The following is an 85133-nucleotide window of genomic DNA, read 5'->3' on the forward strand; positions in this document are numbered from 1 at the left end:
CCTGGAACCCCCGCCCGGACGCCGCGTCCGCTGGGCGCCCGGCGAACGCGAGCAGTGGCTCGCGCCTCCCGGCACCGAGGACGAGAACTACTGGCGGGCGGAGATCGACCGGCATTTCGGCCAGTACGGGGGCGCGGCCTTCAACCAGGCCGACGTGCTCGTCCGCGCGCCCGAGCACCTGGCCCGCCCCCTGCTCGCGACGTTCTCGCCCCGCGACGACGCGAGCTTCGGGCACTGGCTGCGGCCCCTCCTCGCCCGCTACGAGACGGACGTGTGGGACCTCGTGGTCCAGATGGCCGAATCGCGCCCGGCCCGCAACGGCTGGGCGGCCGTCCCCCTGCTCGGCGCCGACACGGCCCGCCTGGCCGCCTACTGGCTCTACAAGCTGAAGACGGCGCGGCACCTCGCCGAGGACTGGTTCGAGCGGCACGGCCCGCTCGCCGCCGGGTACTACCTGGTGCCGGACGCCCTCGGCGGCGCGGCCGCGCCCCGCCGGTACGCGGTCCACGCGCTCCGGCACGTCGCCGCCATGGACGCCGGCCTCGTCGTGCGCGCCGCCCGCGCCTACGGCGACGAGGCGGCCGGCGCCGTCGAGCGGATGCTGGCCGACGCGCCGTCCGGCGTCGTCCCGGCGCAGCGCCCCGCCGCGCCGCCGAAGCCGCCCGCCTGGGCGGACATCGCCGCGCTGCCCCGCCCGGTGCTGCGGGACGGCGGCGGCGCGTTCCCCGCCGACGCCACCCGCAACCTCGTGCTGCTCCTCGCCATGGCGGGCCGCCCGCACGAGTTCCCCGGCGTGGACGACGCCCTCGCCGAGATTCCGGAGATCTGCGAGCCCGCGTCCCTCGCCGCGTTCGCGTGGGGGCTGTTCGAGGCGTGGCGGGACGGGGGGCATCCGGCCCGCGACGGGTTCGCGATGCGCGCCCTCGGCCGGTTCGGCGACGCCGGGACCGTCCACCGCCTCGCCCCGCTGGTCGCCGGCTGGACGAAACCGGACACCGCCGACCTGATGGGCGGCGCGCTGCGCGCGCTCGCGGAGATCGGCGGGGACGCGGCGGCGGAGCACCTGAACGACATCGCGATGCGGGCGCGCACCAAGACTGTCCGCGGCGTCGCCTGGTACCGCCTCGGCGATGTCGCCGGGGCGCGGGGCCTCACCGCCGAGCGGCTCGCCGACCGGCTCGTCCCCGACCTCGGCCTGGACGACGAGGGCACGCTCACCCTCGACTACGGCCCGCGCCGCTTCACGGCCGCCCTCGACGACCGGCTCGTCCCGTTCGTCGTCGACGAGCACGGCCGGGTCCGCAAGAGCCTCCCGAAACCGGGCGTGCAGGACGATCCCGCCCTCGCGGCGGCGGCCCGGGAACGGTTCGCGCGGCTCAAGACCGACGTCCGCGTCGTCAGCGCCGACCGGATCGCCCACCTGGAGCGCGCCATGATCGACGGGCGGGGCTGGACGCCCGACGAGTTCGGCGCGTACATCGCCGGGCACCCGCTCGTGCGGCACATCGCCCGCCGCCTCGTGTGGCGGGCGGCGAACGGGGTGTCGTTCCGCATCGCCGAGGACGGCACCCACGCCGACGCCGCCGACGAGACCGTCGTCCTCCCGCCCGGCGCCGAGATCACCGTCGCGCACCCCGTCCACCTCGGCGAGGACGAGCTGAAGGCGTGGTCGGGCCTGTTCGCCGACTACGAGATCCTGCAGCCGTTCCCGCAGCTCGGGCGCCCCTGCCACCCCCTGACCGAGGACGAGCGGCGCGCGGACCGCCTCGCCCGGTTCGAGGGCGCCGTGCTCCCGGCCGCGGGCGTGCGGGCGCTGCTGCGCGGGGGCTGGCGGCAGGCTTCGGCGGACGGGGGCCGCCGGGCGTGGATCGCGGTCCGCGTCGGGGAGCGCGGCATCGCCGCGGACCTCGACCCCGGTCTGCCCGAGTACGAGTCGTACGGCATCGACGACCAGACGGTCCGGGGGGTGCGGCTCGTCGACAGCCCCTACCGTGCCTGGACCCCGGACGAACCGCCGCGGCGCTTCGGCGAGCTGCCCGCGGGCCCCCTCTCCGAGGCCGTCGCCGCCCTGGACGCCGCCGTCCGGACCCCGCGCTGACCGGGCCCGGCGCCGACCGGAGCGGCCGGCGCCGGGGCCGTCAGGCGAATCGCGAGCTGCGCACGGGCCCGGGCGAACCGACCCGTTCCCTGGGCCCGGCCGGCCACTGCGGCCGCACCGCCGCGACCAGCGCGGCCAGGGCGCCGTCCGGGTCCGGCGGGGTCTCGCCGTCGCCCTCGTCCACGTCCGGCGCCGCCCGGACGATCTCGGCGGCGACCTCCTCGGCGGGACGCCCGTCCGGCTCCGCCCGCTCCACCGCCCCGCCCGGCGTCGCCCGCAGCCCCGCGCCCCACGGCGGGACGACCACCTGGTGCAGCAGCCCGCTCACGTCCGCGGTGATCGGCGGCGGGTCCGTCCAGCAGGTGGCGTGCTCGAACAGCACCTGCCCCTCCGCCCGCTCCCACAGGCCGCCGAACACGTCGCCGTCCGTCTCGTTCAGGTCGTAGGCGACGACGAGCGACCCCGGCCGCCCCGGCGCGAACGGCTCCGCGGGCAGCCCCAGGAGCTCCGCGGCCGCCAGCCCGAGGACGGTGCTGGACCGGTCCGGCAGCGGCATCACCCGGTCCGGGGCCGGCCCGGCCGCGTCGAGCACCAGCCGCAGCCGCTCCACGCTGCGGCGGCACTGCGCGTACGCGTCCCCGAGGTAGGCGAACCGGCCGGTCATCCCGGCGGCGAACCCGTGCGGCGACAGCGTCAGCAGCACCGCCCCGGCCACCGCGAACTGCCAGCCCCGCAGGTCGCGGTCGTCCAGCGGCGACACCGCCCCGACCGCCCGCGCCCGGGCCAGCATGCGGTGCAGCCGCTCCGCGGCGGGCGCCCACGTCCCGTCCGGCTCCGGCAGCCCCCGCGCCGCCTCCTCCGCGCGGGCGACGTCCCCGGCCATGAACGCGTTGTAGGCGAGGAGGTACCGGTCCGGCCACGGCTCCAGCAGCGCCGCGCGGGCGTCCAGCTCCGCGACCGCCTCCGCGTGCCGGTGCTCCCGCTCCAGCGCGGCGGCCAGCTCCCGCACCAGCCCGATCTCCCCGGGCAGCCGCACCAGCGCCGCCCGCAGCGCCGGGACGGCGAGGGCCGCCGCCCCGCGCTCGACGCACGCGTACCCGAAGTCGTACAGCTCCTGCGGGCCCGGCTCCCCGCCCCGGCCGCCGCGGCCGAACCGGCCGCGCCGTCCGCCCGTCCCGGCGACGGCCGCCGCGGCCTCCCGCAGATCGTCGAACCCGGACGCCGCGGCGGCGCCCTCGGTGAGCCGCGCCAGCTCCCGGAGGTCCATGTCGTCGGCGTTCGCCCGCAGATGCCGCAGCAGCCCGGGGATGTCGCCGTTGTCGAGAAGCGCCTGCGGATCGTCCATGAGCGCGCACACTACTGTCCGGCCCGCCCCGGGATCACCCGTATTTTCCGGTGCGGCCGTCGGCGAGGCCGAAGGCGGCGCGGGTGTGGAACGCCGTCCCCAGGACCTCCTCCCAGCGGTGCGCGTGGACGCCGAGGTAGTCGCGGCACGCGGCGGCCAGCCGGGCGAAGCTCCAGCCGTCCTCCGGCTCGCAGCACGCGTCGGCGGGCCACGTCCACGGCTCGTCGAGCCCGGCGGCGACCAGCCCCTCGCTCACCCGGATCGCGCCCGCGTACGCGCGCAGCAGGTCGAACTCCCAGTCCTCGTCGTCGGTGACGTGGTACAGGTCGAGGACGCGCAGGAGCATCTCCCGCCCGTGCTCCAGCGCCCCCGTCTCCGCGCAGTACAGCAGGTGCGCGGCGACCTCCGCCGCACCGGACGCCGTCCGGTGCGCGCGCTCGTGCACCTCCCGCGCCCGCTCCGCCCGTCCCGCCCGCAGGAGGGCGGGCAGCAGCAGATCCGCGCGCTCGTCGCCCGCCGGGAGCGCCGCCGCCGCGGCGAACGCCTCCCCGTCGCATCCCAGGTCGAGCCACCACCGGACGCTCCGCAGGACGGGCCCGCGCGCGGCGTACCGCGCGGCGGGCGGCAGCGCGCGGAACTCCGCCCACGCCGCCCGCGCCGCGTCCCGGTCGCCGCGCCGCGCCGCCTCCTGCGTCCGGAACCAGCGGACGTGGTGGAGGTCGTCGGTGCCCGGGCGGCACCGCGGCTCCAGCCGGTCGAGCAGGTCGCGGACCTGCCGCAGGTGCGGACCGGTGCGCGCGAGAACCCGGTCCAGCGTCACCGGCACCGCCCGCCACAGCGCGTCCAGCCGTTCCGCGCCGAACAGGTCCGGACGGTCGCCGTGCAGCCGCAGCAGCTCCTCCACCGTCGAGAACAGGTCCCGCCGCCACCGTTCCCGGCGTTCCGCCAGCAGGTCGTCCAGCAGCGCGAACCGGGCGTCCGCGAGGACGTCCGCGGCGCCCGCCGCGGTCGCGTTCTGCACCACCTGCTGCGTCCGGCCGATGCGCAGCCGCGCCCCCTCGACGGCCCGCGCCCGGCCGAGCTCGCGCCGCAGCCCGCCGGGGTCGGTGACGTCCAGGTGCGCGGCGAGCCGGGGAGCGGCGTCCCGCGCGGGCGGCGCGGACGGCGCGGGCAGCTCCAGCCGGTCGACGACCGGTTCGGCGAGGATCAGCGCCTCGACCCGCTCCGGAAGGTCCATCGTCCCGTCCATCTCGCCGATCCGGCGCGCCAGGTTCACCGCGCGCCAGCGCAGCTGCGCGCCCAGCTTGGCGTACGTGATCAGCGGCAGGTAGTCGCAGTCGGAGGGATCGTCGCACTCGCACGGCCAGAACCATTCGCGGTCGAGCCCCAGCGCGCAGACGCGGCGGCACAGCAGCGCCGCCGCGGCCGCCGTCCACAGGTGCACCTCGAACCGGCAGTCGAACCCGATCCGGTCGAGGTTGCGGTGCAGGACGTCCAGGCCGCGCTCCTCGTTGCCGGTGCGGGCGCAGAACTCCAGGTGCGCGGCGACGTCCTCGTACGTCAGCCCGGGCAGCGCGTACGTGCGCTGGTGCGCCGCCACCGCCTCGTCGAGCCGCCCGGTGTGCAGGTACGGCATCAGCAGGGCGGTCTCGTACGCGTTGTCCTCCCGCACCGGGATCCGGCCGGACACCACCGGCGCCAGCGCCTCGATCGCGAGGTCGTACCGCTCCAGCCGCGCCCACATGCGCGCGTTGCCGCCCGCGTGCCCGTCGGGGACGAAGTGCTCCTCCGGCGTGCCCTGCACCCGCAGCTTCCGCCACAGCCGCTCCACCTCGGCGACGTTCCCGCGGCGCGCCTCGAGGTCCATGCGGGCGTCGTCCAGCGCGTACCGCGACCAGCGCCGCTCCGGCGGGCAGTACCGCTCCAGCTCGTCGATCAGCCGGTGGACGCGGTCCGCCGGCTGGACGTCCATCCGGATGTACCAGTCGAGGACGTTGTAGAGCTGCGTCCACATGGCCGTGACGTGCGCGGGACTGTAGCGGTGCGGTTCGGCGTGCCACATCAGCAGCGCCTTGCGGAGGACGCCGAGCGCCTCCCCGATGACCTCCTGGGAGCGCTCCTTCCAGCTCTTCGAGCGCAGCGCGTACCCGTAGTCGATGCGGACCCGGAACAGCGTCTCCGGGTCGCCGAGCGCCTCCGCGTCGGCCAGCACCGCCTCCATCGCGGCCACGAACTGCTCTTTGCCGCCGCCCGGCTTGCCCGGTTCGAGGCGCCACGCCGCCTTGTGCCGCCGCCGCAGCTCCTCGCCGTCGAGCGCGGCCATCAGCCCTCCCGGACGGCGTGCTCGACCAGCCCGAGGAACGCGCGGTTCACCCCGGCCACGTCGTCCGGCCGCAGCGGCCGGTTCCCGGTCAGCAGCGCGTACCCGTACAGCGCCTCGACCGACAGCTCCACGACCCGGACGTTCGGGGTGCTCGTCAGCCGCGCCACGATCGGGTTGCGGTGATTGAACACCAGCCGCGGCCCGGCCCGCTCCGGCTCCCCGGTGTCGATGAACTCCGCCCAGACGCCGTCGGCGTCGTCGTCGGCGCCGTGCCCGCCCGGGTCGCCCTCCAGGTACACCACGGGCAGCGACGCGGGGGAGAACGACCGCAGCAGCGGTTCGCAGCCCAGCCCCGCGAGGGTCCGCCGCGCGGCCTCCAGGAAATCGCGGGCCGAAAACTCCACGCCCGGCCCCACCGGGGCGAACCGCGTCGCCAGCTCCGACGTCTCCAGCCTGCGGACGTCCAGGTCCGGGTCCAGCCGCCGCAGCCGGTTCAGGATCTCGACGTGGTAGACGTAGCCGCCGTTGACGAGCGCGATGCCCTGCGCGGCGGCGATGCCCGACAGCTGCCGGAACTCCTCGACGCGCGGCGTGTACCGGATCGAGCGGTGCCGCGCCCGCAGCTCCGCGAGCGTGACGTTCCCCTCGCTCGTCTCGAACGGGACCTGCTCGTCCACGATCCGCAGCATCTCGGTGTCGTGCACCGCCAGCGCCATCACCCCGCGGTAGTGCACCTTCAGGAAGTCCCGCATCCGGGCGGGGTCGGTCGCCGCCAGCCGCACCAGCCACGACCGCAGCGCGTCGCCGAGCCGTTCCCGCGTCACCGCCAGCAGCTCGTCGTCGTACAGCTGCTCCCGGCTCGCCGTCGGCCGCAGCTCCCCGGCGTCCACGACGCACCGGACGAAGAACGCCCACTCCGGCAGCACGCCCTCGACCCGGTCGCCCAGCAGCATCCGCTTCAGGTACACCCGGTGGGTCGCCCGCTCGCTCGGGTTGCTCTCGTACGGCAGGACGAACGCCGCGCCCCGCAGCCCCGCCTCCGGCACCTCCAGCTCGACGGCGTCGAACGGCACCGCGCCCAGCACCCGCGTCCCGTACCCGAGCAGCTCGTCGCGGCCCCGCTCCCACGGCGCCGCCGGCTCGGTGACCCGCTCCCCGTCCACCCGCACGTCGCAGGGCAGCATCGCGCCGTAGTGCCGCACCAGCTCCCGGACCGTGGACGCCTCCAGCCAGTGCCCGAAGTCCCGGCGGGCCCGCAGGACGACGGTCGTCCCGGGCTCCTCCCGGTGCCCCGGCTCCACGGTGTAGTGCCCGTCCGCGTGCCCCCGCCACACGACCGCCGGGGCGTCCGGGACGGCCGCGCTGCGCGTCACCACCTCGATCTCGTCGGCGACGAGGAAGCACGACAGCAGCCCGATCCCGAACTGCCCCAGGAAGTCGTGCCGCGCCAGCCCCAGCTCGTCCCGCTTCGACGAGTTCCCGATCGTCGCGAGCAGCTCGTGCACCTGCGCCTCGGTCAGCCCGATGCCCGCGTCATGGACGCGCAGCTCCCCGTTCCCGGTCTCGAACCGGATCGGCGCGCCCGCCCCGTCCGTCCCGTCCGCCCCGTCCGGCCCGGCGCCCCGCGCCGTCATCGCGTCCACCGCGTTCTGCAGCAGCTCCCGCACGTACACGCGGGGGCTGCTGTAGAGGTGCCGGCTCAGCAGGTCGACGATCCCGCGCAGATCGACGTTGAAGCTCCGCGCCCCCGTTGGTTCCCGACTCGTCATCACCCCACTGAGATGATCGCCTTCCCCGCACGGTTCCCGCGGGTTCACCCGGCGACCGCCCGGGTGTGGAAGGACGTGCCGAGGACCTCCTCCCAGCGGCGCGCCTCCTCGGCGGCGGACGCGCGGCACTCGCGCGCCAGCCGCGCGTACGTCCAGTCGTCCTGGGGCTCGCAGCACGCGTCCGCGGGCCACGTCCAGGCCCCGTCGTGCCCGGCCTCCGCCAGCAGCTCGCACACCCGGGCCCCCGCCGCGTACAGCCGCATGTCCGCGAACGCGAAGTCGTCGTCCTCGCCCGAACCGTGGAACAGGTCGAGCGTCCGGTGCAGGATCTCCCGGCCGCGGTCGAGCAGCCCGGCGTCCGCGCAGTACCGCAGGTGCGCGGTGACCTCCGGGGCGTTCCGCGCCGTCCGGTGGGTGCGCTCGTGCAGCTCGCGGGCCTCGGCCGTCCGTCCCGCCCGGAGGCGGACCGCGAGCAGGAGGTCTTCGCGGTCGTCGCCCGCGAGCGGCGCCATCGCCTCGGCCGCCTCCTCGTCGCGGCCGAGGTCGAGCCACCATCCCGCGCTCCGCAGGACGTTCTCGCGCGCGGAGTACCGCTCCACCGGCGGCAGCTCACGGAACCGCGCCCACGCCGCCCGGGCCGCGGCGGCGTCCCCCGCCCGGGCGGCGGCCTCGGTGCGGAACCAGCGGACGTGGTGCAGGTCCTCCGTCCCGGGACGGTGGTGCCGCTCCGCGGAGTCGAGGAGGTCGCGGACCTGCCGCAGATGCGGCCCCGGCCGCGTCAGCGACTCGTCCAGCACGGCCGGGACGGCCCGCCACAGCGCGTCGAGACGATCCGGCTCCGCCGGGACCGCCCGCTCGTCGAGCATGCGGAACAGCTCCCGCAGCGCCGAGAACCGGTGCCCGGTCCAGCCGCGCCACCCGAGCCCCCGCAGGTCGTCCAGCAGCCGTAGTCGCGCGTCGGCGAGCACGCCCGGCTCGCCCGCCGCCATCGCGTTCTGCATCACCCGCTGGGTCAGCACGATGCGCGGCATGGGCTCCTCCACCCCGCGCGCCCGCTCCAGCACCTCCCGCAGGCTCGCGGCGTCGGCGGCGTCCAGGTGGGCGGACGGCGGCGGGACGGCCAGGTGCGACGGCGGCTCGGCGTCCGGCGGCAGTTCGAGCCCGTCGACCAGCGGTTCGGCGTGGACGAGCGCGTCGATCCGCTCCCCGAAGAAGGACGTCCCGTTCAGTTCGTCCACTCGGCGCGCGAACCTGCCCGCCCGCCACCGCAGGTGGGCGCCGAGTTCGGACCAGCTCCAGATCGCCAGATCGGTGCAGCCGGGGTCGGCGCACCCGCACGGCCAGACCCACTCGCGGTCGAGCCCCTTGCCCGCGGCCCGCCGGCACAGCAGCGCCGCCGCGGCCGCCGTCCACGCCTCCACGACGTACCGGCAGCCGTACCCCATCCGGCCGAGGTTGCGGTGCAGGACGTCCAGCCCGCGTTCCTCGTTGCCGGTGCGGGCGCAGAACTCCAGGTGCGCGGCGACGTCCTCCAGCTTCATCCCGGACCGGGTGTACGTGCGCTGGTGCAGCGCCACCGCCTCCGCCGCCCGGCCGGTGTGCAGGTACGGCATGAGGAGGACGGCCGCGTCCCCCGCCCGCGCGGGGATCTGCCCGGCCAGCACGGGCGCCATCGCCTCGATCGCGAGTTCGTGGCGGCCGAGCTGAGTCCACATGGTCGCGTCGCCCCGGGCCGGGCCGTCCGGGAGGAAATGCTCCGCCGGCACGTCCTGCATTCGCAGCCGCCGCCAGAGCCGCTCGACCTCGCCGACGTCGCCGCGCCGCGCCTCCAGCCGCATGCGCGCGGTGTCGAGCGCGTACCGCGCCGCGGTCCGCGTGGGCGGGCAGTACCGTTCCAGCTCGTCGATCAGCCGGTGCGTCCGGTCGGCCGGCTCCGGATCGAACCGGGTGTACCAGTCGAGCAGCCGGTAGAACTGCGTCCACATCGCCTCGACGCACGACCGGTCGTACCGGTGCGGCGCCTCGTGCCACATCAGGAGGCTCTTGCGGAGCACCCGGAGCCGCGGCGCGACGGCCTCCCGGGAGTGCTCCGTCCAGCCCTTGAATCCCAGCGAGTACGCGTACTCGATCCGGATCTCGAAGAGGATCTCCGGCTCGCCGTGCGCCTCCGCGTCCGCGTGCAGCGCCTCCATCTCGGCCAGGTACCGCGCCTTGTCGCCGCCCGGTTCGTCCGGGCAGAGCCCCCGCGCCGCCCGGTACCGCCGCCGCAGCTCCTCCGCGCCCGCTCCCGTCCGCCCGTCCCCATCGCTCACCACGGGACTGAGATGATCGCCCCCGGCCCCCGGTTCCCCGGCCGCGTTGATCGGCGCGGCGGAACCTGCTGGACTGCCCGGCATGGACCACGCCCGCTTCCTCGACCACCTTGAGGACGACTTCTCCCGGTTCCGCGCGATCGCGGCGTCCGGCCTCTCCGCTCCCGTTCCCACGTGCCCCGGCTGGACCGTCGCCGACCTGGCCCGCCACGTCGGCGAGGTGTACCTCCACAAGACGCGCACCGTCCGCGAAGGGGCCGAGCCCGAACCGTGGCCCCCGCCGGACCTCGCCGCCGAGGACCCGCTCGTCCTGCTCGACCGCACCTACGCCGACCTGCGCGCCGAGCTCACCGCCCACGAGCCCGGCGACCCGGCCGTCACCTGGTACGCCCCCGACCAGACCGTCGGCTTCTGGATGCGCCGCATGGCGCACGAGACGCTGATCCACCGCATCGACGCCGAACTCGCCCTCGGGCGCCCGCCCGCACCCGTCCCGCCCGACCTCGCCGCCGACGGCGTCGACGAACTGCTCAAGGTCTGCGTGGCGTACGGCCTGGCCACGTGGGGCGAGTACTTCACCGGCGTCCTCGGCGGCACCCCCGAACGGACGTACGCGCTGCGGACGGACGGCGCGGAGTGGCGCGTCCGGACGGGCCCGGACCTGTTCGACGTCCACGACGGCCCCGGCGACGGCCCGTCCGACGTCACCCTCACCGGCCCGCCGGAGGCCCTGCTGCGCTGGGTCTGGAACCGCGGCGGCGACGTCCGGATCGACGGCGCCCCCGAGGCCGTCGAGGTCCTGCGCCAGTGCATCACCCTCGCGACCCAGTGACCGCTTCAGGCGGGGTGGGCGCAGGCGCGGTGGAGGGCGGTGCGGAGGGCGGCCGGGTCGAAGGCGGGGAGGGCGGCGGCGATGTGGCCGTCCGGGCGGACGACGATCGCGCCGTGCGGCGGCAGTGCGGCCTCCGCGCCCACGTCCTCCAGCGCGATGACCCGGTGGGGGACGTCCGCCGTCACGGCGGTCGCGTGGCGGGAGGGGACGAGGACGACCATGCTCGTGCCGAACAGGCGGCGGAGCCGTGACCGTTCGCCGTCGAGGAGGCATGGGGCGTCCGGGCAGAGGGTTCCCGGGAGGGACGTGCCGGACGGCGTGGTCAGCGGCGAGTCGGTGTAGCGGAACGGTTCGGCGAGCTTCCCGGAGTCGATGGCCGCGCGGGCGTCCGGGTCGTGCAGGGCGCGCTCCAGGGTGCGGATGCGGTGTTCGCGCTGCTCGGGCGTCCGGGGGACCAGGAACTCCATCGTGCGGGTCGTCACCCGCAGGTTCTCCAGCGCCGCCGCGCGGCGTTCGGCGTCGTAGGTGCCGAGCAGGGCGTCGGGCGCGCCGTGGCGGTGCGCGAAGGCGAGCTTCCAGGCGAGGTTCTCGGCGTCCTGGACGCCCGAGTTGAGGCCGCGCGCGCCGAACGGGGCGAAGACGTGCGCCGCGTCGCCCGCGAGGAAGGCGCGGCCCGCGCGGAACGTCGCGGCGCACCGCTGGTGGAACCGGTAGGCGGTCGTCCAGACGAGCTCGTACGGGGCGTCGCCGACGATCCGGCGGATCCGGGCGTCGAGCGCGCCCGACGCCCGTTCGGCGTCCAGGTCGAAGTCCTCGGGGACCTGCCAGTCGATGCGCCACACGGAGTCGGGGCACTGGTGGACGAGCACCTGGCGGCCCGGGTTCCACACCGGGTCGAAGTGGAAGCGGCGCTCGTTCGGGAACGGCAGGTCGGCGCGGACGTCGCAGATGAGGAAGCGGTCGGCGAACGAGCGGCCGGGCCATCCGATGCCGAGGAGGCGGCGCACGGTGCTGTGCGCGCCGTCGGCGCCGACGGCGTGGGCGCCGCGGACGCGGGCCCCGTTCGCCGTCGTCAGTTCGACGCCCGCGTCGTCCTGCTCCAGCGCGACGACCCGGTGCCCGTAGCGGAGGTCGATCAGCGGTTCGGCCGCGACGAGGTCGCACAGGCGCCGTTCGACCTCGGACTGCGAGATGTTGATCCACGGCGGGGTGACCCCCTCGCCCGGGTCGGGGAACGTCACCGCGAACAGTTCGGTGTCGCGGTAGTACGTGCGCCCCGTCGTCCAGGTGACGCCGCGGGCGACGAGGTCGTCGCCGCAGCCGGCGCGGGCGAGCACGTCCAGGACGTCCCGCTGGAAGCAGATGGCGCGGGACCCGGTCGTCTCGCGGCGGTCCGCGGCCTCCAGCAGGACGCTCGGCACGCCGGACCGGGCCAGCAGCAGCGCGGTCACGAGGCCGACCGGCCCGGCGCCCGCGATGACGACGTCAGCCCTGGAGCTCATCCCAGACCGCCCGGTCGCGCTCCGCCGTCCAGACGCGCGGGCGCTCCACGCCCGACAGCTCGTCCCACAGGCGGGCCACGTCGAACGGCAGGCAGTGCTCGAAGATCGGCCAGCGGCCGTAGCGGGGTTCGAGCGCCGCGTGCACCGCCCGGAACGCGTCCTTGAGCGTGCCGCCGTCCCGCCGGACGGCCGACGTCTCGCGGATCATCACCCGCAGGAACTCGCGGGTCTGCGCGACGGCCGCGGCGGCCTCCTCCCGGCCGCGCGCGACGGCGCCGCGCCCGCCGACGAGCGTCTCGGCGCCGAGCGCGGCGACCCGGTCGAGGGTCGCGCCCGCCCAGTCGCGGTGGAAGGCGTCGCCGGTGTAGAGCGCGGCCCGCGCCTCGACGAGGTCGCCCGCGAACAGGATCCGGTGCTTCGGCAGCCACGCCACGATGTCGCCCTCGGTGTGCCCCCGGCCGCAGTACCGCAGGACGAGCTCGCCGCGGTCGCCCCCGAGATGGACGGTGAACGACGCGTCGAACGTCGCGGTCGGCCACGTCAGCCCGGGGATCGAGTCCGGCTCGACGAACAGCCGCGGCATCCGGCGGTGCTCGGACTCCCGGTCCTGCGCCCCGCGCTCGGCGATGAGCGCGCGCGTCCGGTGGTGCGCCACGACCACGTCGGCGTCGAACGCGCTCGCGCCCAGCGTCCGCACCGCGTGGTAGTGCGACAGGACCAGGTACCGGACGGGCTTGTCGGTGTGCTCGCGCAGCCGTGCGAGCCACCGCCGCGCCGCGACCGGCGTCGCCAGGGCCTCGAAGCACACGACGAAGTCCTCGCCCTCGACGGCGCCCACGTTGGGGTCGCCCTCGGCCGTCAGCGCGTACACGCCGTCGGCGAGGACCTCGAACGTCTGCTCCTTCTCGTCCAGGTCGGCGGACGAGGCGAACGGTTTCGTCACGCCCGTCTACCTACCCGCCCCGCCGCCGGATCAGCCCCGCGGCGGCCGGTCAGGTCCGGGCGGCGTCGAGGGCGCGCAGGGCGTCGGCGACGAGGTCGGCGGTGTCCTCGACGCCGACCGAGAACCGGACGAACCCCGGTTCGACCGCGTCGCCGCCCCAGCGGCCGCGCCGCTCCGCCGAGCTGTGCACGCCGCCGAAGCTCGTCGCCTGCGTCACCAGGGTGAGGGCGCCGAGGAACCGTTCGGCGAACGCCTCGTCGGGCAGCGTGAACGACACGATGCAGCCGAACCGCTTCATCTGGCGGGACGCGAGGGCGTGCGACGGGTCGTCCGGGAGCCCCGGGTAGCGCAGCCCGGACACCTCGGGACGGCCGCGCAGCGCCTCGGCGAGCGCGAGCGCGTTCGCCGACTGCCGGTCCAGCCGCAGCTGCAGGGTCGCGAGCGACCGGTGCGCCAGCCACGCCTCCATCGGCCCGGGGATCGCGCCGACCGTCTTGCGCCACCACCGGACGCTCTCGGCGAGCCCGGGGTCCCGGGTGGCGACGTGGCCGAGCAGGAGGTCGCCGTGGCCCGTCATCGCCTTGGTGTCGCTGGCGACGGAGAAGTCGGCGCCGAGGTCGAGGGGGCGCTGCCCGAGCGGCGTGGCGAGGGTGTTGTCGACGGCGACGAGGGTGCCGCCCGCGTGCGCCGCCTCGACGATGCGGGCGACGTCGCACACGTCCAGGTTCGGGTTCGAGGGGGTCTCCAGCCAGATGAGGCGGGCCCCGTCGAGCAGTTCGAGCTGGGCGTCGCGGGCCGTCGGGCCCATCCGGACCTCGACGCCGTAGGACTCCAGCCGCTCCCGGAGGGACCGCGTCGTCTGGTAGCAGTCCGTCGGCAGGACGACCGCGTCGCCCGCCTTCGCCTGGGAGAGCAGCACCGCCGCGATCGCCGCCATCCCGGACGAGAACACCGACACCTCGGCGCCGCCCTCCAGTTCGCCGATGGCGCGCTCCAGCAGCGTCCACGTCGGGTTGGCGTCGCGGCCGTAGGTGTAGGGCCCGGCCGGTTCGCCGGGCAGATGGTAGTGCGCGGCGAACGCCGGTCCCGGCAGCGTCGGCGCGAACTTCTCCGCGGCCGGGCGTCCCGCGCCCACCGCCAGGGTCCCGTCCCCGATCTCCACTCTGACCTCCTCGTATGCGGGACCGCCATCGTCCCGCATCGCCCGAGCGCCGCTGTCGGCGGGCGCCGCTACGGTGATCCGGCCAGCGCGATCTTCCGACGGAGGGGACACCGTGGACCGTGTACCGGACGTGCTCGTACGACCGCCGTGGCTGACCGGGTGGCGGGAGCCCGAGCGGACCGTCGTCAAGGGGCTCGCGGCGCCGCCCGCCCGGGCGGAGTGGGCGCCCGGCGAGCGCGACGGCTGGACGTCCCGCGCCGGAGGCCCGGCGGGCGCGGGGCCGGCGGGGGAGGACTGGGAAGAGGACGCGCGCGGGTTCGCCGTCGGGTATCTCTGGCCGGCGCACGCCCAGTTCACGCTGCTCGGGCACGGGCCCGACGAGCTCGTCCGGCCGCTCCTCGCGCGCTGGAAGCCCACGGCCCTCGACCACGGCGACGCCGCGGAGCGCCTCGGCGGGGTCGCCGCCCGGTTCGGCGCCGACGCCGTCAAGCCCGTCGTCGCCGCCGCCCGCAGTTCGGCGGCCCTGTTCGGCTACGCGATCGGCCCGTTCCTGGACGGCGCGGTGGCGACGCTCGTCGCGAACTGGCTCACCGCGGCGAACCGGGACGCGCGCGACACCGCCCGCGCGTGGCTCGACCGGCACGGCGTCGACGCCGTGCCCTACCTCCTCCCCGCCGCCCTCGGCGCCCGCGCGACCGCCCGCGCGACCGCGCGGGCGAACGCGTGGCTCGCCCTGCGCGCCCTCGCGGCCCGGCATTCGGCGGACGCGGTGATCCGCGCCGCCGGGGAGCACGGCGTGGCCGTCGCGCCGATCGTCGCCGACCTCCCTCCCACCGAGCCCGGCGACCGGTGGCTGTTCGCCCATCTCGCGCCGCCGCGCCCGGGGGAGTGGGCGACCGCGGGGCTGGAGGTCCCGCTCCGGGACGGCTCCGCGCTGCCGCCCGCCGCCGTCGAGGCGTTCGTCACCCTGCTCGCCCTGTCGGCGGAAGCCGGCGAACCGCACCCCGGACTCGCCGGCGTCCGCGCCGCCTGCGCCCCCGGGGCCCTCGCCGACGTCGCCTGGCGGCTGTTCGAGCGCTGGGAGGCGGCGGGCGCCCCCGGGGCGGACGCCTGGACGATCGACGCGCTCGGCCTCCTCGGCGACGACTCGACCGCCGCGCGGCTCGCCCCGATCGTCCGCGACTGGCCCGGCCGGAACCTGCACCACCGGGCCGTCCAGGCACTGGACGTCTTCGCCGCGATCGGCACCGAGGCGGCGCTGCGCGCCCTCGACGGCATCGCCCGCGGGACGAAGTTCGGCGGGCTCCGGGGCGAGGCGGAGGGCAAGCTGGCGGAGGTCGCGGAGGGGCTCGGACTGACCGGCGACCAGCTCGCCGACCGGCTCGTCCCGCGCTTCGGGCTCGACGGTGACGGCGTCCTCGTCCTGGACTACGGGCCCCGCCGGTTCACCGTGGGGTTCGACGAGCAGCTCAAGCCGTTCGTGGTCGACGAGTCCGGCAAGCTCCGCAAGACCCTCCCGAAGCCGGGCGTGAAGGACGATCCCGAGTCGGCGCCCGCCGCGCACCAGGCGTTCGCCGCGCTGAAGAAGGACGTGCGCGCCACCGCCGCGGCGCAGCTCGGACGGCTCGAACGCGCGATGCTCGACGGCCGCGTCTGGCGCGCCGCCGAGTTCCGCGAGCATCTCGCCGGGCACCCGCTGATGCGGCACGTCGTGCGCCGCCTGGTCTGGACGTCCGGCGGCGCGGGCTTCCGCCTGGCGGAGGACGGCACGTTCGCCGACGTCCGCGACGACGCGTTCGTCCCGCCCGAGGAGGCCGAGGTCCGGCTCCCGCACCCGCTGCACCTCGGCGACGGGCTCGCCGCGTGGAGCGAGGTGTTCGCCGACTACGAGATCCTGCAGCCGTTCGCGCAGCTCGCCCGGCCCGTCCACGCGTTCACCGAGGACGAGCGCGCCGCCTGGTGCCTCGCCCGGTTCGAGAAGCTGGAGGTGCCGTCCGGGCGGCTGCTCGGGCTGGAGAAGCGCCGCTGGCGCCGGGGCGCCCCGCAGGACAACGGCGCCCAGCGCTGGCTGGAGTACCGGGCCGCGTCGTACTGCGTGGTCATCAGCCTCCGCTCGGGCTTCAACGTCAACCGGCCGATCATCGAGGAGACCGACGTGATCGAGCGGGTCTGGATCGGTGACCGTCCCGACTGGTGGCCGCCGCGGGAGGACACGGGGCGCGCCTTCGCCGAACTGGACCCGGTGACCGCCTCGGAGATCCTCACGGACCTGACGGCCCTGGCCGACGCGGCGGTGTGATCGGGGTGCCGCCGGGTGTTCCGGTGGCCCCGGTGACGTCGGCGGCATGCCCTACGTTGTCCTGCTATGGATGATCACCAGCGCTCCGCGACGCCGGGCGAGGACGTGCTCGACTTCCCGACGGCGTGGCTCCGGCACGTCCACCCCCGCCGGGGCGGCGTGCCCGTGCCGGTGAAGCCCGGCGACCCGGGGCAGGCGCGGCGGCTCGTGGAGGAATCGCCCGTCCGGGCGGTGGAGGGGGACGCCGGCGTGGTCCGGCGGTACCTCGACGGCGAGCCCGACCCGGCCGGGGCGGCGGCGGTCGCGGCGGCGGTGGTGAAGACGGAGCGGAGGCCCGAGCGCAAGGGGCGGACGTTCCGGACGTTCGTCGACGCGTGGGTCGCCGAGCACGGACTCGCGTTCGCCGTCGAGGCCGTCACGGAGCGCTGCAAGGCAGCCCTGGCCGCCGACCGGCGGTTCCACAACGGGAAGCGGATGCCGCGCCCCCTGGCCCCGGCCGACCAGGAGGCGCTGCGGCGCGTGCGGGCGTTCCTCGCGGCGGCCGACGACGCCGGGTACGCGGCGGCGGCCGAGCGGCTGGACGCCGTCGAGTGGCCGGCCGAGGAGGCGGCGCCGGGCGCGTGGATCGTCGCGTACCTGCTCCCCGCGCGCCAGGACCGGGTCGACGAACTGCTCGCCGCCCGCACCTCCTGGGAACTGCTCGAGACGGTCGCGCTGTGCTCGATCGGCAGGCCGTCCCAGCTCGACGCCGTGCTGCCGCGCCTGTACCGGCCCTCGCCGTCGCCCGGCGAGATCGCGACGCTCGCCGACGGCATCGGCCCGGCCGCGCTGCCGTACCTGCTGAAGGCGGTCGAGGGGCGGCGGGTGGACGGCGAGGGCCGCAAGCGCCTCTTCGCCGCGATGGCCGTGCTCCCGACGGACGACGCGTTCCGCGCGCTGCTGGACCGGCGGGACGACCGGCACGCCCGGGCCGCGCTGATGGACGCGATGCGGCGGTTCCCCCGCCGCGCCCTGCGCCTCCTGGCGACCGCCGCCGGGCGCGACGCGGCCGCGCTCCTCGACGGGCACGTCCGCGCGAACGCCGACCTGGTCACGGCCGCGCTCCCGGACCTGCCGGACGACGTCCGCGCCGCCGTCGAGCCGATCACCGCGGCGGCGCGGCGCGTCCCGGAGGCGCCGGCGGCCGACCTTCCGGCGTGCCTGACCGCCCCGCCGCCCTGGAAGCGGCCGGTGCGGCCCGTGGTGCCCGGCCTGGAACCGCCCGCGCCGCGCATCGCCTGGCCCGCCGGGATGCGGGCGAAGTGGCTCGCCGCCGACACGAGCGACATGCGGCGGCTCGACCCCGAACCCGACTGGACGGAACTCGCCGCCGGGGCGGGCCGGTTCATGGGGCGCCTGCAAGAGGGCAACCTCCTGCTGTACGGGCCGGAGGACGTCGTCCGCCCGATCCTGCCGCGGATGGCGCGCACCGCGTACGCCGAGCAGTGGATGAGACCCGTCGTCGCCCGCTACGGGATCGACGCCCACGACCTGGCGTCCCGCGCGGCGAGCGGGCCGGGAGACGGCGCCGGCCTGTACCTGCCGTTCCTGAGCGCCCCGATCGCGGCGGCCGCCGCCGACGCCCTGTTCCGCCGGGGCGCGGGCGCGGCCGGGGCCGCCGCCTGGCTGGACCTGCACGGCACGGACACCGTCCCGTACCTCGCCCCGGCCGCGCTGGGCGAACCGGGGAAGGCGCGCCGGGCCGCCGAGCACGCGCTGCGCCGGCTCGCGGTCCGGCACGGCCTGGACGCGGTCGCCGCCGCGTTCCCCGCCGCGCCGGACGCGTTGCGGACGCTCCTCGCGGCGCACCCGGCGCAGACGGGACTGGTCAAGCGGGCCGCGATCGGCGACTGGGTGCGGCAGGCCGCGCTGCCTCAGGTGCTGCTGCGCGGCGGGGACCGCGCCCTGCCGCAGGACGCCCTCCCGAGGCTCCTGGAGCTGCTGGCCCTGCCCGTCCCGTACGGCCTGGACGAGCTGCGCGCGGCGTTCGAGCCCGCGTCCCTCGCCGAACTGGGCTGGAGCGTCTTCGCCCACTGGGTCGATCTCGGCCGTCCGTCGAAGGAGAACTGGGCCCTCGTCCAGCTCGGCAACTCCGGCGACGACGAGGCGGTCCGGCGGCTCGTCCCGCTGATCCGGGCGTGGCCGGGGGAGGGCGGCCACAAGTACGCCGTCACCGGCCTGGACGTCCTCGCGGGCATCGGCTCCGACGTCGCGCTGATGCACCTGCACTCGATCTCGCAGAAGGTGAAGTTCACGGGGCTGCGGGCCCGCGCGCGGGAGAAGATCGCCGAGGTGGCGGAGGCGCGCGGGCTGTCCCTCGACGAGCTCGCGGACCGGCTCGTCCCGCACTTCGGGCTGGACGCGGACGGGTCGATGACGCTCGACTACGGTCCGCGCCGGTTCACGGTCGGGTTCGACGAGCAGCTCAAGCCGTTCGTGGTCGACGAGTCCGGCAAGTTGCGCAAGGCGCTCCCGAAGCCGGGGGCGAAGGACGATCCGGAGCTGGCCCCCGCCGCGCACAAGGCGTTCGCCGCGCTGAAGAAGGACGTCCGGACCGTCGCGGCCGACCAGCTCCGCCGCCTCGAACGCGCCATGGTCGAGGGCCGCCGCTGGACGCCGGACGCGTTCCGCGCGCACCTCGTCCGGCACCCGCTCGTCGGGCACCTCGCCCGGCGCCTGGTGTGGGTCGCGGAGGACGGCGGCGGGACGGCGTCGTTCCGGGTCGCCGAGGACGGGACGTTCGCCGACGCCGCCGACGAGACGTTCGTCCTCGCGGAATCGGCTCGCGTGGGCATCGCGCACCCGCTGCACCTCGGGGACTCCCTCGGGTCCTGGGGGGAGGTGTTCGCCGACTACGAGATCCTGCAGCCGTTCGAGCAGCTCGCCCGGCCCGTCCACGTCTTGACCGCCGCGGAGCGGGAGAGCGGGCGGCTGGAGCGGTTCGAGGGGCTGCAGGCGCCGTTCGGGACGGTCCTCGGGCTGGAGAAGCGCGGCTGGGAGCGCGCCGAGCCGGGGGAGGCCGGCAGCCAGGAGTACATGTCCCGCCGCGTCGGCGCCGACCGGTACGCGATCATCGACCTCGACCCCGGCTTCTCCGTCGGCGAACCGGGCGCGACCGGCGACGTGCAGACCGTCGAGTACGTGCGCCTCGCGGCGTCGCCCGGGCGGTTCTGGGCGTCGCGGAGCACCCCGCCCCCGTTCGGCGAGCTCGATCCGGTGACGGCGTCCGAGATCGTCGCCGACCTCGAAACGCTGCGCGAGGCCGCCGTCTGACCTCCCGGTTCGTGACGTTTTCGGCGGCTTGATCCTCTACGGTTAGGCCACATGAACGATCGGCTCCCGACCCTGCCCGACGAGGACGTCCCGGCCCTGCCGGACGAGTGGCTGCGGTCCGTGCACCCCCGGCGCGGCGGCGCCCCCGCGCCCGTGATCGAGGCCGACCCGAAGGCGCCGGGGGCCGCCGCGCGGCTGGTCGACCGGAGCGACGGGATCGTCGAGGCGATGCTGGAGGGCGGCCGCCCGACCGCGGAGATCGCGGAGGCCGTCCGGCGGCACCGGGACGGGACGCCCGACCCGGTGGGCGCCGCGGTCATCGCGAAGCTCGTGATGCGCGCCCTCGGGGACCTCAAGCAGCCGGTGTGGCGCACGTTCGTCGACGCCTGGACGGCCGCGCACGGCCCCGGGTTCGCCGGGTGCGCCCTCCTCGAGCTGTCCCGGACGACCGTCGTGACGGCGGCCGGGGGCGGCGTGTGGCGCGGCCGGTTCACCGTCCGGGCGACCCGCGACGACGGGGACCCGGACCGGCCCGGACCGTTCCCGCTGCGGCGCGTCCGGAGCCTGCTCGCCGCGGCCGGCGACGCCGAGCAGGAACGCCTCGGCCCGCACCGCACCACCCCGGCGACGCGGATCCTCGCCGCCTACCTGGTGCCGAACCGGCACGACTGGGTGGCGGAGTCGCTCGCGGACGTCGACCGCCGCATGAACAAGTCGCTCGTCCTGTGCTCGGCGGGGACGGCCGAGCACCTGCGCACCGCGGGCGTCGACCTGTCCTGGGGCGACCCGACCCGGGAGGTGCTCGCCACCCTCGTCGACGGCGTCGGCCCGGACGTCCTGCCGTTCCTCCTGGCGAACCTCGACCACGGCCGCCTGGACAGCCGCGACCGCGAGCAGATCCTCCAGGCCGTGGCGCTGCTGCCGTCCGACGCGGCGTTCGAGGCGCTGCTGGACCGCCCCGGCGACAAGTACGCGCGCCGCGCACTCCAGGAGGCGGCGCGGCGGTTCCCGGTGCGCGCCATGCGCCTGCTCGCGGGCCGCGGCCTCGCCGAGCCGCTGGGCGACCACGTCCGGACGCACCTCGACACGGCCGTCGCCGCCCTGCCGTCCCTCCCCGAGGCGGTGCGCGCGGTCGTCGAGCCGCTCACCGAGGCGGCCGCCCGCGTCCCCGACGCGCCCGCCGCCGACGTCCCGGCGGTGCTGGTCACGCCCCCGTGGGAGGGGCCGGCGGGAACGTTCCGCGCGGACCTCGCGGCGCCGCCCGCCCGGACGCGCTGGCCGGACGGGCTCCGCGACGCGTGGCTCGCGACGGACGTCTCGTCCGTCCGCCCGCCGGACGACCCGTCCTGGAAGCCCCTCATCGAGGCGGGGCGCCGCCCGTTCGACGCGCTGATGCTGCACGGCTCCGAAGACGACGTCCGCGCGCTGCTGGCGGACGGCTCCTGGCTCGCGGGCGGCGGCAAGGACTGGCACCGGGTCGTGGTGGCGCGGCACGAGACGGCGGCCGTCGAGAAGGTCCTCCGGTACGCCGAGGGGAATCCCGGCGGGTACGGGGGGCTGCTGCTGCCGTTCCTGAGCCGCGGTGTCGCCGAGTTCATGTGCGACCTGCTCGACCGGGACGATCCGCCCGGCCGGCAGGTGGCGAACGCCTGGCTCGACCACCACGGGCTCGACACCGTGCCGTACCTCGCCGTGCGGGCGCTGGGCTCGGCGGCGAAGAAGCGGGGGCAGGCCGAGCGGGTGCTGCGCCGGCTCGCCGCCGAGCACGGCCCCGACGCGGTCGCCGCCGCCCGCCCGGAGGCGTCCGGCGAGCTGCGCGCGATGCTGGCGGCCCACCCGGTGCGGACGGGCCTGGTCAAGCGGCCCCAGGTGGGTGCGTGGGCGGACCCGTCCGTGCTCCCGCAGGTCCTGTTCAAGGACCGGGAGCGTGCGATCCCGGCGCGCGAGACGCGGAACCTCATCGAGCTCCTCGGCCTGCCGGAGGCGTCCGGCCTGCTCGACGAGGTTCTCGCCGTCGCCGACCCCGTGTCCCTCGCCGAGTTCGGCCGCGCCCTCTTCCGCCGCTGGCGGGACGCGGGCGCGACGTCGAAGGAGTCGTGGGCGCTGACGCAGCTCGGCCGCACCGGGGACGACGAGGCGGTGCGGATGCTGACCCCGGTCATCCGGGCGTGGCCGGGGGAGGGCGGGCACAAGTACGCCGTCACCGGCCTGGACGTCCTCGCCGAGATCGGCACCGACCTGGCGCTGTCGCACCTGGACTCGATCTCGCGGAACGTGAAGTTCAAGGGGCTGCGGGCCCGCGCGCAGGAGAAGGTGCAGGAGGTGGCCGACGGGCTCGGGCTCACCGCCGAGCAGCTCGCGGACCGGCTCGTCCCGGCGTTCGGGCTGGACGCGGACGGGTCGATGACGCTCGACTACGGTCCGCGGCGGTTCACGGTCGGGTTCGACGAGCAGCTCAAGCCGTTCGTGACGGACGAGTCCGGCAAGCTGCGCAAGGCGCTGCCGAAGCCGGGGGCGAAGGACGATCCCGAGCTGGCGCCCGCCGCGCACAAGGCGTTCGCCGCGCTCAAGAAGGACGTGCGCGGCGCCGCGTCCGACGCGCTGCTCCGCCTCGAACGGGCGCTCGTCACCGGGCGGCGCTGGACGGCCGCCGAGTTCCGCACCTACCTGGTCGGGCACCCGCTCGTCCGGCATCTCGCCCGGCGCCTGGTGTGGGTCGCGGAGGACGGCGGCGGGACGGCGTCGTTCCGGGTCGCCGAGGACGGGACGTTCGCCGACGCCGCCGACGAGACGTTCGTCCTCGCGGAATCGGCCCGCGTGGGCATCGCGCACCCGCTGCACCTCGGTGACGAGCTCGTCGCGTGGGGGGAGGTGTTCGCCGACTACGAGATCCTGCAGCCGTTCGAGCAGCTCGCCCGGCCCGTCCACGTCCTGACCGAGGCGGAGCGGGAGGGCTGCCGGCTGGAGCGGTTCGAGGGCCTCGACGTCCCGTTCGGGACGGTGCTGGCGCTCGTGCGGCGCGGCTGGGAGCGCGGGCAGCCGCTGGACGCCGGCATCGAGCGGTGGATCTCCCGGCGGGCCGACGCGTGGCACGTCGTCGTCAACCTGTCCCCGGGGATCTCGGTCGGCGCCGTGGACGCGACCGGCGACACCCAGCGGCTCGAGACCGTCTGGCTCGCCCCCGAGCCGGACGACCACCGCTGGGCCTCGCCCTCGCACCTCCGCCTCGGCGACCTGGACCCGGTCACCGCGTCGGAGATCCTCGCCGACCTGACGACGCTCGCCGACGCGGCCGTCTGAACCCCCCGTCCGAACGCGCCCGCCGGGGCGCCGCCCGCGGTCAGCCGTCGTCGGCGGGCGGCGTCCAGGCGAAGGCCAGGGACGCGCCGGTGATCGCGGCGAGGGTCCCGACCAGGAAGCCGCCCAGGTTCGTCAGGACGAACGCGGCGAGGGCGGCGAGGACGGTCAGGAGCGCGACGGGGACGCGCTGGTCCGGCGCGAACCAGAGGGCGGCGCCCAGCGCGACGAGGAAGAGGCCGAGGAGGAAGGCGGCGTAGCCGCCGACGCCGGTGTGGACGATCAGGCCGGTGCCGGCCACCGGCACCAGCAGGATCTCGGCGCCGGCCGCGGCCACCAGCAGGCCCGCGGCGAAGGGGCGGCGGGCCCGCCACGCCGCGGCGGCGCGCCGGCGCGCGGGCAGGCGGCTCAGAAGCATGCCGGGACGTCGCGTCCGAAGGAGACGTCCAGGCCCGTCACCTGGAAGGAGCCGCCCGCCACCATCCAGGCGTCGGCCTTGACGTCGGTGACGGTGAAGCCCCCGGCGCCGACGCCGAAGTCGCCGGGGGAGCCGTCGGCGGGGGTGCCGGTGCCGAGCCCGCCGGCGTCCCGGTTCAGCAGCAGGGACGTGAAGTCGACGTCGGCGTCGACGCGGGTGGCGGAGATGCTGAGGCCGGTGATCTGCGAGGCGCGGGCCGGGTCCTTCGCGCTGAGCCGCACCGTGTAGCGGCCGAGGGGCGTGTCGACGCGCGCGGACTGGCACAGCCCGCGGACCCGCGCCGAACGCATCGTCAGCACCATGACGGGGTGGTCGCCGCCGTCGGCCGAGTGGACGACGGCCGGGTGCAGGCCGAAGCCCCGCCCGGACAGCTCGGCGGCCGACACCTGCATCTGCCGCCCCGACACCGCGAACGACGCGGGCAGCGCGCCCTGCGCCATCCCGAACGCCAGCACCGCGAGGGCGCCGACGGCCGGCACGAAGAGCACCAGAAAGCGGCGCAACGGGGCGAGTGGTCGCGTCATCGCGGGCGTCCTTCCCGGTCGCTGCCCGGCTTGGCCGTTTCCCGACCCCGCCGATGGCTCTCCATGACGATACCATTACGCTACGTGACCGAAGGGGAGTCGATGAACCTCGTGCGGTGCCTGCGTGAGCGGAGCGAGCGGTACGGGGACGAACGGTCGTTCGCGTTCGTCACTTCCCGGGGCGGGAAACTGGTCGAGACCCGCCGCCTTACCTACGCCGAACTGGACGGGCGCGCGCGGGCAATGGGCGCGCGACTGGCCGGGCTGGGGGCGGGCGGGGAACCAGTCGTCCTGCTGCATCCGACCGGCCCCGAGTTCCTCGTCGCCTTCTTCGGCTGCCTGTACGCCGGGGCGATCGCCGTTCCGGCGCCGCTCCCCGCGCTCGATCCGCGCGCGTTCGTCCGCGCCGAGGGCGTCCTCGCCGACACCGGCGCCCGGCTCGTCCTGACCGACGCGGCGAATCTGGCGATGCTGGACGCGTGGCTGGAAAGGACCGGCCTGCGCGAACGCGTGCGCTGCGCGCCGACCGAGGCCCCGGCGGCCGATCCCGCGGCCGCCGCCGTCCCGCCGGGAGGGGACGCCGCCGGGGAGGACGACGTGGCGTACCTGCAGTACACGTCCGGATCGACCAGCCGCCCGCGCGGGGTGATGGTCACCCACGGCAACGTCCTCGCCAACTGCGCCGCCATCACCGCGGGCCTCGGCGCGCCGGAGATCCGCGCGGCCGCCGGGTGGCTGCCCCACTTCCACGACATGGGGCTGGTCGGCATGTACCTGCACGCGCTCTTCGCGGGGAAGGACCTCGTGGCGGCCTCCCCGACGGCCTTCCTCGCCCGCCCGGCGCTCTGGCCGGAGATGATCGACCGGTACCGGGCGGGCTTGACGGTCGCGCCCGACTCCGGGTACGAGTGGCTGGCCCGCCGCTGCCGCCCGGAGGACGCGCAGGGATTGGACGTCTCGTGCCTGCGGCGCGCGGTGGTCGGCGCGGAACCGGTCCGGCCCGCGACGCTCGACGCGGTCGCCGGGCGCTTCGGCGCCATCGGCTGGGACCGCCGGTGCTGGACGCCCGCGTACGGGCTGGCGGAGGCGACGCTGATGGTGAGCATGGCGGAGGGCGGCCCGGTCGTCGGCCGGTTCGGCGCGGCGGCGCTGCAGGCCCGCCGGGGCGTCCGCGCGGGCGGCGCCGAACCGTGCACCGAGCTCGTCGCCGCGGGCCGTCCGTCCGGCGCGGAGGTGCGGATCGTCGACCCGGAGACGCGCGCCGAACTCGGGGAGGGCCGGGTCGGGGAGATCTGGGCGGCGGGCGACGGGGTGGCCCGCGGCTACCGCGGCGACGAGCGGGCGACCGGGCGCACCTTCCGCGCGCGCCTGCGCGACGGCCGGGGCCCGTTCCTGCGCACCGGCGACCTCGGCTTCGTCCTGGACGGCGACCTGTACGTGACCGGACGCCTGAAGGAGGTCGTCATCGTCAACGGCCGCAACATCCACCCGCACGACCTCGAGGAGGCGGCGCGGCGCGCGCATCCGGCGGCGGGCGCGGGCGCGGCGTTCGCCGTGCGGGACGGCCGCGAGCACGTCGTGCTCGTCCAGGAGGTCCGGGCGCGGAGCGGGGAGCCGCTCGAGGAGGTGGCGCGGCGGATCCGGCGGGCGGCGAGCGGCGCGGCGGGCGTCCCGGTGAGCGTGGTGCTGGTGCGCCGCAACGGCGTCCCGCGCACCACCAGCGGGAAGGTCCGGCGCTCCCGGACGCGCCGGGAGTGGCTCGGCGGGCGCCTCACCGTCCTGCACGCCGACCTCGACCCGGGCGTCGGCGCCCTGCTGGCGCGCGTCAGCCGCACATGAAGTCGCGGAGCTCGACCAGGAATCGGTAGCCGGTGTCCTCGAGGACGTAGTGCCCCGCGTCCGCGTAGGCGTGCGTGCGGGCGGCGGGGAAGCGCCGCCGCCACTCGTCCAGCATCGCCCGGTCGAGGACGACGTCCCGCAGCCCCCACCCGATGAGGACGGGCAGGTGCGCGAACGCGGCGAGCGCCTCGCCCGCGCCGTGCAGCAGCGGCCACGCCGCGTCGCCGGGCCGCAGCGGGACGTCCTGGACGAACCGCTGGATCGCGCGGCGGTTCGCGGGGTCGGCGGTCGGCGCGAGGAACGCGGCGCGGACGGCCCGCGGCATCGGGCGCCGCACGCCCAGCGGCGGCAGGGTCGCGAGCCGCGCGAACAGGTTGTGCCGCAGGAACAGCCGCTCGCCGAGCCGGGTCTCGCGCAGCACCCGGAACGGGACGCGCAGCGGCGCGCGGACCCGTGCGCCGTGCGGGTTCGGGAAGGCGGCGGTGTTGAGGACGATGAGGCGCGCCACGCGCTCGGGACGCCGGGCCGCCCACGCCGCGCCGATCGGCCCGCCCCAGTCGTGCATCGCCAGCGTCCAGCCGGTTTCCGGGGCGCCCCGTTCGGCGATCAGGTACTCCACCAGGGCGTCGAGGTCGTCGACCCGGGAGGCCAGCGTGTAGGCGTACCGGTCCTCGCCGGGTTTGTCGGACAGCCCCATCCCGACGTGGTCGGGCGCGACGCAGCGGAACCGGTCGCGGAGCGTCAGGATCGGCCACCGCCACAGGTAGCTCCACGACGGGTTGCCGTGGACGAACAGGACCGGCGGCCCCGACCCCTCGTCCACGTAGTGGAGCCGGACGCCGCCGCGGTCGAGCCACCGCGACGCGAACGGGTACTCCGGGAACCGGTTCACCGCGCCGCCCGCAGCGGCCGCCGCTCCAGGTGCGCGGCCAGCCGCGCGAGGCCCGTCGCGGTGTCCACGGACGGGCGGTAGCCGAGGTCGCGGCGCGCGGCCGAGATGTCGAACCAGTGCGCGGTGGACGCCTGGTTCACCAGGAAGCGGGTCAGCGGCGGCTCGCCCCGCACGCCGGGCAGCCGGTACGCGGCCTCCGCCAGCGCCCCCGCGGCGTAGGCGGGCCGGACGAACGGGAGCCGCCGCGTCACCGGCGGCAGCCCCGCCGCCGCCAGCAGCGCGTTCAGCCACGCCCCCAGGCCCTGCGGCTCGCCCTGGCTGATGAAGTAGGCGCGGCCGACCAGCGGCGAGCCCGGCGCCAGCAGGTCGAGCGCGCGGACGTGCGCGTCGGCGGCGTTGTCGATGTAGACGGTGTCGACCGGCTTGTCGGACCTCCCGAGCAGCCACAGCCGGTGCCGCCGCGCGGCGAGGCGGGGCAGGAAGTGCGGGTCGCCCGGCCCCCAGATCAGGTGCGGCCGCAGCGCCACGGCCGGGACGAGCCGCCCCGCCGCGCCCAGCACCAGGCCCTCGGCCGCCGCCTTCGTGCGCGAGTAGGCGGCCAGGAAGCGCCGCGCGTACGGCACGGACTCGTCCACGCCCGCCAGGTCGCGCCCGGCGTGCACGACGCTCGGCGACGACGTGTGGACGAGCCGGGCCCCGGCCCGCGCGCACGCCTCCAGCACGTGCCGCGTGCCGTCCACGTTGACGCGCTCGTAGTCGCGGGCGCGCCCGCCGACGCCCGCCTTCGCGGCGCAGTGCACGACGGCGTCGCACAGCTCCGCCGCGGCGAGCACCGCGGCCCGGTCGCGGACGTCGGCGAGGTGCTGGACGACGCCGAGTTCGTCCAGCGCGGCCGACCTGCGCCGCTGCAGCGCGTGCACCGTGTCGCCGCGCTCGGCGAGGCGCCGGCACACGGCCTCGCCGAGGAACCCGCCGCCGCCCGTCACCAGGACCTTCACCGCACCTCCCCGGCCCGCCGCCGCAACGGTTCGCGGGCCTCCTCGCGGACGATCTCGCGCTCGGCCCACAGCGCCAGCTCGTTCCGGCGGATCTTGCTGTTGTGCCGCACGTCCACCGGGAACCCGTAGTTGAACAGGACGTCGCGGATCGGGGCCGTCCCCGGCCGCCGCGCCGCGAGCGCGAGCAGCTCCGCGCGCAGCCGCGCCCGCTGCGCCCGTCCGGTGCCCGACTCGGGCTCCACCACCAGGACGGGACGCTGCCGGGGCGGCGACCCGATGCCGACGAGGGCGGAGCGGCGCACCCCGGGCACCGCGTCGAAGACCGGCTCGACGTGGTCGGTGTACAGGTCGCCGCCGTCCGCGGTCCGGACGCGCTCGGCCTTGCGGCCCGCGAACCACAGCCGGCCCTCCGCGTCGATCCGGCCGAGGTCGCCCATGCGGTGCACGGTCCGGTCCCCGTCGGCGATGCGGGCGCGGGCGGTGGCGCCCGGCCGCTCCAGGTACGGGTCCGCGACGGTCGGCCCGGTGACGGTGATCTCGCCGACCGTCCCGTCCGGGACGAGCAGCTCGTCGCTCCACTTGCGGATCGGCTCGTCGGTCACCGCGATGACGCGGACGAGCTGGCCCGGCAGCGGCCGGCCCAGGCAGGTCCCGGCGCCGTCCGCGGTCGCGTCGCCGGTCGCGGCGAGCTCGCCGTCGTCGATCGCGCTGACCGGCATGCACTCGGTCGCCCCGTACGCGGAGAACAGCTCCGCGTGCGCCGGGAGGCAGGCGCGCGCCCGCCGGAGCACCGCGTGCGGAAGCGGCGCCCCCGCGGTCAGGACCGTGCGGAGCGGCGCCAGCGAGTGGCCCCCCGTCAGGCTGTACCGCGCGATGCGGTCCAGCAGCGCGGGCGGCGCGAACAGCGCGGTCACCCCGAACCGGCGGATGTCGCCGACGAGCGTCTCCGGGCGGGCCGACGCGGGGCGCCGCGCGTCCACGGCGGGGAACACCGCGCAGCCGCCGAGGAGCGTCGCCGCGAGCGCGAACGGCGGGAACGTGGACAGCACCCGCGTCCCGGGTTCGAGCGGCCGGGTCGCGTGCAGCATCCGCACCTGCGCCAGCAGGTGCCGGTGCCGCAGCGGGACGCCCTTCGGCACGCCGGTCGACCCCGACGTGTACGCGATCAGCGCGAGGTCCTCGGGTTCCGGTTCGGGCCAGCTCTCCGGGCCGGGGGGCGCGTCCGCGCGCAGCCGGTGGACGGTGCGGCCGAGCCACATCCGCCGCGGCCCGACCGTGATCGAGGTGCGGACGCAGCTGCGCGCCCACCCCAGTGCGACCCGGGCCGCCTGCGCGACCGGCACGCCGATGAACACCTCGGGCGCCGCCTCCGCCATGCAGGCCCGCAGCGCCGCCTGCGGGAGCGCCGGGTCGATCAGCACGGGGACGGCGCCGATCCGCAGCAGCGCGTGGACGGTCGCGAGCAGCTCGATGCCCGGCGGCACCATGACCGACGTGCGGGCGCCGCCGTGCACCCCGGCGCTGCGCAGGCCCGCCGCCGTCCGGTCGATGAGGACGGCCAGCTCGGCGAACGTCACGCTGCGCGGCGAGCGGCCGCCCGTCACGCACGCGACCGCGTCGGGCCGCGCGCGGACCTGCGCGTCGAACATGACCGCGAGCCGGGCCCCTTCTGTGATCATCTCCGGTTCACCACCGCGCGATGACGATGCCGGCGCTGATGCCGCTCGCCAGCCCGACCAGCGCGACGAGGTCGCCGCGCCGGACCCGCCCGTCCCGCACGGCCCGCGCGAGCTGCAGCGGCAGGGTGGCGGACGCGACGTTGCCGTGGTCGGCGATCGTGACCACGGTCTTGTCCGGCGGGATCCCGGCGCGGTCGCAGAACGCCCACAGGTAGGGCAGCGCCGCCTGGTGGACGCAGACGGCGGCGAAGTCGCGCCAGCGGAGCCCCGCCTCGGCGAGCGGCTTGTGCAGGGTCTCCAGGTCGAGCCGGTTGAACGCGTCCGCGAACGCGAGGAAGTCGTAGTCGAACCGGCCGATGGCCGCCGCGGGGGCGTCCGGGTCCGACGACAGGTTCGTCACCGGGACGGCGGCCAGGTGCCAGGCGGCGGACTCGGCGGAGAACCGGGTGCCGAGGACGCCCGGCTCCGCGCCGGCCTCCAGCACCATCGCCGCCCCGGCGTCGGAGAACGTGTAGTGCACCGCCGCGGAGAAGAACTCCTCGGTGCTCGCGACCGTCCAGGGCGTCCCGGAACTGAGCAGCTCCCCGCAGGTGATGAGGATCCGGCGGTGCGTCCCCCGGGCGATGAACGCGTCGGCGATCTCGATCGCGTTGACGAAGCCGTTGCAGGCGTTGCGGACGTCGAACACCGGGCAGGCGGCGCCGAGCTTGGCGGCGACGACGTGCGCGGTGGCGGGCTCCACCGTGTCGCCGAGCACCCCCGCGTAGATGACGAGGTCGAGGTCGAGCGGGCGCGCCCCCGCGTCGTCCAGCGCCTCGCGGGACGCCCGGACCGCCAGATCGGACGGCAGGTCGCCGGGGGCGGCCAGGTGCCGCCGCCGGACGCCGCTGCCGCGCTCCACGAGCCCCCGGGGGAAGTCCGCCCCCGGGCTGCGCGCCGCGACCCGTTCCTCGAGTTCCCCGGTGGTCATCGTCGTCTCCGGCAGGTACGCGGACACGGCCGCCAGGCGGCTGCGCGGGGCGTTCATCGCGACATCTCTCCTTGCACGGTGCGGTGGACCAGATCGGCCAGCTCCAGCACCGTCCTGGTGATGATCAGCCGGTCCAGCGGTAGTTCGACGTTCAGCCGCTCCTCGATCACGTACACGGCGGCGTAGAGGGTGCGGGACTCCATCCCGGGCAGGTCGGCCCAGCTGGCGTCGGGCGCGACCTCCTCGGGATCGAGCGTCAGCGTGTCGGCGAGGACGCCGCGGACGAGGTCGAGCATCGGGATCGGTACGGCGGGCGTGGCCACCTTTCCTCCTCGGGTGCGGAACGGCTTCGCGTGCGGTCAGCGCGAAGGTGACGGGGTCCCCTCGCCGCGGCGCGGGGCGGGGACGGCCTGGGGGCGCGGTGGGGGCGGCGCCGGTTCCGCGGCGCGCGCGGCCGGGGCCGCGGCGCCGAGCCGCGACACGATGAGCCGCGCGATGTCGTTCACCGTCCCGCCGCTGCGCAGCAGCTCCATCGGCGGGATCTCGACGCCGAACCGGCTCCGCAGCGCGGACAGCAGCTCGGTCGCCATGAGGGAGTCCAGGCCGTAGTCGTCCAGCCGCCGGTCGTGCGCGATCCGCCCGGCGGGGGTGAGCAGCACCGCCGCCAGCACGTGCACGAGCCGTTCGGCGACGAGCGCGTGCGCGTCGTCCGCGCTCGCGCCCGCCACCAGCCGCGCGAGCTCGGTCGCGCTCGCGTCGTCCTCCTCGAGCCCGGCGGGCACGAGCCGCGACAGCCACGGCCGGCGCAGCGCGGGCAGGACCCGGCCGAGCCGCGCCCAGTCGCACCGCCCGACCATGCCGACGTCGACGCCCTCCGCGAGCATGTCCCCGACGGCGGCGAGCGCCTCGGCGGGGGTGATCGCGTCGATGCCGGCCCGGGCGAGGACCCGTTCCCGGTCGCCGGTCGCGAGGACGCCCGTGCCCGCGAGCGCGCCGAGCCCGACCGCGAGGGCCGGGAGCCCGGCGCGCCGCCGCCGCCGGGCCAGCGCCTCCAGGTACAGGTTCGCGGCGACGTAATGCGCCTGCCCGACGTTCCCGATCGTGGTGAGCGACGAGCACAGGACGAACAGGTCGAGGTCCCGGTCGCGGGTCAGCCCGTCCAGCACCGCCGCCCCGGCGATCTTGGGGTGCAGGACGGCGCGGATCCGCTCGTCGTCCAGGTCGGCCAGCGGCGCGTCGTCCAGGTGCATCGCCGCGTGGACGACGCCGCGCACCGGGCGCCCGGCGGCGTCGGCGTCCCGGAAGATCCGCCGCATCGCGCCCGCGTCGGCCGCGTCGGCGGCGTGCGCGCGGGCCCGCGCGCCCAGCCCGTCCAGCTCGTCGAGCAGCGCCGGGGCGCCCGGGGCGGCGGCGCCGCGCCGGCCGACCAGGGCCAGGTGCCGGGCGCCGTGCCGCACCAGCCACCGGGCGATCTCGGCGCCGAACCCGCCGAGCCCGCCGGTGACCAGGTACGTCGCCTCCGGGTCGAGCCGCGGCGCGGTCCGGCGCGGCCGGACCCGCACCGGCTCGTCGCGCGGGTCGAGGGACACGACGATCTTGCCGACGTGCCGCGAGTGCCGCATCAGCGTGAAGGCGTCCTGGACGCGCGCGGCGGGGAACACCGTGTGCGGCAGCGGCCGCACCTGCCCGGACCGGGCGAGCGCGCCGAACGCGGCCAGGTGGCGGGCCGCGTCCTCGGGCGCCTTCCACAGCAGCGTGCCGATGTCGACGCCGTGGAACGCGAGGTTCTCCCCGAACGGCCGCAGCAGCAGCGGCCGGTTCTCGTAGATGTCGCGCTTGCCCAGCTCGATGAACCGGCCGCCGTGCGCGAGCGTCTCCAGGCTCCGGGCGACGGCCTCGCCCGCGAGCGAGTTGAGGACGACGTCCACGCCGCGCCCGCCGGTCAGCTCCCGCACCCGCTCCGCGAAGTGCAGGCTGCGCGAGTCCAGCACGTGGTCGGCGCCCAGCGCCCGCAGCAGCTCGCGCTTGACCGGGGTGCCCGCCGTGGCGACGACCCGGGCGCCGAGGGCGCGGGCGACCTGCAGCGCGGCGAGCCCGACGCCGCCCGCCCCGCCGTGGACCAGGACGGTCTCGCCCGCCCGGAGCCGCGCGCACACCTCGAGGGAGTACAGGGCCGTCGAGAAGGCGATCGGCAGCGTCGCGGCCTCCGCGAACGTCATCCCGTCCGGGACGGGCGCCGCCATCCAGTCGGCGACCACGACCTGGTCGCCGAACCCGGTGTTCCCGACCGCCGTCACCCGGTCGCCCGGCCGCACCGCGGTCACGCCCGCGCCGACCGCCGTGACGATCCCCGCGCACTCCAGGCCCAGTTCGTGCCCGCCGAAGACGTTCTCGATCGCCTCGACCGGCAGCAGGTTCACCGCCCGCATCACGTCCCGGTAGTTCAGGCCGATCGCCCGCGCCGCGATGCGCACCTCGCCCGGCCCCGGTTCCCGCACCGGCGCCTCCCGCCAGGCCAGGGCGAAGGACAGCCCCGGGTCGTCGACGGCCAGCTCGCAGGCGGCGGGCCGCGGGACGGTCGCCGGCTCGGCCTCCACCAGCCGGGGGACGAACCGCCCGCGCGGCGCGAGGACGAGCTCGTCCTCGTCGTCCGGGGCCAGGAGCTCGGCCGCCAGCCGTCCGGCGTCGGCGCCGTCGTCGCCGCCCGGGTACAGGCACACCCGCCGCACCGTCAGGCCGGGCTGCTCGTTGCCCAGCGACCGCGCCGCGCCCCACACGGCCGCGTCCTCGGGGTGCGTCGCGGTGCCGTCGAGGACGGGTTCGGGCAGCGCCGCGCACGGCCGCGCCACCACCCACAGCGCGGCGTCCGCGCCGTCCGGCAGCCGGTCGGCGGCCCGCGCGACCGCCCGCAGCGCCGCGAGCCGCCGGGCGACCCGCTCGGCGGGCTCGCCGGGGCCGTCGCCCAGCACGAGCACGAACCCGACCGCGCGCGCGTCGGCGGGCACCCCCGCGAGCCACTGCTCCGGGTCGTCGCTCACCGGGCACCCGCCCGCGGCGCCGCCCCGCGACTCCAGGACGTCCAGCAGGGCGCGGGGCAGCCCGGCCCGCTCGTCCTCGGCCGCGACGACCCAGCACGCGGAGGCGTCCGGCGCGGGCGCCGCCGGCGCAGGGGCTCCCGTCGCGGTCGCGACCGTCACCGACAGGTCCCCGTCCGCGAGGTCGCCTTCTTCGGTCCGGGCCGTCTCGGTGAACCCGGCCTCCGCGAGCAGCGCGTCCCAGCGCGCGGGCGCGAGCAGCGGCGAGTCCGGCCGCAGCCCGCGGTCGGTCACGTCCCAGAAGGCCGCCGACAGCCCGTCGACGGCCAGGAGCGGCCCGAGCCGGTGCGGCTCGGCGGCCAGCAGCGTGCCGCCGGGCGCCAGCAGCGCCGACAGGTGCCCCAGCGCGACCGCGACGTCCCGCGCCCGGTACAGCCCGCCCGCCGCGACGACCATGTCGAACCCGCCCGCCGCGAAGCCCTGCCCGGCGGGGTTCCGGTCCGGGTCGAGGACGCGGTGCTCGACGCGCCCGTCGTCGCCGAAGCGCTTCGCGAGCTGCGCCAGGGCCGCCTCGTCGGGGTCGGTGACCGTGTACCGGGTGCGGTCGGGCGGCAGGACCGGCAGGACGGACGCCGTCGCGCCGCCCGTCCCGGCGCCGACCTCCAGCACCCGCAGCGGCCGGTCCGCGGGCCACCGCCGCACGATCCGCTCGGCGACCGCCGCGACGGCCCGCCCCGCGAGCAGGCCGAGCGGCCCCACGTCGCGGACCTGCCGCAGCAGCTCCGCGCCGCCGCCGGACTCCACCGGCTCCGCCGGCCGCGCGCCCCGCAGCAGCCGGGGCAGCTCCCGCCACAGGCACACCGCGAGGACGTCCCGCGCCGCGAACGACGAGCTCCGTTCGAGGAAGTCGCGGTGCGCCCGTTCGACGTCGCGCGCGGACCACGTGGGCCGGATCCGGTCCTCCACCAGAACGCCGTGCCGCTCCAGCAGCGGCACCGCCGCCCGCACCATCCGGCGCAGATGCGGCACCCCGCACTCGCGCAGCACGTCGTCCAGCGGCCGCCCGTCGCCCGGCCCACCGGACGCGTCGGCGAGCGCGCGGGCGAGCGTGTGCGCGAACACCTCCTCCAGCCGGTCCGCGTGCGCCGCGTGGCCCAGCTCGTCCCACGCCGGGCGCAGCGCCCCGATCGCCGCCTCCGCCTCCGCCAGGACCTCCCGGGCCGAGACGGCCGGCGCCGCCGCCACCACCCCGGGCCGGGGCGCGGCCCGCAGCACCGTCGCGTATCGCGCGAGCGGCGTCCGGCTGCGCGCGGGCATCCGGCGCAGCCGGCACCCCTCGATCTCCACCGCGACCCGCCCGGCCAGGTCGGTGATCGTGATGTCCCAGCAGACCTCGTCCGCGGTGCGGGGCCGTTCCCGGACGTGCAGCAGGCCGTTCACCGACGGCGCCTCCCACACCCGCACCGCGCCGATCGCCGCCGGCATGTACCCGGTGCCCGCGCGCAGCTCGTCCACCAGCCACAGGACGCCCGCCTGCAACGCGCCGTCCAGGACCACCGGATGCGCCTCGTAGTCGCCCTCCGCCTGGGCGGGGCACCGGTACGCCCCGAAGATCTCCCCGTCGCCGCGCCGCAGCTCCGTGAGCACCCGGAACTCCGGGCCCCACACCATGTGCCCCTCGGCCGCCGCCGCGTAGTACCCGGCGACGTCCACCGGCTCGGCGGCGCGGGCCCGCAGCGCGTCGACGTCCAGGGGCGCCGGGACGGGACGCAGCAGCGGGCGCACCCGCGCCCGGACGTGCTCGCGCGGCTGCCCGCCCCGCCGGTCGGAACTCGCGACGGTGAACACGCCGGTCTCCGTGGACAGCGACGTCTGCGCCCACACCGGTTCCGCCTCCGTGCCCGACGGGATCACCATCGCCCGGCTGATCTCGACCCGGTCGACCTCCACCGCGCCCGGCGCGCCCGGCAGCGCCAGCCGTGCCGCCGCGACCGCCATCTCCACGTAGCCCGTCGCGGGCATCACCGCGGCGCCCGCCGCCCGGTGGTCGAGCAGCCACGGCGCCCGCGCCGGGTCCGTCTCCCCGAACCACGCGGGCTCCGGCGCCGGGAGCCGCGTCCCGAGCAGCGGGTGCTCGGTCGCGCGGCGGCCGCCCGGCTGCGTCCACGTGTCGGGGCCGCCCACCCAGAAACGCTCCCGGCGCCACGGGTAGGCGGGGAGGTCCGCGACCGCGCCGCGGCGCGGGAAGTGGACGTCCCAGTCGAGGTCCGCGCCGACCGCGATCAGCTCCGTGACGGCGTCCCGCATCCGCGCCGGGCCCGGCTCGTCCCGCCGCAGCGTGCCGACCACCGCGGTCCGGCCCCGGCCCCGCGCGGCGCCGGCCGCGCGCCGCAGGTACGACCGCAGCACCGGGTGGGGGCCCACCTCCAGGAGCACGTCCGCGCCGTCCGCGAGCACCTGCGCCGCCGCGTCCGCGAACCGCACCGGCTCCCGCACGTTCCGCCACCAGTACCCGGCGTCCAGCTCGGGGCCCTCCACCGGGCCGCCCGTCACCGTGGACACCATCGGCACCCGCGCCCGCCCCGGCCGCAGCCCCGCCAGCCTCTCGCACAGCCGGTCGCGGATCGGGACCATCGCGGCGCTGTGGAACGCGTAGTCGAGGTCGAGCTCGCGGTAGAACGCCTCGTCCGCCGCCGGCCGCGCGGCCAGCGCCTTCAGCGCGTGCGCCGGCCCCGCCACGGTGACGTCCCGGTCGGTGTTGACCGCCGCGATCTCCACCGCCGGATGGTCCGCGAGCAACCGGCGCGCCTCGTCCTCCGGCAGCCCCAGCGCCGCCATCCGGCCCCGCCCCCGCGTCGCCGCCTGCGCCAGGCTCCGCTCGGCGATCACCTGCGCCGCCTGCGCGAGCGACAGCGCGCCCGACGCGTGCGCGGCGGCGACCTCGCCGACGCTGTGCCCCAGCACCGCGACGGGCCGCACGCCCGCCGCGTCCAGCATCGCCGCCAGGCCCGCCTGGACGGCGAACAGCAGCGGCTGCGCCGTCTCGGTCGCCCGCAGCCCGTCGCCCCGCACAGACGCGAGCCCGTCCAGGACCGACCAGCCCAGCAGGGGCGCGAGCCGGACGTCCACGGCCTCGACCGCCGCGCGGAACACCGCGTCCTCCAGCAGGTCGGCGCCCATCCCGGCCCACTGCGAGCCGTTGCCGGAGAACACCAGCGCCACCCGCCCGTGCTCGACGGCCTCCGCCCGCACCGCGTCCCCGAGCCCCCGGGCCGCCGCCTTCGCCGAGCCGGCCAGCACCACCGCCCGGTGCCGGTGCAGGCCGCGCCGCCGGGCCGCGGTGTAGGCGACGTCGTAGAAGCCGTCCTCCGCGACGGACTCCAGATGCCTTTTCGCCCGCACCACCGCCTCGTCCAGCGCCTCCGGGCCGCGCGCCGACACCACGACCGGCAGCGCCCGCCCGTCCGGTTCCGCCGGGACGGGCGCCGCGGCGGGCGGCGGCGCCAGCGCGACGTGCGCGTTCGCGCCGCCGAACCCGAACGAGTTGACCCCGGCGAGGGGCCGCGCGCGGCCGTCCGCCGGCATCGCCCGCGTCGCCACGCGCAGCCCGAGCCCCGCGAAGTCGATGGCCGGGTTCGGTTCGTCCGCGTGCAGGGACGGCGGGATCGTGCCGTGCCGCAGCACCAGCAGCGCCTTGAACAGGCCCGGCATCCCCGACGCGGGCTCCAGATGCCCCACGTTCGTCTTCACCGACCCGATCGGCAGCGGCCCCCGCGTCCGCCGCCGGCCGAGCGCCCGCCCCAGCGCCTCGCACTCCGCCGGGTCCCCGGCCGCCGTGCCCGTCCCGTGCGCCTCCACGTACACCAGGTCGTCGGCGTCCAGGCCGGAGTAGACGCTCCGCAGCAGGTCCTCCTGCGCCGCCGGGTTGGGCAGCGCCAGCCCCATCGTGCGGCCGTCGTTGTTGCTCGCCGCGCCCACGATGACCGCGTGGATCCGGTCGCCGTCGCCGACCGCGTCCGCGAGCCGCTTGAGCACCACGACGCCGCCGCCCTCGGCGCGGACGAAGCCGTCGGCGTGCGCCGAGAACGCCCGGCACCGGCCCGTCGGCGACAGCATCGACGCCTGGCTGAACCCCACGAACGGCCCCGGCCCGAGCAGCGCGTTCACGCCGCCCGCCAGCATCACCCGGCCGGAACCCTCCGCGAGCGCCCGCACCGCCCGCTCCACCGCCACCAGCGCCGACGAGCACGCCGTGTCGATGCTCATGCTCGGCCCGCGCAGGTCGAACACGTACGACAGCCGGTTCGACGCGATCGACAGCGCCGCCCCCGACATCGAGTAGGGCCCCATCGCGCCCGGTTCGAGCGCCTGCAGCGTCCCGTACGCGGGATCGGACAGCCCGACGAACACCCCGGAGTCCGTCCCGGCCAGCGCGCCCGGCGCGATGCCCGCGTCGTCCAGCGCCTCGGCGGCCATCTCCAGCAGCAGCCGCTGCTGCGGGTCCATCGTCGCCGCCTCCTTCGGCGAGATGCCGAAGTACGCCGCGTCGAACCCGCTCAGGTCGTCCAGGAACCCGCCCGCGCGGGTGTAGCTCCGGTCGGGCCGGGGCGCCCGCTCGTCCACGAACCGGCGGACGTCGAACCGGTCCGGGGGAATCTCGCCGACCAGGTCGGCGCCCCGCAGCAGCGCGTCCCAGAGGCCGTCCAGGTCGGTGATGCCGCCGGGCAGCCGGCACGCGGCGCCCACGATCGCCACCGCGTCCTCGGGTCGGCTCCATTCGCCCATCGCCCCGCCTCCCGCTCGCCAACTAGGGCACTACCTGCGGGAATAACGTAGAGTGACGATGAGATTACGAGCAACTGACCTTCGGGTGCCACTCCTGTACCCGCACCCGGCGGGAGGCGCGCGTCAGGGGATCGGGACGATCATCGGGGTGGCGGTCAGCGGGTCCGGGACGACGATGCAGGACAGGTCGAACACCTCCTTGACGAGCTCCGCGTCCACGATGTCGCCGGGCGCGCCCGCCGCGACGACGCGCCCGTCCCGCATGGCGACGAGGTGGTCGGCGAACCGGCACGCCTGGTTGATGTCGTGCAGGACGGCGACGACCGTGCGGCCCTCGTCGCGGAGCCGGGCGAGCAGCGCGAGCAGCTGGTACTGGTGCGTGATGTCGAGGAAGGTCGTCGGCTCGTCCAGCAGCAGGTAAGACGTCTCCTGCGCGAGCACCATCGCGATCCACGCCCGCTGCCGCTGCCCGCCCGACAGGCTCTCCACCGGGCGGTCCGCCAGCCCCGCGACGCCCGCGGCGTCCATCGCCGCGGCCACCGCGCGCTCGTCCTCCCGCGACCACGCCGACAGCAGCGTCTGGTGCGGGTAGCGGCCGCGGGCGACGAGCTGCCGGACGAACATGCCCTCCGGCGCGATGAGCCCCTGCGGCAGGAACCCGATCTCGCGCGCGAACGGCTTCGGGCGGTACCCGGCGACGTCCCGGCCGTCGAGCTCCACCCGCCCGGCGGCGGGGGAGAGCTGCCGGGCGAACGCCCGCAGCAGCGTCGACTTGCCGCACGCGTTCGTCCCGATGACGGCGGTGAACCGCCCGTCGGGGACGTCGAGGTCCAGGTCCTCCGACACCGTGCGGTCGCCGTAGGCGAGGGTGACGTCGCGGGCGGTCAGGCGACCCGTCACGGTCGTCGCACCTCCTTGATGAGCAGCCAGATTAGGTAGGTGCCGCCGATCGCGGTCGTCACCACGCCGACCGGCAGCTGGACGGGCGCGAGGACGGTCTGCGCCACGATGTCGGCGGCCGACAGCAGCAGCGCGCCGGTCAGCGCGGCCGGCAGCAGCGGGACGCCGGGCGCGCCCGCGAGGCGGCGCCCGATCTGCGGCGCGGCGAGCGCCACGAACACGATCGGGCCGGACGCGGACGTCACCGCGGCCGTGCAGCCCACCCCCGCCAGGACGGCGAGGAGCCGCAGCCGGTTCAGGTGGACGCCCGACGCCGCGGCGACCTCGTCGCCCAGCGTGGCCTGGTGCAGCGCGCGGGACAGGACGGCCGGCAGCGCCAGGAACGCCCCGCACAGCAGGAACGGGAACCGCAGCTCCGCCCAGTCGAGCCCGTTGAGCGAGCCCGCCTGCCAGCCCGTCGCGGCGATCGCCACGTCCAGGTCGGCGCGCAGGATGATCCACGAGTTCACGGCGGTGAGCATCGCGTTCGCGGCGATCCCGACGACGACGAGCCGCAGCCCGCCGACGCCCGAGCCCAGCGACAGCGCGTAGACGGCCGCGGCGGTGAGCACGCCGCCCGCGATCGACCCGGTCGCCAGGCCCGCCGCCGACCCGCCGAACACGGTGATCGCCACGAGCACGCCGGTGTACGCGCCGGCGTCCAGCCCGATGACGTCCGGGCTGCCGAGCGGGTTGCGGGTGAGGTTCTGGAAGATCGCCCCGGCGGCGCCGAGCGCCGTGCCGAACACCAGCGCCGCGGCGACCCGCGGCAGCCGCCACTCCCGCACGACGAGGACCGAGTCGCCCTGCCCCGCGAGCGCGGACAGGACGGTCGCGGGGGAGTCCCACTCGTCGCCCCGGCACAGCCCGGCGATCCCGAGGAGCAGCCCCGCGACGGCGAGGACGAGCGTAACCGCGAGCGTCCGCCGCTCCACCAGCGCCGTGACCGGACCCGCCCGCAGGACGACCACGCCCGCGCCCCCCGCCTTCACAGCGCCCCCGTTCACAGCGCCCCCGTTCACAGCGCCCCCGCCCCGTACCGGCGGACGGCCCAGATCAGGACGGGCGCGCCGACGAACGCGGTGACGATCGCCACCGGGACCTCGCCGGTCGGCAGCAGGATCCGCGAGCCGATGTCGGACGCGATCAGCAGCACGGGACCGAGCACCATCGTGTACGCCATCAGCCACGGCACCGACCCGCCGGCGGCGCGGCGCGCGAGGTGCGGCACCATCAGCCCGACGAACGCGATCGGCCCGGCGATCGCCGTCGCGGCCCCGGCGAGCACCGTGAACAGCGCGAGCGCCGCGAACCGGATCCGGGCGACGCGCGCGCCGAGCGCCTGCGCGACGTTCTCGCCCAGCGCCAGGCCGCCCAGCGGGCGGGCCGCGACCAGCGCGCCCGCGAGGGCCAGCCCGATGGCCAGCAGCGGCAGCTCGAACGGGACGCGCTCGCGTCCGGCGAGCGCCCCGACCGACCAGAACCGGAACCGGTCCAGGGCGTCTGGGTTCGCCAGCCGCAGCGCGATCGACACCCCCGACAGCACGAACGTCAGCGCGACCCCCGCCAGGACGAGCCGCAGCGGGAACGTCCGGCCGACCCCGTAGACGATCAGCATCGCGATGCCCGCGCCCGCCAGCGCGAGGGCGAGCTGCACGGCCGGCGCCCCGGCGATCCCCGCCGCCGCGCCGACCGTGATCGCGAACCCGGCGCCCGCGTTCACGCCGAGGACGCCGGGTTCGGCGAGCGGGTTGCGGGTCAGCGTCTGGATCAGCGTCCCGGCCGCCCCGAGCGCGGCGCCCACGAAGACGGCGAGGATCGTGCGCGGCACCCGGATGTCGCGCACGATCACGTGCTCGTCCGTCCCCGCGTAGGCGGTGAGCGCCTCCCACGCCGCGCCCGGCCCGGCCCGCCCGGCCCCGACGCACAGGCTGGCGAACGCCAGCGCGGCCAGGACCAGGACGGACGCGAGCAGCATCGCGACCCGGCGGGGCGCGTCACCCGCCAAGGTCGGCCACTCCGCGCTTCCAGTAGCCGGTGATGTACGCCCCCATCCGGTCCTTGCTCCACGCCCGCAGCGGCTTGATGGCGTCGGCCTCCCCGGCCGCGACCAGGAACGACTCGCCCGGCGCGGGCTCCAGCCCCATGACCGTGTCGGCGAGCCGCGAACCCGCCCCGTTCTGGACGAGCCGGATGATCCGGACGCCGTCCCGTTCGGCGAGCGGGTACGCGTGCTCGGCCTCGTCGGACGTCTCGACCACCACCGTCGCCGACACGTCCGCCGGGGCCTCCTCGAGCCAGCGGCCGAGCGCCGGCAGCGCGGTCGCGTCGATCGCGAACAGGTAGTGGTCGTGGTGGTGCGGGAACGCCTTCGCGCCCGCGGGCCCGGCGATCACGGCCTCGTCCCCGACGGCCGCCGCCGCGGCCCACTCCGACGCGAGCCCGCCCTGGTGCAGGACGAAGTCCAGGTCCAGCTCCCGCGCCTCGGCGTCGTACCGGCGGATCGTGTACCGGCGGCTCGGCGGCGACGGGCGCGGCCACTCCAGGTCGAGCGTCTCCGGGTTGTGGACGGGGACGCGCAGCGCGCCGTCCGGATCCGGGAACACAATCTTGATGTGGTCGTCGGCCTGGTAGGAGTGCACGCCCCCGGCGAGCCCCGGGCCGCCGAACGTCAGCCGCAGCATCCGCGGCGTGATCTGCTCGCGGCGCACGATCGCCGCCGTGCGCACCTCGATCGGGTAGCCGATCCGCTCGACGCCCGAGCCGGTCCGGTGGTGCTCCAGCACCCGCTCGCGCGGCTTGTCCCGGCGCATCGGGCTCACTTCTTCTCCTCCAGCAGCGGCGCGAGCGTCTTGTCGACGTCGTCGAGGGCCATCAGCGCCGACTCGTAGGTGGCGGCGGCGGTGTAGCGGAGGCCGAAGGTCTTCCCGTCCTTCACCGCGGGCAGGTTCTTCCACAGCTTCGAGTCGAGGACCCGCTGCACCGCTTCGACGGTGGAACCGTCCGGCTCGAGCGAGTACGTGACGGCGTCCGCCTCACCGAGGCTCTCCGGCAGCTCCTCCAGCGACGGCGTCTCCGACACGTCCTTCGAGCCGCCGCCTTTCTTCTCGACCTGCCCGTAGTACGTCACGCCGACGTCCTCGGCGATGTTCGTGCCCCAGGAGTTGCTGAACTCCCGCATGAACGTCCCGCCCGCGACGTCCCCGTAGGTGCCGACGTGCCCGAACTTCATCCCCTTCAGGGCGTCCGCGTACTTCGCCGTGAGCTCGGCGGCCTTCTTGTCGTACGCGGCCTTGGTGTCGGTGAAGTACCGCAGGCGGTCCGCCGCGTCGGCCTGGCGGCGCGACAGGTCCCGCCACGCCGACGGGACGGTGGGGCCGATGACCGCGACGGGCGCGATCGACTCCAGCCGCTTCATGTCGATGTCGCCGAGCACCGGGCGGGGCACGCCGATGATGATGAGGTCCGGCTTCGCCGCCGCGATCGCCTCGTAGTTCGTCGAGGCGGCGGTGTCGTCCGCGATCTTCTTGAGCCCGTCGTACTTCGCCCGGTCCGCGGCGGACATCATCTCCAGCCCGCGCGTCCAGGTGGAGATGCCGACGAGTTCCGCGTCGGCCTCGATGAGCACCGGCACCGCGTACCCGGTCGCGACGATCCGCTTCGGGTCGGCCGGGATGGTCACGGAGCCGTTGTCGGCGGCGAACGACCGGGTCTCCCCGGACGCCGCGGCGCCGTCGGACGACCCCGAACCGCAGCCGGTCACCAGGACGAGCGCGGCGGCGAGCGCCGTGGCGAGTCGCGTGCGAGTGGACATGGGCGTGCTTCCTTACGTTTCACGAGAGAAACCGCCCTGACCTGCGCCGGACGCCAGCTTAGGCTAGCCTTACTTAACTTTCGGACATATCGGTGAGAGGACATCCTGTGCGCCCCGGAGGTCACCTTCGCGACGATCCCGTCCACTGCGAGGAGTACGGCTACGGCCTCGGCAACCCCGACGGGATCTTCGTCCTCAAGTACCGCTCGGCGAGCGGCCTCACCCTCGGCGAGACCCGCCAGGACTTCCTGCACCAGCTCTACTGGTCGCCCGACGGCGTCCTCGCGGTGCTGAACGGCTCCGCCACCGAGTTCCTCGGCCACCGCGAGGCGTACTGGGCGTCCCGCGCCACCGCCCACGAGGTCCGCGCGGGCGACCACCAGACCGTCTACCGCGTCTGCCTGCGGGAGGTCCCGCCCGCCCTGCACGGCCACCGCTGCGGGCCCGTCGCCGTCGACGCCCGCGCCGCCGAGCTCATCCGGCGGATCACCCGCCGCGACTGCGACGAGCGCACCGCCCTGGACGCGCGCGGCGGCATCATGGCCGGGCTCACCCCGCTCACCGGCCGCGGCGTCCCCCGCTCCGCCGGCGGCAGCGGCTACGCCCTCACCGTCGCCCGCGCCCTCTCCCACGACCCCGCCGACCCCACCCCGCTCACCGAATGGGCGCGCCGCCTCCGCGTCAGCTCGAAGACCCTGCAGCGCGACTTCGTCCGCGAGTTCGGCATGCCCTACACCCGGTGGCGCACCCGGCACCGCCTCCGCGCCGCCCGCGTCCTGCTGGGCGCCCACCCCGTCACCGAGGTCGCCCACCGGGTCGGCTACGCCAGCCCGTCCGCCTTCATCGCCGCCTACGCCGGCGAGTACGGCCGCACCCCCGGCCGCGACCGGGACTGATCACACCCCCGGCGCGGCCTCCCGCAGCGCCGCCGCCACCCGGTGCACGTCCGCCTCGCCGGTGCGCCAGTTGCCGAACGCCGCCCGCAGCGCGGGCACCCCCTCATGGACCGTCGGCGTCAGGAACGCCTCCCCGGCCACCCGCTCCGCGAGCGCCGCCAGCCGCGCGGCGTCCGGACGGTCCGCCAGCGTGAAGCACACGACGTTCAGCCGCACCGGCGCGAGCAGCCGCAGCCCCGGCACCGCCTCCACCGCGTCGCCCAGCGCCCGCGCGCACGCCGTGCACCGCTCGACGATCTCCCGGTGCCCCTCCCGGCCGTAGGCGCGCAGCGTGAACCACGCCGCGAGCGCCCGCAGCCGCCGCGAGTTCTCCGGCGTGAGATGCACCAGATCGGGCTCCTCGCCCAGCGGCCCCAGGTAGGCGGCGGCGTTCCGGAACACCGACGCCTGCAGGTCGGGACGCCGCGTGAACTGCAGCCCGCTCCCGTACGGGACGTTCAGCCACTTGTGCAGATCGACGCAGATCGAGTCGGCCGCGTCGAGCCCCGCCACCAGATGCGCGTGCGCCGGCGACAGGGCCGCGAACCCCCCGAACGCCGCGTCCACGTGCAACCAGAACGGATACCGCTCCCGCAGCGCCGCGACCGCCCGCAGATCGTCGAAGTCGCCGGTGTTCACGGTCCCCGCGTTCGCGACGACCACGCACGGGCCGTCCGCCTCCCGCAGCGCCCGCTCGAGCGCCGCCGGATCCACGGCCTCCCGCCCCTCGACCGTGGGCACCCCGATCAGCGAGCGCCGGCCCAGCCCCAGCATCGCGAGCGCCTTGAACACGCTCGCGTGCGCCGCACCCGACAGCACCCGCACCTCGCCGAGCGCACCAACCCCGTCCTCCGCCGGCGACACGCCCGCCCGTTCCCCGAGCCACTCCCGCGCGACCGCGAGCCCCACGAAGTTCGACGCGGTCGCGCCCCCCACGAACGCCCCGCGGTGCCCGTCCGACAGGCCGAACAGGTCCCGCAGCCACCCGACCGTCTCCCGCTCCAGCGCCTGCCCCGCGCCGTCGAGCGACGACACCGGGTTCTGGTCCCACACCCCGGTCATCCAGTCGCCCGCGAGCGCCGCCGGAGTCGTCCCGCCGGTCACGAACCCCAGGTACCGCGGCCCCGCGCTCGCCGACAGCACCGGCTCCCACCGCTCGGCGAACGCCGCGAGCGCCCCCGCGAGCCCCGCGCCCTCCGCGGGCAGCCGCTCCGGCCCCGGCACGTCCGCCCCCGGGACCACCGCCCGCTCGCCCAGCCGCCCGAGCACCCCGGCGGCGTGCCCCCGGACCTCCTCGAGCAGCCCCGCCAGCCCGTCCACGTCCGCCGCGAGCCTCGGATCCATGCGACCTCCCGCTTCCGTCCGGTCACGACGCTAGGCCAAGCCGTCCTCCCGCACAGGAGCCAATCCGAGCAACCGGCCCGCGTTCTGTCGCACGCCCTCCCTACCTTGACCGCCATGCACCCCGAACCGCCGCACGAGAACACCCTGACGATCCCGGACACGTGGCTCCGCGCCGTGCATACCCGGCGCGACGGCATCGCCGTGCCGGTCGCGAAACCGGGGCGGAAGGCGCCGGCCGACGTCCGGCGGTTCGTCGACGGGTCCGACGGGGTCGTCGACGCGCTGCTGACCGGGGGACGGGGCGACGCCGACCTGATCGAGGCCGCGCGGCGGCACTGGGGCGGGGAACCGGACCCGGCGGGCGCGGCGGTGATCGCGGCGGTCGTCTCGCTGGCCGACTCCCCCCGGGCACCGCCCGGCGCCACGCCCCCGACAAGGCCGCGCACGTACTGCGCGTGTTCGCCGACTACGAGATCCTGCAGCCGTTCGAGCAGCTCACGCGGCCCGTGCACGCGCCGGCCGGGGAGGAGCGGGACGGCGCCCGGCTGCGGCGGTTCGAGGGGCTGACGGTCCCGATCGCGGCGCTGCTCGCGCTCGTCCGGAAGGGCTGGGAGCCCGGCGAGATCTGCGACGGGGGCGGGGTGGTCGACGTCTCGTTCCGGTTCGCCCCGGGCCGCCGGGTGCGGATCGGCCTCGACCTGGGCTTCGGCATCGGGCACATGGCCGAGGGAGACGACCAGACGCTCCGCGACGTCTGGATCGGCGCGGACGACGGCGCCCTGCGGCTCGGCGACCTGGACCCCGTCGTCGCGTCCGAACTCCTCGCCGATCTGGAATTTTTGGCCGCCGCGGCGGATTGAACCGCCGAAAAGATCTCTTTTGTCGGGGTGTTTCTCTACGGTGATGCACCGTGAGCGACCCCGAACTCCCCGACGAGCGTTCCGGTGAGGACGTCCTGACGATCCCGCCCGCCTGGCTGCGGCTGCTGCACCCGAGGCGCGGCGGCACGCCGCTGCCGCCCCCGCGGGGCGGCCGCGCGAAGGAGGTCCCGGGCCTCCTCGACGCCGCGGCGGACGCCCTCGCCGCGCTGCGGTCCGAGGAGAAGCTCGAGCCGCGGCTGCGCGACGCGGCGCGGCGGCACCTGGGCGGGGAGCCCGACGCCGTGGGGGCGGCCGCCGTCGCGGCGACCGCGCTGGCGGGGGAGGACGGCGAGTCCGGCGGGCGCTGCAGGGCGTTCGTCGATCACTGGCGCGCCGGGCACGGGCTCGGCTTCGCGGCCTGCGCCGCGGTGGAGCTGAGCCGCCTGCGGCTCGCGACCTGGGACGGCGGGTGGCGCCTGCCGTTCCCGAAGGAGACGTCCTCCCTCGGGAAGATCCGGCTGGAGACGCTCCGGCACGTCCGCCGGCTGCTGGCCGCCGCCCCCGACGACCAGTACGCGGACGCCGTCCGGCGCCTGGCCGGCCACCGGACGACCGCGCCGCGGCGGCGCGTCGTGTCCTACCTGGTGCCGACGGAGGCGGGCTGGCTGGAGGAGAGCGCGGCCGATCCGACCGACGGGTCCGATGACATCGAGCTGAAGCTCCTCTCGATCGACCGGGCCGAGCGGCTCGGCAGCCCACCGTCCCCGCTGTTCTTCCCGTACGTCTCGCGGGGGCTGCTCGCGACGCTGCTGGACGCGTGCGGCACGGACGTCCTGCCGCTCCTGCTGGTCACGGTCGACCAGAACCTGCCCCCGCGCGTGGCGGACGTCCTGCTGGAGGCCGTCGCCGTGCTCCCGACGGACGACGCGTTCGCCGCGCTCCTGGAACGTGCCGACCGGCCCCGGGTGCGGCCCGCGCTGATGTCGATGATGGAGCGCTTCCCGGTGCGGGCGGCGCGGCTGCTGGCGGCGACGGACACCCCCGCGGCGCTGAACCTGCTGAAGATCCACCTCGCCGCCCGCCCGGACCTCGCCGGGCACCTGCCGGAGGGGGCCCGGGCGGTGCTGGGGCCGCGCGACACGACGCCGGAGGCCGACCCGGCGACCCTGCCCGCGCCGCTGTCCGGGCTGCCGTGGGAGCGGCCGGTGAAGCCGATCGTCCAGGGGCTCGAAGCGCCCTCGACGCGGACGATCGTCTGGGCGGACGGCGAGCGCGAGGAATGGGCCCTCGCCGGACTGGACGACATGCCCGTCCCGGAGGACGTCGACTGGGACGACCTCGAGGTCGCCTTCCGGAAGGCCAACACCATGACGCAGGCCCGGATCGCGGTGTACGGGCCGGAGGAGGGCGTCCGGCGGCTCCTCGCCGAGTGGGACGACCCGCCGGGCTGGCTCGAGGGAGACTGGGGCAGGTCGCTCGTCGCCCGGTACGAGGCGGACGCGCTTCCGTTCGCGCACCGCATGGCCAAGAGCGCGCTGTGGCGGCACGCGGCCCTGCTCGTGCCGTTCCTGGACGCCGAGGTCGCGGCCGTGATGGGCGACTGGCTGGTGCGCGGCACCCGCGCGGCGGGCGCCGCCCGCGACTGGTGCGACCGGCACGGCCTCGCCGCGGTGCCGTTCGCCGCCCCGGCGGCGCTCGGCCGGCCGGCCGCCCGGCGGCGGGCCGCCGAGGCGGTGCTGCGGCGCGTCGCCGAACGGCACGGCGTCGACGCGGTGGCGGACGCCGTCCCGGCGGCGGCGGACGCACTGCGGACAGTCCTGACCGCGCACCCGGCGGCGACCGGGCTGCTGCGCCGCCCCAAGCTCCCCGCCTGGGCGGACCCGGCGGCCCTGCCGGCCGTGCTGCTGCGCGGGCGGGAGCGGGTGCTCGGGCCCGAGGCGACCAGGACGTTCCTCGAACTGCTCGCGATGCCCGAACTCGGCGACCTGGACGCCGTCGTGCGCGCGTGCGACCCCGCGTCGCTGGCGGAGGTCGGGCTCGCCCTCTTCGAGGGCTGGCTGTCGGCCGGGATGCCCGCCGAGCACGGCTGGGCGCTGGCGCGGCTCGACCGCCTCGCCGACGACACGGCCGTCCCGGTGCTGGCGCCGCACATCCGCTCGTGGCCGGGCAAGGACCGGATGCACAGCGCCAAGGCCGGCCTGGACGCCCTCGCCGGGATCGGCACCGACACGGCGCTGAGCGTCCTGCACGACCTGGCCGTCCGCTGGCCGGGCCTCACCCTGCGGAAGGCGGCGGAGCGGGCGTTCGCGCGGGCGGCCGCCGCGCGCGGCGTGCCGCCGGGGGTGCTCGGCGACCGGCTCGTCCCCGACCTCGGGCTGGACGACGACGGGGCGGTGACGGTCGACTACGGGCGGCGCCGCTTCACCGTCCGCTTCGACGCCCGGCTCCGGCCGGTGGTGATCGACGAGGACGGCGTGCTCCGCAAGTCCCTCCCGAAGCCCGGCAAGCGGGACGACCCGCGGCTCGCGCCCGCCGCGCACGCGGCGTTCGGCGAGCTGCGCAAGAAGGTCGCCGACGCCGCGGCCGTGCAGATCATCCGGCTGGAGGACGCGATGCGGACGGGACGCGCCTGGACGCCCGAGGAGTTCCGCGACTACGCCGTCCGCGGCCCGCTCGTCCGGCAGATCGCCCGCCGCCTGGTGTGGCTCGCGGACGAGGACGGCGGCGCGACCGCGTTCCGGATCGCCGAGGACGGGACGTTCGCCGACGCCGAAGACGACGTCTTCGCGCCGTCCGGCGCCGCGCGGATCACCGTCGCGCACCCGGCGCGGCTCGGCGCCGCGGCCGGAACCTGGGCGGGCGTCCTCGCCGACTACGAGCTGCTGCAGCCGTTCCCGCAGCTCGACCACCCCGTGTGGACGCTCACCGACGAGGAGCTGGCCGGTTCCCGCCTGGAGCGGTTCGCGGGCCGGGACGTGCAGACGGACGTCCTGTACCAGCTGCTGTCCCGCGACTGGGTCCGGGTCGGGGGGCGGAACGACTTCGAGGCGATGGCGCGCCGCACCGCGGACGGCGCCTGGGTCGTCGCCGAGTTCGGTCCCCGCGACGGCCACGCCCTGCACCTCACGATCCGGGCCGTGCGCGCCGCCACCGACCCCGGGGGCAACGGGACGCCCGTCCCGTTCGGCGACCTCGATCCCGTCGGCGCGTCCGAGGCCCTCACCGACCTGATCGTCACCGCCGGGGCGGCGTCGTGAGCGGGCGGCCGGACGCGCGCCCCGACGTGCTCACCGCCGTGCTCACCCACGAGGACGTCCTGACCCTGCCGTCCCCGTGGCTGCGGTTCCTGCACCCCCGGCGCGGCGGCACGCCCGTTCCGCGGCCGCGCGGCGGCCACGCGGCCGAGGTGCCGGGCCTCCTCGCGGCGGCCGCCCCGCACGTCGAGGGTCTCCCGGGGAACGCGGGCGCCGCCCCGGACGTCCGGGACGCGGCGCGGCGGCACCTGGCGGGGGAGCCGGACGCGCTCGGCGCGGCGGCGGTCGCGGCCGTGGCGGCGGCGGGGCGCGACCTCGCCGGGGCGCACGCCGCGCACCGGGCGTTCGCCGACCGCTGGCACGCCGACCACGGGCTCGGGTTCGCCGCCTGCGCGGTGGTGGAGCTGACCCGCCTGACCGTGACCGGGGACGCGGACGGCCTCGCGGTCGACCGGCACACCGGGGTCTGGCCCGAGGAGGGCGCGGCCGGGCCGCTGCGGCACGTCCGGCGGCTCCTCGCGACGGCGTCCGACGCCGACCACGACGACGCGGTCCGGCTCCTGGCGGACCGCCGGACGACCCCGGCGGCGGCCGGCGTCGCCGCGTACCTCGTGCCGACCCGGCGGGACTGGGTGGCCGAGTGCGTCGAGGAGTGCGCGGACACCCCGTGGCTGCGCAGGCTGGCGCGCCTGTCGGTCGCCGACCCGGCGCACCTCGGCCGCACCTCCGTCGTGCCGTACGGGCACGTCCACCCCCGCGACGAGCTGGTGACGCTCGCGGACGGCGTCGGCCCGGACCTCCTCGGCTTCCTCCTCGACCGCCTCGACCTGGGCGGCCTCACCGCCCGCGACCGCGGGTTCCTCCTCGACACCGTGGCGGTGCTGCCGTCGGACGAGGCGTTCGGCGCGCTGCTCGACCTGCTCGGCCGCAAGGGCGTCCGCAGGCCGGTCCGGCGGGACGCGCGGCGGGCGCTGGGCGCGGCGGCGGCGCGGTTCCCGGTGCGGACGCTGCGGCTGGCGGCGGCCTCGGGGAACGCCGACGTCCGGCTGCTCCTGCGCGACCACGTCGCGGCGAACCCCGAACTGGCCGCGGCGGTGCTGCCGGACCTGCCCGGGGCCGTCCGCGCGGTCGTCGAGCCGCTCGTGGCGGGCGGCGGGCCCGGCCTGCCGGAGGCGCCGCCGGACGTCCTGCCCGCGCCGCCGTGGGACCGCCCGGTCAAACCGGTCGTGCGGGGGCTGGTGCCGCCCGCGACCCGCGAGACCGCCTGGGACGACGCCGAACGCGCGGCCTGGCTCGCCGAGGCCGCCCGCCGGGTCCCGTGCCCGGACGCCCCGGACTGGAAGCGCATCGTGCGCTCCTACAACCGCGGCAACGGGCAGTGGCAGGCGCTGCTGCACGCTCCGGAGAAGTACACCCCGCCGCTGCTGGCGGACATCGAACGGAACGCCCGCTGGTGCGAACCCGCCGTGGCGCGCGGCGTCGTGGCCCGGCTGGGCGAGCGGGCGTACGGGGCGGCGCTCGCGCTGGCCGGCTACTCGGCGGCCGACCACGCCGGGCTGCTCGTGCCGTTCCGCGACGCCGACGTCGCCGCGCAGATGGCCGCACGGCTGCTGCGCGGCGGCCCGCTCGCGGACGCGGCGCGCGACTGGTGCGACCGGCACGGCCCCGCCGCCGCCCCCTACCTGGCGCCCGACGCCCTCGGCACCCGGACGGGGGCGCGCCGCGCCGCCGAGGCGGCGCTGCGCCGCATCGCGGACCGGCACGGCGTGGACGCCGTCGCGGCCGCCGTCCCCGAGGCGGCGGCGGAACTGCGGACCCTGCTGACCGCGCATCCCGCGCAGACCGGCCTCGCCCGCCGGCCCAAGTTCGACGGCTGGGCGAACGTCGCCGCCCTCCCGCCCGTGCTGCTGCGCGGCGGGGACCGGGTGCTGCCGCCCGACGCCGTCCGGACGCTCGTCGAGCTGCTCGCGCTGCCCGGCGCGCCCGGCGCCGACGCCGTCGAGGAGGTGTGCGACCCCGGTTCGCTGGCGGAGTTCGGCCTCGCCCTGTTCGAACGCTGGCGGGTCGGCGGGATGCCGTCCGACGGACGCTGGGCGCTGGAGCAGCTCGCCCGCACCGGCGACGACGCCGCCGTCCGCGCGGTGATGCGGGCCCTGCGCGGCTGGACGAAGCGGGACGTGCGGGACGTGACGTGCGCGCTGCGGACGCTCGCCGGGATCGGCACCGACGCCGCGCTCACCGCCCTGTACGAGACGTCGGTGAAGGGCCGCGCGCGCAAGGTGCGCGACGCGGCGGCCGAGGTGTTCGCGGAGGCCGCGGCGGCGCGGGGCCTCACCGCCGAGGCGCTCGCCGACCGGGCCGTCCCCCGGTTCGGGCTGGACGACGGCGGGACGGTCACGCTCGACTACGGTTCGCGCCGCTTCACCGTCGGGTTCGACGAGCTGCTCGCCCCGGTCGTCACCGACGACGACGGGGCGCGCCGCGCGACCGTCCCGCGGCCGACCGCGAAGGACGACGCGGTCCTCGCCCCCGCCGCCCACGCGCGGTTCGCCGACCTGCGCAAGGACGTCGAGGCGGTCGCGCTGCTGCAGGTCGAGCGGCTGGAGCGGGCGATGCTGGACGGCCGCCGCTGGACGCCCGCCGAGTTCCGCGGCTACGCGGTCGCGCACCCGGTCGTGCGGCGGATCGCGCGCCGCCTGGTGTGGCTCGCCGAGCACGGCGCCGGGGACGGCGAAGGGCACGGGGGCGCCGCGACGGCGTTCCGCGTCGCGGAGGACGGCACGTTCGCCGACGCGGCCGACGAGACGTTCGAGCCGTCCGGGACGGCGCGGATCCGCGTCGCGCACCCGGCGCTGCTCGGCGCGGAGACGGAGACGTGGGCGGAGATCCTCGCCGACTACGAGATGCTGCAGCCGTTCCCGCAGCTCGGCCGGCCCTGCCTGCGGCTCACCGAGCGGGAGCGGGACGCGGCCGTGCTCGACCGCCTCGAGGGGATGCGGCTGCTCCGCCGCGACGTCCACGACCTGCCCGCGCAGGGCTGGACGTGGGATCCGGGCGAGACGATCGAGAAGGGCGTCTCGCGGCCGGTCGGCGGCGGGCGGCACGTCGTCGTCGAGTTCGAGCCCGGACCCGACGTCGCGACGCTGAGGGTCCGGTGCGTCCGGGCGTCCGCCGCGTCCGTGCAGGACCCGGCGCGCGCCGACACCCCCGTCCGGTTCCGCGACCTCGATCCCGTGCGCACGTCCGAGGCGCTGACCGCCCTGACCGCCCTCTCCTGCACGTCCCCGTGACCCTTGGACCGCGCATGCCCCACGACGCACCGCACGACGAACCGCACGACGAACCGCACGACGAGGACGTCCTGACGCTCCCCGCCGCCTGGCGGCGCCACCTGCATCCCCGGCGCGGCGGCGCCCCGGGCCCGGCGCTCCGGCCGGACGGGGCGCGGGACGTGCCGGGCCTCCTCGCCGCGGCGGCCGGCGCGCTCGACGCGCTGCTCGCGGGGCGGCACGGCGACCCGTCCCGCACCGACGCGGCGCGCCGCCACCTGGACGGGACGCCCGACCCGGTGGGCGCGGCGGTCGTCGCGGCCGTCACCGCGACGGCGACGCGGGGCCCGGAGCGGGGCAGGCGGGAGGTGCACCTCGCGTTCGCCGGGCACTGGGCGGCCGAGCACGGGCCCGCGTTCGCGGCCTGCGCGGTCGTGGAGCTGGCCCGCACGATCGTCCTGCAGGCCGAGGGAGGCCCCTGGCGGGGCGTCTGGCTGGGCGCGGGCCCCCGCGACGAGCTCGACGTGAACATGCACGACGCCCTCCGGCGGGTGCGCGCCCTGCTCGCCGCGGCCGGCGACGGCGAGTACGCGGAGGCCGAGCGGCGGCTCGCGGCGTACCGGACGGCGCCCATGGCGGCGTGGCTCGCGGCGTACCTGCTGCCCACGCGCCGCGACTGGGTCGACGCGTGCTTCGCGTCCGGCGCCGTCCTCGGCCCCCGGCACCTGCGGCTGATGCTGTGCGCGGTCGGCGACCCCGCCCTGCTCGGCGACCCCGCCGACGGGCCGCTCTGGCGGGACGCCTCCCGGGAGGCGCTGGTCACGCTCGCGGACGGCGTCGGCGCCGCCGTCCTGCCGTTCCTCCTGCGGCTGCTCGGCCACCGGGGCCTCGGGAGCCGGGAGCGCGCGGCCGTCTGGGAGACGATCGCGGCGCTGCCGTCCGACGCCGCGTTCCGCGCGCTGCTGGACGGGGCGCTGCCGGACGGCGCCGCGCGGGACGGGCGCGCCGACCGGCACGCGAAGGCCGCGCTCCCCGCGGCGATGGAACGGTTCCCGGTGCGGGCGCTGCGGCTGCTCGCGGCGGCGGACGCACCGGCCCGCGACCTGCTCGCCGACCACGTGCGCGCGCGTCCGGACGCGGTGGAGGCGGCGCTGCCGGACCTGCCGGACGGCGTCCGCGCGGTCGTCGAGCCGCTCGCGGCGCCCCGGGGCACCGCGCTCCCGGAGGAGACGCCCGCGTTCCTCGCCGAACTCCCGTGGGACCGGCCCGTGAAACCCGTCGTCCCGCGCCTGAAACCGCCCGCCGACCGCCGGTTCACCTGGCCCGTCCGCGGATGGGAGCAGCACGTCCGTGCCGAGGACCTCCAGTTCCGGGAACCGGACGACCCCGACTGGGACGAGCTCCTCGCCCGCTACCGCCGCCGCATGCCGCGCCACCTGAAGGTGCGGTTCCTCATGTGGGCGCCCGACGCCATGGTCCGCCCGCTGCTCGCGGACTGGACGCGGGCGGAGGAGTGGGAGCACGGCAGCCCGTGGCCGCTGACGCTCGTCGCCCGGCACGGGCTCGACGCCTTCCCGTTCGCCTGGACGCAGGCCACCGCGCGCCCCGGCCCCGACGGGCGGCTGCTCGTGCCCTACCTCGACGCCGCCGTCGCCGGATGGATGGGGGAGCGGTGGGAGCGGGCCGAGAACGCGTGGGCGCGGAAATGGCTCGACGCGCACGGCCTCGACGCGGTGCCGTACCTGGTCCCGGCCGCGCTCGGCCGGAAGGTCCGGGAGCGGCGCGGCGCCGAGGCGGCGCTGCGCGCGCTCGCCGCCGCGCACGGTGCCGAGGCGGTCGCGGGCGCGTTCCCCGAGGCGGCGGACGAACTGCGGGCCGTCCTGTCCGCCCACCCGCTGCGGACGGGCCTCGTGCCGCGGCCGAAACTCCCCGCGTGGGCCGACCCGGCCGTCCTGCCGAGGGTGCTGCTGCGCGGACGCGAGGCGGCGCTGCCCGCGGACGCGACGCGGTCGCTCGCCGAACTGCTGGCGTCGCCCGCCGCGTACGCGACCGGCGACATGCGCGCGCACCTCGACCCGGACGCGCTCGCGGAGTTCGGCTGGGCGTTGTTCGAGAAGTGGCGGGCCGCCGGGGAGCCCGCGAAGCACGGCTGGGCACTGGTGCAGCTCGGCCGCACCGGCCGCGACGCGACCGTCGCCCGGCTCGTCCCCGTCATCGGCGCCTGGCCCGGCGAGGGCGGGCACGCCAAGGCGGTCAAGGGGCTGGACGTGCTCGGCGCCATCGGCACCGACGCGGCGCTGGCCGCGCTGCGCGACATCGCCGGGAACTCGACGTTCCCCGACCTGCCCTGGCGTGCGGAGGAGCGGTTCCGGGAGGCCGCCGAGGCGCGCGGCCTCACGGCCGAGCAGCTCGAGGACCGGCTCGTCCCCCGCCTCGGGCTGGACGCGGACGCCTCGACGACCCTCGACTACGGGCCGCGCCGCTTCCGGATCCGGTTCGACGAGCGGTTCGAGGCGCGGGTCTTCGACGAGAGCGGGATCCTGCGGAAGACGCTGCCGAAGCCCGGCGCCAAGGACGACCCTGACCTCGCGCCCGCCGCCCACCGGACGTTCGGCGAGCTGAAGCGGGACGTGCGTCGTGTCCTGGCCGACCGGTGCCGCAGCCTGGAGGGCGCCATGCTGCGCGGGCGGCGGTGGACGCCGGACGAGTTCCGCGAGCACCTCGCCGGGCATCCGGTCGTCGGGCGCATCGTGCGCCGCCTGGTGTGGCTCGCGGAGGAGGACGGCGCGGCGACGGCGTTCCGCATCGCCGAGGACGGCACGTTCGCGGACGTCCGCGACGACCCGTTCGTCCCGCCGGAGTCCGCCCGCGTCCGCGTCGCGCATCCCGCGCACCTCGGGGACGACCTCCCGGCGTGGAGCGAGACGTTCGCCGACTACGAGGTGCTGCAGCCGTTCCCGCAGCTCGAACGGCCCGCCGTCCACCTCTCCCGCGCCGAGCGCGAGGCGGACCGGCTGGACCGGTACGCGGGCCGCCCGCTCCACGCGGCGGACCTCCGCGCCGCGTACGGCTCCTCCCCCTGGCGGGCCGGCCGGCTGTACCTGGAGCCCGGCGAGGAACGGTGGGTGTGGTGGGAGGCGGGCGGCGGCCGGCGCATCGTCGTCGGGCTCGGAACCGGCCCGTGGCCGCACCCGGACGACGCCGACCCGGTGATGACCGTCGAGTACGTCCGCGCGTCGACGCGGCCCGAGACGGGGGACGATCCCCGCGGCGGCGCCCCCGTCCCGTTCGGCGACCTGGACGCCGCCACCGTCTCCGAGGCCCTCAGCCGCCTGCTGAAGTCCCCCTGACCCAGGAAGAGAGCATGCTCCCCGACGAAGACGCCCTGACCCTCCCCACCGCGTGGCGGCGGCACCTGCACCCCCGGCGCGGCGGCGCCCCGGGCCCGGCGATCCGGCCGGCCGGCCGCAAGGCCGTGCCGGAGCTGGTGGCGAAGGCGAAGGCGAAGAACGCGTTCACCGACCTGCGCGAGGACGACTACCGCACCCCCGCCGTGCACCGGCACCTGGCGGGGACGCCCGACCCCGCCGGCGCCGCGATGATCGCGAGCGTCGTCCTGTTCGTCCTCGACTGGCACCACCTCCCGGAGGACGCGAACCGCACGTTCGTCGACCACTGGGCCGCCGAGCACGGCGCCGCGTTCGCCGCCCGCGCCGCCGTGGAATGGACCCGCACGCCCCGCACGCACGGCGGCCTGAAGGGCGGCGAGCGGACGCTGTCCTGGTACACCGGCGATCCCGACCGGGCGCACCGCAGCGCGCTGCGCCGCGCCCGCGCCCTGCTGGCCGCCGCGACCGACGAGGAGTACGCGGAGGCCGAACGGCTGCTGGAGCCGTACCGGACGTCGCCGGCCCTGCGCTGGCCGGTGTCCTACCTGCTGCCCACCCGCCCGGACTGGCTGGCCGAGTGCCTCGCGGAGCCGGGCCGGCCGGACGACCGCGTGCTGTGGTACTGCGCCCTGAGCGACGCCGCCCAGCTCGGCGGCCCGGCCCCGAGCCCGTCCCGGGAGGACACGACGCGGGAGGTCCTCGTCACGCTCGCCGACGCGTGCGGCGCCGGCCTCCTCCCGTACCTGCTGCGCCACCTGGACGGCGCCCGGTCGCTGACCGCCGCGGAGCGGGCCGCCGTGTGCGAGACGATCGCGGTCCTGCCGTCCGACGCGGCGTTCCTGGCGCTGCTCGACCGGTCCCGGTCCGGCCGGGACCGCACGGTGCGGCAGGCGCTCGCGCAGGCGATGGAGCGGTTCCCGGTGCGGGCGCTGCGGCTGCTCGCCGGGGCCGGGACCCGGTACGCCCGCGAGCTGCTGGCCGGCCACGCGCGGGCGCACCCCGCCGCGGTCGCGGCGGCGCTCCCCGGGCTGCCGGCCGGGGAGCGCGCGGAGCTGGAGCGGTTCGCGGCACCGGCCGTCCCGGCGGCGGGCGCCGCCGCCGAACCCCCCGGGTTCCTCACCGATCTGCCGTGGGACCGCACGGTGAAGCCCGTCGTGCCCGGTCTGGAACCGCCCGCCGTCCGCGCCATGGCCTGGCGCGACGGCGAGCGCGCGGAATGGCTGGCCTCCGACAGCGGCACGGTCCCCCGCCCGGACGGAGGCTTCGAGGAGCTCGCCGAGAAGCGCCGCCGGGGCGAGCTGTCCGAGGTCGTCCCGCTGTTCCTGTACGGGCCGGAACCGCTCGTCCGCCCCCTCCTGCCCGGCTGGACCCTGGACGACGAGATCGCCTACCTCGAAGAGGACATGACGGTCATCATCGCCCGGTACGAGCTCGACGCGCTGGCGCCGACGCTGGCGTTCGCCGGCCGGGGGCTGCTCGTCCGCGAGGTGCTGCTCCCGTACACGGGCGAGGAGATCGCGCTCTGGATGGGGGACCGCCTCCCGCGGCCGGGCGGCGCCCATCTGACGGAGACGTGGTTCGACCGGCACGGGCTCGCCGCGGTGCCGTACCTCGTCCCGGCCGCGCTCGGCACGAAGGCCAAGCCCCGGCGGGCGGCCGAGACGGCCCTGCGCCACCTCGCCGACCGGCACGGCGCGGACGCGGTCGTCGCCGCCGCGGCGGACGCGTTCCCCGCGGCGGCGGCGGACGCGCTGCGGGACGTCCTGTCCGCGCATCCGGTGCGGACCGGCCTCGCGCGGCGCCCGAAGACGCCGGACTGGGCGGACGCCGCGGGCCTGCCCCCGGTGCTGCTGCGCGACGGCGGGGCCGCGCTGCCGCCGGACGCGGCGCGCGCGCTCGTCGACCTGCTGGCGCTGCCCGACCCGTACGAGGTCGGCGCGATGCGGGACGCCTGCGACCCCGCGTCGCTCGCGGCGTTCGGCCTGGCCCTGTTCGACCGGTGGCTGGCCGCCGGGGCGCCGGCCAAGGAGTCCTGGGCGCTGCTCCAGCTCGGCCGCACCGGCGACGGCGGAACCGTCCGCCGGCTCGTCCCGCTGATCGAGCGGTGGCCGGGCGAGCGCGGCTCCGCGAAGGCGGAGAAGGGCCTGGACGTCCTCGCCGCCCTGGGCACGGACATGGCGCTGTCCGCCCTCGACCGCATCGCCCGGACCTCGAAGTCCGAGGCGCTGCGCTACGACGCGAGGTCGCGGCTGGAGACGGCCGCCGCCGCCCGCGGGCTCGACACCGACCACCTCATGGACCGGCTCGTCCCCGACTTCGGCCTGGACGCGGACGCGTCGATGACCCTCGACTACGGGACGCGCCGGTTCCGCGTCGGCTTCGACGACGAGTTCCGGCCGTACGTCACCGGCGAGGACGGCGAGGTCCGTTCGTCCCTGCCCAAGCCCGCGGGGACGGACCCCGCGGATCCGGCCGTCGCCGCGTACCGGGCGTTCGCCGACCTGAAGAAGGACGTGCGGTCGGTGGTGGCGGAGCGGCGGCGCCGCCTCCGCAAGGCGATGCGGTACGAGCGGAGCTGGACGCCGGACGAGTTCCGCGACCACTTCGCCCGGCATCCCCTCGTGGGCCTCATCGCCCGCCGCCTCGTGTGGCTCGCCCGCGAGGAGGAGGACGGCGCGGCGACGGCGTTCCGGATCGCCGAGGACGGCACGTTCGCGGACGTCCGCGACGACCCGTTCGTCCCGCCGGAGTCCGCCCGGATCGGCGTCGCGCACCCGGTGCACCTCGGTGACGCCGTGGACGCCTGGCGCGAGGTGTTCGCGGACTACGAGATCCTGCAGCCGTTCCCGCAGCTCGACCACCCGGCCGTCCGCCTGACCGACGCGGAACGGGACGGCGACCGGCTCGACCGGTTCACCGGCCTCCGGCTGCCGGTGTACGGCCTGCAGAAGCTGCTGTACCGGGACGACTGGGTCATGGGGTGGCCGGAGAAGCCCGGCGACGAGACGCGGATCGCGCGGCGGCTCCCCGGCGGACGGTGCGTCGTCGTCGGCCTCGGCACCGGGCCGTGGCCCGCCGGGGACGGCCACGTCACCGTGCACGACGTCCGCGCCGCGACCGGCCCGGTCGGGCAGCGCGCGCACGCGGGCGCGCCCGTCCGCTTCGGGGACCTCGCCCCGGTCGCGGTGTCGGAGACCCTGACGACCCTGACCGGCGTGATCGACCCGACCGGCGCGACCGGCTGACACCCGAACGGACCCAGCACGGACCCATGACGACGACGGACGAGAACCACCTGACGCTCCCGGACGCCTGGCTCGGCGACCTGCATCCGCGGCGCGGCGGCGTCCCGCTGCCGGTCGCGGCACCGGCGCGGACGGCGCCGCGCCGGGCGCGCGCGCTCATGCGCGAGCACGCCGCCGCGATCGCGTCGCTCAGGGAGGGCGGGTACGGCGACCCCGGCGCTGACCCAGCTCGCCGCGACCGGCGACGCCGGACCGTCCGGCTGCTCGCCCCGCTCGTCCGCGCGTGGGGGGACGGCGGCGGCGTCGCGCGCGCGGCGCGCGGCCTGGACGTGCTCGTCGCGATCGGGTCCGACGCCGCCCTGGGCGCGGTCTACGACATCGCGCTGCGGGCGAGATCGTCCGGCCTGTGGCGGGAGGCGCGGACCAGGTTCGACCGGGCCGCCGCCGAGCGCGGGCTCACCCCCGAGCGGTACGCGGACCGGCTCGTTCCGGACTTCGGCCTGTCCGCGGACGGGAGCATGGTGCTCGACTACGGGCCGCGCCGGTTCACGGTCGGGTTCGACGAGCAGCTCCGGCCCTACGTCGCGACGAGTCCGGCCGGGTGCGCAAGACCCTGCCGAAGCCGGGCGTCAAGGACGACCCCGTCCGCGCGCCCGCCGCACGCGCGGCGTTCACGACCCTGAAGGCCGACGTCCGCGCCGTCGCGTCCGACCAGCGGCGCCGGCTGCGGCGGGCGATGGTGGCGGGCCGCCGGTGGGAGTCCGCCGAGTTCCGCGACCTCGTCGCCGGGCACCCCCGTGACCGGCCCACGGGAACCCTCGTGCCCGATTTCCCCTATTCGCCGGACGGTGCCAGCATGATCGGCACCCGCGCCGAAGTGTCCGACGCGCTTGCCACACTGGTCGCCACGGCCCGGTCGGCCGCCCGATGACCCCCCGGAAGAAGGACATGACTCAGGACACCCACGAGCTGCAGCGGCCGCCCGCCGAGGTCCGGTACGCCGCCGAGCTGGAGAAGCTCGCCCAGGACGACACCGGCCCGAAGCCCCCGGGATGGGCGCTGAGCCTGACGGCCGCGCGCCGGTTCATCGTCGGCGACGACCGGCTCGGCGTCACCCGCAAGTTCGTCGGCGACACCGCGCTGATCGACCGGGCGCTGGTGACGCTCGCGACCAGCCGCGGGCTGATGCTGGTCGGCGAGCCCGGCACCGCGAAGTCGCTGCTGTCGGAACTGATCGCGGCGGCGGTCAGCGGCACCTCCACGCTGACGATCCAGGGCGGCGCCGCCACCACCGAGGACCAGATCAAGTACTCGTGGAACTACGCGCTGCTCGTGTCGGAGGGCCCCTCCACCCGGTCCCTGGTGCCCGCGCCGCTGCTCACCGGCATGTCCGAGGGCCGCGTGGTGCGGTTCGAGGAGATCACCCGCTGCCCCCTCGAAGTGCAGGACTCCCTGCTGTCCCCGCTGTCGGACCGCGTCATGGCGATCCCGGAGCTGGCCGGCCCGGAGTCGATGGTGTTCGCCCGCGACGGCTTCAACGTCATCGCCACCGCGAACACCCGCGACCGCGGCGTCAACGAGATGAGCGCCGCGCTGAAGCGGCGGTTCAACTTCGAGACGGTGTTCCCGATCGCCGACTTCGCCGTCGAACTCGACCTCGTCGAGGCGGAGGCGGCGCGGCTGCTGGAGCGCAGCGGCGTGCAGGCCCCGCCGCGCCGGGACGTCCTGGAGGTGCTGGTCACCACGTTCCGCGAGCTGCGCGCGGGCGTCACCGAGGAGGGCCGGTCGCTGGACCGGCCGCAGGCGGTGATGAGCACGGCGGAGGCCGTGTCCGTCGCGCACGCCGTCGGGGTGCGGGGCTGGTTCCTGCGCGGGGAGCCGGGCGGCGCCGCCGACATCGTCGAGTGCCTCGCCGGGACCGCCGCCAAGGACAGCCCCGACGACCTCGCCCGGCTGCGCCGCTACCTGGAGCAGCAGGCGCCCCGCCGCAAGGGCGAGCAGTGGAAGGCCCTGCACGACGCCCGGCACCTGCTGCCCGGCTGATGGCGGTCACGTTCGTCGGGGTCCGGCACCACAGCCCCGCCTGCGCCCGCCTCGTCCGCGAGACGATCGAGCGGCTCCGGCCCGCGCACGTCCTCGTCGAGGGGCCCGTCGACTTCACCGGACGGCTGGACGAGCTGCTGCTCGGCCACGAACCGCCCGTCGCGATCTTCAGCTACCACCGGGACGGCGAGCGGATCGGCCGCTGCTGGACGCCGTTCTGCGGCTACTCGCCCGAGTGGATCGCGCTGCACGCGGGCCGCGCGGCGGGCGCCGAGGTCCGGTTCATCGACCTGCCCGCCTGGCACCCCGCGCTCGCCGACCGCGACAACCGGTACGCCGACGCCGAGAAGCGGTACGCCGAGGTGACGGGGCGGCTGCTGCGCGAGTTCGCCGTCGACAACACCGACGTCCTGTGGGACCACCTGTTCGAGATCGCCGACCACGGGGACGGGCTCGCCGAACGCCTCGACGCCTACTTCGACCTGCTGCGCGGCGAGGCCGACACCGGCCCGGACGACACCGCCCGCGAGGCGTACATGGCGCGGTGGATTCGCGCCGCCGAGGCCGCGGCGGACGGCCGTCCCGTCGTCGTCGTGACCGGCGGGTTCCACACCCCCGCCCTGCGCGCCCTCACCGCCGCCCCGGAGCCGGGCGACGGCGGCGAGGGCTGGCCGGAGGTCCCCGGACCGCCGGACGGGTCCGAGGGCGGCAGCTTCCTCGTCCCGTACTCGTTCAAGCGGCTCGACGCGTTCACCGGCTACCAGTCCGGCATGCCGTCCCCCGAGTACTACGAGCGCCTCTGGACGGACGGCCCGCACGGCGCGGCCGCCGCGCTCACCGAGTCCGTCGTGGCGCGGCTGCGCGAGCGGCGGCAGGCCGTCTCCACCGCCGACCTCATCGCCGCCCGCACCCTCACCGACGGGCTCACCCGGCTGCGCGGCCACCGCGCGCCCGCCCGCACCGACCTGCTGGACGGCCTGGTCGCCGCGCTCGTCGCCGACGACCTCGACCACCGGCTGCCGTGGACGTCCCGCGGCCCGCTCGGCCCCGGCGCCCACCCGGCCGTCGTGGAGATGGTCGCGGCGCTCAGCGGCGACCGCGTCGGCCGGCTGCATCCCGACACGCCCGCGCCGCCGCTCGTCCACCACGTCGCGGCGGAACTGGAGCGGCTCGGGCTCGACAAGGCCGGCCCGCTCACGGTCAAGCTCACGCGGCCGCGCGGGCTGGAGCGCAGCCGCGCCCTGCACCGGCTGCGCGTCCTGCGGATCCCCGGGTTCCGGCGCGAGTCCGGGCCCGCCAGCGGCGCCGACCAGGTGCTGGAGGAACGCTGGCGGATCGACGCCCCCGACCCGCACGGCGAGCGGGAGGCCGCGCTGATCGAGGCGGGCGCGTACGGGCCGACGCTCGCGGACGCGGCCGCCGCCGTCCTCGACGGGCGCGGCGCCCGCGCCGGCACCGACGTGGAGGGCCTCGCGGACGTGCTGTTCGACGCGGCGCTGTGCGGGTGCGCCGACCAGTCCGGCCGCGTCGCGGCGTCCCTCGCCGCCGGGATCGGCGCCGCGTCGGACGTGGCCGCGCTCGGCACCGCGCTGGAGGTCGTCCTCGGGCTGTGGCGGCACGACCGGGTGCTCGGCACCGCCGGGAGCCCCATGTTCGGGTCCGTGATCACCGAGTGCACGGACCGGCTGCTGTGGCTGCTCGAAGGGATCCGCGGCGGCCCCGCCCCCGCCGACCTCGGCCGGCTGAGCGCCGTCGCCGCCGTCCGGGACGCGCTGCTGCACGCGTCCGCGCCGCCGTCCGCGGGCGGCCTCGGGCTGGACGCGGACGCGGCGCGCGGCGTCGCCCGGCGGCTCGCCGCCGCCCCGGACGTCCCGCCCGACCTGCGCGGCGCCGCGTTCGGCCTCGCCCGCGCCCTCGGCGACGCCGCCGACGCGGCCCGCGCCGTCCGCGGCGCCGCCGCCCCCGGCACGTTCGGCGACTGGCTCGCCGGGCTGTTCGCGCTCGCCCGCCAGGACGTCCTGGACACCGGCGGCGGCCTCCTCGGCGTGCTGGACGAACTGGTCGACGGGCTGACCGAGCACGAGTTCCTCGTCGCGCTGCCCGCGCTGCGGCAGGCGTTCGAGTTCTTCCCGCCCCGCGAGCGGGAGGCGATCGCGCACGGCCTGCTGGAGCACCGCGGCGTGCGGGGCTCCGCCCGCGCGCTGCTGCGGCCCGCCGCCATCGACCCGATGCTGGTCGCCGCGGCCCGCGAGCTGGAGGAGCGGGTGGGCCGCGCCCTCGCCGCCGCGGGCCTCGCGGACGTCCCAGAACACGGCGGCACCGGACAAGGAACGCAGGCATGACGACCCCCGACCTGGAACGCTGGCGGCTGATCCTCGGCGCGCCCGCCGACCCCGCCACCGGCTGCCCGACCGGCGACGCCGCCGCCCGCGACGCCGCCCTCGACTGGCTCTACGGCCGCGACCCCGACCTCGCCCGGCGCGGCGTGCGGCGCGGCGGCGGGCGCGGCGCGGGCGGCAACGACGGCGGTCCCGGGGACGCCGACCGCGCCGACGACCGCACCGGCGGCAGCGGGCCGTCGCAGCTCACCACCGTCGACTGGCTCGACGCGGTGCACCGGCTGTTCCCGAAGGAGACGATCGAGCGGATCGAGCGCGACGCCGTCGAACGCTACGAGATCCACGACGTCGTCACCGACCCGGCCGTCCTGGAGCGCATCGAGCCCGACCAGACGCTCCTCAAGGCCGTCCTGCGCACCAAGCACCTCATGAACGACGACGTGCTGGCGCTCGCCCGCCGCATCGTCGAGCAGGTCGTCCGGCAGCTCATGGAGAAGCTCGCCACCGAGGTGCGGCAGGCGTTCCACGGCACCCGGTCGCGGCGGCCCAGCCGCATCAAGCACTCCCGCAACTTCGACTTCCACCGCACGATCCGCGCGAACCTCGCCCACTACCGCCCGGACGAGCGGCGCCTCTACATCGAGGAGCCGAAGTTCCTGTCGCGCACCCGGCGGCACGTCGAGCGGTGGCAGCTGATCCTGCTGGTCGACCAGTCCGGCTCGATGGTGGGCTCGGTCGTCCACTCGGCCGTCACCGCCGCCTGCCTGTGGGGGCTGCCGGGCCTGCAGACGCACCTGATCGCGTTCGACACCTCCGTCGTCGACCTCACCGACGACGTCACCGACCCCGTGGAGCTCCTCATGAAGGTGCAGCTCGGCGGCGGCACCGACATCGCCCGCGCGGTCGCCTACGGCGCCGGGCTGGTGGACAACCCGCGCCGCACGATCGTCGCCGTCGTCTCCGACTTCTACGAGGGCGGCGACGCGAACCGGCTCGTCCGCGACGTGCGCAGGCTGTCCGAGCAGGGCACCCACGTGCTCGGCCTCGCCGCGCTCGACGAGGACGCCAACCCCGACTACGACCGGGACCTCGCCCGCCGCCTCGCGAACGCGGGCGCGCACATGGGCGCGATGACGCCCGGGGAGCTCGCCGAGTTCGTCGCGGAGAGGATCGGCCGATGACCGCCGCCGCGCCCACGCGCACCGACCTGCTGTCGCTGACGCCGGACGCGCTCGCCGCCCTCGCCAACCGGGGCCTGGTCAAGCGCGCCGCCAAGGACCTCGACGCCGGCAACGGCCCGGACATCACCACGTCCGCCGACGGCGGCGTCGAGGGCGCGTTCCCCGACGGCACCCGCGCGTCCCTGCCCGCCGGGGCCGGACTGGACGCCGCCACCTGCACGTGCGCGGCCACGGGCGCCTGCCGGCACCGCATCTGCCTCGTCCTCGCCTACCAGCGCGCCCACGCCGACACCGGCGGGAACGGCGGAGCCGAGGGCGGCACCGGCGACTCCGGCGGCGCCCCCGCGCCCGCCGCCCCGGACGTCCCCGCGGACTGGACGCCCGGCGCGTTCGACGACGACGCGCTCGTCCGCGTCCTCGGGCAGCGCGCCCTCACCGCCGCCCGCCGCACCTTCCGCTCCGGCTACTCGGCGACGGTCCGCCGCCCCACCCCGCAGGACCCGGTCGCGCAGGTCGAGCTGCCGAGCTGCACCGTCCGGTTCCTGGTGCCGGGCGAGCTCGGCTACGTGCACACCGACGCCGTCGCCGCCGTCCGCGGCCAGGCCACCGTCCTCGCCGTGTGGGCGTTCCGGGAGGCGGACGAGCGCGGCCTCACCGCCGCCGAGGCCCGCGTCGACGTGGGCGGCACCCGCTCCGGCACCGCCGACTCCGCCCTCGACGCCGCCGTCGAGCTCGCCGACCAGGTCCTCATGGAGGGCGCGGTGCACGCCGGGCCGGTCCTCGCGACCGGCCTGCGCCGCACCGCCGCCGAGCTCGCCGCCCGCGACCTGCACTGGCCCGCGGCCGCCGCCGACGACCTCGCCGGGCAGCTCGCCGCCTACCACGAGCGCCGCGCCGACCACGACCCCGCCCGGTTCGCCGCGCTCCTCGCCGAACTGCACGCCCGCCGCCGGGCGTCCCGCGCCGACGCCGCCGCCGTGCCGCGCTCCGCCGTGCTCGGCACCGACGAGGCCGCCGAGACCCCGCTGCGCCGGGTGCGGCTCGCCGCGCTCGGCTGCCGCGTCGGCGGATCCGACGGCACCCGCACCGCCGACGTCTACCTCGCGCACGCCGCCACCGGCATCGTCCTGGTCCTCAAGCGCCGCTGGGACGTGCCCGACGGGGAGCGGGTCACGGGCGCCGACCTGGCCGGGCGCCGGATCCTCGGCGCGTCCCTGCGGTCCCTCGCCGCCGCGAACGTCGTGTCCGAGAGCGCCACCCGCAGCGCGGGCCGGGTCGTCCGCGTCGCCGCCGGGCGGATCGCGAAGACGACCGTCACCCCGCTCGGCGGCGCGTGGGACAGCCTGCCCGCCGGCCTGCGCGTCACCGACCTCGAGGCGCTCCGGCGGAACCTCGAGGAGCTGCCGCCGCGGCTGGTGCGGCCCCGGATCGAGGCGGAGTTCGTCCGGGTGCTGGAGATCGCCGAGGTGCACGACGTCGGCTACCACCCCGGCGCCCAGCGGCTCCAGGCGCGCGTCGCCGACGCGGCCGGCGGCACCGCCGTCGTGTCCGCCGAGTACAGCCCGCACCGCCCCGCCGCCCTGGACGCCCTCGCCGCCGCGCTCCCCGAGACCGTCATGATCGCGGGGTCGGTCCGCCGCGACCGCGGCGGCCTCGTCGTCGACCCCTTCGCCGTGCGGACCGCCGACGGCGCCACGGTCGTCCCCGACCTCGCGCCCGGCGACGGCTCCGGCGACCTCGACGCGCCCGTGCCGCGCCCGCCCGACCCGCTGGCCGCCGTCCTCGACGCCGCCCTGGACGTCACCGGCGAGGCCGCCCACCGCGGCCTCGCGCACGCCCCGCCCACCTTCCGCGACCGCGTCGCCCGCACCGCCGCCGACCTGCGCGGCGCCGGGCTGCGCACCGCCGCGGACGCGCTCGACGCCCTCGCCGCCGCCCTCGGCGCCGACGACCGGGACGCCACCGCGCGGGCGTGGGCGACCGCGCAGATCCGGCTGCTCGCCACCGCCGAACTCCGCTGAGAGATCTCCTGAAGAAAATTTGGCGGCCGTGTTGATCCGCGCGGTCCCCGTTCGACCTATGGGTGAAGGGGGCCCGGAGGGGGCCGCCGAAGCGAGGGAGACGGAACCGTGAAGTACATGCTGATCATGCGCGCGACCGACGAGGCCTACGCGCAGATGGGGGACTTCGACTTCACCGAGATGCTCGAGACGGTGGGCCGGTACAACGAGGAGCTGATCAAGGCGGGCGTGCTGCTCGCCGCGGAGGGCCTCGCCGACGCCGAGGAGGGCGTCGTGGTCGACTACTCCGCCGACACGCCCGTCGTCACCGACGGCCCGTACGGGGAGACGAAGGAGCTGTTCGGCGGCTTCTACATCCTGAACGTGGCCTCGAAGGAGGAGGCCGTCGAGTGGGCCAAGCGGATGCCGATGGGCGGCCCCGGGTTCAAGACCGAGATCCGCCGCGTCAGCACGATCGACGAGTTCCCGCAGGACAACGAGTGGATCCAGAAGGAGCGCGCCTGGCGCGAGTCCACCGGCCAGCTCTGAACCCGGGCCGGCGTCGCCGGTGCGCCCGCACCGGCGGCGTCAAGCCGGTGGCCCGATCCGGCCAAGCGCCGCCGCGGGCTCTGGACGCCGCCGAAACCGGGTACCCCATCTACGTGTTCTGGACATTCCTGGGGTGCGTGGCCCTGCTGCTGATCTGCGGCGCCGTCCAAGACCGGTACGGCAGCCGGCACTAGGCCGAGCAGGTCAGCGGCCGCCCGCCGTTGTAGGCGACCATGTCGGTCAGGGCCGACACCGCGTCGATCTCGCCGCCCGGCTCGACGCCGTCGAGTTCGGCGTAGGCCCGGTACAGGTTGCCGACGATCCGTTCCGGATCGGTCAGCTCCGCGTACGCGCCGAGGTCGGTCTCGCGGGCCGCCTCCAGCGGGGACAGCCCGGCCGGCTTGGCCTCGGCGGCGACGCCCTGCAGGAACCGCAGGTAGCCGAGGACGTCGCCGATCAGTTCGGGGCCCGCCACGGGGCCGTGCCCGGGGACGATCGTCGCGGCGTCCAGCGGCGCCACGACGTTCTCCAGCACCTCGGCCAGCCCCGCCACCGACCCCTGCAGGACGAACGGGGTGCCGCCGTTGAACAGCAGGTCGCCGCAGAACAGCACGCGGCGCTCGGGGATCCACACGATCGAGTCGTTCGTGGTGTGCGCGGCGGTCCCCACGTGCCGGACCTCGCAGCGCAGGTCGTCCGCCCACAGCGTCACGCCGTCGGTGTAGGTGAGGAACGGCGGCTCCAGTTCGACGTCGCCCCAGTCGACCTTCGTCCAGAACGGCTCGTCGAACGGCTTCCCCCACGCCAGCACGCCGTCGCGGGTCCGCTCGTGCCCGACGACCGTGGCGCCCGCGAACAGGTGGTTGCCGAAGGTGTGGTCGCCGTGGTGGTGGGTGTTCACGAGGGTCCGGACGGGACGCGGCGTCACCGACGCGATCGCGTCCAGGTACGCGCGGGTGCGCCGCTCGGTCGAGCAGGCGTCCACGCTCGTCACGCCCCGCGAGCCGACGAGGAAGCCGGTGTTGTTGATCCACCAGGTGCCGTCCGGCTGGACGTACGCGAAGATCCCGTCGGAGACCTCCTCGAGCCGGGCCGCGCCGGGACCCTCGCGGTGGGGTGCATCGCTCATGTCGGACTCCCTGGTGACGGGCCGAGCCGGACGGTCTCGATCCAGGCGGGCGGCGCGGGCGGGTCGGTGCCGACGAGCGCGGCGATCAGCCGGCACGACGGCGCCTCGGCGGGCCACGGAGTGTAGCCGTCGGTGAGGACGATCACCACCTGCGGGCGGTCGCGCCCGGCGAGGGCCCGCTCGATCCCGACCCGCATGTCGGTGCCGCCGCCCCCGCCCAGCTCCACCTGATCGGCCGACGTCACCCGCGACACGGCCTGCACGTCCGCGTCGCACGCCAGCACCGCCACCCGGTTCCCGCGGATGCCGACCTCCCGCAGCACCCCGGTGACCTCGGCGAACGCCGCCGCCAGGTCGTCCTCGCCCATCGACCCGGACGTGTCGATCACGATCGCGACGCGGGGGAGGGGGCGGCGCAGGCTCGGCAGGACCGCGCCGCGCAGCGCCGGGGTGCGGCGGGACGGCCGCCGGTAGGTGTAGTCGACGGCGCCGCCCGCCCACGCGACCGCTTCCCTGACCGCGCCCGCCAGCACCCGCCGCCAGTCCACGACCGGTTCGAGGACCTCGTCGGCCCACCGCCGCCACCCGCCCGGCACGCTCCCGCGCGCCCGCCGGTGCGCCCGGATCGCCTCGGCCGTCGCGCGGCGCAGCGCGTCCGCCTCGACGGTCCCGACGCCCGGCCCGTCCGTCCCGTCCAGCTCCCACGGCGCGGGACGGCCGTGCGCGCCGGAACCGCAGTCGCACACCGGGCCCGGCGGGACGCCCGGCAGGTACTCCTCGAACAGCCGGCCCTCGGGCAGCCCGAAGTCGCCGGGCAGCACCCGCCCGGCCGGGAGCGCCAGCCCGTCCGCGACCAGGTCGTCGTTGATCTCGCAGTCCTGCGCGACGTTGACCCGCACGTGGTCGCGCTGGTCGGCGGCCGGGAGCCGGGCGGCGCGCCCGTGGTGGTCGCGCAGCAGGTGCGCCACCTCGTGGATCCACACGCCCGCCAGCTCCGGGACGGGCGTCGCGTCGACGAACGCGGGCGACGCGTAGCAGCGCCAGTGCCGGTCCACCGCCATCGTGGGGACGCTCTCGGTCGGGACGACCGTCAGCGAGTACAGCGCGGACGCCAGGTACGGCCGGTCGGTCGCGGCGCGGTACCGGGCGGCGAGCAGCTTCGTCCGGTCGAGTCCGCCCATCAGCCGGGCAGCGCGCCGGAGAGCCGCAGCAGGTCGACGAACCCGTCGATGCCGCTCGGCACGGGCCAGTCGGGTTCGCGGAGCGCCGCCAGGTCGGCGGCGGCCCGCGCGGCGACGTCCGGCACGCCCGCCTCGACCGCCTTCGCCAGGACGTCCCAGCCCGCCTCCCAGCGCCGCCGCGTCGGGTCGTCCTGCACCGCCGACACCACGGCCGTCAGGAACGCGAGCTGCCGGTCGCCGCGCTCGGGCAGCGCGAACGCCGACGGGTCCGCGAGCACCCGGTTCGGGTCGGGAAGGTCGAGCTCGTCCAGGTAGGCGAGCAGCTCCAGGCCCGCGCCGTCCCCGACGGCGCCGACGACGGCCGCCGCGACCGCGTCCGCCCGCGCGCCCGTCGCGTACCCCGTCGCCAGCAGCCGCAGCGCCATCTCCCACGTGCGCGGCGACGGCCACGCCCCGCCGCGCGCCTCCGCGTCCCCCGGCAGATGGTGCGCCAGACCGGGACGGGCCGTGAGGAACCCGGACACCGCGCCCCGCGCCCGCGCGACCGCCGCGGCCGCCTTCCCCGGATCGACGGCGGGCATGGACGGCTCCGGCCACGTGCCCGCCATGCCGCGCGCGACGGTCGCCGGCTCGTGCGTCCACCGCAGGTGCACGAACCGGTTCGCCAGCGGCGGGCTCAGGTGCCAGCCGTCCGCCGCGCTCGCCGGCGGGTTCGCCGCCGCGACGACCCGCACCCGCTCCGGCAGCGCCAGGCTCCCGACCCGGCGCTCCAGCACCACCCGCAGCAGCGCGGCCTGCACGGCGGGCGGCGCCGACGACAGCTCGTCGAAGAACACCACGCCGCGCCCCGCGGTCGCGAGCCGGACGGCCCAGTCGGGCGGCGCCATCGGCACGCCGTGCGCCGCCGGGTCGTCCCCGATGATCGGCAGCCCGGCGAAGTCGGACGGCTCGTGCACGCTCGCGATCACCGTTTCCAGCGGCACGCCGAGCCCGCCCGCGAGCCGCTCCAGCCCGGCCGACTTGCCGATGCCGGGCTCGCCCCACAGCAGCACGGGGACGTTCGCCGACACCGCGAGGGCGAGCGCCTCGAACTGGGTGCTGCGGGCCGGTTCGGTGCGCCACGCGCCGGCCCGCCGGTTCAGGTCGTCCGCCGCGGAGAGAAGGTCAGTCATCCAGGAAGTCCAGATCCTCGCGTTGCTGCCACTCGATGAGATCGCCCAGGTCCATGCCGTTGTCGTCGGTCACGTCGGTGCGGGCGCCCGCCTCGCGCAGCGCCCGGACCAGGCTCGCGGGGCCCATGTCGCCGACCGCGACGTGCAGCGGCGTGCGCCCGTGATGGTCGACGTCCTCCAGCCCCAGCCCCGCCTTCAGCAGCAGCGGCAGCATCGTCTCGTGGTCCATCACGTACAGCTGGTGCATCAGCGTGCGCCTGCGGCCGCCGTCCCGGACGCGCGGGTCGACGCCCGCGTCCAGCAGCGCCAGCACGCCGTCGGTGTCGCCGTGCTGCACCCGCAGGAACAGCTCCCGCCGCTGCTCCCGCAGGGCGCGCGGGAGCCGCCCCTCGCCCGTCCGCCACGCCTGCCGGACGGCGAAGCAGCCGGACACCGCGCCGCCGAACGCGCGCAGCGCGTCCTCGCGGCGCCGCTCCTCCTCCGAGTGCGGGATGTCCAGGTCGCCGCCGCGCGACCGGACCTCGTGCCACTCGCCCTTGCAGCGCACCCGCACCGGCTCCGGAAGCGCCGGACCGGGCGGCCCCGCGGGCCCGTCCGCGGCCGGACGCGCGGGGAACAGCGCCGACCGGACGAGCGGGTGCAGCTCGTCCGGCGAGACCGCCCCGTGCCGCACCAGCTCGACGTCCATCGGACGCCGCCAGTGGTGCTCGGGGAAGTGCACGCCCTCGCTGCGGTAGGCGTTCCCCGCGCGCACCAGCGGACGATCGCCGCCGCCGTTCCGCTCGACGACGAGCGCACGGTGCCAGCCGACCTCGAACACCGCGGCGTCCGCGCCGCGCTCGGCGGCCCGGGCGGCCGCGCGCGCCATCAGCGGCGGCGACACCGGCATCCGCGCGACCGACGCGCGCGGCCCGTCGCGCCACATGTAGCCGTACCCCTCGGGGAAACCGAGGTCCGCGTCGAGCCCCACCGCGTCGAACGCCGCCTCGATCTCGCCGCGGTCGAACAGCAGCAGCGACCACTCGGCGCGCGCCGTCGCGTCCGCCTCCGGGCCGGGATCGGACGACGGCAGCTCGGCCGCCGTCAGCGGCGTCCCGTCGGGGTGCAGGAACGGCGCCCGGCCGGGACCGCCGCCCGCGTGCCGCAGCAGGTCGCCGCAGAACCGGTCGTCGAACAGGTGCCGGTCTTCGGTCCAGTCGATCGGCGCGCCGTAGAGGTCGTCGTCCCGGCCGAACGTCAGCCGGAGCCGCTGCGCCCCGTTCACGTACAGCGGCGTGGCGACGCACAGGGTGGCGTCGTCGCCGTAGCGGCCCAGCGCGACCAGGCTCTTGTTGAGGATCGTCGTCCGCCCGCAGCCCTGGCGCGGCAGGTGCCAGTGCAGCAGGTCGGGAACGAAATGCCGCAGATCGTCCGCGAGCCGGTCGACGTCGGTCACGCCGTGCTCGTCCGCGACCCGGTCGAGGTCGAACCCGACGTCCACGTTCGCCGCCGCGCACGCGCCCCGCCAGTCGCCCGCCAGCCGCCGCTCCGTCGCCTCCTCGATCATCCGGCGGGTGACGGCGTACCGGCGGATCCGCCGCCACACCGCCAGCTCGCCGTGCCACGCGGCTCTCACCGGTAGACGCTCCCGATCGCGCGCAGGTCCTCGTGGACGCGGGCCGCGGGCCGCAGCCGCCCGGCCAGCGCCCGCTTCACCTTCCGCGGCACGCCCGGCCCGAACCCCACGTACTCGAGCCGCGTCCGCTCGTCCACGCGGTCCAGCAGCGCCTTCGCGCCCCGCCCGGTCACCCCGGTGTGCCGCAGTTCCAGGCGGCGCAGCGGGCTGGACGGGAGCGCACCGGCCAGCGCCGCCGCGCCCGCGTCGCCGGTCTCGTTCGACGGCGCGCCGAGCGCCCGCTGCGACGGCGGGCGGCCCAGGTCGAGCGCCTCGACGCCGTCCAGGACCCCGGCGAGCGCCCGCGCCCCGTCCGGCCCGAGCCCGTTGCCGCCGAGGCCGAGCCGCACCGGACGTCCCGCGTCGACCGCGCCCGCGATCGCCGCCGCGCCCCCGTCGCCGAGGTGGTTCGCCGCCGCGTACAGCTCCCGCACCCCGGCGTCCCGGACCAGCGCGGCCAGCAGGTCCGCGGCCTCCGGCCCCAGCCCGTTGCCGCCGACGAACAGCCGGTCCAGCGGCACGTCCCGCGCCGCCAGCGCGTCGGCGAGGGCCCGCAGCCCGTCGAGGCCCACGCCCGTGTTCACCAGGTCGAGCGTCCGCACGCCCGCGTTCCGCCGCAGCATCCCCGCGATCGCCCGCACCCCCTTGTCGCCCACCGGGTTGCGCTTCAGCCACAGGCTCCGCACCTCCCCGTCGGACGCGAGGGCCCCGGCGAGGGCCGCGGCGCCGTCCGGCCCGATGCGGTTGCAGCCGAGGTACAGGGTGCGCAGGCCGTGCCCGGGGACGAGCGCGCCCGCGACCGTCCGCGCGCCCTCGTCGCCCATCGCGTTCGTCCCGAGGAGGACGTGCGCGGCGTGCGGCGACCGCGCCGCCGCCGGGACGACCCGCGCGACGCCCGCCGCCCCGAGCCCCTGCTTGCACAGGTCGACCCGGCCGTCCTCGCGCAGCGTGCCCAGCGGGAACGTCTCGTCGCCCGCGACCGGCGCGCCGTCCGCCAGCCGCGCGAGCAGCGGATCGAGCCGGGCGGGATCGGCCGCCGGCACGTCCGGGTGCTCGATCGCCGGGCAGCGTACTGGGGTCGGTTCCATCACCACTCCACGGGTCGGTAGTCCTTCAGGAAGAGCCCGGACAGCCGCTCCCCGCGGACGCCCCGCACCACCGGGTCGTACACGCGGGCCGCGCCGTCGATCACGTCCAGCGGCGGCCGGAACCCCGCCTCCCGCTGCGCGGCCTTGTCCGGGTGCGGCCGCTCGTCGGTGACCCAGCCGGTGTCGACGCTGGTCATGTGGACGCCCGCCGCCGCGTAGTCGGCCGCCGACGTGCGGGTCATCATGTTCAGCGCCGCCTTGGCCATGTTCGTGTGGGGGTGCCGCACGGTCTTGTTCGCCCGCGAGAAGCTGCCCTCCATCGCCGACACCTGCACCACGTACCGGTCCGGCCACGGCGACGCCTCCAGCAGGCCCCGCAGCCGCGAGGTCAGCAGGAACGGCGCGAACGCGTTCACCATCTGCACCTCCAGCCACTCCGCCGGGTCCACCTCGTGCAGCCGCAGGCTCCAGCTGTTGCGGTCCCGCAGGTCGAGCGGCTCGCCCGTCTCGTCCGTCCGGCCGGCGGGGAACGACGCCTCGTCCGGGAACACCGGCACGAGCGCCGGCGCCGCCCGCACGCCCTCGGCCACCGCGACCCGCGCGGCCGGGCCGTCCAGCGGCAGCGCCTCCGCCGCCCGCACCTCCCGGTGGTACGCGGGCGGCCGCCGGATGGTCTGCGCCGCGTTGTTGACCAGGACGTCCAGGTGGTCGAACCGCTCGTGCACCGCCTCCAGCAGCCCCGCGACGCCCGGCATGTCCAGCAGGTCCACCCCGTGGACGTGCAGCCGGTCGAGCCACGCGCCGCTGTCGTCCACGGCGGCGAACCGCCGCGCCGCGTCCCTCGGGAACCGCGTCGTCACCATCACCTCGGCGCCGTCCCGCAGCATCTTCAGCGCCACATGGAAGCCGATCTTCACGCGGCCCCCGGTCACCAGCGCCCGCCGCCCCCGCAGATCGCACCGCGCGTGCCGCCGCGCCGCGTTCTCGTCCGCGCACCCGGGGCACATCGTGTGGTACTCGGGATGAACCTCCCGGAAGGCCGCCTTGCACACGTAACACCGCCGCTCCCGCCGCAACCGCACCCCACTCCGCCCGGATGCCCCACCCCCCGACGCGACCTCCGCACCGGTCATGACCGCCCGGTCGCCACCGACCGCGCCCCGCACACCCGCCGCGCCGGGCGCGGCCGGGCTCGCGGTGCCGGTGGACGTGTCCGGGGCGGGGCCGGTTCGGGGAGGGGTGGGGTTCGCGCGTGGAGTGCCGGCCGAGGCGGTGCCGGCGGCGGGCGGGGGTGCGGCTGGGGCCGTCGGGCGTTCGGGTGGGGTCGGGGAGGGGTTCTGGTCGCGGTGGCGGGCGGTGGACGCGAGGGTGTCGAGGTCGGTGCGGCGGTGGTCGGTGCGGCGGGTGCGCTTGCGGGCCTTCTTGCCCGCGCGGTGCAGCAGGGACGCGGCGTCGTGCACGGCTCGCCAGCGCGGGTCGTCGGGGTCGGTGGACCGGGCGCGCTCGAGCACGGCGAGGCACGTGGCGAGCTCGTCGGGGCGCGGGGCGTCCGCTCCGCCCGACGGCTCCTGGACGCGCGGCGGAACGGGCGACACGGGACTCCTCACCACCGGGGAACGGACGGGGGTGGAGCCGGCCGGAGTCGAACCGGCGTCCTCCGCATTGCTGTGCGGCGCGACGTCCTCTGCGCTACGGCCCCACCGGGCGGCAGCGTAACGGACGAGTCCGACGAATCGCGCGCCCGAAAGGAACGGGTGGGCGAGGCCGGTCGGATTCGAACCGACGTCCTCCAGCTCGCAGCTAAGGCGCGACGACCTCTGCGCTACGACCTCGCCCGCACGGCAGCGTAGCGGACGCATCCGACGGTTCGTCCGTGATCGGACTCGGTCAGTCGAAGGGGGTCTCGTCGGACGGGCGGGCGGGTTCGGGGCCGTCCGGGCCGACGCGGATCATCCGGGCGACGCGGGCGATGCGGAACCGGCGCCCGCACGCGACGAACTCGACGCCGCGGCCGTCGTCGACGCGGTCGGCGGCGCGCGCGTACTCGGCGAGCTCGCCGGGGCTCGGCGGCGGCGTCTCGGGCGGCGGGAAGCGGGGGAGGGTGCGGCGGAAGTAGTGCGCGAGCGCGCGGCGGGCGTCCTGCGGGCCGGTGCCGCCGGTGATGGGGCGCCAGTGGTCGTCGCGGTCCTCGACCACGGCGAACAGCGGCGGCAGCAGCACGACGCCCGGGTAGGCGCGGACGGCCGCGAGCGCCTCGCGGCGTTCGTCGTCCGGGACGCTGCCCTCGTCCGGCACCAGGCCGAGCAGTTCGAGGCGGAGCGTGGCGTCGGACGGGCCGACCGGGGCGGCGGGGTCGAGCCGGAACCCGTCGATCGGGCCGCCCTCGACGTCGGTGGCGCGGACCGGCTCGGGGCCGTCGGCGCCGAGCCGGGCGAACGGCGGCACCCGGACGATCCGGTACCGGCGCCCGCCGACCGCGCACTCGGTGCGGACGGGGGCGTCGAGGTCCTCGGGGTCGAAGGCGTCGGCGAGGGCGCGCATCTCCGCGCCCGCCGCCGGTTCGGCCTTCGCCGCGCCGTCCCGCAGGCGGATCGCCAGGTCGACGCGGGCCTCGTAGGGGTCCATGCAGTCGAGCGACAGGATGCGCCAGACGCCGTCGGCCTGCTCGGCGAGCCCGAACTCGGGCGGGCCTGCGGCGATGATCCTCGGGTAGGCGCGCATCCGCTCGGCGGCCTCCTGGTCGCGGACCGCCGCCACCGGGTCCAGGTCCCGGACGACGTTGATGAGGTCGTGGCCGGGCATCTCCTCGAAGGGCATGCGTCCATCGTGGCGCCGCGCGCGCTTCCGCGGGGCGGAAACGGCCACCCGGTCAGCGTCCGGATGACTCCGGCTCAGGAGGCCGGTCAGGTTCCCGCCCCGCGGAGGACGCGGCGTTCAGTACTCGGGCTGGTATTCGGGCATGTAGTCGGGGACGGTCGTGAGCACCTGCGGGCGCGGCTCGCTGTCCCGGGCGGACGGCTCCTCGCTGCCGGCCGAGCGCAGCACCTCGGCGGCGCCGAGCACGGCGGCGTCGCCGGTCTCGTCGCCGAGCCGCGCGCCGAGCCCGACCCGTTCCCGGATCAGCCGGTCCAGGCCGGGCAGCCGGGCGCAGCCGCCGGTCAGGGTGACGCCGACGCTCAGCAGGTCGCCGGAGACCTCGGGCCCGCAGCCGGTCAGCCCGGCCCGGATCGCCTCGATGATGCGGGCGAGCGGCGCCTCGATCGCGCGCTGCACGTCGGCGGTGGTCAGCACGACCTGGCGGGGCAGGCCGCTGGAGACGTCCCGGCCGGTCACCACGGTCTGCCGGGCGGGCCGGCGGCCCAGCGGCGGCACCGCGCCGACCTCGAGCTTGGCCTGCTCGGCGGCGGCCGCGGACAGCGTCACCCCCTGCTCCCGGCGGACGAGCCGGATGATCGCCCGGTCCATCGCCGCGCCGCCGACGGCGGCGGTGTGCGAGGTGACCAGGCCGCCGAACGCGATGACGCCCACGTCGGTGAGGTCCGCGCCGATGTTGGCGACGACGGCGACCTCCGGACGTCCGGCGGAGGTCATGCCCATGCCGATGGCCGCGGCGATCGGGGTGGGCACCAGCGTGAGCCGCCGCGCCCCCGCCTGGTAGGCGGCGAACTGCAGGGCCCGGTAGTGCACCGGGGTCATGCCGCTCGGCACGGTCGCGACCACGCGGGGCCGCGCCATGTAGTGCTTGCGGTGGTGGTGCCGCACGAGGCGGCGCATCAGCCATTCGGCCTCATCGGTCTCCGTCGGCGCCCCTTCCCGGATCGGGCGCACGAGGGTGACGTCGGGGTTGCGGCCCGCCATCTCCCGCGCCGGGGTCCCCAGCGCCAGGATCCGGCCCGTCTGCCGCGAACGGGCGAGCAGCGACGGCTCCCGGCAGACCACGCCGTTTTTCTCGACGTGCATCCGCACGGTCGCGCTGCCCAGGTCGATAGCGGTGTCACGGCCCGCGAAGTCCCACATTCGCGTCCCTCCCCATCTCCCTGTAGTCAGTCGCATGAGCTCCGTTGATGCCCCCGCCCTCTCCGGCGATGCCCAGCGCGGGGTAAGCGAATGGCAAGGTCATGGCGCGTGCGGATCCGGCATGTCCGATTCGCCGACCGCCGCGCGGGTTTCGCGCGTCCCGCACTTCTGGGGCCGTCCCAAGAGATCACCTTCAGGCGGTGTGCGCCGCCCCATGAGGCACTGCGAGGTCACTGGCACCGAAAGCTTGCGAAGTGTGTTCAAGCGCGTTTGCGCCACGAACATGGCTCGCCGCGCCCGCCAGGTTCGCGGTCGGCCCGGACCCGGCGTGCGCGGGATCGGACGTGCGTGAGGGCGCGGACGACCACACGGTCGCCGTCGTGGACGGCTCGATTACGGGCGCGCGTTCCTGGGACCCGCCTCAAGGCAAGGCGGGGGATGTCTTCATCGGGGGGTGCTGGTTCGGGTGGGCTTCGACGGGCTCGTGGACGGCCGCCTGCGCCGCCGACACCGACGGCGCCCGGGAGGGTCGGCTCATCGCCGACGGGCCATGAGCTCGGAGAGATCCCTCTCGGCTGCAGGGGGACGAACGCCGTCCACACCGGTCGCGACATTCGGGTCGGCCGGCGCGTGGCGGTGAAGTTCCTTGAGTCGCGGGGCGGCTCGGACGGTGAGGGGCGACGGGGTCGAGCCGTGCGTGTGGTCGGCCCCGTCGCGGATCAGAGGTCGCTCCGGTCGCCCTGGTGCGGGCGCGGTGGGGCGGGCCGTGCGGGTGGTCGGCCCGCGCTCGTGAACGGAGCGCGTCGTTGTCGTGCGGCCGCCGCGGAGCGGCGGAGCGGGCCGTCTAGTGCGGACGGTGACCCGGTGCGGTCATCGGTTCGGCCGGGTGCGCGAAGGCGTTCCAGGAGTCGAATCCGGCCGGTCGCATCGGCCAGTGGATCGTCCCGGCGGGCTTCGCGGCCATCTTGCCGGAGTGGTGCTCGGACGGCGGCTTCTTCGCCGGAGCGTGGTTCGGCTTTCCTGGCCGCGCGGGCGGTTCCGCGTGCTGCGCGTCGCCGGCGGGCGAGCCGATCGGGGGCTTGGAGGGGTGGTGGGACGCGTGCTGTGCGAAGTGCGGATCGGCGGGGGTCCGCGTCTTATCAGGCGGCGCCTCGGCGGGCTTCTCGCTCAGCCGGTCGATCTTCTCGACGAGCTTCCTGATCTCCAGCGGGAATTCGCGCTTTTCCGGTGCGCCGGGTCTCACCGCACCGGCGAACTGTTTCTCCCGCCGGTCGGTGAGCTTGTTGATCCGCACCCGCGCGCCGGAGTTCGGGGCATGTAGATATCGGTCATTCCCGACGTACATCCCGACGTGCCCGCGATTTCGGAAGAATACGAGGTCGCCGGGTTTGAGATTCTTCAGCTTCACCTTGCGGTCGATGTTGCGGTACTGCGCGTAGGTGACCCGCGGGATCTTGACGCCCGCCTCTCGCCAGGCGGCCATCATCAGGCCGGAACAGTCGTAGGCGCTCGGGCCGTGGGCGCCCCACCGGTACGGCTTGCCGATCTGCTTCTTGGCGAACCGCACCGCCGTCCGCGCCTGGTCCTCCTGCTTTTCCTGCTTCGTCCGGTACCGGTCGTACTCCTTGACCTTCTCGGCGGTCGCCGCGTCCAGGTTGAGGCTCTCCAGCACGGACTGGTTCAGGTCGGCCTGCGCGACGCCGCCGAACGGGAGCGCGAGCGCCAGCCCGGCGGCGGTCATGGTGAGAGCGGCCCGGCCGCCCTGTTTTCGAATGGCCGACCCGGTATTGCGCGGACGGCCGGAACGAGATCGGTTCCAGCCGGTGCCCCGATCGGCGTGGCGTGCGATGGACATTCGCGTTCTCCGTTTTCGTTCGCCGCCGGTCCCGATGACCGGCTGATCTTGCCTGCGACGGTTCGGGTACCCGTTGATCGGGCTCGAATTGGGCGAGCGGGCCGATTTTGCATGATCATGGCGGCGAATTAGCGGGCGTGATCGGTGTCTTTGATCAAACGGTCAGATGGGCGAGCGAGCCGAGCGGAACCGGCAGCCACGCGGGACGGTGCCGCGCCTCGTAGCGCACCTCGTAGACCGCCTTCTCGAACTCGAAGGCGCGCAGCAGCGCCGCGTGCGCCGCCGGGTCGGGGCCGCCGCCGGCCGCGTACCCGCGGCAGAACGCGGCCCGGTTGCGCGCCGCCCACGCCTGCGCGCGCGTCTCCAGCCGCGGGCCGGACTCCGGCGGCACGGTCCCGGGCTTGGCGATGAGGAACCGCGCCGCGTACTCGAACGAGCGCAGCATCCCCGCGACGTCCCGCAGCGGGTGCGCGAGCGCGCGGCGCTCGTCCGGGGAGCGGGCCGGCTCGCCCTCGAAGTCGAGCAGCGTCCAGCCCGACTCGGTGCGCAGCACCTGCCCCAGGTGGTAGTCGCCGTGCACGCGCTGGACGGACAGCGGGTCGGCCAGCGCGGCCAGCTCGACGAACGCGGCGGTCAGCGCCTTCGCGTGCGGGGCCAGCTCGGGGACGGTGCGGCACGTGGCGGTCAGCTCCTCGTTCATCCGCGCCGCCATCGCCCGCACGTCGCGGGCGGGAACCGTCTCCACCCCGAACGCGTCCGCCAGCGCCCCGTGCACCTCGGCCGTCGCCGCGCCGAGCCGCTGCGCCTCCGCGGCGAAGTCGCCCCCGGCGGCGCTCGCGTCCAGTTCCGCCCACTCGTCCTCGCCGGGCGCGGGCGTGTGCGCGTACCAGTCCCGGACGCTCGCGATCGCGAGGCTCCACCCGTCCGCGCCGGTGTGCAGGTAGTCCGACAGCAGCCCGAGCGTGACCGGCTCCGCGCCGCCGTCGCGCCCGGGGTCCAGCTCGAACCAGCCGAGGACGGCCGGGACGCGCGCGCAGCCGTCGCGGGTCAGCGCGAGGTTGACCTCCAGGTCCAGGTTCACGCCGCGGCTGAGCCGCCGGAACAGCTTGCAGATGTGGGCGTCGCCGAACAGCAGCGAGGTGTTGCTCTGCTCGCCGGTGATGGGGAGGCTCGACAGGTCGGTGCGGATGCGGGCGCCGGGCACCCGGTGGAACCGCAGCGGCCCGACCGTCGCGCCGTCCGCGAGGTCGGTCAGCAGCGTCCGGGTCAGGGCGGGGTCGAACGCGGCGTCGTACAGCCGCGCCTTCGGCTCGTCCCGCCCGTCGGCGACCACGTCGATCTCCGCGTGCCGCAGCCGTCCGGGCAGGTCCCGGCGGACGCCCAGCAGGACCTGGTACCGGTCGGTGACGCCGTCCTGGGTGACGTCGAGAACGAGGTGGTGCAGGCCGGGGTCGCCGGGCCGCAGCTCGGTGGCGGTGCCGATCGACAGCCCGTCGATGCGGCGGCCGTCCTTGCCGCCGAACCACCGCTGCCGGGGCAGCCACTGCGCGATGCTCCGGACGAGGACCGCGTCGGGCGGCAGCACGGTCACCGGACACGCTCCGCGTCCGCGTTCTCCGGCGGGTTGAGCTGGAACCAGTAGAAGCCGTGGCCGGGCAGCGTCAGCAGGTAGGGCAGTTCGCCGATCGCGGGGAACTGCACGCCGCCCATGCATTCGACGGGGGAGTAGCCCTCGAACCGCCGCATGTCGAGCTCGACCGGCTGCGGGAAGCGCGACAGGTTGCTGACGCACAGGATCGTGTCCATCCGGCCCCAGGGACTCTCGTCCTCGGTGATCTCCCGGGTGAAGGCGAGCACGGACGGGTTCGAGGACGACAGTTCGACGTACGAGCCGACGCCGAACACCGGGTGCCGCTGCCGGATCTCGATCATCCTGCGCGTCCAGTGCAGCAGCGAGCCGGGGTTGTCGGCCTGCGCCTCGACGTTGACGGCCTGGTAGCCGTAGATCGGGTCCATGATCACCGGCAGGTAGAGCTGCGCCGGGTCGCACTGGGAGAACCCGCCGTTGCGGTCGGACGTCCACTGCATCGGCGTCCGGACGGCGTCGCGGTCGCCGAGCCAGATGTTGTCGCCCATGCCGATCTCGTCGCCGTAGTACAGGACGGGCGAGCCGGGCAGGGACAGCAGGAGGGCGGTGAACAGTTCGAGCTGGTTGCGGTCGTTGTCGAGGAGCGGCGCCAGGCGGCGGCGGATGCCGATGTTGGCCTTCATGCGCGGGTCTTTGGCGTACTCGGCGTACATGTAGTCGCGCTCTTCGTCGGTGACCATCTCGAGCGTCAGCTCGTCGTGGTTGCGCAGGAAAATGCCCCACTGGCAGTTCTCGGGAATTTTCGGCGTCTGCGCCATGATCTCCGAAATCGGATACCGCTGTTCCCGCCGGACGGCCATGAAGATGCGCGGCATGACGGGAAAATGGAACGCCATGTGGCATTCGTCGCCCCCGGTGACGGGGTCGCCGAAGTACTCGACGACGTCCGCGGGCCACTGGTTGGCCTCGGCGAGCAGGACCCGGTCGGGGTAGAGCCGGTCGACCTCGGCGCGGACGCGCTTGAGGTACGCGTGCGTCTCGGGCAGGTTCTCGCAGTTCGTGCCCTCGCGGGCGTAGAGGTACGGGACGGCGTCGAGGCGGAAGCCGTCGATGCCGAGGTCGAGCCAGAACCGGAGGTTCTCCAGCATGGCGTCTTGAACCGCGGGGTTGTCGTAGTTCAGGTCGGGCTGGTGGGAGAAGAACCGGTGCCAGTAGTACTGGCCGCGCACCGGGTCGTAGGTCCAGTTCGACTGCTCGGTGTCGACGAAGATGATGCGGGCGTCCGGGTACTTCTCGTCGTCGTCGTTCCACACGTAGAAGTCGCCGTACGGCCCGTCCGGGTCGGTGCGGGACGCCTGGAACCAGGGGTGCTGGTCGGACGTGTGGTTCATGACGAGGTCGGCGATCACCCGGATCCCGCGCGCGTGGGCCTGCTCGATCAGCTCGACGAAGTCGCCCAGTTCGCCGAAGTCGGGAAGGATCGCGGTGTAGTCGGCGATGTCGTAGCCGCCGTCCTTGAGCGGGGACTGGTAGATCGGCAGCAGCCACAGGCAGTCGATGCCGAGCCACTGCAGGTGGTCCAGCTTGGAGATGAGGCCGCGCAGGTCGCCGTACCCGTCGTTGTTGGAGTCGGCGAACCCGCGCACCGACACCTCGTAGAACACCGCCGTCTTGAACCAGTGCGGGACGCGGGGCGCGTCCTCGTCGAACGTGTCGGGAACGGGGCCGGTGGAGGGGCCGGTGACCGGCCCGGGCACCGCTCCCGCGGCCGGACCGCCGGCCGGTTCCGACGCCGGGCCCGACGCGGGGGCCGGCTCGTCCCGGCGCGTCCGGTCCGGCGGCTCGGGAGCGTCGCTCCGCCCGGACGCGCCGCCGCTGCTGATCTGTGGCCGAACGTGCATGACCCACCCCGCTGTGTTGGAGATACCTAGATCAGCAATGCCCGCGCGCCGCTCGGGCGACGTTCCCGGACGGCAACCATCCGTAAAAATCTACGTACGCACCGTGACCGTTCCCGGTGTTTCGGTGCCGGGCCGCCCGGCGCGCCGGGCGGGCCGCCGCGTCCCCGGCCGGTAGATCCGCGGCGCGGCCGATCTACGCGGTGCCCGCGCGGTCCCGGCGTTCCGGGTCGCGCGCGGCCGTTCTGGGGCGGGCGATCGGAAAAAGGCGGCAAAAAGGCGGTGCGGAACGGCCGTGACACTGGCGCGGACGCCCCGGAATGCTTGCCGCGCGACGGTTGTGTCATGTCCGGGTTTTTAGGTTCGTGGCTTTTTCTGGCGCATGCCGGGGGTAGGTCATTTCCAAGCTCAGCACATGCCGCGCGGCAGCTGACGACAGTTCGGGCGGAAAAGAATGTTTCGTCCAAAGCGATCGGAGGGACAGTGGAGCGCTGGGAGAAGTCGCCATCGGTCGTACCGACGCGCGATGACGCCGTACCGACGCGCGACGACCTCGTGACCCGGCTGCGCGCCCGATTCGCCGGAATTCCGGCGGAGCGCGTGCGCCGTTGCGTGGACGACCTGTGGTGCTGCTGCACCCACATCGGGGTGCGGCCCGAGGAACGGACCATCGAACGCCTCGCGGCGTCCCGGCTCGCGGGCGTCGAGCGGGGCGCGCGCCTCCCGCACCCGGACGGGAAGCGGGGGTACGGATCGCCCGTGTCCGAAGCTCCCGGGAAGCGGCCGCCGGGCGTGGCGGCGACACCGCCCGCGCCGCCGCTGCCGCCGCGCACCCGCACCGACCCGACCGCTCCGCCCGTCCCGGCCCGCGCGGCCGCGCGAACCCCGATCTGGATGTGACATGAAGGACACGATCGTGCCGGGCCTGCGCATCGAGACCCGGCGAGGCTTCACCGTGCTGAGCCTTCCCGCGCAGATCAGCTGGCAGAACTACGCCGGGATCCGGGAGGGCGTGAGCCGCGCCCTGTCCCTGGCGGCCCGGTCCGCGGCCGCCGGATCCGGGACGGGCGAGCGCGGCGCCGGCGTCGTCGTCGACTTCGGCGACGCCGTGCTCCTCGACGCCGCCGGACTGGTCCTGCTGGCCCGGGCCGACACCCGGGCGCGGCTGCTCGGCTGCCAGCTGCGGGCCGTCGTCCCCGACGCGTCCGCGCCGGTGCGGCGCGCACTGGACGCCACCGGGCTGGGACGGCTCGTTCCCATCTTTCCCGACGTCGCGTCGGCCACGGCCGCGCCGCCGCCCGGCCGCCGCACCGGACCGGCCGACACCGCGGACGTCCTCGACGCCATCCGCGCGCTGCACCCGGCCGACGCGGCCCTGACCCCGGCGCCGTCCGCGCCGTCGGAGCTGACCATCACCACGGCCGCCGCGCCGGACGGCGACCACACGGTCGTCCACCTGTCCGGCGTGCTCGACCAGTTCACCGTCCCGCGCCTCGGGGAGACGCTGACCTCGCTCGTCGAGGGCGACCTGCGGCACCTCATGGTGCGGATGAGCGCGCGGCTCGGGCTGCGCTGCGACCCGCTGCCGATCCTGCTCGGCATCCGCTGGCGGGTCGCCGCCGAGGGCGGCTGCCTGTCGCTCCTGGAACACCCGGCCAAGCTCCGCGAGATCATCGACCGCGAGGGCCTCGGCTCGGTGTTCACCGCCTGCCGCACCGTCGAACCCGCCGCGTAGCGGGACCGGCGGCCGGACGAACGGGCCGGCGGGAGCTCAGCTCCCGCCGGCCCGCGCCGTACCGGCTCCGAACACGGGACGCGACGAACGCACGGCCGTCCCGTCCGCGCCGAGCATGCTGCCGTCGGACCGGACGCCGCCCCCGTCGCCGTCCCGCCGCACCGTCAGGACGTGGGCGGGTCGGGTGTGGGGGTCGAGGTGGACGTAGTTGGCTTTGGTCCAGGTGTAGGTGGTGTCGTCGAGTTCGTCGGTGAGGGTGAA

The 85133-nt window shown here is 76.5% G+C and carries 54 protein-coding genes and 2 tRNA genes (1 of these 56 only partly in view); 21 read left to right on the forward strand and 35 right to left on the reverse strand.

Going from position 1 to position 85133, the window contains the following annotated elements; translation table 11 throughout:
- Positions 1-2098 carry the 3' portion of a DUF4132 domain-containing protein gene (locus tag AB0L25_RS17500; RefSeq protein ID WP_500173184.1) on the forward strand. 92 nt of this gene lie to the left of the window's left edge, so the window shows 2098 of its 2190 coding nt (coding positions 93-2190); its start codon lies off the left edge, out of view; it ends in the stop codon at positions 2096-2098.
- Between the two features lie 40 nt (positions 2099-2138).
- Here AB0L25_RS17500 and AB0L25_RS17505 read toward each other — a convergent pair whose 3' ends face one another.
- Genes AB0L25_RS17505 through AB0L25_RS17520 form a run of 4 tightly spaced genes read right to left on the reverse strand, consistent with a single transcriptional unit; the run spans position 2139 to position 9847 of the window.
- Positions 2139-3443 carry a tetratricopeptide repeat protein gene (locus AB0L25_RS17505; RefSeq protein WP_500173186.1) on the reverse strand — a complete coding sequence of 435 codons (1305 nt, stop codon included), beginning with the start codon at positions 3441-3443 and terminating at the stop codon, positions 2139-2141.
- 34 nt (positions 3444-3477) lie between these two features.
- Positions 3478-5766 carry a hypothetical protein gene (locus AB0L25_RS17510; RefSeq protein WP_500173188.1) on the reverse strand — a complete coding sequence of 763 codons (2289 nt, stop codon included), beginning with the start codon at positions 5764-5766 and terminating at the stop codon, positions 3478-3480.
- The gene (locus AB0L25_RS17515; RefSeq protein ID WP_500173190.1) at positions 5766-7535 is read right to left on the reverse strand and encodes an HSP90 family protein; all 1770 of its coding nucleotides are present in this window, start codon (positions 7533-7535) and stop codon (positions 5766-5768) included. Before AB0L25_RS17515 ends, AB0L25_RS17510 begins: the two co-directional genes overlap by 1 nt.
- A gap of 44 nt (positions 7536-7579) precedes the next feature.
- A complete protein-coding gene (locus tag AB0L25_RS17520; RefSeq protein ID WP_500173192.1) occupies positions 7580-9847 on the reverse strand; it encodes a hypothetical protein in 2268 nt (755 codons plus the stop codon).
- A gap of 82 nt (positions 9848-9929) precedes the next feature.
- Here AB0L25_RS17520 and AB0L25_RS17525 point away from each other — a divergent pair, with 82 nt between their 5' ends.
- A complete protein-coding gene (locus tag AB0L25_RS17525; protein WP_500173195.1) occupies positions 9930-10679 on the forward strand; it encodes a maleylpyruvate isomerase family mycothiol-dependent enzyme in 750 nt (249 codons plus the stop codon).
- 5 nt (positions 10680-10684) lie between these two features.
- Here the strand turns inward: AB0L25_RS17525 and AB0L25_RS17530 are convergent, their stop codons facing one another.
- The 3 genes from AB0L25_RS17530 to AB0L25_RS17540 are packed head-to-tail and all read right to left on the reverse strand — an operon-like array spanning position 10685 to position 14286.
- Positions 10685-12181: an FAD-dependent monooxygenase gene (locus AB0L25_RS17530; RefSeq protein WP_500173197.1), complete on the reverse strand. Its 1497-nt coding sequence runs from the start codon at positions 12179-12181 to the stop codon at positions 10685-10687.
- The gene (locus AB0L25_RS17535) at positions 12165-13124 is read right to left on the reverse strand and encodes an MBL fold metallo-hydrolase (protein ID WP_500173199.1); all 960 of its coding nucleotides are present in this window, start codon (positions 13122-13124) and stop codon (positions 12165-12167) included. Before AB0L25_RS17535 ends, AB0L25_RS17530 begins: the two co-directional genes overlap by 17 nt.
- Positions 13125-13173: 49 nt before the next feature.
- Positions 13174-14286: a cystathionine gamma-lyase gene (locus AB0L25_RS17540; RefSeq protein WP_500173201.1), complete on the reverse strand. Its 1113-nt coding sequence runs from the start codon at positions 14284-14286 to the stop codon at positions 13174-13176.
- A 112-nt stretch (positions 14287-14398) separates the two neighbouring features.
- Between AB0L25_RS17540 and AB0L25_RS17545 the strand changes: the two genes are divergently transcribed.
- The 3 genes from AB0L25_RS17545 (at position 14399) to AB0L25_RS17555 (ending at position 23197) form a co-directional block, all read left to right on the forward strand.
- On the forward strand, positions 14399-16585 hold the full coding sequence (locus tag AB0L25_RS17545; RefSeq protein ID WP_500173203.1) for a DUF4132 domain-containing protein: 2187 nt from the start codon (positions 14399-14401) through the stop codon (positions 16583-16585).
- Between the two features lie 66 nt (positions 16586-16651).
- The gene (locus AB0L25_RS17550; RefSeq protein ID WP_500173205.1) at positions 16652-19897 is read left to right on the forward strand and encodes a DUF4132 domain-containing protein; all 3246 of its coding nucleotides are present in this window, start codon (positions 16652-16654) and stop codon (positions 19895-19897) included.
- 51 nt (positions 19898-19948) lie between these two features.
- A complete protein-coding gene (locus tag AB0L25_RS17555; RefSeq protein ID WP_500173207.1) occupies positions 19949-23197 on the forward strand; it encodes a DUF4132 domain-containing protein in 3249 nt (1082 codons plus the stop codon).
- 40 nt (positions 23198-23237) lie between these two features.
- Here the strand turns inward: AB0L25_RS17555 and AB0L25_RS17560 are convergent, their stop codons facing one another.
- Positions 23238-23612 carry a DUF6114 domain-containing protein gene (locus tag AB0L25_RS17560; RefSeq protein WP_500173209.1) on the reverse strand — a complete coding sequence of 125 codons (375 nt, stop codon included), beginning with the start codon at positions 23610-23612 and terminating at the stop codon, positions 23238-23240.
- Positions 23603-24196, reverse strand: a complete 594-nt coding sequence (locus tag AB0L25_RS17565; protein ID WP_500173211.1) for a DUF6230 family protein — start codon at positions 24194-24196, stop codon at positions 23603-23605. The genes AB0L25_RS17560 and AB0L25_RS17565 overlap by 10 nt, the downstream gene beginning before the upstream one ends.
- A gap of 84 nt (positions 24197-24280) precedes the next feature.
- Between AB0L25_RS17565 and AB0L25_RS17570 the strand changes: the two genes are divergently transcribed.
- Complete coding sequence (locus tag AB0L25_RS17570) at positions 24281-26035, forward strand: fatty acyl-AMP ligase (RefSeq protein WP_500173213.1); 1755 nt, start codon at positions 24281-24283, stop codon at positions 26033-26035.
- On the opposite strand, the gene AB0L25_RS17575 is transcribed toward AB0L25_RS17570, so the two are convergent.
- The 11 genes from AB0L25_RS17575 to AB0L25_RS17625 all read right to left on the reverse strand — a co-directional run bounded on the left by AB0L25_RS17575 (position 26022) and on the right by AB0L25_RS17625 (position 43147).
- The gene (locus tag AB0L25_RS17575; RefSeq protein ID WP_500173215.1) at positions 26022-26927 is read right to left on the reverse strand and encodes an alpha/beta fold hydrolase; all 906 of its coding nucleotides are present in this window, start codon (positions 26925-26927) and stop codon (positions 26022-26024) included. The genes AB0L25_RS17570 and AB0L25_RS17575 overlap by 14 nt on opposite strands.
- A complete protein-coding gene (locus AB0L25_RS17580; RefSeq protein ID WP_500173217.1) occupies positions 26924-27925 on the reverse strand; it encodes an NAD-dependent epimerase/dehydratase family protein in 1002 nt (333 codons plus the stop codon). The genes AB0L25_RS17575 and AB0L25_RS17580 overlap by 4 nt, the downstream gene beginning before the upstream one ends.
- The gene (locus tag AB0L25_RS17585; RefSeq protein WP_500173219.1) at positions 27922-29604 is read right to left on the reverse strand and encodes a fatty acid CoA ligase family protein; all 1683 of its coding nucleotides are present in this window, start codon (positions 29602-29604) and stop codon (positions 27922-27924) included. The genes AB0L25_RS17580 and AB0L25_RS17585 overlap by 4 nt, the downstream gene beginning before the upstream one ends.
- Before the next feature lie 7 nt (positions 29605-29611).
- On the reverse strand, positions 29612-30631 hold the full coding sequence (locus AB0L25_RS17590) for a 3-oxoacyl-ACP synthase III family protein (protein WP_500173221.1): 1020 nt from the start codon (positions 30629-30631) through the stop codon (positions 29612-29614).
- Positions 30628-30897: an acyl carrier protein gene (locus AB0L25_RS17595; RefSeq protein ID WP_500173223.1), complete on the reverse strand. Its 270-nt coding sequence runs from the start codon at positions 30895-30897 to the stop codon at positions 30628-30630. The genes AB0L25_RS17590 and AB0L25_RS17595 overlap by 4 nt, the downstream gene beginning before the upstream one ends.
- Positions 30898-30933: 36 nt before the next feature.
- Positions 30934-38394: an SDR family NAD(P)-dependent oxidoreductase gene (locus AB0L25_RS17600; protein ID WP_500173226.1), complete on the reverse strand. Its 7461-nt coding sequence runs from the start codon at positions 38392-38394 to the stop codon at positions 30934-30936.
- A gap of 123 nt (positions 38395-38517) precedes the next feature.
- Entirely contained in the window at positions 38518-39294 is a 777-nt protein-coding gene (locus AB0L25_RS17605) for an ABC transporter ATP-binding protein (RefSeq protein WP_500173228.1), read from the reverse strand.
- A complete protein-coding gene (locus AB0L25_RS17610) occupies positions 39291-40340 on the reverse strand; it encodes a FecCD family ABC transporter permease (RefSeq protein WP_500173230.1) in 1050 nt (349 codons plus the stop codon). The genes AB0L25_RS17605 and AB0L25_RS17610 overlap by 4 nt, the downstream gene beginning before the upstream one ends.
- A gap of 11 nt (positions 40341-40351) precedes the next feature.
- The gene (locus AB0L25_RS17615) at positions 40352-41341 is read right to left on the reverse strand and encodes a FecCD family ABC transporter permease (RefSeq protein ID WP_500173232.1); all 990 of its coding nucleotides are present in this window, start codon (positions 41339-41341) and stop codon (positions 40352-40354) included.
- On the reverse strand, positions 41331-42146 hold the full coding sequence (locus AB0L25_RS17620) for a siderophore-interacting protein (protein ID WP_500173295.1): 816 nt from the start codon (positions 42144-42146) through the stop codon (positions 41331-41333). Before AB0L25_RS17620 ends, AB0L25_RS17615 begins: the two co-directional genes overlap by 11 nt.
- A 5-nt stretch (positions 42147-42151) precedes the next feature.
- Positions 42152-43147, reverse strand: coding sequence for an ABC transporter substrate-binding protein (locus tag AB0L25_RS17625; RefSeq protein WP_500173234.1), 996 nt, complete (start codon positions 43145-43147; stop codon positions 42152-42154).
- 107 nt (positions 43148-43254) lie between these two features.
- On the opposite strand from AB0L25_RS17625, the gene AB0L25_RS17630 reads away from it, so the two are divergent.
- A complete protein-coding gene (locus AB0L25_RS17630) occupies positions 43255-44043 on the forward strand; it encodes an AraC family transcriptional regulator (RefSeq protein ID WP_500173237.1) in 789 nt (262 codons plus the stop codon).
- Here the strand turns inward: AB0L25_RS17630 and AB0L25_RS17635 are convergent, their stop codons facing one another.
- Positions 44044-45426, reverse strand: a complete 1383-nt coding sequence (locus AB0L25_RS17635) for a pyridoxal phosphate-dependent decarboxylase family protein (RefSeq protein WP_500173239.1) — start codon at positions 45424-45426, stop codon at positions 44044-44046.
- A gap of 455 nt (positions 45427-45881) precedes the next feature.
- On the opposite strand from AB0L25_RS17635, the gene AB0L25_RS17640 reads away from it, so the two are divergent.
- The 12 genes from AB0L25_RS17640 to AB0L25_RS17695 all read left to right on the forward strand — a co-directional run bounded on the left by AB0L25_RS17640 (position 45882) and on the right by AB0L25_RS17695 (position 67555).
- Positions 45882-46286 carry a DUF4132 domain-containing protein gene (locus AB0L25_RS17640; RefSeq protein ID WP_500173241.1) on the forward strand — a complete coding sequence of 135 codons (405 nt, stop codon included), beginning with the start codon at positions 45882-45884 and terminating at the stop codon, positions 46284-46286.
- A 50-nt stretch (positions 46287-46336) separates the two neighbouring features.
- Entirely contained in the window at positions 46337-49543 is a 3207-nt protein-coding gene (locus AB0L25_RS17645) for a DUF4132 domain-containing protein (protein ID WP_500173243.1), read from the forward strand.
- Positions 49540-52830, forward strand: coding sequence for a DUF4132 domain-containing protein (locus AB0L25_RS17650; protein ID WP_500173245.1), 3291 nt, complete (start codon positions 49540-49542; stop codon positions 52828-52830). The genes AB0L25_RS17645 and AB0L25_RS17650 overlap by 4 nt, the downstream gene beginning before the upstream one ends.
- 14 nt (positions 52831-52844) lie before the next feature.
- Positions 52845-56159, forward strand: coding sequence for a DUF4132 domain-containing protein (locus AB0L25_RS17655; RefSeq protein WP_500173247.1), 3315 nt, complete (start codon positions 52845-52847; stop codon positions 56157-56159).
- A 14-nt stretch (positions 56160-56173) separates the two neighbouring features.
- Positions 56174-59443 carry a DUF4132 domain-containing protein gene (locus AB0L25_RS17660; protein WP_500173249.1) on the forward strand — a complete coding sequence of 1090 codons (3270 nt, stop codon included), beginning with the start codon at positions 56174-56176 and terminating at the stop codon, positions 59441-59443.
- Between the two features lie 26 nt (positions 59444-59469).
- Positions 59470-60126: a hypothetical protein gene (locus tag AB0L25_RS17665; protein ID WP_500173251.1), complete on the forward strand. Its 657-nt coding sequence runs from the start codon at positions 59470-59472 to the stop codon at positions 60124-60126.
- Entirely contained in the window at positions 60045-60374 is a 330-nt protein-coding gene (locus tag AB0L25_RS17670; protein ID WP_500173253.1) for a DUF4132 domain-containing protein, read from the forward strand. Before AB0L25_RS17665 ends, AB0L25_RS17670 begins: the two co-directional genes overlap by 82 nt.
- A gap of 17 nt (positions 60375-60391) precedes the next feature.
- Positions 60392-61486 (forward strand): ATP-binding protein, encoded by a 1095-nt coding sequence (locus AB0L25_RS17675; protein ID WP_500173255.1) that lies wholly within the window; start codon positions 60392-60394, stop codon positions 61484-61486.
- The gene (locus AB0L25_RS17680; protein WP_500173257.1) at positions 61486-63828 is read left to right on the forward strand and encodes a DUF5682 family protein; all 2343 of its coding nucleotides are present in this window, start codon (positions 61486-61488) and stop codon (positions 63826-63828) included. The genes AB0L25_RS17675 and AB0L25_RS17680 overlap by 1 nt, the downstream gene beginning before the upstream one ends.
- A complete protein-coding gene (locus AB0L25_RS17685) occupies positions 63825-65006 on the forward strand; it encodes a VWA domain-containing protein (protein ID WP_500173260.1) in 1182 nt (393 codons plus the stop codon). The genes AB0L25_RS17680 and AB0L25_RS17685 overlap by 4 nt, the downstream gene beginning before the upstream one ends.
- Positions 65003-67027 carry a YehQ family protein gene (locus AB0L25_RS17690; protein WP_500173261.1) on the forward strand — a complete coding sequence of 675 codons (2025 nt, stop codon included), beginning with the start codon at positions 65003-65005 and terminating at the stop codon, positions 67025-67027. The genes AB0L25_RS17685 and AB0L25_RS17690 overlap by 4 nt, the downstream gene beginning before the upstream one ends.
- Before the next feature lie 108 nt (positions 67028-67135).
- Positions 67136-67555 carry a YciI family protein gene (locus AB0L25_RS17695; RefSeq protein ID WP_500173263.1) on the forward strand — a complete coding sequence of 140 codons (420 nt, stop codon included), beginning with the start codon at positions 67136-67138 and terminating at the stop codon, positions 67553-67555.
- A gap of 190 nt (positions 67556-67745) precedes the next feature.
- Here the strand turns inward: AB0L25_RS17695 and AB0L25_RS17700 are convergent, their stop codons facing one another.
- From AB0L25_RS17700 to treS, 13 genes are all read right to left on the reverse strand, one after another.
- Complete coding sequence (locus tag AB0L25_RS17700) at positions 67746-68684, reverse strand: MBL fold metallo-hydrolase (protein WP_500173265.1); 939 nt, start codon at positions 68682-68684, stop codon at positions 67746-67748.
- On the reverse strand, positions 68681-69865 hold the full coding sequence (locus AB0L25_RS17705; protein ID WP_500173267.1) for a vWA domain-containing protein: 1185 nt from the start codon (positions 69863-69865) through the stop codon (positions 68681-68683). The genes AB0L25_RS17700 and AB0L25_RS17705 overlap by 4 nt, the downstream gene beginning before the upstream one ends.
- The gene (locus AB0L25_RS17710) at positions 69865-71037 is read right to left on the reverse strand and encodes an AAA family ATPase (protein ID WP_500173269.1); all 1173 of its coding nucleotides are present in this window, start codon (positions 71035-71037) and stop codon (positions 69865-69867) included. The genes AB0L25_RS17705 and AB0L25_RS17710 overlap by 1 nt, the downstream gene beginning before the upstream one ends.
- Entirely contained in the window at positions 71030-72652 is a 1623-nt protein-coding gene (locus AB0L25_RS17715; protein ID WP_500173271.1) for an ankyrin repeat domain-containing protein, read from the reverse strand. The genes AB0L25_RS17710 and AB0L25_RS17715 overlap by 8 nt, the downstream gene beginning before the upstream one ends.
- Positions 72649-73779 (reverse strand): leucine-rich repeat domain-containing protein, encoded by a 1131-nt coding sequence (locus AB0L25_RS17720; RefSeq protein ID WP_500173273.1) that lies wholly within the window; start codon positions 73777-73779, stop codon positions 72649-72651. Before AB0L25_RS17720 ends, AB0L25_RS17715 begins: the two co-directional genes overlap by 4 nt.
- Entirely contained in the window at positions 73779-75374 is a 1596-nt protein-coding gene (locus tag AB0L25_RS17725; protein ID WP_500173275.1) for an SDR family NAD(P)-dependent oxidoreductase, read from the reverse strand. The genes AB0L25_RS17720 and AB0L25_RS17725 overlap by 1 nt, the downstream gene beginning before the upstream one ends.
- A 32-nt stretch (positions 75375-75406) precedes the next feature.
- Positions 75407-75478: transfer RNA gene (locus tag AB0L25_RS17730), tRNA-OTHER, on the reverse strand.
- A 60-nt stretch (positions 75479-75538) separates the two neighbouring features.
- A tRNA-Arg gene (locus AB0L25_RS17735) sits at positions 75539-75611 on the reverse strand.
- Positions 75612-75666: 55 nt separating this feature from the next.
- Positions 75667-76596, reverse strand: a complete 930-nt coding sequence (locus AB0L25_RS17740; RefSeq protein ID WP_500173277.1) for a DUF5954 family protein — start codon at positions 76594-76596, stop codon at positions 75667-75669.
- A 117-nt stretch (positions 76597-76713) separates the two neighbouring features.
- Positions 76714-77796 carry a rod shape-determining protein gene (locus AB0L25_RS17745; protein WP_500173279.1) on the reverse strand — a complete coding sequence of 361 codons (1083 nt, stop codon included), beginning with the start codon at positions 77794-77796 and terminating at the stop codon, positions 76714-76716.
- A gap of 844 nt (positions 77797-78640) precedes the next feature.
- A complete protein-coding gene (locus tag AB0L25_RS17750; protein WP_500173281.1) occupies positions 78641-79537 on the reverse strand; it encodes a C40 family peptidase in 897 nt (298 codons plus the stop codon).
- A gap of 268 nt (positions 79538-79805) precedes the next feature.
- On the reverse strand, positions 79806-81242 hold the full coding sequence (locus AB0L25_RS17755) for a maltokinase N-terminal cap-like domain-containing protein (protein WP_500173283.1): 1437 nt from the start codon (positions 81240-81242) through the stop codon (positions 79806-79808).
- Positions 81239-83140: a maltose alpha-D-glucosyltransferase gene (gene treS, locus AB0L25_RS17760; RefSeq protein ID WP_500173285.1), complete on the reverse strand. Its 1902-nt coding sequence runs from the start codon at positions 83138-83140 to the stop codon at positions 81239-81241. Before treS ends, AB0L25_RS17755 begins: the two co-directional genes overlap by 4 nt.
- A gap of 597 nt (positions 83141-83737) precedes the next feature.
- Between treS and AB0L25_RS17765 the strand changes: the two genes are divergently transcribed.
- Positions 83738-84037 carry a hypothetical protein gene (locus tag AB0L25_RS17765; protein ID WP_500173287.1) on the forward strand — a complete coding sequence of 100 codons (300 nt, stop codon included), beginning with the start codon at positions 83738-83740 and terminating at the stop codon, positions 84035-84037.
- A gap of 1 nt (position 84038) precedes the next feature.
- Complete coding sequence (locus AB0L25_RS17770; RefSeq protein ID WP_500173289.1) at positions 84039-84872, forward strand: STAS domain-containing protein; 834 nt, start codon at positions 84039-84041, stop codon at positions 84870-84872.
- A gap of 36 nt (positions 84873-84908) precedes the next feature.
- Here the strand turns inward: AB0L25_RS17770 and AB0L25_RS17775 are convergent.
- Positions 84909-85133: hypothetical protein (locus AB0L25_RS17775; protein WP_500173291.1), on the reverse strand; the 225-nt coding region annotated here is incomplete at its 5' end.

The organism is Spirillospora sp. NPDC052242 (assembly GCF_040679555.1).
GTDB lineage: Bacteria > Actinomycetota > Actinomycetes > Streptosporangiales > Streptosporangiaceae > Spirillospora.

What these genes read in the sequence shown, in the direction of transcription:
- AB0L25_RS17515 (WP_500173190.1), bottom strand. Translation starts at nt 7,535, where the DNA reads ATGACGAGTCGGGAACCAACGGGGGCGCGGAGCTTCAACGTCGATCTG.
- AB0L25_RS17530 (WP_500173197.1), bottom strand. Translation starts at nt 12,181, where the DNA reads ATGAGCTCCAGGGCTGACGTCGTCATCGCGGGCGCCGGGCCGGTCGGC.
- AB0L25_RS17660 (WP_500173249.1), top strand. Translation starts at nt 56,174, where the DNA reads ATGCTCCCCGACGAAGACGCCCTGACCCTCCCCACCGCGTGGCGGCGG.
- AB0L25_RS17585 (WP_500173219.1), bottom strand. Translation starts at nt 29,604, where the DNA reads ATGATCACAGAAGGGGCCCGGCTCGCGGTCATGTTCGACGCGCAGGTC.
- AB0L25_RS17655 (WP_500173247.1), top strand. Translation starts at nt 52,845, where the DNA reads ATGCCCCACGACGCACCGCACGACGAACCGCACGACGAACCGCACGAC.
- AB0L25_RS17590 (WP_500173221.1), bottom strand. Translation starts at nt 30,631, where the DNA reads ATGAACGCCCCGCGCAGCCGCCTGGCGGCCGTGTCCGCGTACCTGCCG.
- AB0L25_RS17705 (WP_500173267.1), bottom strand. Translation starts at nt 69,865, where the DNA reads ATGGGCGGACTCGACCGGACGAAGCTGCTCGCCGCCCGGTACCGCGCC.
- AB0L25_RS17505 (WP_500173186.1), bottom strand. Translation starts at nt 3,443, where the DNA reads ATGGACGATCCGCAGGCGCTTCTCGACAACGGCGACATCCCCGGGCTG.
- AB0L25_RS17600 (WP_500173226.1), bottom strand. Translation starts at nt 38,394, where the DNA reads ATGGGCGAATGGAGCCGACCCGAGGACGCGGTGGCGATCGTGGGCGCC.
- AB0L25_RS17555 (WP_500173207.1), top strand. Translation starts at nt 19,949, where the DNA reads ATGAACGATCGGCTCCCGACCCTGCCCGACGAGGACGTCCCGGCCCTG.
- AB0L25_RS17625 (WP_500173234.1), bottom strand. Translation starts at nt 43,147, where the DNA reads ATGTCCACTCGCACGCGACTCGCCACGGCGCTCGCCGCCGCGCTCGTC.
- AB0L25_RS17685 (WP_500173260.1), top strand. Translation starts at nt 63,825, where the DNA reads ATGACGACCCCCGACCTGGAACGCTGGCGGCTGATCCTCGGCGCGCCC.
- treS (WP_500173285.1), bottom strand. Translation starts at nt 83,140, where the DNA reads ATGCACGTTCGGCCACAGATCAGCAGCGGCGGCGCGTCCGGGCGGAGC.
- AB0L25_RS17675 (WP_500173255.1), top strand. Translation starts at nt 60,392, where the DNA reads ATGACTCAGGACACCCACGAGCTGCAGCGGCCGCCCGCCGAGGTCCGG.
- AB0L25_RS17620 (WP_500173295.1), bottom strand. Translation starts at nt 42,146, where the DNA reads ATGCGCCGGGACAAGCCGCGCGAGCGGGTGCTGGAGCACCACCGGACC.
- AB0L25_RS17745 (WP_500173279.1), bottom strand. Translation starts at nt 77,796, where the DNA reads ATGTGGGACTTCGCGGGCCGTGACACCGCTATCGACCTGGGCAGCGCG.
- AB0L25_RS17525 (WP_500173195.1), top strand. Translation starts at nt 9,930, where the DNA reads ATGGACCACGCCCGCTTCCTCGACCACCTTGAGGACGACTTCTCCCGG.
- AB0L25_RS17665 (WP_500173251.1), top strand. Translation starts at nt 59,470, where the DNA reads ATGACGACGACGGACGAGAACCACCTGACGCTCCCGGACGCCTGGCTC.
- AB0L25_RS17720 (WP_500173273.1), bottom strand. Translation starts at nt 73,779, where the DNA reads ATGGAACCGACCCCAGTACGCTGCCCGGCGATCGAGCACCCGGACGTG.
- AB0L25_RS17700 (WP_500173265.1), bottom strand. Translation starts at nt 68,684, where the DNA reads ATGAGCGATGCACCCCACCGCGAGGGTCCCGGCGCGGCCCGGCTCGAG.
- AB0L25_RS17565 (WP_500173211.1), bottom strand. Translation starts at nt 24,196, where the DNA reads ATGACGCGACCACTCGCCCCGTTGCGCCGCTTTCTGGTGCTCTTCGTG.
- AB0L25_RS17680 (WP_500173257.1), top strand. Translation starts at nt 61,486, where the DNA reads ATGGCGGTCACGTTCGTCGGGGTCCGGCACCACAGCCCCGCCTGCGCC.
- AB0L25_RS17750 (WP_500173281.1), bottom strand. Translation starts at nt 79,537, where the DNA reads ATGACCGCCGCCGGGCTGGCGCTCGCGCTCCCGTTCGGCGGCGTCGCG.
- AB0L25_RS17740 (WP_500173277.1), bottom strand. Translation starts at nt 76,596, where the DNA reads ATGCCCTTCGAGGAGATGCCCGGCCACGACCTCATCAACGTCGTCCGG.
- AB0L25_RS17550 (WP_500173205.1), top strand. Translation starts at nt 16,652, where the DNA reads ATGGATGATCACCAGCGCTCCGCGACGCCGGGCGAGGACGTGCTCGAC.
- AB0L25_RS17710 (WP_500173269.1), bottom strand. Translation starts at nt 71,037, where the DNA reads ATGACTGACCTTCTCTCCGCGGCGGACGACCTGAACCGGCGGGCCGGC.
- AB0L25_RS17690 (WP_500173261.1), top strand. Translation starts at nt 65,003, where the DNA reads ATGACCGCCGCCGCGCCCACGCGCACCGACCTGCTGTCGCTGACGCCG.
- AB0L25_RS17770 (WP_500173289.1), top strand. Translation starts at nt 84,039, where the DNA reads ATGAAGGACACGATCGTGCCGGGCCTGCGCATCGAGACCCGGCGAGGC.
- AB0L25_RS17510 (WP_500173188.1), bottom strand. Translation starts at nt 5,766, where the DNA reads ATGGCCGCGCTCGACGGCGAGGAGCTGCGGCGGCGGCACAAGGCGGCG.
- AB0L25_RS17560 (WP_500173209.1), bottom strand. Translation starts at nt 23,612, where the DNA reads ATGCTTCTGAGCCGCCTGCCCGCGCGCCGGCGCGCCGCCGCGGCGTGG.
- AB0L25_RS17635 (WP_500173239.1), bottom strand. Translation starts at nt 45,426, where the DNA reads ATGGATCCGAGGCTCGCGGCGGACGTGGACGGGCTGGCGGGGCTGCTC.